The sequence below is a fragment of the Flavitalea sp. genome (genome assembly GCF_035489435.1).
In the GTDB taxonomy this organism is placed as follows: Bacteria; Bacteroidota; Bacteroidia; order Chitinophagales; family Chitinophagaceae; genus DATHKG01.
In genome coordinates this window covers 57,672-141,970 of the sequence record NZ_DATHKG010000094.1, presented here as the reverse complement: position 1 = coordinate 141,970, position 84,299 = coordinate 57,672, and the positions used below count along the sequence as shown (strand labels likewise).

Below are 84,299 nucleotides of genomic sequence, written 5' to 3'. Positions count from 1 at the left end.
AGATTTCATCTCTTAAGAGATTGCTGTAGCGTGCCAGCACAAAGAATACCAGGCTAATGGCAACAATGCTCAGATAGGAAATTGTATGCATTAAGTCCAGGTTGAAAGGGAGTGTCAAAAATAATCGAGTCATAAAAATATTTTTAAATTGTATTACTAAATCTTTTTCCGATGGTTAATTCAAAAATCTGTTGTTTATAGTTTTTGAATCAAATTTTTATCAAACTGGTCAATGTCCCGGTTATGACAGAGATGATTGCATTGCGGAACTCATCGATCCTGATTTCAGTAATGCCAGCTTGCTTCAAACCAGTCAGTTCTTCCAGCGACCCTTCCTCCTGCAACAGGAATTCCAGGTCCTCCTTTGTAAGTGCTCCGTTTTCCACTTCCTGTGACCAGCGTTGAAGATTATCTTTCATTCCGTCCAGGGCAGATTGTCCCGCTGCTTTTGCCTCCGTTAAATAATCCTGGAAATATTGTTTTGCTAAGTCTATTACACCTGATTTCAGATCCGTGTATATCTGGTCAAAATTTGTACTCATGATTTAATGTTTTAAACTTTTTATTAATTGGTTACTTGTTGTGTGATTACCTGTTGTGGTTTAATTTTTCCACTTTCGAGTTGTGAAATCTGGTCAAATGAAGAACCAATCAGTGACTGTGATTCTTTCACAAATACATCGTCGAGTTTGCCTTCTTTTTTCCAGCGGGCTACAAAGCCTCCGAACAAATGGCCGGTTGAATCTTTAAGGACTGTCCACATCTTTTCCGAGATGGTGTTTTTCGGACGGTTCTTTTCATACTCGTAAATCTTATCGATTTCTGTTTGTACACCCAGCACCGCATTGGCATGCAGGGCAAAGCTGTCGGTTGCCAGGCCCATTACATTCAATACATCCACTTTAATTGCAGTTGTTTGAGAATAGGCAAACTGGTCGAATTTTGAAATGGTGGAACAGCCTGCCAGTATCAGCAGTGTTCCCATAAAAAGCATTGTTGTTTTTGTCATGATTTTCTGTTTTATAATTAAAAAATAAATTGCATAGATATCCTGTTCTGCAGACAGCATTTGCCTACAGGGATTTTTTTAATAACTAATAAATAGATTGTAAAAGCAATGAAAAGCCAGAAGTCGTTAGTAAGAAGGACGGTTACAGATTGATTTATTTTGTTCGTTTCCTTTTTAACATTGCCAGGGGACTTTTACGGATTGATGATGCAAAAATAAATCGCTTTGAGTTTAGCAACAATAGCTAAATCAGGCTATGCAGTAACGGTAATTTGAATCGGGGAAGTTGCTGTATTCGTATTCCCGGTAAATAACAATCTACCTTGCTGGTATCTCTGTATTCTATCTGCCAGGCCATTGTAACCACCATTGATCCTTCTTGTAATGGCTTTGAAATTATCAAGATTAGCCCCTTCGTCAATGGGTTGCGTTACATTGATTTTATCGGCCCATGAGTTGAGTCCTGTTTTATTCCAGAACCATCCTGCACTCAGGGCAGCATATTTTAGTTGATCCGGCGAACAGAAGTGAATATTTTTTCCACCCAGCAAACTCGGATTATTGATAAAATCTGCCTGGAGATCCCGGCCAATGGCGGTGTAATTTGTACGTCCGGTTATTTGTATCAGTCCACGACCCTTGAATTTTACTCCATCGCCCGGGTTTATATTGCCCAGATCTCTACGCCCTTCATAGGCCTGCCCGCTGGCCAGTTCTTCAGTATAATAAAGTCCGCCACTCTCGTGAGAAACCTGTGCCAGGAAACATAGTTGCCGGGCGGAAGTATTAAGATCATACTTCATAAAAACATCATTGAGATAAGGAAGAAAAATTTGCGCATTTGCCATCGTCGTGCATGCGACTGCTTTCAATTGATCAACTGTCATAAAAAATATATTTTAATTTGAAACAATAACATTGTCATTTTGCAGGGCTTGTTGTATGGTAATGTAAGGTGCTTTACTGATTTGCATTCTTGGGTCAAACGGATGATCAAGTGCTGCTATTAAAAACAAGCACATCGCCAGGCTCCCGGAAAAAAATGACAAATAGATTCTTTTAAGCCGGATAGAATCCAATTGGAAAAAATAGGAAAATATAACCAGGAGCACCGTGCCAGCCTTAAGTATGAACCAAACAAGGTCGGGAATTTGCGAGTGATTATGTGTCAGCCGGTTCCGTCTCAGTTCTGTTATATCACTCAGGTCATTATCGATTACAACAAAAACATTTCGCTGCAGATCATTTTTTGGTTTCCGGGTAAGTAACATTAACCTTAGGTAAGGAATGGCACTTGACTGAGTGACTAAATCGTTGCTGTGCATGGTCCATTCATTGTTAATGACATTTGTGGTATAAGTATACATTGCCTGGCGGACGGGGATACGTATAGAATCTGGCATGGTAGATATATGGGTAATGATGCTGTTCATTTTGTCGGACTCTGACTCTATTGTTTTATCCAGATCTTCGTAATCTTCCCAAACAGCAACAATTACGAAAGCGAGTATCAGAGAATAAACAAGACTAATGGCACCAAACATAATCCCTGCCACTTCATTGTTTACAGGCAGTCGCTTCTGCAAATGAAAGCGATTGAAAAGCAAAAGCCCGGATTGTGCAAGCACTATTATTATGCAGACAAAAAAGAAGCAAAATACTCCCGCAGGAATTGTGCTGATAAAATGTTTAAATATTGCTAGTATCATACAGTGTTTTTATATATCTCGTTCGTTCCGGCATTCACCAGAGCAATTGTGAAATCTTTTTGTTAATGTAATCCAGGAAACGTCCATGTTTCGTACCGCAAATGTAGAATGTTGCATAAACCAGTGCAATAGCTAAAAGAGGCTATAAGACCTATAAAAAAAACCAGCGCCGCATAAACATGCGGCGCTGGTTTGGCGATCGGTCAGATCACGGTAGGATTTTTATTTCTTAATTGTTTTACCTGGCTTGTCTTATCACAGATAAGATATGATAACCTATAGCAGCAGCGGTACATACCACTATAGTTCTTAAACTAACTGATTCGGGTGACAAAAGCTTCATACTCCCTATAATAAACAGCGGAATGTACAGGAGAACCCCCGTCAGCACTCCCGGGGAATACATTTTCATCTTTATTACCCCCCAGATGTGAAAACATGCATTTACAGCAGTACTTAAAGAAATACAGTACCAGATTGCGATACCTGCCGGGGTATGATCAAAATAAAAAGGCAAAACACAAACGCCGATCATTAGCGTATTGATCCATACAAGGTAACCTGGTTGTATTCCTTTTGTTTTCGAGGGAACAAACTTTTGGTACCATTCTATAAAGCCCCCGGGGACCAGAAATTCCTCCGTAACGTGGAAAAAAATAGCAACAGGAAGTAGAAGAGCTAAGGTTGAAAACGTAAACATGACTTTAACTTTTTATTTGGTGACAATAGATGAATACTGAGATAAAATCTCAGATAAATTTTCTTTTGATAATTTTTGTGATGATAGACGTCGAAGGTGGACGCGCAAAAAAGCGGAGACTAAAAAGCCGCGACGAGCGCGGCCTCCAGGTTATTTCTCAGGATATATCATTTCTTATCAAAGCGGAAATGCCATGATCGTAAAAACAAGGAGTATAATGAATACACTCGTGTCGTACACAAGCGCCACAAACTCATTGGGCGTGTCAGGCTTTTTTGAATAATGCTGCAATGCCGCGAAGCCGAAGAAAATACAACTGGTAATGGCCGCCAGCAAACGCCAATGCTCATTTATTACCGAGAGAATACCCATTGCTCCTAAAGCAATGTTTGCAAACCCAAGTTCACGTATCACTACATAACTGTCCTTCGAGGTGAATCTGAATATTTCCCGGGCTGTAAATTCCGGGTTAGCTGCCTGCTTTAGACCCGCAGTAAAAAGCCGGATGCCTGCTGCCCAGAATATAAACCATTTTGCAACAATGGTCCAATGTATGGGTATTTGTTCTTTTACTATCTCTGCTGTGACGGAAGCGGCTGGCAAAATACACAGAAGGCTTATGTTCATAATAACATAAAAAACGTTGAATTTTTCCCGCTGTTTTGTCGGCTGTTGAATCTTTGTGTTCATGATCTTTGAATTGATTACATCATCATCTTAACGGGAAAAACCTTCCCTTTTCATTTCTTTTTTAACGGCTTTACACACGTCTTCAAAAAGTGGAACTCTCCCTCCCGGATTTGTAGTGTTGGTATTGGCAGCCCAGATTAATTTATTAGCCAGTAAAGAATAAACGGTCACCTGGACATGCCATGTGCGGTCGGTCTCAATACGACCGGGTGTTCCTGGCAAAAATTGCGGTTCAGCCCAACGGTTTCCCCAGCCGCCACGCCAATAGCCACTCCAGGTATTAAGATAAGCAGGCGGACGTCCGGCCACAAATTGCTGATCAGTATTTTCACCTGTTTGTCTCAGTAATACGATACCATCATATCCCTCTTTTTTCAAGATGTCGTTGTAGTGCGACTCTCCTTTCTGCAACAGTGAATCCCCTCCAAAAAGCATGTAGGATTGTGTCGCTGCCCCGGGATATAACGAAGCCATATAATCTTCAACCTGCCTGCGAACAACCTGGTCGTTGATCAGGGCTGCTACTACTATTGAATGCAAGCCGGGATTTTGAATCGTTGTTTCCGCGTCGCGCCAGCTATTTACAATTTGTGTTTGAGCCGAACACCTGATGATTGTACTGATAAAAAAAATGCCAATTAAAAGAGATTTCATGTTTAATTATATTACTTATTTGAAAAAATAGGTTTCCCCTTTTGTTTAGATTACAAAACTACCCTGACAAAAATGGAGGTACTATATTTCATGTTGCAGAAACTGTAAATATTGTTTCATTGCCCCCTGCCCTCCACACCGGCTTACCCGATGTGGTTGTTCTTCAAAAAGATGCATTCAGATGAAAAGGGAAAACATGAACAGGAAGGAATAAGGATCGCCGGAAAAGTGGCAAGTTTGCTGCCTAACAGGTCTCAAAACCGGCTTAGTTTTTTGCAACAGGCGTGTTTTTAATTTTCTGGATATAATCACCGGGAGTGATACCGTAAACTTCGCGGAAACATTTTGTGAAATATGCGGGGCTGCCAAATCCTGATTTATATGCAGTTTCCGAACTGCTAAATCCCTCCTGAAGAAAGCGGGTTGCTTTTTTTAACCGGTAATTGCGAACCACTTCAGTGGTTGACATATCAGTGAGCGCTTTTAATTTACGATGGAGACTGCTCCGGCTGATATTCATCAATCCAGCCAGTTGATCTACCCCAAATAGTGAGTCGTCAATATGCTCTTCAAGGAGTGCATAAAATTTTACCAGGAAAACATCTTCCACTATTGGTTCTGCCTGTTGAACCATTGAAGCGGTATCGGTGGGTATATGGGCACCCAACTCCTCCCGGAGACGATTCCTTAGTTTTTGTTGCCTGGTGAGTTGATTCTGTATCCGAAGCAATAATTCAGTAGGATGAAAAGGTTTTGTTAAGTAATCATCTGCCCCACGGGAAAGTCCTTCAATAAGATGTTCATGGGCAGTTTTTGCAGTTAGTAGTATTACCGGGATATGGGCCGTACGGATATCTGCCTTCACAGCTGAAGTGAATTCATATCCATCCATCACGGGCATCATAACATCGCTGATGATAAGATCAGGCATCATCGACAATGCAAGTTCCAACCCTTCAGCACCGTTCAGCACATGATTTACATGATAATGATCACGCATAATATCCATCACAAAAGCCGCGAGTTCCCTATTGTCTTCTACCAGAAGAATCTGTGCGGTATTTTCTAATGGCGGAGTGTCAGCAACAAAACCATCATGCTGTCCGGTTTCGGTACCTGATATCTGTGTTGCTTCCGCTACCCTTAATGGTAATAACAGTTCAAAGCGGGTACCAGACGGGGCTTCAACAAAACTCTTAACTTCAATGTTTCCCTGCATCTGATCAACTAATTCTTTAACCATTGCCAGGCCTATGCCCGTTCCTTTGTCAATCGTTTCTTCTGCGAGGTCAGGAAATTCACTTGCCTGGTAATAGCGGTCAAATATATAAGGTAATTTTTGGGATTCTATCCCTACCCCGGTATCTGTCACTGATAGCTGGAGTTGATCAGGATTAACAGATAAAACCACTTCTACTTTGCCACCCACCGGGGTGAATTTCAACGCATTGGAAACAAGGTTATAGACAATTCGTTCAATGGCATCGGGATAAAACCAGCAATCTGTTAATCCTGTATCGTTGGTGAATGAGAGATCGACCTGCCTGGCTTCTGCATCGTTTTCAAAAGAATGTACTACAGCACCAACTACCGTGGCGGGGTTGCCGCGCTGCTCATGTAGTTTCATGGCTTTGGCTTCCAGCTTTGAAAGATCCATCAGCCTGTTAATTAAAACCAGTAACTGCTTTGCATTTCTGACAATTGTATCGGCGAGGTGATGCTGTTTGTCAGTATCTGCCTTTCCGGTTTTCAATTGTTCCGCCGGTCCAAGTATCAGGGTCAGAGGTGTGCGGAATTCATGCGTAATATTAGAAAAGAACCGCGATTTCATATCATCCAGTTCTTTAAGTTGAAGGGTTTCTTTTTCTTTAAGAATCATTTCTTTTTCCATCAACATTCTGCCTACCCGGAAGCGGATAAAGGTCCAGACCAACCCGGCAATAATAATAGAGTAGCATAAATAAGCAGTCCAGGACGCCCACCAGGGCGCATTGATTTTTAATTTAACACTTTTCACAAAGGAACTCCACTTTCCTGTGGTGTTACTGGCATTTACCAGTAAGGTATAACTGCCTGGAGGTATCTTGGTATAATTTGCCTGCCGCTCTTTACCTGCTACTATCCAATCTTTATCGTAACCTTCAAGTTTATATCTATATAAGAGGTCTTGTGGCTGCGTATATTCCAACCCGGCAAATCCAATACTGAGCGTGTTTTTTTCGTAAGGAAGTACCAGGCGTTGCATGGCATTGAGGGGAACGTTCAGATCGCTGTCCTTGTCAAAGGCAGTCACATTTCTATTGTTGATTTTCAGATTCGTAAATGCTACTACCGGATCGTATTCATCTTCCTTCATCGAAAGCGCGTTGAATTTTATCCATCCTTCCGTACCTCCGAAAACCAGATCACCATTTGGTAAACGAAGATGATGGAAACGGTTGAATTCGTCGCCCGGCAAACCATGCCGGGTAACAAAGACCCTCACGCGTTTCGTTTCGGGCTCAAATTTTGTAATCCCTCTATTGCTACTGAGCCACAGGTTTCCATCCTGATCATCCAGGATTGAATAAATTGTATTATCTGGTAGATTCTCGGGAAATGAAATTACTTCGCATTTCTGAGTTTGTGTATTAAAGGAGATCATCCCCTGGTAGCTACCGATCCAGATTATGTTTTTGCGGGCTGCATCGGCACGAATCCCAAGTAATTGATTTGAGGGCAATGAACCAACCTTGGGTTCTTCCTTGAATTGTTGAATCTTTTTTGTGCTAAGTTCAAGTTTTAGTAGCCCATCATTCTCGGTTGTAATCCAACAATAGCTTTGATCTACATAAATATCCTGTGGCAATAAAAGGGCGCCAAATTGTTTTCTTAATAAGTTATGGTCGATAAGAGATTCCCATTTTGAATTTGAGAAATTATAAGCAAAGATTTTTCCATTAAAACTTATGATTACCGGCGAACCATCCGGCATAATCGAGATGCCCTTAATCCCAATCCCCGTTTCTGTTGGGCTATTGGCCAATGATAAACGTGGAAGTGCAATAACTTTTTTTTGAATGCTATCATAGTAACATACAGATTCCTTCAAAGCAAAATATAAACGCCGGTTATGGTCGTATGTGGTTCTTAAATGATAAGCCGGTGAGGTAAAAATCAAATCGTTGATAGTCCAGTTAAATTGCTTTTGCAGATCAATACCGAATTCCTGCATCAACATATCAGTGGCAAAATCTTTTTTGTAGCGGGATACCTGGAAAAAAGGTGTTTCCAGATCTATCTGGCGTATTCCCTGCGCGTTTGTCCCCATCCATATTACACCAGACCGGTCAACCAGAAATGATTTTACATCTCCAAAAACATGTGCATTTGTATTTCCAACAGGGGTTACACCGGTGGCATCGGAATAAGCGTATATTTTTCCGTAGGTTTCAAGGTATTCAGTTTGTTCTCTTCCGGAGCGAATCCACCTGATTCCCATATAACCCTGGCTGGGAATAACCGATTTTCTGAATTGATTAGTAGTTGGGTTAAAAAAATACAAAGCATTCCTGTCGCCCCACATCAACTCTCCGTTCGCACGTTCATGCAGATCAATAGCGATAGCATCCGATTCTGGGAAGGCACCATAATCCTGTTGATAGGGTATCGGCCAATTCACAAATTTATTCCGATTTTTATCATATTGGCTTATTGCCTGCTGACTTACCACCCAAACCTGCCGCTTTCCTGTTTCTACTATGCCTCTTACGGTATCGCCGGGCAAAGTGGAATTTGCCCGGTTAAAATGAACAATTTTTTTGCGGCCCGGATGGTAGTTGTTAAGTCCATTGCTCCGGATAATTCCCCAGAAAGTACCATCACTATCTACCATCCAGCCCCGGCGTACAAAAACAACACTGGTATCTAAAGGGAGGTTGCCTTTCAGCAGGTGCGTTATTTTTTCAGTTACCGGGTTAAGCATATCAATTTCGCCCGACTCATGTTCTATCCATATACGGTTTTGAGGATCTTTTTTCATCCAGATAATTACATTGGATGAAAGCGATTGTGTGTCATAAGAATGATGCTGAAAGATTTTGTATTGCATACCGTCGAAACGTGCAATGCCATTGCGGGTCCCGATCCAGATAAATGAACTATCATCCTGCACCAGCCCCGATACAAAAGATTGCGGTAAACCGTCACCTGTAGAAATTGTTCTGATAGACTGAGCGAATACAGGAACTGATCCGGGTGAAATAATAATAAATACACTGCAAAGAAGCCGTAGCATGGTAACAAAGGGGCGAATAGATTGGGGACTCGTCATAAGCTCAAACTATATTTTTCTGAATAGCTGTAGCAACCGCCTCTGATACACTGTGCACCTGTAATTTTTGATATACGTTTTTAACATGATTATTTACTGTAAAAATGGAGATATTCAATTCAGCAGCGATCATTTTATGACTTAGTCCTTTCACGAGTTGACCAAGTATGTCCAGTTCCCTTTTTGAAAGATTGTAGGTTTCATCGTTCGGGTTCGTTTTTTTATTTCCGAAATGTTGCAGCACGCGTCGTGCAATGGATGGTGTCATCGGCGCACCACCATTCACCACGTCCCGGATGGCTTCAATCACTTTATCATTGGATGTTTGCTTTAATATGTATCCATGCGCTCCAGCCTGCAGGCACTTAAAAAGATTGTCATCATCTTCAAATATGGTTTGCATAATAATCAGGACCTGGGGATAGTGCCGTTGAAGCAATTTAACTCCTTCTATGCCGTCCACGCCGGGCATATGAATATCCATTAATACAACATCCGGCAATTCGGCGCTGAGGTTTTCCACCAGGTTCGAACAATCTTCGTAATCGCCGATACACAACATATCGACGTGGAAGCTTATCATAAGCTTTAAGGCATTACGTCTTTCTGCGTGATCGTCAAAAACTATAATTTTAATCATACAATTTAATGTGATTAATAAAAGGAAAAGCGATCTTCAAAAGGGGACGGCTTGAAACGGTGATCCGGTTTTGAGAAGAACAATACCGGATGTCGTTGAGGTACAGAAAAAAATATAGTATCGGAAATTACAATAATTGCGCTATTAATCCATAAACCGCCCTGTTTTTTTATAAAAAGCAACAACAGAATAAGTGGAAATATTTATGCAATTCAATTTTACCATCAATACAGACGATGGTTTTTTTTCAGATTTATCAGAATTCGAGATGCACAGTTGTGCCCTTGCCGGGTTCGGAACTGATTGTACATTTTCCGCTTAGCATAACTGCCCTTTGCTGCATATTAGTGAGGCCATTACCACTTTTTTTGATCAGGTTGCCGTCAAACCCTTTGCCATCATCTTTTATTGTAAGTCTCACCGATGAGGGTTGAATGGACAGGATGATCCAAACATTCTGTCCATCCGCATATTTAGCAATATTGTTTATTGCTTCTTTATAAATAAGATAAAAATCTCTTCTTTTTTCCATCGGTAACTGCATTTGATAGAGGGATTCATCAAAATTAAAATGCAGGTTATAACCTTTTGCTTCCAGTAAGTGGACAGCTTGTTCACGCATGCGGTTTATAATGTTTTCGAAGGCGTCATTTTTTGTATTTATATTCCAGATAATATCATTCATGGATTCCATGATCTCGGTAGCATGATCCGTAATTTTTTTCACCAATGGCTCATTATTAAAAGTTTTATTTTCCATTTGCTCATGCATGATCTTTGAATAAATAGCAATAGTACTAATCGAGGATCCTACCTCATCGTGAAGGTCGCGGGCAATCCGGTTACGTAAACTATCAAGCATTATTAACTGGTGAATCCGATACCTGTACAACGCATAAGCCAGGACAATACTTCCGGCAATAACAAGGATCTTGAACCACCAGGATTTCCACCATGGCGCATTAATAGAAATATTCAATTCCGTGGTCTGGCTCATCCAATTGGTCTCATCAAAAGTCGCCTGCACCCTAAAATTATATTCACCAGCATCCAGATTAGTATAGGTTGCTTCATTAATCGCTCCAGAATAAATCCAGTCTTCATCAAATCCTTCCATCATATACCGGTACCTGATATTGTTGTGCCTCCGGTAGTCCATGGCGGCAAACCTGAAAGTTATTACGTTTTGCTCATGCCGGAGTTCCAGGGTTTCGGTAATGCCAATATCTTTTGTAAGGGGTGATCCCTTAACCCCTGTTCTTACCGGCCTGTTGAATAGCCGGAGTTCGGTGATCGCAACGGCCGGCGATTCAAGCGGAGCCATAGAACCTGGGTCGAAATAGTTGATGCCATTCAGTCCGCCATAAACGAGATGGCCTTGTGTTGTTCTCGTACTCGCATAGCGGTTAAATTCATTGTCCTGTAACCCGTCATTAACGTCAAATTTTCTAAAAGAACCGTGTTTGACATTAAACACTGATATTCCTTTATTGGTGCTGAGCCAAAGATTATATGCATAGTCTGTCTCGATTCCATATACTACATTATTGGAAAGTCCGTCTTTTGTTGTAAAATGTTTGAATGTTCCCGTCGATTTATCAAGCCTGTTCAAACCGCCGCCTTTAGTACCAACCCATAAAAACCTGGACGGATTTTCCTGGTCCTGGCAAAACGAAAGAATATGGTTATTGCTTACAGAAGTAGAATCAGACTGCCGGAAAAAAAATGGCGGCTTCATTTCACTGGCTTCTGTGTCAAAGCAGAATAAACCGTTCGTCGTTCCAATCCAGATCAATCCATCATCATCAAAAATACATTGAAGAAAATCATAATCATAAGAGCTTTGCTGTATCGGATATTCATACCGGAAGAATTGCCCTGATTTAATATTATAACGTACTACAAACTTTTTATAACCCATCCAGACATTCTCTTTTCTGTCAGCATAAACCGGAAATGGCAAAGCAACCAAATCTTTGAAGGGTATATTAATAGTTTGTATTGTTTTAGTAACCGGGTTAAAATTGATAATAGCGCCAGTTGTTCCACACCAGAAGTTTCCGGCTGTATCCACTCCAAATGATTGAATAGATTTTCCTGACAGCATTTCATGTCTGCGTAGCTTATTGGCAAAACCGGTATCTACTAAAGCCGGGACTTTACTGAGATCAATGGAGATAAAGTCATTGGTTATAATTTTCCCTGGAGCATACTCTTTGATCTGGTAAATATTTTTGCCTGGTAGGATGTGGTGAAACCGATCAACTTCCGAATCAAATCTTAAAAGTCCATACCCGCCGGAACCCAGCCAGACAATGCCGGTTTTATCTGTAAAATAAACTGTTGGTGCGTTTAGTACTTTTTGTTGTAAAGGATCTGCCGGGAATACAGTTCTTTTCTCACCAGAATTTAGATCCAACTGTGTGATGTTGTTCTGATCTGACACCCACAATGTATTTTTATGGTCAATCGTCCATCGGATGTCCCCCCCCGGAGTGCGATGGAGATATTGAGGATAACTGAAATTATAATCAGGGAATTTAATAATGTTTGTGTTGTTAAGCAACAAACAGTGATTCAAAGTATCTTCTAACAATTCGGGTATAAACGTTTCACTGCCCGGATAGAAATGGAATCTTTCGATAAGCTTATAACCACTTCCTGATGAATATGGCAGAAGTTCAAGTATACTTTTATGCGTGGTAATAAAAATCCTGTTACGGCTGTCGATGAAAATGGCTTCTGCCCCCTCTGTCGGTTTTTGGGAGATGCTGTCAAGTTGGATTGATGTAAAATTATATTTTTTCCGGGCAGGTGTATTATGATCTGTTATCTCCAGCCGGTCGATCCCTTTATTCGTGCGTATCCAAAGGATACCTGCCTTATCTTCTTTTATGCCCAGCACCGTATTAGACCTGATACTGCCAGTACCAATGTTGCGGAAATGAATAAATTCATTTTTAATCTTATCAAACAGGTCAAGCCCATTATTTCTTGTGCCTATCCATATTCTATCCTTTGAATCCTGAAAAACACAGGTCAGATCGTCACTGCCTATGGATGCAGTATCCTGTATATCGTGATGATATATCGTAAAGGAATATCCATCATATTTATTCAGCCCATCACCAGTGCTAAACCACATAAACCCTTCCTTGTCCTGGGCTATTCCACTAATGTATCCCTGCGAAAGTCCCTGGTTGATATTAAGCGATTCAAAACGCAGGGGTACAATCTGAGCAGACAAGTTTACCATTATCAGCATTGCCGGGAACAATGCGATAGTCGTTCGCCATTCGAAGCTTTCATGATTATGGTTGGAAAAGAGCATAGGGTGTGGAACTAAATATATCGGAATACGGACCACCCTTGCCTAAGAAGTTATTAAGATTTCAACCTGTCTTGTGGAAAACCGAAGCAAACTCAATTACTTCAGACCAGGCAATGCAGCCAATTCTTTCGAAGCTGTCGTACTAACTGTTCGGCATTATTTCATATTTTCATCATCATCTATTTTTTGAATACGATATTTGTTCGCCGGATATTACCGGTTTAACACACAAACATTGTTTTGGAAGGATTATTTACGACTTTACTTGACTTAGCCGGAACCTTTGCATTTGCAATAAGTGGTATAAGGTTGGCATCCCGTAAACAGATCGACTGGTTTGGAGCCTATATAATCGGCTTAGTGACTGCGATTGGTGGCGGTACAGCAAGAGACCTGTTACTTGATGTAACTCCATTCTGGATGTTGGATAGCAAATATTTTATTACTACCGGAGTCGCGCTGCTCGCCACTTTGCTGTTTAAAGAAAAAATATTGAAATGGGAGAATACTCTATTCCTGTTTGATGCCATAGGGCTTGGACTATTTACCATAGTCGGAATAACTAAAAGCATTGAAGCGGGTTTGTCACCCTGGGTCTGTATTGTTATGGGCACTATTACCGGATCGCTGGGAGGTGTCGTCAGGGATGTGCTATTGAATGAAGTACCATTGTTGCTGCGAAAAGATATTTATGCGCTTGCCTGTGTGGCCGGTGGCCTTATTTATTTTTTATGTATTTATTTCAGCCTTTCTAGCAATTTAACAGAATTGATTGCAGCTTCAATCATAATATTAGTGCGGGTAATTGCCTTAAAGTTTCATATACATTTACCGGTATTAAATACGACAAAAAATCACCCTGGTGAACATGCTGACAAAACTGAATGAATTCAACAATTAAATAATCCAAGCATGGCATTTGCTCTCACCTCGTCTTCCACTTTTTCCATTCTCTCACAAAGACTGATCATTTCCTGATAGTTCAAAATCATCTGGAAAGAATACATCGATGCTAAATCCAGGTGAATGTTTTTTTGATTGTGATCAACAGCGGTTGTCGACTGTCTTATTTCATTTAAATATTTGACAAATGCCCCCAGCCGGTTAACAGGAATACGTACCAAAGATGTTCCAAATGCAATTTCGATGTGATTACATTCGTGACACTGGGTGGCATACCCATATTCATCATGAAGCAGTACTTTAAAATCACACATAGAGTTTCTTAATATCTGTTGAATATCGATAAAACTACCAATTTAAATGAGGAATAAGGATCGAAAAAAGGAAATCAAATTGCAAAAACGGGAGAAAATAAGAGGCCCACTGCCCTGCCCGTTTTACCGTTTCTTCTTATCCAAACTGATTGAGCAGCACAGTAAGGACTGAAAACTTTATTATCTTAAACCTGACATGCCACGAATATCCCAACTTGTCATTGCCTTATTGATAGTCCTGACCTTCGCTAAATGTGCAAGGGAATATAGTAATGAAGGTGGCGGTGCAATACCAACAACAATCGACACATCCGGCAACTCTTCAGCTTTGGTAAAAAGTGCCTGGGAGTTCAAACAAGGTTCATTGAAATATGAAGGTCCGGTTGATACTGCGTTTCTTTCACAGGAAGATAATATTTCCATTTTAACCATTAAGGGAATATCAAAAAACGGAACTGAAAACATTTCTATAACCATCCGGGCAAGTATAAAAATAGAAAAAGGAAAAACTTATAATACTTCAAGAGAAGAGGCAAAGTTTCTGTACACGGCCAGCGACACTATATACTCAGCCATCCCGTATTTGGGTGGAGATATATACGTGACCATCACTGCATTTGAAGACAATAAGGTAATGGGTACATTTAAAGGACTGGTTTTAAAAAAAGATGGTCGTTCTTACGAGGTTACCGAGGGCTGGTTCTCGTCGCCGCTAAAACGAATCCCTTCCACGGAGAATAAAGGATATATCATGCTTTGGGCTGAACAAAGCTGTAATGGGCCGATAGAAGTCAAAATAAATAACCAGCCGGGGATGATTACTAAGTTTCCTTTCGTTAGGCCAGGTTGCGGCGATGAAGGCTGTGTTACATATACCTCGGGCCCCGGAATATATGATTGGGTTGCCTATTGCGGGAAAGACTCTGTTTTTGGAAAAGCGGAATTAAAAGCCGGCGGTTGTACCAAAGTGCTGGTCAGCTTTCCGATCAGACCTGCAACCGAAACCACGACTGAACCTGCTAAACTATGTAAGCTGAATCAGATCACATATAAAGGGGAATTGTTTCCCATCATGTCAAATGCTATAAATACCTCCTGGTCAGGTGTTGATGCTGTGGCACTTGGTTATACTGTAAAGTTGCCCGGATGGATTCTGTACCTGACTTATTCAATTCAACGAGAAGCACAAAAGATTCTGATCATACATCCATCAGGCGGTTTGATAAACGAATTTATTACAGATGCCAGGGGCAGAATTGTTGCCTACAACGGTAACACAACACCGGAAATTCTGGACGCTGCATCGCCGGAGTACGTCACTTATGAGTACGACAATAACAACAATCTTACAAAAAGAACCTATTACAAAGACACAGATCGCCGGCCGATAAACGAAACAATCTTTACCTGGCTAAACGGCAATATTATAAAAATAACCCAGACCAGTTTAATTACGGGTCAATCACTTGACTATCATTACGAGTACTTCACTGATAAGCCTGTTAAAGCAATGCCGTTTTTTTATGTAGAAGCGCAGGAAATCCTAATGTACCAGTCTGTACTCAACTTTGGCAACCCTGTTAAAAACTTACCAAAAAAAATGAAGATATATATTTCGCCGACGAATATTTATAATTATAGCTTTTATGGCTATGTTATAGATGACAACGATTATGTTCAGTCTATGCGCCTGGCGATAGATGGTTATAACAGCGGTATCAATTTCAGTTTTCGTTACACTTGCTTCTGATCACTAATCTTTCAACAGGTAACAAGCAGTAAACAACGAAATGTCAGTAATGCTTTATTCCTCTGCCAATTCATAATAAATTGCTTTGTATTTGCGGCCATCCAAAATGATCGAACCTTTATTCAGTGGTATTTTTTCACCGGTTCTGTTACCGCTATGATCCAATATGTAAACCTGCAAATTCTTCCTTTTTTTAAGCGTTAATTCCAATACAACAGGCTCCAAAAGTATTGGGGCTGTCCCTAATTCAAGCAATTCATCTTTTTTATCATTGTATTGCATGCCCGTATTTCTTGCTCTTGCAATCGTGGTAACAATGATACTTTTTGAGGATGCAATATCTTTGTCCTTCAAATTGCTGTGTAACAGAATAATAGCAAACTCATTCGGGGTTTTTAAGGTGAAATCATCAAAATCCAGTTTTTTTCCACTGCTAAAACCCACCATGCCCTGAGTTCCATTTGTATTAATCGTGAAATATCCTTTAGGAGTCCGGAACCATTCCAACTGACCTGTGGTTGAAGTTATGGATGCAGCTTCAGGCGATTCAACGGGCATAGAATTTTTAGTTTCGCCCTCACCAAACGATATTACGACCCTGCCTTTGACAAGTGAGGCTAAGGGAACAGAAGACTGAAAGTTTTTGACATCAGACTCCTGCGCCACTTTTTCAAAAAATGGAAGACGACCTTCTTTCAGTTGTTCCTGTTTTATGTTTCTTTCAGCGACTATTGCAGCGGACTTTACATCATGTCTGTATATCATTGCCGCTAACGCCGGGTATAATGCCAGCTGTGTCGGAGAAGTAACATTATACACTCCATGCCCGCTTTGCACCGTCGGAGTAAAATGATCATAATCCATTGCAAATGCAAATGAGCCGTCCCAATCCTGCAAGCCAAGTCCATAAGCGGCAATGCCTGCCAGCAACTTCCAATGATTAATCCCTTGTAACCGGTTGCACGAATGGCATCAATAAACTTTTGATAAAATGCCTGCTGTTGTTCATATAAGAACATTGCCTTGTCAAGAACATGCTGTGGCAGTTTTTCATGGCTGGTCCAGGCTTTCTCCGACTCGTATGAAAAGAACCCATGGTTAGGTTGAGGGAACACATTCTTTTTTTCCAGCGTTTGATCTTCGGGTAGATTACTTCTGCCCCAGGCTTCTACCAGAGCGCTTTCCGTTTTATATTTTTTTGCCAGGTAATTGGAAAATTTAGTACAGAGTAGTTTGCTGTAAGTAGGTGCCTGCTTTAGTGATTCCATGATCGCACCCCAAAAAATATTGTCTTCATTCTGAAGTTCAACAAAGGCCAGTGCAGGATCATCTGCGTAACGCAGACCGGTATTCGGATTCTTATGATTGAGCATATTAACTGTAAGCTCAATATTCAATTCCTGCAAATCTTCCGCAAAATTCACCAGGGCAGCAGTAGTCCCGTTTAAATGCGACCATGGAAATTTTGTATCTGCTATTTCCTTGTAAGCAAGTAAGCGGCTGCTATCACCGGGTAACACCCGGTGACCATAGATATGGGACCAACCTGTATATATGCCCTGTTGTTTAAAACGCGCGCATAAATAATCGAAGTTGATCCATTTTTCATCTGTTAACTGCGTGGAGTGAACACCATCTGTAGCTTCCCAGGTGAACTTATGAAAACGTATGGCGTTGATGCCATATGCAGCAATAAAATCTACCCACTTATCCGCTTCATCGTGGGCAAGGAAAGGACGGTTACCCGCAATGTTGACTCCCCAGAATTTAATTTGCTGTCCATCATCAAAGTAAAGGTTACTCCCTTTCATTTTTACAAAGCCGCTTTTGCCTGCAGGTGCGTCCAGCCATCCACGCATATTTATACGCGAACGGGAATAATCCGCATTTGGTTGAAACCTGAACCAGTCATTAGTGTTTTGTGCTGACAGGTTATAAACACAAAAAAGATAAATACTCATTAAACAGCCAAGCCTTTTTACCATACAGTTGTCATTTCAAATTATCTATAAAAAGCTTATAAGATATGCTGTCTACAACTATAACGCAAAAAGAAAAACCCCCTGAATATTCAAGGGGACACTTGCTGCTTACAAATGAAAAAAATCAATATCCTGGATTTTGCGGAACATTCGGATTCACATCCGTCTCGCTGCTCGGAATTGGAAAATTTAAATGGCGTGGCAACTGGAAGGATACGGTTGATAAATTAGAACTGAAGAAGGCATTATTCAGGCTGATAATCCCCTGCATTTGCCACCTGCGCAGGTCAAACCATCTTTGGCCTTCTCCTGCAAGTTCTCTCAATCTTTCATCCATTATCCATTGCATGATTGTTCCCCTGTTCGTTTCTGCTGTGGAAAAATTCGCTGGCTCGGCGCCCGCGCCCCTTGCTCTTGTTCTAACCTGGTTTATAAAGCCAATGGCATCTAGAGTAGATCCCCCTGATTGTAAAACAGCCTCTGCTTTTAATAACAAGACATCAGCAAATCTGAGGATTCTATAGTTATTGATTGATGAAACTCCTGATTGGTTTAATTTATCAATAGAAACATATTTTCTGATGGTTCTGTTCGCGGGGTTTAAAGTACTGTCCCGGCGAGGGTCACTTGCATTAAAGGCATTCAGCAACTTGGTGGTACCAAAAAAACGGGATTGCCCCTGTTGGCCGGTTCCGTTATTTGAATAAAACCCCCAATAGAAAGACAGGGAACCAATTGCATTATCAAAGTCGTTGTCCAGCCAAACGTTGTCGCCTCCGAATGCCTGTCCTGACTGAAACTCGAACAGCGATTCAGCATTATTTTCTGTCAGGTATGAAAAGTTTTCGCTGAAATTTGGAATTAGTGTAGCCCCCGTGATTTTATTGAAAGCGGTGATTGCCGCCGTATAGTCGGCTGGGGTTTTTGCAGCAGAAGCCCTGAATACAAGAGCCTTGCCAAGCATCCCATTCGCTGAAGCCGATGTAACACGGCCCTTGTTGGCTGCATCCCAGGTGGCGGGCAGTAAATTGGCAGCTTCAGTCAGATCTGCAATAGCCTGGTCGAGCAATTGAGTGCCGGTAGTTCCGGGCGGCAAAAACTGATCAGGAGTTGCCTGTCTTCCGGTTACCAATGGTGATGTACCGAAGAGATTCCATAGATTGTAATATGCATAACCCCTTAAAAAAAGTACCTCACCTTTATGAGAATTTTTCAAACCACTTGTCGTGTAAACATCACCTTGTTCCTCGTCAATTTTCTGATTAACCAGGTTTGCCCTGTTAATCATCTGGTAATGCCGTGAATATAAATAGCCTAATCTTCCACTGCTTGGCTGCATACTGAATATTTCAAATTCTTCTCCCCCCTGGTTTGTAGTAAGATCGTCGCCAGGTAAAAGAAAAACAGTTACCGAAGTATTGCCCGGACCTCCATTGTACCAAAAGAAATCAGTCAATTTACTATACACACCTAAAACGGCTTTATTGAACTCGCTTTCACTGCTGAAATAGGACTGCTCTGTTGGTCCGTGCGGCAAGAGATCAAGCTTCGATTTATCGCAACCATTGAAAATAGTACCGGCGGCAAGAACCGCAAATACCAGCGATAGTTTTAATATTGATTTTGTCATTTCGGAATGAGTTAATTGAATTAGAAAGTTGCATTTAACCCAAGCAAAAATTGCCTGGTGGTTGGGGTATTGAAATCAGTTTCCGGATCTAAGCCTGTCCAATTTGTAACGGTGAACAAGTTTACCCCTGTTACAAAAATTCTGAAGTTTTGAATAAAGCCACTTTTAGTTAGCAGGGTTTTGGGCAGGCTATAACCTAGTTGCACATTTCTCAATCTCAGGTATCCCGCGTCTTCAACAAACCGGTCTGAAAAGCGACCTGGATTTGATGGGTTATTATACACTGCCCTTGGCATCGTTGTGGAAGCATTTGTCGGGGTCCAGCGCTCTAATGCTGTGATTGATTGATTTGCGAGTCCACCCAATCCTTCAAGTCCGGCCCTGGTGGAATTATACTTCTGTACATCGCCTACGCCCTGGAAAAAAACATTTATATCGAAACCTTTGAAATTTGCACCAAAATTAAATCCATAAAAGAAGCCAGGTATTGTTTTGCCAAGGTAGCTACGGTCGTTTGAATTGATAAGACTATCGCGTGTTTTACTATATCTTTCCTTGGGTGCGACGGGATTACCATAAACATCCTGGAAATACATATCACCCGGTTTGTATTGGTAGCCTGCTGTGGGGTTTGTCAGACTCTGATTTATACTTGCATCTGCATATTTTTGTCTCCAGGCATCAATCTCACCCTGGTTCTGAAAAATGCCACCCACTTTATAACCCCATAAATAAAACATGGAATAGCCTTCTTCAACCCTGTCTCCTTCCCCGTTTATCGGTGTACCACCGTTCAAGGATATAACCCGGTTTTTAACCGTAGTCAGATTGCCGCTGAAGTTGAAATCTACAGGACCGATTTTGGCGTTGTAGCCAACCTGGAACTCCACACCGCTGTTTTTTACTGTAGCAACATTTAAATCTGCATTATTTTGAATGCCGGTATTTGGTGGAAGTGCCACGCTTTGTATGATATCGAAAGTGGTTTTATCATAATATTCAGCGGTAAACGATACACGGTTATTAAACAACTGTGCATCTAAACCAATGTTAAAGGTTTTCAATTTTTCCCAGGTTAATGTGGTGTTGGCAAAGTCTGGAAGTCTTGTTGCCTGAACCTGAGAACCTACACCGTTACCATTTCCGGAGCCAAGAGGATAATCAGCAGTCAGCGATACCCCGGAAATATATTTATAAAATCCAGCTGAATTTACATTCCCTAATCTACCCCATCCCCCTCTTAGTTTCAGGTCATTTATAATATCAATTTTTGGAAAGAACTTTTCCGAACTGATACGCCATGCTGCAGCAAAAGATGGGAAATTATCCCACTTGTAACCCGGCGCTAATCTTGACGACCCGTCCCGTCTTAACGTAACATCCAGGTAGTACTTGTCGCTATATTTGTAACTTAACCTTCCCATATAACCCAACAGTGCATCTTCCTGCAGGATTGATGCGAATCCGTTAGTATATGGCGGTTGATTAGTTATACCTCTTAATTGGGGATCGGTGAAATTAACCCGTCCGCTTAAATCACTTACATCCCAACGGGCATACTGTTGACTCGCGCTTAATACAACATCAATGCTGTGTTCTTTGAAGAAGGTTTTGCTATAGTTCAGGGTTAGCTCCTTATTTATGTTTTGAGTGGTTCCCCTTCTTTCTCCATAGGTTCCCTTTGCTTCCCCGTTTTGACTTGCGTATGGGTTGCCTGGTGTTTGAGAGAAGCGCCAGCCTTCCAACAGATCTGACCAGCTCTTCCTGAGATTCATATACCAGTCTGCACCAAATGTGCCCCTTAATCTTAAACCTGGTATTGGTTCAATTTGAACATATGCACTGCCTAATGCACGCTTAAGATCATAGTTGTTGTCATTGTATCTCTGGAATGCAAAAACATTAAACCGGGTTTGATCTCCCCAGAGTTTCCGGGGATCGCCTGGCGCAAAATTAAACGGCGCCCCGGCATCCAGCTTTGTTGGATCATATGCGGAATTTGGAACAAATGAGCCTGCACTTGCAGGCGCAAATCCTGTATGATCGTTAACATCATATATAGGCTGAAATGGAATGGAAGAAGCCATGGTTGCAAGGTCTGACTGTGTATTTACCTTGGCACTCTCCTGGATTAACCTGATAGTTAAACCCGTCGATATAACTCTTGATACCCTCGATTCAATATTTGCTGCAACAGAATACCGCTTTAAATCGTTTGACTTTAACGGGCTTTCCTGGTCCGAATAACCAAACGAAACAAAGTAAGTAGTAGATTCACTGCCACCAGTGACCCTGACACTGTGATCCTGGATCATTGCATCTTTGTTTAATAATTCTTTTTGCCAGTCGTATGTTGGATTATTACCGCCATATAAAGGGTTGGTTACATCATAGCGGGGTCCGAACTTCTGTTCAAAACTCGTATTCGCATCAGGATTAGCAAGGTACATTTCCTTTGCCAGGACATAATAATCCTGTGTATTCAGAACATCATAGGTTTTAGGAATATTTTGAATTCCAAAAGTTGATGCAAGTTCCACTTTGGGTCTTCCGGCTTTTCCTTTTTTTGTTGTAATGATGATAACCCCGTTTGATGCTCTTACACCATAAATCGCAGCCGCAGAAGCATCTTTTAAAACTGATACAGATTCTATATCCTGTGGATTGATCATCGAGAAAATATTTATCGGGGATCGGATATCTCCTGTTGCTCCAGTTGAAACACCCGAGCCGCCTTCGTAAATCGGCACACCATCTATTACATACAATGGTTCTGCATTACCAAAAGTGTTCACCCCCCTTATCCTGACAGTAGCTCTGGACTGGGGATCGCCACCTTGTGAACTAACAAAAACACCGGAAGCCCGGCCCTGTAATGCAAGTTCCGGGGAGATAGCGGTGCTCTTCTCAATCTCTTTTGAACCAATCTGCGATACAGCACCTGTTACATCTTTACGTTGCCGCTGACCATAACCAATCACAACAACTTCATTTAACCGGGCATTACTACTTGTTAATGCAACAGTGTTCAGTACAGTTCCGCTGCCAACAGTTAGTTCATAAGGCAAATAATTAACTGCACTGATCACAAGCACTTCACCTTCTGCAGCAGCTATACGAAATTCGCCATTTGCGTTCGTAACGGTGCCACGTGTTGTTCCCTTAACTACTACGCTGATATTTGCTAAACCCTGGTTTGAAGTACTGTCAGTAACTCTTCCGCTTACGGTTTGTTGCGCAAAACAAAAAGTGCTGATTGCAATACCAATAAAAAGGAGCAGAAGTTTACGATGAAAAAGTTGTGAAACACTTTTAGTGCAGCGCATATGCAAGTCGTTTTGATTTCAATAAATAGTTCGAAACGAAGATTGTTGTCATAAGGTTTATATTAAACCACTATGAACTTGATATCACCAAATTAGAAGCAATTAAGTAGCATTCTATACTGCACTATGCTGTTAAAGCATGGAGGGTTGCAGCACAGCAAAATCTAAGCTTAGACTTTTCTTGTATTCATTCTTTTGTGTAGTTCTGACACTTGCAACCTAAACAGTAACAGCGGGTATGTTCTCTTTAGATCCTATTCATAGGTAACTGAAACAAGAGTACCTGATTGTTTCCAGCCTTCAATTTTTATATAGCTGCTTTCATGCAATTTTTCAATTGTTGATTTGGTGGTTTCTCCGTTTAGCCAGGCTTTTACATTTTTGCTTTTTACAGGCAGAAGAATACGGATTATTGCTTCCCGCATGTTTCCTTCAATCATCAATTCAATCTTTTTTTTTACAGGATCATGCAGGTATTGATAGCCAACCCGGGCTCCTGTTGGACCGTAGGCCACGGATACATCAGCTTTGTTTTTGCCTGCAGCCAGCCACCTTGGAGAAATCTCAACTTTTTCAAATTGTGCGCTTTTATCTACTACTCCGGCGAGTCCTTCGATCAAAGCGCTATACACAGCCGCCTGTCCCCAGTTATCGGGAATACCCTCATCTACTTTTCCTTCGGGAGTATAAGAGACAGGTAAATCACCATTATGCTTTTTTATAAGTTCCATTAACCTTTGCATTATATCAACTCCATATGCTTCATAACCATTTTGAAAGGCTGCTTTCGCCAGTTCACCGGCTACTATAGTCGTTACACCGCCATTCATATACGAACCTGGTTTGTAATCAGCAAAATGGGGTTGAACGGCAGGATAAATTCCATACCATTCTGCAAATGAGTTTTTTTTGTTACTCTCTTTTAGCTCCTTATAAGTTTTGATAATCGATTGTGCCATTTTGCTATCGGGTAACCCACGGTTTATATCATAAGGATTCGAAAGGCTCAGAGTGTTTTTCTGATCCATTTTCAGATAAGCAGGTTGTGGGTCATCTTCAATAAAATGTGCATAGTACTTTCCATTCCAGCATAAATCATTTGTTCTTTTCCGGATACCAGTTGCTGCCTCTTCCCATTTTCTTCCTGATGCTTCATCACCGGTAACACGAGATAGAGTTGCGAGTTGATTAGAGGCAGCATAAATACCACTGTTATCTCCATGCATAATACCCATAGGGGTGTTTTCATCAATGTTGAAAATCCCTTTTTGAATATTTCCACCATTGCGCTTATACTCTTCTCTGCTGGTTGGCAACTGCATGAAATCCCAGGTATCGAGGGTATAACCGCGTTTAACCAATTGATGCTTTGTGGACCATCTTAAAGGGTCAGTCATTGAATAATTCATACCCTTTACCAGGTTTGTCAACCATTGTTTTACAAAGGCAGTATCTCCTGTTGATTGCCATACGGCATAAACACCTTCTACCAACAGATACTCAAGATCAGCTTCCACCGGCAGGCGATGCATTTGAATCGAGTCTTCCGGTATCACCTTCCAGTAACGCTGATCAAAAAGTTTCATGCGATCATTGATGCCGCCCGAGTTTATCGGGTAATAGTAATCGAAATAAATTCCTTCACTTGTTTGATTTTGCAGGTAGAATTCGATAAAAGAAGTCATGTCGGGATGCATATATTTCATCGCCTTCATCACATGAACATGATCCCTTATCCATGGCACAAAAACATTACGGTCCTTTCCTCCCAGCATCTTCACACTTTTTTCCCTGGCTTTCATTAACATTCCTTCCAACTGTTTTAACATTGTTCCGTATTCACCGGTTTCTTTGCTGAAGGCCGTACTCGCCTGGCGGGTTTGCTGGGCATAATTGATGGTGCTTACCAGGCAAGCAAAAAGTATAACAACGATTTGCTTAATATACTGACCGAAGTTTCTGTAATACATAAATTGGATATTTTATTTGCAATCGTGTATGCGGGCTTTGCATTAATCCTGTTATATATTTATTTTTTGGGCTGTTTCAGATTATGTAATCGGATAGATAGCGGCTGAAGTGAAGGCAAATCATCAGAGGGCTTATCCAGGTAAAAATATGCAGTTGAACAAAGATCATCTGTGCGATAAAAAAGTGCGAACTCTTCTGTTACAATCGGGTCGTCTAAGGCAATGCCTGTTTTGTATAAATGCCTGATGTTACCGCGTGCATCATCTCCGGAAGTTGGTATCATCGGCGCTCCTCTTTTTTGCGCGGCCAGCACATCCTTCCGAAAGGTAGAACCCATCTGTGGGAGCGTCATCCTACAGTCATTCTCAAAATAAATAGGGTCTGGAATATGATATCGGTAAAAAGTCCACTGCAGGTTCGGTTCATCTGCTACGAGACACCCGGTATAATCGGTAACAAAAACAGCCTGCGACCATGCGTTGCCGATATAGTCTTCGGTTCCTGTTCCCACCAGGGTTGGAAAATCTTTATCACCGTCCAGGTACAATTTCACTTCACCTTCTCCCCACCAGATGTTGCCATAAGCCGGGTTGGCATTTATTCCGACATCCACACCCAGCAATCTTCCCCTGCCATTTACTTTCGGCAACAATTCAAAGTCCCGTGCTAAAACGGTGGCTGTATCCCTGTGCCAGTATGCATGAAAGTAAAGATTGTCCGGGTTCCATTTTTTAGTGAGCTGGTAGTCTACATCAAAAAACACAGCACTCAGCCTCTGGGATGTTTCATTCGTGATTTGAATACGTGCGCCCGTTTTAAAAGGCATAGGAATAAAACAGTTAAACGACCTTCCTTCAGGACTTGCAAAAAGCGCATTGCTAAAGGAAGTCATACGGCCCATACTCATTCCAAAGAAATCGCCCAGCGGAGCCGATACTGCTGGTTTTGTTTCACCATCCCAGAACATCTCCAGCTTTAAAGAGCGGAGCATATTTCGTGAACGATCATTTATAGTTAACCAGATCCGGTTGATAATTCCCTGGTCCCTGATATCAAGCAAAACCAATGTTTGGCCGGCTTCAATAAAACGAGCGGGCCGTCCCTTAGCCCCATGGTTTTCTTTTCCCCCTGCACCTTTAACTCCATTCAGGTTCTCAGGGCTGCTCCATCTCGGCTTACTGTTTTCATCAAACTGAAAAAGATTTTTTGTACCGGTTTGTGATTTTGTGTGAATGCAAAAAACAATAAAAGCAATAAGCAGGAAATACTGTTTCAGATCCGGCATTCTAAAATTATTTTTCATTAGCTGTATTTTTAGATATCCCTTTTTATGTCGATAACCGGCCTGTCTATCGAGGCAATGCAAATGCAACGTAACTATCGCCTGATCTTGTTTTCATCTTACCACCACCGCAGGCAATAACCACGTATTGCCTGCCATCAACTTCATATATTGAGGGTGTAGCATAAGCCGGTGCAGGCAGTTTCGACTCCCATAACAATTTTCCATTGGTTTTATTGAACGCCCTGAACATACCATCTTTTGTAGCAGCAATAAAAATGAGCCCGCCTGCTGTTATCACAGAAGCTCCATAACTTTCAGAGCCGGTTTGTTCCTGCGCGAACGGAAAACCAGGCTCCTGGCCCAATGGCCTTTTCCAGACATAATCACCGGTATTCAGATCAATGGCATTTAACGTACCCCAGGGCGGAGCTATAGCAGGATATCCCTCTTTGGAAACGAATTTGCTGATGCCTGACATCGTATATGGCAGGTTAAAATAGTGATCATTTTTTTTGCTGCTACTGTCCTTAAACAATTTTTTCCCGTTTGTTTTTATATCAAGGATAAAGCTTGCAATGGCATTACGCTGTGCAACATTTAACTGTCCAAATCCTGGCATCATTCTTCTGCCGGTCATTAAAAGTGTATCAAAAGCACCGGCTGTGTATTTAGCCTGGATATGGTCCAGGCCTGGAAAATTTGCAGAGCCTTGCCTGTTTGCTCCATGACAGACCATGCAATTGATTTGATATAATCGTTTACCAGCCTGGCCAACTGTTTCATTGACAGCGTTTGACTTTTTGTTTTCTACAGCTTTAACCACCCATGCCACTTCATTGGCATTGATATAAAGAATTCCCGTTTGAGGATCGTAAGAAGGACCACCCCATTCTGCTCCGCCATCAAGGCCAGGAAACTCCAGCGTACCTTGAAGAGAAGGCGGATTAAACATATGATCGTTTCTTAAGGCAGCCCAACGTTTCTTTACATCCTCGTATGAAGAGTCTGGCAATAAATGGTTAAGATCGTTTTCGGTTATTACCTGCCGCATAAAAGGCAAGGGTTTTACAGGATAGGGTTGAGTTGGTGAAAGCTGTTCTCCAATTAAGTCAGAATTGGTGGGGACCGGTTTTTCAATGATATCATAAACCGGCTTGCCATTTTCCCTTTCAAAAACAAACACGTTGCCGGTTTTAGTAGTAACAGCTACGGCATCAACTTTTTTATCTTCTTTAGATATTGTTACCAAAACTGGTGGCGCCGGCAGATCTCTATCCCATACATCGTGATGAATATATTGAAAGTGCCAGATGTATTTACCTGTTGCGGCATTGAGTGCCAGCACGCTGTTTGCAAATAAATTATTACCCTTTCGCATCCCTCCGTAGAAGTCATAATTAGCAGAGCCGGTGCCCGCAAACACAATCCCCCTTTTACTATCAAGGCTCAGACCTCCCCATGCGTTAGCCCCGCCAATCGCCTTGTAAGCATCACGATCTTCCCAGCTTTCATGTCCCTTTTCGCCGGGTTCGGGTATCGTATGAAACATCCATTTTTGTTTACCGGTACGCAGATCATAAGCACGGATATGACCCGGCGCAGCCTCTGATCCTTCATGCACCCTTGTACCCATTATCAGTAAATCTTTATAAACTATACCAGGTGAGGTAGCCGTAACAAATAATGTTTTCACATCACGTCCCAACCCATTATGCAAATCAATTCTTCCGCTGTCACCGAAAGATTTTACAATTTGTCCTGTCATGGCATTAATGCAATACATATATGACCCGGCTGTATAATAAATGCGTTTATCTTCGTCCCCATCGTTCCAATAGGTAACCCCTCTTGAATTATTATGAATAAAAAATCCGCGTTTATCACCTTCGAGCGTATCAAAAGGATTGAATTTCCATTTCTCTTTTCCTGTGCCGGCTTCAATTGCAAACAACTTCATCTGCGGAGAAGTGCCATATAAGATACCATCTACAATTATCGGATTGCATTGAATTTGCGAGGCATTGGCAGTATCTGCATCACCAGTATGATATTCCCATGCCGGTTTCAGCGATTTTACATTATTAGTATCAATCTGGGCCAGGGATGAATAATGAATGTTCTCATCAGATCCTTTGTATTGTGTCCATGTATTAAATTTTTTGTCTGGCTTACAAGAACATACGAAGATGATTAGCGAAAATAAAAATGCAATCGTTTTTTCCATAAATGCTTAAAGTTGTGTCTTCCACAGATACGTGGGCCAAGATAGAACAGCAGCCAAAGTTAACCGTGCTGTAGTAGCCTGTATGGAGTGGTGAGTGGTTAGTTTGAATTATGAGTTATGAGTGATGAGTGATGGAACAGGAATTATTACAGCTGATGATTGCGGAGTTACAGCCCGGATAGGATAGCTATTGCTTTAATAGTATAGCATAATTTATAGTTACCGGGCCTATTAAGCCAGCATCCAGCAAAGGAGCTTCAGCAAAAGGTTTGCTCCAGGCATTAGGAAGCCTGACAATATTTGATTGTAGTTTTCGGTTAACCCGCGAAAATTTTGCATCGCCAATCAACGCATTATTTGGGGTATTTACTAATTCAATAACCAGGTGATTTTCCCCTGGCCGAATAAAATTTGTTATATCGGTTTGAAAAGGGGTATGCCACAAAAGGCCAAGGTTCTGCCCGTTTAGATACACTTCAGCTATCTCCTTTACTTTTCCGAGTGACAAAAGCATGCGCATGTTCTTCTCCAGTTGTGTGTTTGTGACAGAAAATGTGTGATGATAAGCAACCGTTCCGGAGAAATATTTTATACCATCTTTTGATGACTGGTTTAAGGGAACCAAAGTGTGAAAAGTATCACGGGCAGGCGCATGACCGTTTTGCTGGAAGCGTAATTCCCAGGGTCCATCTAATGTGATAGCTGCGGGAAGATTGATGTCTTGTGTAAAACGCTTGTTAACCCTGGTGCCGGTGACCTGGCCATTCGTTGTAAAGGCGATTCCCTCATTTGTATGCAACAGCCGGATATTGTTGTTAAGAATATTCTCATCAAGCTTTATAAGAGCAGGAGAAAGCGGTGAACTGAAGATAATAAACACAGAGCCATGGTTGGCGAAAGATAATGGAATCTCAATTCCATCGGTCACTTCTTTATAAACCGTTATTGGAGTAATAGTACCTGTTTCAGGGTTCCACAATTCGGGCTTCATTCCTTTCACCCGAAATGTCAGGAATGCCGTTACCGGTTCAGGGTTAATATTACGGATGAAATAGATATGCTGTTTTCCTGCCTGCCTGTGAATAAAATCGAAACTGTTGATATTGCCGGAGGTTTTAAAACTAAGATCAGGAGCAACACCTTTCTGCCGGAGAACTTCTTTCAGCGTTTTGTTCCAGACCAGGATGCCTTTTCCATACTTTTTTTCACCCGCTGCTTTATCCGGGCCCCATAAAGACTTTGTTACATTTTTAACCGTTACATCATTTTGTGATGATCTGTTAAGCCCGTTTGACTTCAAAGGTTCGGGACCAATAACCGTTGCGCCGGCAGCTACAAGTTCCTGCAATTTTTGTGCAACCTGCGCATTCATTGTTAGTTGTTGCGGTAACACAAGCACTTCATAAAACTGGCCATGGGGCAGGTATATCTTGCCATTTCTGACCGTCATTTTATTGATCAAAACATCGGTATTCACTACATCATAATCGTAACCGAAACCCAAAATTGAATCAACTTCTTTCCCTGTCACAAAGTTGGGCGCATCATCTCCATAATAATAAGCAACATCAGCAACAAAATTCCCTTGTTGCAGCAGATAACTGCAACGGGACAGGTACTCATGAAAACCCTTTGACTTTGGCCACCAGCCATTGGTGGTATTGATCAATGATCCGAAATTATATACCCAACCAGGGTTTCCTGATTCCGGCGGGGTATGCGGAAAAGTGTGATAAACAAATCTGTTCAATCCTTCACACATAGCTCTGTCAGCTAGTGGCTTTAGTTCATCAGGACCTTCCTGCCAAAGCCAAACCGATGTAAAAGATTCTGCTTCTACAAATTTCCTGTTATAAATATGAGAGGCGCTTGCAATGCCTTTTACTATTTGTAATAGTTCAAGTTGAGGATGTTTGTTCCAGAACTCACCACGTGGTATTGTTAATGCCCCTAATGCTTTCAGGTCTTCAAAAGGTACGTTATGTATGGGCTGACCCGGGCCACCCGCTTCCGCCACAAACCCGAGACCTTTCTCTTCGCATAGTTCTTTACCCAGGACATAATGATTTTCGATGATAAGATCAGAAAGCGTTTTTCGGAAATCAAATAAAAAACGGCTGGTCGTATCCTGGGACAATCTGAAACCATCCAGCAAGGGAAGATATTTGAGCAGGCTATAACCTTTTCTTTTTTGAAACTCCTCAGCCATCATCGGGGTCCAGACAGCAGAGTTCACTTCATAACTGTCAGCATACAAATATTTCAGGGACCTGTTTTTAAGGGAACCCGTCACAGGCAATAGCCGATCGAAGATATACTTCATATTAGCCCGCTGTGCATCGGCACTAAAATGGTCGAGCATTAAACCTTTTGAATTTGTGGATGGAATTGCCAGGGGTTGGCCGGTTGGTGCGCATACATAACGAACAATCCTCCATTTTCCGGAAGGAACCTGCCAGGTCAGTTTTCCATCAACATTGAAACCTTCAAGTGCAATCACCTCATTCAAAGAACCTAAAGCAGAGTCGGAATTAATGGGATGAGCAATTAAGGCCACTTCTTTGAAATAGGTTGGTAATCCGCTTTTCGGGTCAACAGATAAAAGGTTTTTCTGATTATGATATGTTGCGGGAATAACCGGAAATGAGATGGCTGATGAAAAATTTATCGGACCGTTTACGATGGTGTCTTTTCTAAATAGTCCCATGGCTCCGTGTTCAGGCTTTATCCATGAACCGCCGGCATTCCAACTGCTTGAAAAAGTAAGACCAAGTTCCAGGCCGATCCGGTCAGCTTCAAGTATTGTAAAAGCGATCGCCTGAACCGATTCATCGCTTAGAAAAGCAGGTCCCGCAGGAACAACATTGTTGGGATCAATATTGGTTCCGATATCCCAGATATCAAAGCCGCCCATTCCCTTACGTTTTGCCTCCTCCATTTCATAAGTGATCTGGGATAAACTTACATTTCCATTCACCCAGGGCCATAAAGCTTTTGGCCTTGCATTTATAGGCGGATCCTTAAATCCCTGTTGTAAAATGGTAACTCCTGTACTCTGAGCGTTAATTTTTTGAACTTCACCCAAAATAACCAGCAAAAGAAAAACGACTATTTTCATATGGAACTTCATTGCGTAAAAAGAAAACAAACACCTTATCCAATTGTGCTGTAGTATACTGTGAAAAGACTTACTGTCCAAAATTGAAAAATCTTCGCCGGTAATTAAATCTTATTAAATTTGCACAAACAATTGCGCAAACCTGAAAAATATAATTACAATAGCTGATGTCTCAAAAGCATCAAATGTATCAAACACTACTGTTTCAAGGGTACTTAACGGTTTATCTAAAAAATACCGCATTTCAGCAGAGACAGAAGACCAGGTGATCAAGGCAGCCCAAAAACTAAACTATCGCCCAAATTTAGCCGCGGTTAACTTACGCCTGAAAAAAACAAATTCAATAGGTTTGCTTATTCCCAGCCTGGCCAATCCATTTTTTGGATATGTTGCGAGCCACATTACTTCAGAGCTTCACAAAAAAGGTTATTCAGTAATTATTTCCGACTGTGGTGAGGACGACAGGATTGAGTCGGAAATGCTAAACCAGCTTGCCGACAGGAGGATAGATGGATTGCTGATCAGCCCCGCTTCCCGCAAACCGGCTTTGTTCGAAAGTTTCCATCGCACAGGATTACCAATCGTTTTTTTTGACCGGTATTTTGAGGATTCCTTTATTCCATATGTATCATCTCACAATTACCAGGGTGCTTATGAAATTACAAAATACCTCATAAAGGCAGGTCACAAACGCATTGCATGTATCCAGGCTACACATGACGTTATGCCCGTGACAACCAGATTAAGAGGTTATGTAGCGGCCATGAAAGAGGCTGGTTTAACTCCTGATTGTGTCGGCAACGGATTCTCTCTTCAAAATGGATATATAGAAACAAAGGTCTTGCTAAACCGCGTACAGCCGCCTACGGCAATCTTTGCGTTTACCAATCCCATTGCCCTTGGATCAATAAAAGCTTTGAGGGAGGAAGGAATAAACATTCCGGGGGATATTTCACTTGTCACTTTCGATGATTCGGAATATCTGAAGTTTCTGGATCCACCTGTAACCTGTGTGGAGCAACCACTCCCGGAAATGGCGCAGATCGCTGTAAAGATTCTTTTACAACAAATTGAAAGCCAGGAAAATGAAGTAGTTAATAAACAAGAAAAAATCCTTTTGGAACCGCGGATCATCCACCGGAAGTCAACCCGGATTTTGTAAATAAGTTTTTTTTCGTATTTTGCGCAAACGATTGTCCTAATGCTCACAACCTGATTACCTGATCAATTACAATTGCCATGCAAGCCATTTTTGAAATTGACGCCAACAGAAGAACCCCGAAATATCTCCAGATTGTAAATTCCATAACTAAGGCGATAAAACAGGGACGGTATAAGAAGGGTGATCGGATCAGTTCAATAAATGAACTCAGCAATGAGCACTTCCTATCGAGGGACACCGTTCAGAAGGCCTATGATTTATTAGAAAAAGAAAGAATAATAGAAGGCATCAGGGGAAAGGGATTTTATATTAATCGTATTGACATCATCAAACCTTACCGGATATTGTTGCTGTTTAACAAAATAAGCAATTACAAAAAGGTTATTTATAATTCGTTCTCCCAGACCTGTGGTAAAAAGGCGACCATCGACTTAAAAATTTATCATTCTAGTACCCGTTTGTTCAATGATATCATCGAAGCCAGCCTTGGTGAATACGATTATTATGTTATCATGCCCCATTTTTATGAAGATGTAGAGGAAGCTTATAAGATAATAGAAAAGATACCGAGTGAACAATTGTTTGTGCTGGATAAAGATCTTCCTTGTTCTAACCTTTCTTATTCGGCCGTTTACCAGGATTTTAAAAAAGATATCTTTGAAGCGCTCGAAAGCGGCTTAAGCACACTGAGCAAATACCGGTTGATGACCCTCGTGTTTCCTAAGAGCCCGATGTATCCCGGCGAAATCGTGACAGGATTTCGAAATTTCTGCAGCCAGAATAAATTTGAATATCGTATTATTACCGATATTAATGCCAACGATCCAATCCAGGACAAAGAAGCATTTGTGGTAATAGAGGAAACTGACCTCGTGAACCTGATCAAAAATTGCCAGGCATCAAAGCTTAAGCTCGGTACCGACGTTGGTATAGTTTCATATAACGACACGCCTTTAAAAGAGATTCTTGCAGATGGCATTTCAGTAATCTCGACTGATCATGCAAAAATGGGAGAAACTGCGGCCAGGCTTATCCTTGAAAACAGGAAAGAAAAGGTCAAAAATCCATTCTCCCTTATTTTGAGGAATTCACTGTAGAGGCCATAATCGATTTAAATTATGCCTTACAGCTTCAAGATTGTTATCCCGGTTTGTTTTTTGTCCTTTGTCATTATTATTTGCTCGTTAAACTCCTGTCAACAAAAACCAACGAGCCTGTTTAAAAAATCAGATCCTGCAAAAACAGGAATTAGATTCAGCAACGACGTAATTGAAAATGACTCTGTTAACCCGATCGACCTGGAGTTTCTTTACAATGGCGGGGGTGTAGCAGTTGGCGATTTTGACAACAACGGTTTACCTGATTTATATTTTACCGCCAGTATCAGCGGGAACAAATTATACCTGAATAACGGAAACCTATCATTTCGCGATGTCACCGATGCAGCGCATGCAACCGGCGAAGGGCGATGGGCAAATGCTGCATCAGTTGTCGACATTAATAATGATGGATGGAAAGACATTTATGTCTGTGCGACGATAAAGAAAAACGCAGCTGACCGTAGAAATCTTCTATATGTAAACCAGGGCCTGGACGCAAACAAAGTCCCGGTGTTTAAGGAAATGGCTGAGGAATACCAACTGGCTGATACAAGTCATTCGGTTCATGCTGCCTTTTTTGATTATGATAATGATGGCGATCTTGATATGTACCTGGTTACAACAAAATTGGCGGGCCGCACTGCAACTGTATTTGGCAACAATGGTGTAAATGATGCAACAACAGATATTGACAAACTGTTCCGCAACGATTACAATGAAGCTTTGAAACACCCGGTATATACGGATGTTTCAAAAGAGGCAAAGATCATTGAAGGTGGGTATGGGCTCGGGGTTTCAATAACTGATATAAACAGTGATGGCTGGAAAGACATTTATGTAACCAATGATTTTTTTTCAAACGATCTGTTATACATCAATAACAAAAACGGCACTTTTACCAACAAAGCAAAAGAATATTTCAAGCATACCTCGCGGAACGCGATGGGCAATGATATAGCTGATATAAATAACGATGGTCTCCCGGACGTGCTGGCAGTTGATATGAATCCCGAGGATAATTTTCGAAAGAAAAAAAACATGGGCAGCAACAATTATTTTGTTTACCAGAATATGATGTTCGGTGAATATAATCTCCAGTACGTTCGCAATACCCTGCAGCTAAACCAGGGGCCGGCTATAAAAAGCAATGACTCTGTTTCGGACCCGGTATTCAGCGAGATTAGTTTTCTTGCAGGAGTGGCGCAAACAGACTGGAGCTGGAATGCTTCGATTGCTGATTTTGACAACGATGGCTTCCGGGATATTATCATTACTAACGGATATCCAAGAGATGTGACAGATCATGATTTTGGTGCCTTCCGGCAAAAGGCAGGCAATTTAGTATCCCGGAAGGACCTGATTGCCGAGATACCTCAAATCCGTATTCCCAACTATGCCTTTCAAAATACCAGGACCCTGAAGTTCAAAGATGTTACCGCTGACTGGGGGATGAATCTGCCTTCTTTTTCCAATGGGGCTGTATATGTGGACCTCGACAATGATGGAGACCTTGATTATGTGATCAATAACATCAACGAAACTGCGCTGGTTTATGAAAACACATTGAATACCAAAGAACATATCAAGGCGAACTTTTTACAAATAAAATTTGAAGGGTCAAATGCCAACAGGAACGGACTTGGAGCAATTGCCGCGATTTATTATGGCACTAAAAAGCAAGTATATGAAAATTCACCTTACCGTGGTTATCTGTCTTCCGTAAACGATCTGGCTTATTTTGGCATAGATACAATAAGCACAATTGATTCAGTAGTCATCTTCTGGCAAAACGGCAATAAACAAGTACTACGCAAGGTGGAAACAAACCAGGTATTGAAGGTAAATATCAACAATGCCAAAACACCCATAAACTTAATACCGGAAACTGTCCCTTCAACTTTGTTTGCAGACATAACAGCATCTGTTGACATCAGGTACAGACATGAAGAAACTGATGTAATTGACTTTGACGTGGAACGTTTGTTACCACACAAGCTATCGCAATATGGCCCTGGCATAGCGGCAGGCGATATAGATGGTAATGGGACAGACGATATGATAATTGGCGGAAATAATATAATTCAGCCTACTCTCCTACTCCAGCAAACAGATGGAAAATTTATCAGTCGTACGCTACCCTATCTCGAAGGCAATGATTTAAGAAGGCCGGAGAACATGGGTATATTATTATTTGATGCCGATAGCGATGGGGACCAGGATCTTTATCTTTCAGCCGGAAGTAATGAATATCCGGTTAATACGAAAAATTACGAGGACCGGTTATTTCTTAACGATGGCAAAGGAAATTTCATTTTTAATGAAGCCGCCCTACCAAAAAACTTTACAAGTAAAAGTTGTGTAAAGGCGGTTGATTTTGATAAAGATGGTGATCTTGACCTTTTTATTGGCGGCAGGGTTTTGCCGGGTAGTTACCCGCTGCCTGTCAGCAGTTTTATTTACAGGAATGATTCAAAAGACAAAGACATAAAATTCACTGACATATCCAAACAGGCAGCCCCTTTTCTGACAAATATCGGTTTGGTCTGTGACGCTTTATGGACCGACTTTGACAATGATGGCTGGACCGATCTTATCGTTACAGGAGAATGGATGGCAATCAGGTTTTTCAAAAATAACAATGGCAGTTTTGCAGACGTTACAGAAAAGAGCGGTATACAGGCACAAACCGGGTGGTGGAACAGTATCACGGGTGGTGACTTTGACAATGATGGTGATATCGATTATGTACTGGGCAATCTCGGCGAAAATTCGTTTTATAAAGCTTCTGAAAAATATCCTATAAATATTTATGCAAAAGATTTCGATGGTAATGGAAGTATTGACGCCATCACTACAACCTGGTTAAAGGATCAGCAACAAAAGCTGAAAGAATACACGGTCCATAATAAAGACGACATCAATAGCCAGTTACCGGCTTTAAAAAAGAAATTTTTATCGTATAAGGCTTTTGCTGTGGCTGAATTTAAAGACCTTTTTTCGGAAGCAGAGCTTAAGGGTATGTTAAGCTTATCTGTCAATAACCTGGAAAGCAGTTATCTTAAAAACATTGGGAATGGAAAATTCGAATTGCAGCCTTTACCTGAAGCCGCGCAACTGGCGCCGGTTTATGGCATGGTGGCAGACGACTTTAACAATGACGGTAATCTTGACTTGTCATTAGTAGGAAACGATTATGGCACAGAAGTTACCAATGGCCGTTACGATGCTTTCAATGGTTTGATTATGCTTGGAAATGGTAAGGGTGGTTTCGAACCACAGACCATTTTACAAGGCGGCTTATTTGTTCCAGGTGATGCGAAATCGCTGGTAAAGCTTAGAGATACAAAAGGCAATTATTTACTGGCTGCTTCGCAAAACCGGGGTTTGCTGAAGGTTTTTCGTGCAAAACAAATGATGCCTCCCATCGCTTTGAAACCAGGCGATAAATATGCCATCGTTTACCTGAAGAATGGCCTCAAAAGAAAAGAGGAGTTTTATTACGGTAATTCCTTTTTGTCCCAGTCTGCCTGGTTTCTAGAGGTAAACGAAGCGGTTCAGAAAGTTGAGATTATAAATGGCAAAAGCTCAAGGACAATAGATCTTTCACAAAAATAACAGCTGTTTCCAAAATCGCATAGTACAGCACAGTTAACACCCGGTACAGCATTAACTTGTGCGGTGACTATCTCCTGATCATGAACCTGATCAGGTAGACAAATCCGCTAGTTTCTGAAAAAAATAAATATCTTAACGATAGCATTCACAATTGCACATATTTACCTGGCCTTTTATGCATTTAGGTATCAGCACTTATAGTTTTCCCTGGTCGTTCCGTATCGGTGATTTTGCCCCAGTTAATCCGTTTACTTATAAAGATCTTTTATTGGCTGCGGCTAAAAAAAATATTAAATATGTACAGTTTGGAGATAATTACCCGCTCCATTTATTAGCCCTGGAAGAGTTGGAGAATTTAAGAATTATGGCCGATGAGTTGGAGATAAAGGTACAGGTAGGAACAAAAGGGCTGACGGTTTTGAATGTAACTAATTACCTCGGTATCGCCCGCAGGATGAATTCATCTTTTCTGAGGATAATAATTGACGATGCTGATTATCATCCCACTGAAGAGGAAGTTACAGGGATATTGATAAAATTAATTCCTGCTTTACAAGAGGCGAATGTGCAACTGATTATAGAAAATCATGATCGCTTCAAAGTACAAACGTTAAAGCGAATTATAGAAAACACAGATCCAAAATGGATCGGTATCTGCCTCGATACCGCCAATTCTCTTGGTGCAGGCGAAGGCATTGGTGAAGTGATAGAGATGCTTTCCCCCTACGCAGTAAATCTGCACATAAAAGATTTTAAGATCGGCAGAGTCAAACATAAAATGGGTTTCAACGTGAGCGGGTGCGTAGCCGGTGAAGGAATGCTTGACATTCCCTGGCTGCTCAAAGAAGTGGGCAAACATGGTAAATGTGAAACTGCAACAATGGAACTATGGTCTGAACCCGATCAAACGATAGAGGTTACCCTAGAGAAGGAAAAAAGATGGGCTGATAAAAGCATTGACTACCTCAAAACTTTAATAAAATGACAAAGATTGCTTTAGTGGGTGCCGGTGGCAAAATGGGATGCCGCTTAACTGACAATTTTTTAAAATACCCGCATTATAGTTTAGACTTCCTGGAGGTTAGTGATAAGGGCCTTCAAAACCTCAGGCAAAGAAATGTGGTAGTAAGCAATGAAGCAGATGCAATTGCCGGGGCGGAGGTGGTAATTCTTGCAGTACCTGATATTACGATTGGTGCTGTTTCTGATAAGCTGATTCCGAAGATGAAACCCGGCTCCCTGGTAATGACCTTAGACCCTGCAGCCCCACTCGATGGCGTTATTCACCACCGGGATGACCTTAATTATGTAATTGCTCATCCATGTCACCCTTCCGTTTTTAACTGGGAACCAGGCGAAGAAGCTTTTCGTGATTTCTATGGCGGCATTTCAGCAAAGCAATCTATTGTAGTGGCTTTAATGTATGGTAGCGAAGACCAGTATCTTTTAGGTGAGAAGGTAGCGCAGGATATGTATGCTCCCATCAAAAAAACACACCGGATAACGCTTGAACAAATGGCCATACTCGAGCCCGCTATGGTGGAAACTTTAGCGCAGACCTGCATGGAAGTAGTTAAAGAAGGTTACGACAGAATAGTTGAATTAGGTGTGCCGGAAGCCGCAGCCAGGGATTTTGTACTTGGACATTTACGTATACAGATTGCAGTGTTATTTAAAGAAGTGAATGGCAGTTTTTCTGACGCTGCCTACAAAATAAGCAAACGCGCCAGGCCTATCATTTTCAAAGATAACTGGAAAAGCATTTTTGACATGGATGATATACGGCAACAGGTCCGGGACATCACTAATAAATAATGAAGACTGTTTTATGCTAAAAAAACTATTAACGATTTGTGCTTTTATTGCGATTTCTTTTTCAACATTCGCCCAGTTAAGGGTAAGTGATAATAAACGTTTTTTGGTAACTAAAGACGGCAAACCTTTTTTCTGGTTAGGTGATACTGCCTGGGAGTTGTTTCATCGACTGTCCCGTGAAGAAGCAGACACTTACCTGAAGAATCGCGCGGATAAAGGATTTACCGTCATACAGGCTGTTGCATTAGCTGAGCTGGATGGCCTTCGCGTTCCTAATGCTTATGGAGAAATACCACTTGAAGACCTGGATCCAACCAAACCCAGGGAGGCATATTTTCAACATGTTGATTATATCATCAATAAGGCAAACGAGCTGGGAATTTATATTGCTTTTTTACCTACCTGGGGAGATAAAATTTTTAAAGACAGATGGGGCGAAGGACCAGAAATCTTTAATCCAAGTAATGCCGCTGTTTATGGCAAGTGGCTTGGCAACCGTTATAAAAACAAAACAAATGTTATCTGGGTATTAGGTGGTGATCGTGTTCCGGATGAGAAAGCGAAATCAATATGGCGTTCCATGGCCGCAGGTATCGCCGAAGGAACCGGTGGCCAGGATAAAAGTATCATGACATTTCATCCTCAGCCAAATGGGGTTGAAGATGGCGGCTCTTCTAAATATTTTCACAATGATGAATGGCTGGACTTTAATATGCTTCAAACGGGACATTGCCGCGAGAACAATGTGTGGGATCGCATCCAGGTTGTGTACAACCGCACACCCACGAAGCCGGTGCTTGATGGGGAACCCTTGTATGAGGATCACCCGGTTTGCTTCAATGCTAAAGAACTGGGAATTTCAAGTGCTTATGATGTTCGTAAACATGCATACCTGGATTTGTTCGCCGGGTCATTCGGACATACTTATGGTTGTCATGATGTATGGCAAATGTATTCACCAAACAGAGCATCTGTCAATGGGGCGCGTATCCCGTGGTATGTGGCCATCGATCTGCCAGGTGCTGCGCAAATGAAATATGTGCGCCGTTTAATGGAATCGAGATCAATGCTCGATCGTGTGCCGGATCAAACACTGATTACAAATCCAATGGGGGCAAATGATCGCATACAGGCCACAAGAGGAAAGGATTATATTTTTATCTATAGCTCGCAAGGCAAACCGATTACCGTGAATATGGGAAAAATTTCCGGCAATGAAGTTTCCTCCTTCTGGTTTAATCCCAGGAACGGGGAAGAAAAGATGATTGGAAAGTTCCCGAATAAAGGGGAACAAACCTTCAATCCACCCACCATGGGGTATGGACAGGATTGGGTACTGGTAATTGATGACGCATCGAAAAGTTCCTAACCGAAATTATGTTGCAACCACTACGCTTTGCTATCATCGGTACAGGTTTTTGGGCTAATTACCAGATAGCTGCCTGGAAAGAATTGCAAGGTGTGGAGTTGGTAGCGTTATGCGATATCAACCGTTCATCTGTTGATGTCATTGCTAAAAAATTCGGGGTTTCAAATGTGTATTCAGGCGCGGAGGAATTATTGGAAAAAGAAACTCTTGATTTTGTCGATATCATCACCGATGTAGATACACATGCAGCACTTACTAATGCTGCTGCCCAAAAAGGCATTGACATAATTTGTCAGAAGCCAATGGCTGCTTCTCTGGCAGATGCTGAAAAAATGCTGAAGATTTGTATGAAGCAAAATGTACAGCTGTTTATCCATGAAAATTTCAGGTGGCAGGCACCGTTGAGGTCGTTAAAAGATGCAATGGACACAGGTATAATCGGTAAGATGTTTAAAGCAAAGGTTTCATTTTGTTCTGCTTTCCCCGTATTTGATAACCAGCCTTTCCTGGCGGGTTTAAAGCATTTTATCCTGGCGGATATTGGTTCTCATGTGCTCGATATTTGCAGATTTCTTTTTGGCGAGGTTAAACAGCTGACCTGCCTTATTCAAAGAGTGAACAAAAGGATTGAAGGCGAAGATGTTGCTAATGTTTTGATGGAGATGGAAAACGGGTTGCATTGTTTCGCAGAGATGAGTTATGCTTCGATACTGGAAAAAGAAGCCTTTCCGCAAACGCTGGTCTCCATCGAAGGCGAAAATGGATCATTGCATCTTACTAACGATTTTCATCTCAAAATTACAACCCGGAGAAGAACTACATCATCAGTAATCAAACCTGCAATGTATAACTGGGTTGATCCTGATTATGCGGTGGTCCATTCAAGTATTGTTGACTGTAACCGTGATATCCTTAAAGGCCTGCAGGGAGGGATATCCGAAACAACAGGAGAAGATAATCTGCGTACCGTTCGTTTAGTTTGGGCATGTTATGAATCAGCTGCTTCAAAAAAAACCATTATATTTTAATGCTGCGTCTGCAGAACATATCAAAATCTTTTGCTGGTGTAAAAGCGCTTCAGGACGTGTCACTTGAATTTAATGCGGGTGAAGTTCATGCGCTTTGTGGTGAAAACGGCGCGGGTAAAAGTACGCTGATGAACATCATCATGGGCAACCTGCAACCAGATAAAGGTGAAATTTTCTGGAAAAATGAACCGGTTCGGGTTGATCATGTTTTAGCAGCCCGTAGCCTTGGGATTTCAATAGTTTACCAGGAAAGAAGTCTTGCAAATTCTTTAAGCATTGCTGAGAATATTTTTCCCGTTAACATGCCACTCACATCTACGGGTCTTATAAGCTATCCCCTGCTCTATTCCAATACAAAGGCGCTACTTACAGAATTAGGGCTAAATAATCTTTCCCCAAAAACGCTGGTGAGCAAACTTTCGGTCGCCCAAATGCAAATGGTAGAAATTGCAAAAGCCATTGCTCAAAATCCTGCTTTGTTAATACTTGATGAGCCTACTGCTTCGATTACGCATAGTGAAACGGAAATACTTTTTCGGATTATTCAACAGCTGAAAAAGAAAGGCACAGGAATAATTTATATTTCTCACCGGATGAATGAAATCAGGCAGATAGCACAAAGAATATCCGTTTTGAAGGATGGGAAGTATACAGGCACGGTGGATGAAACGGTATCCACAAAGCAAATAATCAGCATGATGGTGGGCAGGGAACTGGAATCAATATCCCAGGAATCACATGCCCGGAAAGACATAAAACTGGAAGTGGAAAATATATCCGGAAAAGGGTTCTTCAATATCAGCTTCCAATTGCGCAGAGGTGAGGTATTAGGCTTTGCGGGCCTGGAGGGCTCAGGTAGAACTGCCATGGCAAAAGCATTGTTCGGTTATGAAACTTTTATCCGTGGTAACATGTTGATAGATGGCAAATCCATGAAATTTCAACATCCCCTGGAGGCCATAAATGAACACATCGTGTATCTTCCGGAAGAGCGTAAAACAGAAGGTTTGTTCCTTGATAAGTCTGTAGCTGAAAATGTATTTGCTGCTCAATTGAAGAGCGGCTCTTATAATGAGTCAGCCATAAATCAACAAAGCAAAAAGTTGTGTGAAGAGTTTGGTGTGCGTACACCAACAGTAACGCAGGCTGTCTGTACACTAAGTGGCGGGAACCAGCAAAAAGTAATGCTTGTAAGATCCCTGGCATTGAAGCCTGAGGTATTTATCATTAATGAACCGACCCAGGGAGTGGATGCAGGCTCTAAGACCGATATATACCTGCTTTTAAGGAGTTTGACCCGGGAAGGAAAAAGCATTTTGCTTATCTCAAGTGACCTGGCCGAATTGCTGATTCTTTCGGATCGTATTGTGGTCATGCACGAGGGGAAAATCCAGGGCATTCTGCAGGGAAATGAAGCAACCGAAGAGAAAATAACAGCACTCGCGTCCGGATTTATCATTTGAATTGAGAAACCATCAATATTGAGAAATCATCAACATTGAAAAACCTTCAACATTCAGAAACTATCAAGATTGAGTAGTTAAACTATTTAAATATTGCTGATGCCATTGAAAGAAAGATTGCAAGACCGCGTATTTTCTTTATCCGCAAGTATTCTACTGTTGTGTATAATCATGACTTTTATTTTTCCGGCACAATTTCCAACCATTGAAAACTTTTCACAACTCTTATTAAATCTCTCTATCGATACCATCGTTGCAGTGGGCATGATGATACTGCTGATCTCCGGAATGTTTGATCTTTCCGTTGGATCTGTGGTTGCCTTTGCGGGGGGATTAGCCGGCTACCTGATGTACTATCATGATGTACATTTTTTATTGGCAATTGCTGCAGGCCTAATAGGTTCAGTTCTGATCGGCTTTATAAATGGCCTGCTGATTGCAAAAGCTGGCATAAACCCGATGATTCAAACGTTGGCAATGATGGGGGTTGTTCGTGGACTTGCCCTGATGTTAAGTGGTGCGGGGATCCAAAACTTTCCTTATGATTTTATTTATATCGGTCAATCCAAACTGATCTCTATACAAGCACCTGTATGGTACATGCTGGTAATTGTTTTATTGTTTGCTTTCCTGGTGAAACGAACGGTATTTTTTCGTCGCTATTATTTTATCGGCTCTAATGAAAAGGCAGCAAAACTATCGGGCATAGAAGTAGAAAAGATGAAGATATGGGCATTTGTAATTTCAGCAACATTGGCCGGCATAGCCGGTATTTTGCTTGCCTCAAGATTAGGCGCCGCATTATCCACTTCCGGCCGGGGCCTGGAGCTTCGGGTGATCACTGCCGTTATCCTGGGAGGGGCCAGTTTATCGGGTGGATTTGGAAAAATCTGGGGTGCTTTTCTCGGAGCACTTTTTATGGCTATTATCAATAACCTGCTCATCATTGCCCGTGTCTCCGGCTATTGGCAGGAAATAATTTTAGGACTTATTTTAATCGCCGCAGTTGGCCTTGATCAATGGTTACTGCGTAAAATGAACAAATAAATATCATGTCTAAATATATACTTGCCCTAGCCCTGTTATTTGTTTTCAGTTGTGAACCACCGCCAAGGGACAATATAAGTAGTGGCGCTGATAATGTTGTTGCTGATAAATTTATTACTTCCGCTGAAGTGAATCCTGATGAGGAATATGTGATGATCACCACTGCAATCAATCTCCCGCTATATGTAAATCACGACCAGAAAGCTTTTATTGAATGGGGTAAAAAAAAGGGAGTAAGGACTTCCATCCTCGGTCCATCCGAGTGGGATGTACCCGGGCAGATTGCCACGCTTGAACAAGTGATTGCAGGAAAGCCGGCAGGGCTCCTGATTAATGGCACAGACCCTGGGATAGCATCTGCGATAAGAAAAGCTGTATCCGCAGGAATACCGACTGTAGTTTACGATTCTGAAATTCCAAACTCCAACAGGCATTCGTTTATTGGCAGCGATTGGTATGAAATGGGACGACTGCAGGGTGAACGAATGGCTAAGCTGATCAATGGCAAAGGTAAGGTGGCCTGTATGGGTATACTCGGTATGACAAATATGGAAGCAGGTTTTAAAGGGCTGCAGGACGTATTAAAAAAGTTCCCTGGAATTGAATTTGTTGGAAAGTTCGACGATAAGGCAAATGTTGAAACCGCAGCCAGGATAACTGCCGATTTGCTGGCTGCACATCCGGATCTTGCCGGCTTAGCCGGTTTCGATTCCAATTCAGGACCTGGTATGGCTTTGTCTGTGAAAGAAGCAAATAAAGCCGGCAAAGTTATTTTGACCACTGTTGACGCAGAACCTGAACATTTACGCCTGGTAAAAGAAGGCGTGATCAGTTACCTGGTCGGACAGAAAAGAGAATTGTTTACCTGGATGGGCGCCCAGTTTTTGTTCGACATGCGACACAAAACGTTACAGCTCTCCCATAATGATGCTCGTGCCGGAGTGGTTCCTATTCCTTCAACTGTAATTACCGGTTCCATAGAAATAGACAATACCAATGTGGATCAATTCTTAAATAAGACTGCAAATGATTGAGGGTATAATTAAACTGCCTTTTGATATTCCGCTGTTACCAGTTAAAAGTTTTAAAGCCGGTGAAATAAATTGTTTGTATGAGAATGGCAACCTCAGGCAAATCTCTTTTTGTAGTGAAGAAATTGTTCAGATGATCTATCCTGCCGTTAGAGGTACAAATTGGGAAACAGCATTATCAGAAATTGCAGATGAAAAAATAAACAGTTATGAGAAAAGTTTTGAAATAAGTTATACCGCAATCTTTCGCCTTAATCAAATCCATTACAAATCAAGGATTACAATAATTGGCAAAGAAGATAACTCAATCTCTTTTGCAATGCTTGGTGAAGCGCTGGGCAAATTTGAAACAAGAAGGATTGGGTTATGCGTACATCATCCCATTAAAGAATGTAAGGGAAAGACAGTAACTATTACCCGGCCGGATAAAACATCATACACGGCGACCTATCCTTACTATGTCAGTCCTCACCAACCATTTATTGATGTTCAGCAAATGTGTTGGACAAATAATCAGAACCAGGCAATCCGGTTGCTATTTGAAGGCGATGTATTTGAAACAGAAGACCAACGCAATTGGACAGATAATTCCTATAAAACTTATAGCACCCCGCTGGATAGACCATCACCGGTTTTAGTTGAAAAAGGCGCTAAGCTGGAGCAGCGGGTAGCGTTAAGAATCACGAAGCAAGAAAAACCTGTAAACAAAATATCCGGGAGCAAGATAGAAATGGAAGAAGAAAAAATTCCTTTCCCAAAAATTGGATATAGCAGGATAACTGGAATTAAGCCGCTTACAAACACCGAAATAGATGGTTTAAAAAATGTTCCTTTTGATCATTACAGGGTTGAATTATTGATGCCCTCACTTCAGTGGGAGGAACAATTACAGGTAGCTATTTCCGAAGCAGAAAAATTAAACACCTCGTTAGAGTTGATTGCTTTTTTCAGCAATTCAGCGGAAACCGAAATCAACCAACTGGTTCAGCAACTTATAAAATATGAAAGCCGGATCAATAGCCTGTTACCCCTGCATATCGACCACGATATTACACCAGTTATACTGATCCAATCCCTTTATTCGAGGTTTAAAGAAGTTTTACCTGCTCTTAAGATTGGCTATGGTACAAATTCATTCTTTGCAGAGTTAAACAGGAACAGACCGCCCAGCGCTGACTTTGATTTCATAAGCTTCGGCTTCAATCCGCAGGTACATGCTACAGATACAAGAACAATTATTGAGAACCTGGAAAGTCAGCAACAAATTTTAGAGTCAATCCGGCAATTTACTTCAAAGCCAGTCCATCTCTCCCCTGTTACATTTCAACAGCGGACTGAAGCGGGAAAAGATCCACGACTACAGACTTATTTCGGAGCCGCCTGGACTTTAATGTCTATAAAAAATCTTTCCATAGCAGGCTCAATAACTTTGTATCAAACCACTGGTAACAGAGGAATCGTAGCCAATACCGTAACAGCAACCGACAACGTTTCGCCGCTTTACGAAGTGCTGACACAGTTGAAAGAATTTCAACCGGTGTATGTGGTTCTGAACAAAAATAAAGATGAGATAATTTTTGAAAATAAGGCAGGCAAAAGGCTTACCTATTCAGTCAGGCCTGGCTTTACCGAAATATGAGAATCTCGTTTTTAGCTTTAAACAATTCTGGGTTGATTTAATCGATGCCGCTTAACACCCTGGTGCAATACTCAATATCAATTTTCATACACAAGATATGAATAGGGTTCCAGGATTATAGAACCTGGTAACGAACTTTTTTTACCTGTAAAGGCATCCTTCCAGGAACTTTTGGACAACCCGCCCGGAACAGTAAAAGAGATTTGCTTATTTCTTAGATTCGTTATTACAAGTACCTTTTTTTTCCCGAGCGTTTTTGTAAATACACAAATATCATCGGTGCTAAAAGATTGTAGCTCGCCGCTTCTTACGGGCTTGCTCCTGTTCCTGAATGCTATAATTTTTTTATATTCCTTTGTGAGATCAGGATTTGAATTCCAGTCAATCTTTGTTGAAGTAAATGGAAATCTTAATCGTTGAGTGGTTCCAGATTCCTGTCCTCCATAGATCATGGGAATGCTTTTCATATAAGCGACAACTACGAATGCAGCCATAGAACCCTTTGCACCGCCAAATAATTCTAACGGTGTTCCATCAGATCCATTAACATCATGGTTAGATGTATAACGGATGATGCTTTGGCTTCCGGAAGTGCCGATATAATCGGAAATGTTTAAACTGTCTATGGAACGGACAGTACGGTTATGTTCATAAATATTTTTTAAGTTCCCAAAAAACCTGAACCCGAAGTTGTAATCGAACCCGACCGCGTAATGTTCAGAGCGCCGCCCTTCTGACATTATCAGTAATTTGTGACTGGAAATACTTCTTAGTGTATCGAGCGTTTGTTTCCAGAAATCAACCGGGGGGCCATCACTATAATCACAACGAAAACCGTCCACATTTGCCGCATAGATCCAATATTTCATTGCATCTATCATGGCCAGTCGCATGTCTGCATTTTTGAAGTTTAACTGTGCCACATCCCGCCAGCTGGTACCAGGAGGATGTATGATATTGCCAATCGAATCAAGCAGATACCATGATTTATTTTTTGTCCATTCATGATCATAAGAAGTATGATTGGCAACCCAATCTATTAATACTGCCATGTTGCGACTGTGGGCCCCGTCAACGAGTGCACGCAGATCATCCAGTGTACCGAATTCGGGGTTAACCGCTTTGTAGTTCTGAATACAATACGGGGAATTGGAAGATCTCAACTTGCCGACGGGATAATGTGGCATCAGGTAAATTACATTCGCACCAAGCGCCTTAATAGAATCCAGGCGTGCAATAACTCCCCTGAAATCTCCTTCTTTACTAAACACGCGCATATTTACCTGGTAAATGGTAACATCAGGCCTGTCGGGTACGCCTTTGAAGGGCTCACCATATTGCTCATATTTTGCAGCAGTCTCCTGAACAACCTGGGCCTTTAATATACCCGGAGTCCAGGATAAAAAAAATATCAACAATATCGGAAAACACCTTCTGCTCATCGTTAAAAAGTTTGAAAACTTCAAATTGCCTGATGTATTCTATTGCGCTGACTAAAGGCTGACTAAAGCTGACTAAAGATTCCGTATCCAGATGTTCCTGAATGCAACCTTAGTTCCATGATCCTGCAATGAAAGAGGCATGCGTCCGTGTGGATCATATTTTGGAAAGCCGGTATAAGGTGTGTTTCCCTTTAACACATAGTTATTCTGCACAAGAATACCGTTTAAAACTACGGTAGCCATTGCAGGAGCTTCCAGTTCGCCGTTTGTTCCAAACTTTGGTGCTTTCCAATAGATATCATACACCTGCCATTCGCCATTTTTTGTATACGCGTTTACAGATGGTGCCTGCTGTTTATATATGCTTCCTACCATTCCATTTACATAGGTGGGATTATTGTCGCCATCCAGTACCTGGATCTCGTACCTGCTTTGCATCATGATACCGCTATTGCCCCTGTTTTGTCCCATATGTTGTTCAGCTGCCGGTGACTTGAACTCAATATGCAACTGGCAATCACCAAAATACTCTTTGGTCAGGATTGCACCTTTCCCCGGTTCAATAACCAATTCTCCATCTTTCAAATTCCAGGATGCAGGAGAATTATCTCTGGCTTTCCATTTAGACAAATCTTTACCATCAAACAAAATGACGGCATCAGCCGGAGGTTTTGTGCCAACACCAGGCTGAACCTTAGTTGGTACCGGGTAATGCCATTCTGAACTTTCCGGCGCAATTTGTTGTCTTGGTGGTTGTTGAGGCTGACCAGAATTTTGCTGGTTTGGAGTATTTCCCTGCTGAGGCTGGCGATTCGGTTGCCCCTGACCGTTATTTTGTTGTGCCTGTGCCGATATGGAACTTGCAAAAAAGGCGATAGCGCAGAATATGCTGAAGCATTTCATTTTTTCTAATTTACTTTTTCAATGAGTGAAATGATAATGAATGGGATTAGTTGAATGATTATGAGTGGAAGAGAAAATTACCTGATCATACCTGGGGTAATTTCCATGGAGCCCGATAATTCTTTTTGAGAAAACTGTCGGCCTGCTGGTTGTTTACAAAACTTCGTTTTACGGGATCGTAAACCACCATGCTTCCTGTGCGGAAAGAGATGTTACCCATATGAGCGAGGATAGTCGCAAAAGCACCCTTTTCGATCGGGCTGTTTGTTGCCGCAGATCCATCCCGTATGCAACTGCACCAGTTTGTAGCATGTGCATCTACACCCCCTTCCTCAAACTTCCCTACTAATTGTGCCCGGTCGGCCAGCAACACTCCTTCCCTGTTTTTTTCAGGAATAAGTTCATAGCCATCACGGTTACAAACCAGGGTTGCTTTGCTGCCTATCCAGGCTACACCCTGGTTTCGATTGTAAAGATGTGCAACCTGCTGCGACCATTCAACATGAAAATTGTTGAACTGAAAAATTGTTGTTTGACAACCCGGGGTTTCATTAAATGTTTTCGGATGTTTGAATGCCGTTGAAAAAACAGCCTGGGGGTATTCACGATTACTCATTCCTAATGCATGTAATCCATCAAAGGCAGAATCTATCCAATGTACACCCCAGTCGGTTTGCTGTCCACCCCCATAATCCCAGAAACCACGCCAGCCGCGAAAACGATTTGGGTTGAACGCTCTTTTTGGTGCCGGTCCTAACCACATTTCATGGTCGAGATATTCAGGCGGAGGTGCATCGTCTGCCCCTGCCCTCGGCTCAGTGCTTTGGCTGAGCCAGATTTGTACTTTATAAACTTCTCCCAGTACTCCTGTTTTCAGGATTTCATTTGCTCCACGAAAATAACGTTGGCTTGTTTGCCACAAACCTGTTGTAATAATAGCCTTATGTTTTTTTTGCAGATCTAACATAAGATTGCATTCTTCTATACTATTTGCAACCGGCTTTTCAACATAAATTGCTTTACCCGCACGCAGCGCCTCAGCAAAAATATAAGTGTGCCAATGATCAGGCGTGGCAATGATTACTCCGTTGATTTCTTTGTTATCCAAAAGTTTTCGAAAATCTGTATAAAGTTGCAGGTTGGCTGTCTGGTCCGGAAAGTCTTTTCTAAAGCGCGCAGCCTGCTCTTCAAGGCGCTGTTTGTTTACATCACACATTCCGATGCAATGAACCCAGGGATTATTTGTGAGTGCTCCCTGCAGATCCCTGCAACCCATGCCGACACCAATAACCGCAATATTTACTTTTGCAAGACCCGGATTAGCCGATGCTTCTTTTGTTTTACCTGAAACGACGGATGCAAAACCAAGACCTGCTGCAAGTGTTGATGAATTTCTAAGAAAGTTTCGTCTATTAGTTGTCATATGGTTCAAATTATTATGATTCCTGTCCCAACATTATTTTTGCAAAACTACCGTGGTATAAGCCGGTATTTTAAGGCTTCCATTTTTTACTGTGGCCTCTTTGTTTTTAAAAGTCAGCTTGCTGTATTCTTTTTGACCGTCAGGAATAACAACTGTTATTTCAGATGCCGAAAGATTGTGAACCACCAATACTGATTCGCCTTCAGCCGATCTCAAAAACGAAAGCAAAGCGCTGTTGTTGAGGTTCACCGCTTCCAATTCTCCATAGGTCAAAGCCTTGCTGCTATTTCTAAATTGCATAAGTGCCTTGTAGTGATTGTAGATAGAGTTTTTATCTTTCATTTGTACCGCAGCAGGAATAATTGATGAATCAGTGCTGTTCTTTGGTACTTCCCAGGTGGCCCGGGATTTATCTTTTCCTTTTACATCCCATAAAAATGGTTCTCTTATAAGCGGATCCGGTTTTTTACCCTGCATTCCTATTTCTTCACCATAATACAAATAGGGAGAGCCGGGTAGCGTGAGTAAGATTGCTGCAGCCATCTTTGCTTTATTAACATCATTGTTCACAGAACTCATGATTCGGTTCTGATCATGGTTCGTAAGAAAGGTTGCATCAACATAATCAGGATTAATTGATTTATAGAAGTTCCTGATCTTATTATGCATCATTACAAGAGAATCTCCTTTCACAGCGTTCACAGTTTTTATAATCGCAGTGCCCATATCGAAGTTAAACAAAGCGGGTATGCCTTTCAGGTATGGCCCTACTACTTCGGCCGGCGCCCAGACTTCTCCAACCAAATAAAAATCTTTATTAATCTTTCTCATTTCCTGGAGGAAATATTCCCACCACCGATGATTGTCCTGGGGACGCTCATCGGGAAATATATGTCGGGCAGCATCAAGGCGGAATCCATCTACTTTTACTTCTTCGGCCCAGAAACGACCAATTTTAAAAACTTCCTGTCTTAGTTTAGGATTATCATAATTCAGATCAGGCATGTTGCCACCAAACTGCGAATAAAAAAAATAAGTACTGTCTCCACCCCTGGCACGGCTCCAGTGATTCCTTCTCCTGCTTTCACCAGCGGTTATGTTCCCGGCAGACCTGGTCTGCGGATCATTCTGCTCTGTCCATACATAATAATCCCTGTAAGGGCTGTTGACATCTTTGCTTGCATCAAGAAACCATGGATTCCTGCTGCTGGAATGATTCAGGACCATATCGATCACTACCTTGATATTTCGTTTATGAGCTTCTTCAACAAACTTTTTGAAATCATCCATTGTACCATAGGCAGAGTCTATTCCATAATAGTCTGTTACATCATATTTGTGATAAGAAGGTGAAGGACTCATTGGCATAAGCCAGATGCCTCCTACGCCAAGATCTTTCAGGTAATCAAGTTTGGCGGTCATTCCTTTTATATCCCCTTTTCCATCACCATCAGAGTCAGCAAAAGATTGTACATAAATTTCGTAGGATATCGTTCTTGGCCAGGTGCTGACGTTCGCAGTTTGCTGCGCGTTCGTTACCTTAACGGAACCTGCACTGCAAATACAGAGAAGCAGCAATACACGCAAAAAGAATTGTCTTTCCATTTTATTCTATAATTTTTGTTATAATGATTTCGGTGCACCAATGGTACATCGATTCAGCCAGATACTTTGTTTATGATCCCCGGGAGGATCGATTTTAAGTCAGAATTAATTGAGCGTGATAGAAGGATTACCACTTTGTTCTGTGTCCGGTATTTGAAATAAGATTTTTCTTGAATCCCAGGCATCTCCTCTTACCGGCTGTTTTAAACGTTTCAACTCATGAAGACGTTCACCGCGCAGCGCTAACTCAAGGCGACGTTCTTTGCGAACAGCATTGATGATACCATCCTTTCCTGCTGCTACCAGCGTTACTGGTGCACCATAAGCCCGGGTTTCGATTTTGTTTAACCACGATACTGCTTCAGTGAGATCCGCTGGGTTGCCTGATGAAGCAAGTGCCTCAGCATAAATCAATATCAATTCGTCGAAGCCGGTTACAATGCCATCCATATAATTGTAATTGAATTTGGTGCTGTATACAACATTGTTCTTGGTAATATGGAATTTAGCGTAGCGCTTGTCGTTAGCAGCATAAGAAGCTACAAGTGCCGGAGATGGCGCCCATTGCGGTATTGGGGCAGTAGTATTATTACTCCTGTAATTTCCCCTGATCGAACCCCAGGAGTCATCAGATGAGGCTGTACTGGGTATCATAAAAATCACTTCTCTTGTTGTCGTTTTTAATTCTGCCCTCGCGAACTTGGCAGCAGGATCAACATCCAGTGAATAACTATTTGAATTCATGATCCCTCTTGCTTCAGTAACGGCATTCGGCATATCTCCCATAGAGAAATAAACTTTGGCTAAAAGAGACCTGGCTGCATCGGGAGTGGCTTTTCCACTATTCCAGGTTCTTGAAGCAGGCAGGTTAGCAGCTGCAAATTTGAGATCAGTAATAATTTGTGTGTACACTTCTTCTACGGTAGACCTTGGCAATGCTTCAAATGATTCCGCTATAGTGGTGGTTCCTTTCAACCTGATTGGTATCCCCATCCCAGGTGCACTCTTGTGTTGATCACTATAGGGCAGGCCAAACAATCTCACGAGATGAAAATGGCCAAGTGCCCTGATATAAGCAGCATCAGCCTTTAGTTGAGACGAAGTTGCAGGATCCGCGGCTACCAGGATATCATCAGCAAGTGCACTGTTGGCAGCTACATTTGCCCTGTTAATCGCATTGTAAGTATTTTCCCATGTGTTTCTTCCCGGCGGATTAAAAAGATCCATTGCATGCGCCACGATCTGGGTCCAGTCAAAAGTTCCGTTACTCGTTACTGCATCGTCTGTCAGAATATCAGCGGCAACAAGCGCAGTACCTCCCATGAAACCGGCACTACGTACCTGGTTGTAGGCAGATAACATCAGGCGTTGCAGGTCATCTGTTGTCTTGATCGCGTCTTCGGTAAGTACATTATTTTCAGGTTTGATTTCCAGGAAATCCATTTTTTCGCAGGAAGCAAGCAAGAGCCCTGATCCAAGTATAATAGAAACTATATATCCAGCTTTCATGATTTAAGTTTTAAAAGTTCAGGTTTATGCTCACTGTATAGCTTCGTGATTGCGGAGCTGTTAAATAGGTGACGTTCGGACTAACGTTTCGCTGCTGCGCCGAACTCAGATCCCTGAGCACTTCAGGATCTCCGTCATATTTGCTAATGGTGAAAACGTTGCTGGCGGCAAGCCCAATGCGGGCGTTGGTCATTCTTAATTTGCGAATAAAATTATCTGGCAGCCTAAAGCCTGCGCTTATCACTTTCATCCTGAAATAACTGGCATCGTGCAAAAACTCTGTAGTGTTCCTCGCTTGGGTAATTCCGCTTAATCCAAGTGTCATCCTTGGAACTGAAGTCACATCACCCGGCTTCTGCCATCTGTCAAGTACCTTCGTTTTTGGATTCCAGGCACCGATACTATTCATCTGGAATTTTTCGGCATCATCGAAGATATTGCCACCGACCTGGAAGGTTGCTGTGAAACCGAAATCGAAATTTTTCCAGGTAAATCTATTGTCAATGCCTCCAAAGAAATCAGGATAAGGACTTCCGACCACCTGGCGGTCTCTTTGCGCGTTGTATTGTTTGGTCTCTCCCGCTACCAGTTTTGTGTTTGGATCAAGCATTTCATACACAGGCATACCATCCGCCGGATCTATGTATAAAGTCTTAACCAGGTAATTTGAACCAATTGGTTTACCCACGATAACCCTAGTGTCACCGGTTCCGCCTAAAGCATCCGGGCCCTGGGTTCCGATATTCACGACACTGTTTGTATTACGGGCGATATTGAAATCAGTAGTCCAGGAGAAATTCTTTTTTACAATATTCCTTGAGCTTATACTAAACTCTAAACCTTTATTGCGCACTTTACCAACATTGGCCAATACAGAACCAAAACCAGTTGAAGTAGTTGTACGTATGCCAAGAAATAAATCTTCAGAATTGTTTACGTAATAAGCCAATTCACCTGTGATCCGGTTATCAAAAAGACCATATTCGATAGCGAGGTCAAATTTCTTAGTGGTCTCCCAACGCAGATCAGGATTGGCAAGTGAAGAGATTGTCCAGTACTGTTCACCGTTATATATCTGTGTATTCTGCACATTCGTCACACCCCACTGGGCATAGTTTGGAATCTCTGCGTTCCCTGTAAGACCGTATCCGGCTTTCAGTTTCAGGAAGGTTAAGCTTTTTATGTTTTTCATAAAAGCTTCATCTGTTAATATCCAGCCTGCAGATACTGCCGGAAAGGTTCCGAATTTATTGTTGACACCAAACCTGGATGAACCATCTCTACGAACGGTTGCAGTCAGTAAATAACGATCAAGGAAAGAGTAATTCAGTCTTCCGAAATAAGAGAAAAATGTATATTCTGATGGTGCATTGGTAGTTTTCCTGTTATTGGTGTTAGGAGTTCCGTTTGGATTTGTTTCCGGGGGAAGTGTGGGATCATTGAACAGCCAGTCTTCCTCACCAGGCGCAAAGGTCACAATGTGACTTTTGGAATTGGTTTCATTCTTCAGCATTTCTGTACCAACCATGAACTTGAAACTGTGCTTTTCATTAAGGTCCAGCGAATAGTTTAACAACGCTTTATTATTCCAGTTAGCAAGAAAACTTCTGTCAAGCCTTGAAACCGGGGCTGTAGACAATACCTGCGTGGTAAGCTGGTACAGCTTGTTATCACTGTAGTCGAGGTTACCTTCCAACCGAAGTGATAAATTTTTGATGATAGTAACATCCGTAAACAAGCTGGCGAAAGTGCGGCCGCCTTTTAGTTGCCGGGTTGCATTGTTGATTTCTGCAACAGGGTTAGCGAATACAGAAGTCTTCGAAAAAGTTCCATCCGCATTATAAACAGGAAAATAAGGCAGTGCATTTGATATAGCCCGGCCATAACCTCCCGCGAAACCTACAGGTATCAGATTTTGATCCGTATAAGCATAAGAAACATTGGCACCTATCTTTATAAATTTCGCAGGGGTATAATCTATATTCACTCTTGCGCTTGATCTGTTGAAGTGATCATTGACCAGGAATGATTGCTCGTCGAGATAGGATAAACCAACATACACCTTCAGCTTATTGCCACCTGCACTAACAGCAACATCGTTAAAAGTAGAAACACCAGTCTGTGTAACAGGATCAACCCAATCTGTATTTGTCTTAAGCGCATCTGCTTCTGCTACATTACCAGGCAGAGCCCTGGTTGCAGGCGCGCCTGTGGGATTAAACTTATAATCATTAGCCACGGCTTCTTTATACAGGCCGACAAACTCTTGCGAATTCAGCAGTTCCGGCTTGCGGGTAAGATTGGAGAATGCGAGCCTTGAACTGGCAGACACCTGTGGCTTACCTTTTTTGCCACGCTTAGTGGTAATAATGATAACACCATTTGCACCCCTTGAACCATAAATCGCTGCTGCAGAGGCATCTTTTAAAATTTCAATGCTTTCTATATCCGCTGAATTTATAGAAGAAAGCGGGTTTGCATTAGCAGCACCTATTGTTTGTCCTGAGTTTGCACTTATAGGAATTCCATCAATTACATATAAAGGCTCACCACCGGCTGAAATAGATCCAGTACCACGGATTCTGATCTGCGTACCAGCACCCGCCATGCCGGTAGATTGAATCACCTGCACACCTGCAGCGCGACCTTGTAAAGCAGCATCAAAGGATGAAACCGGGACGGCAGCAAGGACCTTATTATCAATTTTTGTGATCGAACCGGTCACCTCCCGACGATTCTGACTTCCGTAACCTACAACAACCACCTCGTTCATCGCGGAAGCTTTTGTTGTTAGTGAGATAGTCAGATTGCCTTGATTTCCTACTGGGATTTCTCTTGTTTCAAAACCTACAGAGGAGACTATAATTACATCTTTGGCTGATGCTTCAATGGAAAAACTTCCGTCTTCCTTTGTTGTTACCGAGTTGTTTTTGCCCTTTAGACTAATAGTTGCGCCCGGCATGGGTTCACCGCTGTCATTGTTTACCCTTCCTTTAACAGTAGCGGTTTGTGCCATTAGCAGGGAGGTGGACATAAAAAAGACGGAAAAAAGCACAAGTTGTAAAACACAGGTCTTTTGGAAGAATAGCCTGACAAAGTTTTTTAAGGGATTAAAGCCACTTAATTGACAGTCACAACTGGACAAAATTAAGCTTCTGGCATTTGAAACCTGGGAATCGGGAGGCTTAGGAGCATGGCCTCTCCTCATTGCAGAGGAGGTTCGCAATCTTTTCATATAGCAGTTATTATTTGAGAGTTAGTAACACGAATTCACCAATCGTAAAGTGACCCGGTTATACGATACTAAGTACGCGGTTTTTTTCTGCTAAATATGATTCAGCTCGTTCAATCTTGTATCAATACATCTCATTTTCGTCTCAGCTAAGTTCTGATCCTTATAGGTTTTGAGGTTTGCCCTGGACAGGGCGGGAATGCAAACCATTTATATAGCTGGTAGGTGTCAGTCCAAATTGTTTATGAAAATCCCGTGAAAAATTATTCTGCAAACTATACCCTATCATATTGGCTGCCTCGTTTACTTTATATCCGAGACTCAACAGTTCTGCGGATTTTTTTAATCGGGATAATGTTATAAAATCGTTTGGCGTCAGGTTGGACAATGCCTTAATTTTCCTGTACAGCGTTGACCTGCTCATGTTCATAAGCACTGATAACTGTTCAACATCAAGTTCTGTATTGGTGATATTGTCATTGATAGTGCTGTTTAAACGCTCGAGAAAATCCTTATCAGGTAAAGAACAGGCAATACCTTTTAAATGCGTGAGTGGCGAACTGGCAAAATATTCTTTTAATTTATCGCGATTTGTTATAAGATTGGTGATCTGTGCTTGTAAATGCTCTAATGCAAAAGGCTTCTCTATATAAGCATCCGCGCCCACTTCCAGTCCGGTAATCTTTGAATCAAGCGTATTTTTAGCAGTCAGTAAAATGATGGGCACATGGCTGTATTGTAAATCAGTCTTGATGCTTTTGCACAATTCAATTCCATCCATCACCGGCATCATAATATCACTGACAACCAGGCTAATGTTTTCTTTCTGCAGAATTGCCAATGCCTGGCTCCCGTTAAATGCCTGGAACACTTTATAAGCCGAATTCAGAGCCTTCTGAAGAAAACCCAGGATTTCCTTATTGTCTTCAACTATCAGGATCGACGGCTTAAGATTGCCGGCGTTTTCTTCATCCGTGTTCGTATCCCGTTCCTCAGATTCTTCATTAGACGACTGAAGATCCTGAAGATTTATTGTTTCTTCTTGCTGCACCGGAAGAGATAGCAGGAAAATATTCATTCCATGTTCCGACTGTTTTATTTTCAAAACTCCCCTGTGTAATTCCGCCAGGGATCTGGCGAGGGGCAGGCCAATGCCTGTACCTGATTGCTTTTCATTTTCCTTTAGCCTGTAAAATGGCTCAAATATCTTCTCTTTTAATTCAACGGGTATCAGAGGACCGTCGTTCTTAAATTCTATGTTAAGCATATCATCCTCAGAACCAAATGGCAGTAGTTTAACAACAACAATACCTGATGCATACTTTATAGCATTGCTCAGAAGATTACTCAATATTTTTCTGAACGCCTCAGGATCTAAATAGGCATGTGGTTCAATCCTGCACAGTTCAAGCTTATATTGTAAATTTTTCTGTTCAGCCGCAAGTTTGAAGTTTTGATATTCTTCGTTTAACAACACCGAAACATTTGACTTGATAAAACTCAGGCTATAATTGTTGGCCTCGGCCTTCCGGAAATCGAGCAACTGATTACTTAAATCAATCAGCCTGTTGGTATTTTTATTAATCATTTCTAAGCCCATTTTTATTTCCTGATCTTCAATTTCTTTTTTCATCAGCAGATCTATCGGCAATTTGATGAGGGTGAGCGGCGTTCGGATTTCATGGGTCACATTAGTAAAAAACTCAATTTTTGCATGATAAATTTCACGTTCTTTTTCTATTTTAAACGATTCCAACCTGTTTTTGCTCTTTTCTTTCACCGCCATGTGATAATACCTCATGATCGTGATCACAATAGCCAGCATAATCACAGAATACAATGCAAAAGCCCATATACTTTGCCACCATGGCGGACTGATGTTAATCCCAAGTATAGTTTCTTTCGGGTTCCAGTGCTCACTGCTGTTCGAACCTTTTACCTTAAAGGTATAATTTCCCGGAGGCAGCTTGGTATAGAAAATTTTCCGATTTCCTTTTAGATGAACCCACTCTTTGTCCAGCCCTTCAAGCATGTATTGGTATTCATTTTTTTCCGGGGCAGCAAAACTGAGTGCTGCTACGCTAAAGCTCAGGTCGGATTGATTATAGGAAAGATTTAAATGTTGTGAAAAGGTTATAGAGGTTTTCAGTGGCGAATGTTCATCTCTTAAATTTATTTCCCGATTGTTTATCTGAATGTCCGTGATATAAACAGGAGGAACAAAGGTACTTTGTATAAATTCGGCCGGATTAAAACCAATCATTCCTTTTACTGTGCCAAACATTAGTGTGGAACCGCTTTTAAAGGCTGAATTATAATTAAATTGTTCGCTGATGAGGCCGCTTGCAGTGCCATATTTCCGGACGCTTTGACTAACAGGATCTAGTTGCACCAAACCGTGAGAAGTGGAAATCCATAAATAACCCTGGTCATCTTCCAATACACGGAATACCTGGTTGTCCGGCAATCCATTTTGCGTGGTGTAATTAATCATCTCGCCACTGCGCTTATTATATTTAGAAAGGCCCTCTTCTGTACAAAACCATAAATTGCCTTTGCTATCCTCAAAAATATTATTTACGTAATCGTTGATGAGACTTTTAGCGTTGCCATGCAAATGCCGGATGGCACCTTGTTTACCAGTGTTTATGTTAGAATAATAAACACCCTTTCCATATGAACAAACCCAGAGCGTGCCTTCATCGTCTTCGTAAATAGCCTGAATCGGCATGTCAAGGGGTGATAAAGGCGAAAAATTATTCTTTGTTCTGTTGTACCTGAACAATCCATTCCTGGTCCCCACCAGGATATCACCATTACGCCGTTGGTAAATGGAAACAATAAAATCACTTTTTAGCGAGTTGCTGTCATTCCCTGGATCGTAGTGACGGATAACCTTTTCTGTCCGTAAGTCCATTACATCCAGACCATGCTCGAATGTCCCGATCCACAGTTCATCTTTTGTGGCAAGTAACCCATGAATCTTATTATAAGATATAGAACCTTGTTGGTTATCGGCTCCAAAATGTTTGACTATACCTGTTCGACCTTCTATTTTGTTTAAACCTGCGTCCTCTGTCCCCACCCATAAATTTCCCCTCGTGTCTGCAGTAATTTCATGTACAACATTTCCCTTAAAACCATTACCAAGTCCGGAGTGCTGAAAATATTTCTGAAACCTGTTGTATTGATCAGAGCAATAATTAACTCCGCCATAAAAAGTTCCTATCCAGGTACCACCTTCTGAATCCCTGGAAATCGAAAAAATAACATTATCAGTGATTGAGTAAGGATTTTCCGGCTCTTTTTGTATTTGGGTGCCCTCCCCTGTTTTCACATTTAGCGTATAAAGCCCCGTCTCAGATCCGATCCAGTATACACTGTCCGACTTAGAAAATATGCTGCGTACTTTGATGTCCTTTGCCCAGGGATAATTAACAAAGACATTCCGGGAATGTAGGCTGTTGATATTTACAAGCAGCACCTGGTTTAGCATGCCGACCAATACAGTGCTGTCACTCACCGGACAGAGATCCCGGATATTGTCGATTTTCATTTTATTGGGTAAAGAACTTAGTACACTGTATCCAATGAAGCTATTTTTGGCGACATCAAATTTCTTTATTGTTCCACTATTGGTCCCCACCCACAATTCGCCCTTCGAAGATAAACGCAGTGCCGTAGTTAGCTCATCTCCAAATTGATAGTGTTCCACCTTCTCGTCCCGGGTGTTGTACCTGAATAGTTTTAATCCTGCAATGATCCAGATATTATTTGCGTTGTCTTGTATTATAGCCCTTATGTCAATCTGCGGTAGCTTTCTGAATGGAATAAACGACTCTTTCTGCGCATCATAAATGTAAATACCCTTATGGGTACCCACCCACATACGACCTGATATATCACCATACAAACATCCGATGGAATTACTGCCAATACTTAATGAATCTGAAAGATTATTTCTGTAGATCTTAAACGAGGTACCATCAAAACGATTAAGACCGTTTCGGGTACCAAACCACATAAAGCCCCTGCTATCCTGCAGAATACTGGTTACTGAATTACCAGACATTCCCTCACGCACTCCATAACTACGAAAATAATGTGGCTGGCTTTGCGATAAGAAACCGCTACAAATAAAAATTACTAAATATATAAAGCGAATTCCGGACAAAATACTACGAATTATTAATCAACACACATAATACGCATTTAATACAACCTTTTTGAAATGCGTATATATAATGCAGACAACCATCCGGACAGTTCGCTCAGTCAGGCCGGTGCATTTTCATACTGATCTGAATTTAGTAAATTATAACTTAAACTGCAAAGTTGCATAATAATTACGTTTATCTGCCGGTAAGATGCCAGGCCCGGGATATCCATCAGCCCGCCTAGTAAAATACTTTGTATCGGAGAGATTGTTGATGCCTGTAAATATTGTAAACTTCCTCCAGTTATAGCTAAGGCTAAGATCCATTACATTGAATGCAGGAATAGCTCCGTCCACTGCTGTAGGGGTAAATTCAGTATTAGTCGCATCCGAATACTGTTTTGCCTGGTAAGAAAATTGATAAGTAATATTAAATCTTGGGTTCCCAAAACTCAGTCCCGTGCGAAACAACAGAGGCGGCACGTTTTCCACCAGTTTATCTGCAAAGGCGGTATTTTTTGTATTAATATACCTGGCATCGATCACTGAAAGATTCGTGTATATATTAAGTCGATATTTTGATTTTCCAAAAGTCAGTGCTTTAAGGATGTCACCTTCAAGCAATACCTCAATTCCGATATTCCGGCTATCTGCCACATTGGTTCGTAAGCGATAGGTCATAAAACTGCTGTCCCTCGTAAAGATCGATCCGATCCTGTCATTGTATTTAAGATAGAATGCACTAAGATCAGCATATAACCATCCCTTGTACGATCCGCGAATACCAAGATCAATGTTATACCCGGTTTCATCGCGCAAGTTGGGATCGACGCGTGCATTCGTATTAAGGATGCGCATATCGTTGAAATTTATCGAACGATAATTTTGTGACGCGTTTGCATAAAACTCGACTCCATTGTCTAATTTCCAGGATGTTCCAAGTCCGAGCAGTATAAAAGAACGGGGGTCGCTTCTACTTTCAAAAATCTTCTCGTTAGGAATAAAGATATTTTGTTTATAGTAGTAACCATCTGCTTTTGTATTGATGTACTCAAAACGTAAACCTGGAGTTATGCTCCAATGGCGGTTTATCTGGAAGATATTTTCTGCAAAGGCAGCAAAATTATCTCCGGGAAAACTGTAATCCGATTTGTCAGGCTCGGTTCCGGTAAATTCAAAATCAGCATCACTTCCATCATCAGCATTGCCTTGTTTACGATCTGTAAGTCCCCTGTAGTACCGCGTACCGATAAGGAATGTACTGTATTGTTCTTTGATTAACTGGTATCTTTTAATAAACCTTAATTCTGATCCAAAATTATTATATCGGTCTTTCATTAAATCCCTGTTACCACCAATATCCGGACGGTTGATATAACTAAGTACTCCTAAAGCCTGCCGGCCTCCCTGCAATGTGAAGTTGCGCCAGTTTAGTTTGCTGTTCTCTGAAAAACTATAATCCAGGTTTAAACTAACCAGGTTCCAGTCTACTTTGAACCAGTTTCTTGACCTTACCGACACCGAGGGATCGAGTTTAAACTGTTCATCGGTGAGTCCGCCTGGTTGTTGTGCCAGATACTTCATCAATGTATATTCACCGGTAATTTTCAGTCTTGGTGTAAGTTGGTAAGAAAGATGTGCATATGCATTATGCTGATCAAAATGACTGTTTGGCCTCCAGCTATCCCCTCTTTTGTATTGGTAAAAGGCATAGTAATTCAGCTTATTTTTAGCTACTGTCCCTCCAATGCTGTTAAATGAGTTAAAAAGTCCGAAGGAACCTGCCGTTTGACGGGTAGTCAGTTCAAAAGGTTTATCCTTTGGTCCCTCTTTCATTACAAAATTAACAAGACCGCCAAATTGTGGACCATACTGTAAACTTGCAGCACCCCGGATAATTTCTATATGATCAAGCGCCTCTGTGGAAGGTGAATAGTAACTTTCTGGATAACCAAGTGCATCAGCGCTGATATCATATCCGTTCTGGCGCACATTAAAATTAGAAGATCGGTTTGGACTCAATCCCCGACCCCCAATGCCCAGTTGCAATCCACCCTGATCATATTCCCAAATATTTAATCCTGGAATGCGCGCATAAATTTGCCGGGTATTATTTGTCGCGAGGTTTGCGTTCAGATTGCGTAGATTTATAAGCTCTGTTTTTTTTCCTGCGTAAATAGCTGTACCCACAACATCATTTAACTTGCCGGAAACAGCTTGTTGCTTGCCCCCTGTTACCACAACTTCATTTAACAACACTGATTCCAGCAACAAATCAATTTTCTTTTCTTTCAAAGGAACTTCAATTATAAGTTCCTTTGTTATAAATCCGGAAAAACTTACTACCAGAGTGTAAGTTCCTTTCTCCAGTTTTGAAAACCGGAAGAAACCATTTTCGTTTGTAACTTGCTGCACATTTAACGGCAAAAGTTTAACTGTTGCACCTTCTGCGGGTTCGTTGCTTATACGAACAGCTCCTTCAGCAACAAATTGTTGTGCTGAAACGCAAATACCGGTCAGTAAAAAAAAGGCACAAAATGCTGTCGCGAATCGCATCATAATTATTTTTTATAAGGAAGTATCCAATTGTAGTGTTTAAGGCTGATGGGTTGAACTGCGAGGTTTATTGTTGAATCAATAAATAAACGGGAGCGCTCTCCGTTGAGTGATACATAGATCTCTGCATATACTTCAGGTTTTTTCCAACCATTTTTTTCAAATTGTTCACGAAGATAATGCGCATATCTTAGTATCAGATCCGGTTGAGTGCTCATCATTTTTTCCTGAAGCGGTGTAAGATAAGCAGCGTTGTGAATAGTTGTAGTTCTGTTATGGCTGCTATCCTTTACTGTAAAATATGCTACTCCCGCTTTCTCCATTAACATTACCCGCCATGAAAAGCGATATCCTTCTTCACTCCAGAATAAATGATCGGGGTAAAAAAGAAACCGTAAAGGAATGATCAGTTGAAAAAAGATATATAATATTATCGCACCTGCATAAATATTGTGGTGTGCTACCCTGAATACATTTTTGGGGTTTGCTTCAGTATGAGGTTTAAAATATGGAAGTTTATGTAGTAACCGTTCATGGAACCGGTCCGAAAAAAAGATGAGACTGCATACTATCATCACATATGGAAACATCCCGATACCCGGAAAAAAAACAGCAGTCGCAATATGAAAAATAACAACTACTATATAAGCATAAGGCCTTGTATTTTTATTAAGCAAAAAGAAAACGATGAAGCAATCATAAATGGCACCAAACCAGGAAAAGAGGTAGGCAACCCATTCCTTGTACATAAATTTTCCTATCAGTGGCAGATGACTTCTGGCAGGTAGCCAGGTTTTCATTGGTTCTGCGTTTAGAAGCCAGTCGGTATTAATTTTTGCAAGTCCGGCGAAAATATAAACAATCGCAATTTGAAATTTCAACAGGTTAATTGTCCAGGCGGGAACAAAATGAAGATTAATACCTGGTTTTAACAGAGCATCAACCGAATAGTTCCGGTTGGCAGGCAACCAAATCATTATGAAAGCAATGAGGCTCACAAAATAATAGTGATTAAGATAGGTTGTTACATCTATCAGCTCGAGATAAGTAAAACCCAGGAAGAATAAAATCGCAGCTATGCGGTAGAATAATCCGATTGTAATCAGCAAACTGCTAATTACAACTATCGCCGTTACCAGGTACATACCGAGCGGGCCAAAGGGTTGAACCCATTCGAAACCGTAATATGTAAAATGAAAGGGTGGTTTTATATAAACAGCATCAATCCATCCCCTCCACCAAAAACGCAAAAGGCTGAAAAACATAAGAAGACCGAACACGATCCTGAAGTTGACCAGCGGGGCAATGGATACCGGTCGCTGCCAGCCAGGATGATTAGTCACCGTCATTATCCATATAAGTTATCTGTACCGCTGTAGCAGATGCCACATCGGTTTTGATGAGTGTAAGCAGTTTTTGCACTTCGCGATACGCATTTTCTATTGCCGGAGCATTCCCGGTAAAAGCAGCAGACATGGGATCCGGGATAACCTGTAATGCTCCAATAGCGATATCGAATTGGGTTATCACATCATTATTAAGCTGGCTTTTGTTTAATAGAACCAGGTAATCGGCAATGCCTGTACCCTGACCACCTGAGAAATATTTTTTCAGGCTGGTGAGATTGGCAATAGCCAGGTCCCTGGAGATTCCTGAAAAATATCCTTCACATTTATCGGCAAATACAATTCCATTGGACTGTTTGCCAAAAGGCCAGCCAATTCTTGGACCCTTCAATGCATCCATTTCGAAAGCAAACTGATTTACCAGGCTCCCGATTGAACTCCCGACATTTGTTTGCATAGAGCTTACAAAACTTTCACGAAAGCCACCATTCCATTGAGCGATGGTTGCTGATATCAGTGTTTTCATCCTGGTGACAATATCTTTCACATATTTTTTTCTCTTTTCAGCATTTGCGCCATTGAATTGCTGAACAGCATCAGGCGAAAATAAGAGATAATCAAGCGCGGGAAATCCCTGGATACTGTCCGCAGCAATCACTTGTGTAAAATCATAGCTACCGGTTTGAATAGCAGCTTCGATTTTTGCCGAAGCAGAAGGAAATGTGTTAATCGTGTTGTTGAGTTGAAGAGCGGCAGCAGGTCCAAAATACAAAGCAGAAATACCTTGAAATGAAATATAGGCATTCTTATACGGTGTTTTTAATGTTTCCCGGGTAATTACAGAAGGTGCATTCAGGAAAGCATTTGCAGTTTCTTCAAACAGTGCAATTTTGGATTGCAGATCCACGTATGCGGGAAGTATTAGCGTATCTGCGTAATTAATCAGCATCTGTTTCTTGAAAGCGTCACCTGAATCAGTTTTATCGCCAGAACCGCTGTCACTTTTACTACACGCATAGACCAGGATCGCGGAAAAGGCAATTGCGGTGATTACTTTAAATTTGTTCATAACTATAGATCTGAATAAATAATTACATTTTTATATATTGAAACAGGTGCCGTAATCCTTAGACCCGGCACCTGTTCGAAAAAGTCTTCAAAAGTAAAAATCCCGCTGTTAATTCTCTTATCCAGCTTAAGGATTAGCCTGCAATTGTCCGTAGGCAGTTGTTAAAATAGTTTGACCCTGTTTCAGCTTCGTGTTTGCAGCATCGGCAGACAGTTCATAAAAATTTGTTTTCAGAATATCGATGAGTGCCTGGTAGTTTGCCGCGGTAAGCGGGCTGTTGGACGGACGATATTTAAGAGCCAGTACAAAACCATAGCCTTCTGACATTGCATGAAATTTTGTTGCGAGGTCCGAGCTACCTTGTGGTAGTGTCAGATATGCATAAGCAGCAGCAGCAATTGTTTTCTCAAGTGTTGATTTGATCGTTGCGACTGCTTCATCGCGACGGGCGTAATCTTTGGCAACGATAGCTGCACGACCTTTGCGAAAAGCTTCGAAAACTATCCCCCCTGCTTTAATATATTGACCTCTTTCCCGGAAATAACCTCCTATTGCCAACGGTTTGTTTGGTTCCGTACTGGCATAACCACGCGCAGTATCGTAATCTTTAGGTATACCCACATATCCAAATGCAAGATCCCAGTCGTGTTGCATCGCAGTGCCCTGGCCAGCAGTTACATTGTTGTTATCTTCTGTTACTGATTTGTCAAGATAACTATAGACCTGGTTCAATTGTAAAGCTCCCATTAGTCCTTTCGCTACTAATTGATTAAACTCAACACCAGAATAGTTAATCAACCTTGAGCCCACTTTTCCCGGCACACCAGGAGTCGCAACCCCTTTATACGACTTACTGACTTTCACCATTGAATCAGCATACTGCTTAATTATCGCTGCATCAGCAACCTTTGTAGAAAGGTTATACCCCAGGGCGTTAATCGCGCTCACAGAAATTGGGAGATTGTTGGAGGTTTCTGTTGTAAAAGCATTGTTTGTGTTTGCCCAGAGATAATTCACAGTATCCTGGCTCAGCTCGCGGCTTGTCGAACGCCCGAGATAGGCAGTAAACCCTGCCCACATACTCACCCTGCCGGTGGCTTCCGCGTATTCTACATTATCAAAAGTATAAGTATTTGGTACCGTATAATCCGGGATAGTTGGACTATCATCTTTATCGCAGGCAGTGAATGCAGTTATAGTACTTAAAATCAGGGCAGAATTAAATAATCTTCTTTTTAACATTTCTTGTTCAATTTCCGGCAAAGAACGTCTCAAAATTGAGTTTGAGTTATCGGAATGCGGAAATTGACTTTCGCGATTGGGAAAATGTAGGATCAGGAGAATAATCTGCCGTATTGAATTCGCTATTTATTTCAAATTCAACCAATTGCTTCATCAATGTCGGGTAGACGACCCAGCTTTTTGAGGAAACGTACATGAGCTTTAAACGCGGAGATAAAGCTATGATTTTGAAGATATGGGATATTAAACTCCTTAGCCGTCGCCTTAACTATGGGCGCAATTGCCGGGTAATGTACGTGTGAGATGCGTGGAAACAAATGATGTTCCACCTGGAAGTTAAGTCCGCCTACATACCAGGACAACCATTTATTATCAGGAGAGAAGTTCATCGTTGTGTGCATCTGGTGAATTGCCCAATCATTCTCTATAATGCCTTCTTTATCCGGCATAGGATGACTGGTTCCTTCAAGAGAATGAGCAAGTTGAAAAATAACTGTTAGCACAACCCCGGCAACGAAATGCATTAATAAAAAGCCAGTGATCACTTTAATAAAGGGAATATCAAAAAAAAGAGTCGGCACCACCAGGAATATAAAAAAATAGAAGAGCTTGTCAATTATCAATCTGAGCAACAATATCCTATAGCTTCTTTCCGGTGCTGCATTTACCTTGTTGCGCCTGTATCTTATCCATTGCAAAAAGTCCTTGGCTGTTGCCCAATATATAGTAGTTAATCCATATAAAAAAAAGGCATGCCACCATTGGTATCGATGAGAAGGACGACGGAGCGAATGAGGCGACAATCGCAAGGCTGGTTTGTCTGCGATATCATCGTCCATGCCGGTAATATTAGTATAGGTATGATGCAAAATATTGTGCTGCAATTTCCAGTTGACTGTAGAGCCACCCATCAGGTTTAGTACATGAGACATACACCAGGCTACAAATGGATTGGAGGAATACGCACCATGATTGGCATCATGCATAACACTCATACCTAATCCGGCCATGGCTATACCCGTAAGTGTCCAAAGTAACAGACTAACAATCCAACCAGGCGAAAAGATTAACATCACCACAAAAGGAGAAAAATAAAACAACAGAAGTATGATTGTCTTTAGAAAAAGCTTTTTATCACCAAGCTTTGAGAGTTTTTTATTGAGAAAGTATTCATCCACCCGCTTCTTAACAGTTGAAAAGAACAAATTATGGTCCCTGTTAATAAATTTAACCGCACGTTTCCGGGATATTATTGATTTAGGCATAGCGAATGTATTTAATGACACAGGGTGCTTCTTTCAACAAACATAACGGAGTGCCATTACTTCACTCTTGCATAGTCGGCTTGAAGCGTGATGGATTATTCAATTCAATATAATCATTTAACCTGACAGCACCGCGTTAATGATGCATTGTTTGTCAACATATCTGGAATGTTAGATAATCAATTCACATACCACCCAACAATAATTCCTATACTAAATAATAAATTTTAACCTGGATCTTTATGTATGTAGTTTTAACAATTTTGTGAGGTCATTTTAATTGTAAAAAAAACATCAGAAAATGAAACTGGAAAACAATTCACCCATTTTTCAACAGGGCGAAAAACTGACAAATGAATATTTTACAGGAGACGCTTATCTTAAGGTACTGCTGGCAAGAGACAAAAACAGCGATTTTGTGATTGGCCACGTAACTTTTGAACCGGGTGCGAGAACCAACTGGCACACACATCCAAAAGGCCAGGTCCTCATCGTTTTTGAGGGGGCTGGCTTTTACCAGGAAAAAGGCAAACCTGCACAGCCAATACAAAAAGGCGATGTCATAAATATTCCGGAGAACATGGAACATTGGCATGGTGCTTCATCCGTGAGTAAACTTGCGCATATCGCTATAACAAATTTCAAAGATGAGGTAAACGTAGTTTGGTTGAAGCCTGTTTCGGATGATGAATATGCAACCGTTAATGTAACTTGATCCATGCTAATTAAAAGAACAAAAAAGTCCTGGTTACAGGCAATACCATTTGCCCTCATACTAACTGCAACTTCAATGCACACACAGGTAAATACTGTGGGCAGTCAAACACCAAATACCAGTCAGCAAAAACCCGTGTTGCAAGCAGTTGAGCCGGATATGATGGTGCGAATTGCTGAAATTGAAATCATACCACAATTTGTGGAAGAATATAAATCCATCTTGAAAGAAGAAGCGGCAGCTTCAATTAGACTCGAGCCGGGTATAATAGCCATTTTCCCTATGTACGAGCAAAACAACCCGGCCCAGATAAAGATTGTAGAGATATATTCCAGTAAAATTCCTTATCAGGCGCACTTAAAAACGCCACACTTTCAGCATTATAAAACAACCACAGCGAAAATGGTAAAATCATTGAAGTTGGTTGACATGGAAAGTATAGACAGAGACATGATGGTCGAAATTTTTAAAAAATTGAAATAAGAAATCCATTTTTGACCTACAAATTGTTAAGGTACTATTGGTAGAGTAAATATTTTTTCCGCATTTTTTTATACTCACTTAATCCTGGCTCCCAACTTGCCCTGATTTCTTTTTCAGATTTGCCGTCGATAATCTGCTGGCGAAAATTTCCTAACCCGATCTGTTGTTCGATCGTATTCATTTCTCTACTCAACTTCGTATCAAAGAATTTTTCTTTGTGCGGATGGGCGCGATAAAGTTCCATGATCCACCGGAGGTTTATCTGCCTGCTTTTTCTTAACAGTTCAGTGTCATATTTACGCAGGTCAAGACCATAACAAACCTGATCCATGAACAAAGGAGTTTCAGACATGCCTTTGATGCTGGTCGGTGTATATGAAAAATCAAATTTGCCTTTCAATTCAGGGCTTCCGAGAACCGTGAATGGGAAATAAGTGCCACGGCCATGATTCACATAAACGCCTTCGAACATACAGGTTGAAGGATAAAGCAGGATAGACTGCTGGGTATTCAGATTGGGAGACGGAGGTACAGGCAGCGTATAACGCATTTCATGATCATAGTTAGCTACAGGAATAACACGGATCCTGCACTTTGCTTTGTTCGTCAACCATCCTTCACCGTTAGCCATCTGTGCAAATTCACCAACGGTTAAACCATGTGACATCGGTAATGGAAACATACCAATACCCGATCTATACTTCATATCCAGGATAGGCCCATCTATTAAATAACCATTGGGATTAGGACGGTCAAGTATCAGGATCTCCTTACCATTTTCAGCACAGACCTCCATTAAGCGCGCCAGTGCATTTATATTTGTATAAAAGCGGACGCCGACATCCTGCAGATCATAAATCAGGATATCTACGTTAGCCATATCTTCCTTTGACGGTTTGTTCTTTCTCCCGTATAATGATATAATAGAAATACCAGTAGCCGGATCTGTTTCATCCGCAATGGCCATGCCGGCGCTTGCATTACCACGAAATCCATGTTCCGGCCCGAAGACCTTCACGATATTTACACCCAGGGTTTTCAGACTATCAACAAGATGTCGTTTACCAATGATAGTTGTGGGATTTGCCATGATAGCAATTCGTTTGCCTTTCAGATAAGGAAGATATTTGCCTGTTTGATCAGCACCTGTGAGGATCCTTTCCGGATTTGCAGTTTGTTCGAACGAATTCAGGCTTACAAACAAAAAGGTAAAAAATAATATCAGCTTCATATTTGGCTTATTAATTAAGTCGTTGTGAATATACGTCGTGATTGTTGATAAATGTACAACCTGGTCCCGCGGGCTTGCCACTAAAATGTCTGAGAAATTTTTAATATTAATTGTTAGCAAATTAATAATTTGTTAAAGTCATCACGAACATTTTACTTTGAGCAACCTGAATCTGTACCAGGCATGTTTCGAACCCAACTACGAAACATGTCATACCCGGATTTATTGATGATGAGTAAAACACATTGACTCCATCATCGAATTACAGCCCCTGAATTTATCCTTAAACGCAAGCCGCGCTTCCCTTAGAAGCATTAACAACGATTATCAAAGTGCCAGCCAAAAGCCGGAATGGATCAATATGTCCATACCTGCCGGCTATTTAGCCAGTAATATCAAAGAATGTTTTCATTCAAGACAGTTTTAGACTTTGTATATCTTTTTATCACATATAAATCACAGAAATTGGACCTCACTTTATTTTTTTCCAGAATCAGCAGAAGTTTGCCTGATAAGCTCATTCTTCTAACAGTTTTAATTTTGAGTTTCAACACTGATGTCCTTGCAAGGCCTTCAGCAGATTATCAGACCGGCGACCAGGCAGAAATAGAAATCAGGGGTATAGTCACTGATAACCAAAAGAACCCAATAGCCGGTGCAAGCGTTGGTGTAAAAAATCTAACCGGCGGAACAGTTACGGATTCACTCGGGAATTTCAAAATCACAGTTCCAAATGGAAATGAGAGCCTTGTTGTAAGTTATGTTGGCTACGCTACACTCGAGATAGCGATTGGCAATCAAAAATTTTTAACCATCATACTTGGAAGTGGTAAAAGCCAGCTTGATGAAGTGGTAGTAGTTGGTTATGGCACACAGAAAAAATCAAGTATAACAGGTGCGGTTTCTTCTATTACCATGAGCCGGGTCACAGACATCCCGGTCACCAATATGTCTAATGCATTGGCAGGTCGTGCCGCAGGTGTTACAGTTGTAAACACTTCGGGATTGGCTGGTGCATCATCTACAATCAGGGTTCGTGGAAGTTTTGGAGAACCTGTTTATGTTATCGATGGTATTATTAAGGACAAGGCTGCATTTGACGCACTCGATCCCAACGAAATTGATCAGATGAGTGTGCTTAAAGATGCAGCCACTGCATCAGTTTACGGTGTTCAGGCTGGAAATGGTGTTATGATTATCACTACAAAAAAAGGTTCACCGGGTAAACCTGTTTTTACGGCGCAGACATCTTATACAACTGCGCGCCCTACCCTGACGCCACTCGCAGACAGAACAACAGCTACCGATGAATTAATTTATCAAAACAGGGTTGTGCAATGGGCAAATGAATATAATGGTAGAAACGATCCATTACCAAACAACCAGGGCATCTTTGACTATTTTAAAGATCGATCCTACAATGCAAATGACTGGGTATGGAGAAATCCAAACAATCAGAAAGCATTAATCAGTGTTAGCGGCGGCAACGACAAAGTAACTTATTACTCCATGCTCAGCTACACAAAAGAAGAAGGATCCTATATCAACCTGGATTACAATAAATTCAATCTCCGCACGAATGTTAACGCAAAGATTAGTAATGCCATCTCACTGAATCTTAACCTTTCCGCGTCACAACAGGGTTCAGACCGCTTCTACTGGCCTTTTTCCGGAGATGATGATTATGATGTGGCTGATTTTTACAGGGTTACTTTTAACTGGCCCAAGCTGTTTCCGTTTTATATGAACGCTGATGGCACTGTTGCTAATCAAATAACAAAATACCCGGTACAGCCTGCTATTGGCACCTTTCAATTGTGGAACGTTATCGACATGGTTCAAGGCAACCGTTACATAGATACAAGAAGACGACAATTAAATCCAATCCTCACACTTGACGTTAAACTGGACGATTTTGTAAAAGGACTTTCAACAAAGATTGTTGGAAATTATGAAGCAAATGACTACACGCGTAAAAAGTTTCTTACTTATCAGTATAATTATAAATTCATTTCTGCTGATCCAAGTAATAATCCTTACCTGCCCGGACCACCTGATCCCAACCAGATTAACGTGTTCACTTTTAGCCAGAATCAGCCTTTCCTCCAATACGGTCTACGCAATGGCTGGAAGTATCAATTTGATTGGTACCTGAACTATGACCGGAAATTTGGAAATCATTCCGTCAATGCAATGGCGGTATTTGAGCAGGCTGATAGCAAACGAATCGATATCTCGTCTACCGGATACGCACCTGTATCCTCAATCGATCAGATGTTCGCTTACTCCACCTCAGCGGGAAACAGGTATGGAGATGGTTCTGAATTTATTGATCCGGCTATCACCAGGCAGGCCTGGATCGGAAGAGTCAATTACAACTATGCCAGTAAATATCTTGTTGACTTTTCATTCAGATACGACGGAACGGTGTTAGCTGCAAAAGACAAACGATGGGGCTTTTTCCCTTCTGCATCGCTGGCATGGCGAATTTCACAGGAGTCATTTTTTAAAGACAATGTATCATGGGTAAACGAGTTAAAACTACGTGGAGGTTATGGTAGCACGGGTAACCTGGTAAACGTCGGTAATGCGCAGATAGCACCATTTCTATATACTCCGACTTATACCAATTCCGGTGGATATATGTATGGCAACACTTATTACATCAACATAGCAGCAGGTCCCACACCTGTACCCGAAATAACCTGGGCCACCAACTATGAAACCAATCTCGGACTTGATTTCGCAGTCATGAATAGCCGGCTATCGGGTTCGTTTGATATATTCAGGAAGAAAAAGAAGAATATTCTTGGCGCACGCACCATTACGCTCCCGGTAACTTACGGGCAAGCACTGGCACCTGAAAACTATGCTGCAAGCACCTTTGAGGGTATTGAACTATCCCTGCAATGGCAGGAACGCATAGCAGATTTTTCTTACTCCATTTATGGCAATCTCGGGTATTCGAGGGACCGTTGGGATATACTCGATCCAGCCAGCGCCTCTTACTACCCGGGTCAGCCACAGGATTTCAGATACCCTGTGGGTCAACCAAATAACAGGTTATTCGGTTACGAAGCCGTTGACCTTATTCGTACCCAGAAAGAACTTGATGAACTGATTGCTTCAGGATATACCACATTCGGAAGAAAACCTTATCTGGGTGGTATCAGGTATAAAGACGTGAGAGGCGCAAACTTTTCCAAAACACCGGATGGTAAAATTGATGATAACGATGTTGTATTGTTAAGTAACAACGCGCTACCACGCATCAATTTCGGATTAGGTTTTAGCGTTTCGTGGAAAGGAATTTCTTTGGAGGCTTTAATGCAGGGCGTAGGAAATTACGACAGGATGATCAGCAACCAGGATGGTGAAGGGATGCGACAACATGGCGGTTCCATAAGACCTTACTATCCGATATGGACAACCGATGTTTGGACACCAGAAAATCCAAGTGCAAAATATCCAAGACCTATAGGACAAAACTGGTTGGAATCGGGAACGCTTGGTTCAAGTTTTTGGCTAAAAAACGGGGCTTATCTACGTTTGAGAAATCTCAATATCTCCTATAACCTGCCGGCAAAATGGATGAAGCCGTTAGGAATGACAGGTACACAGATCTTTTTGAATGGAACCAATCTTCTCACCTTTTCAGAAATCAAAGAATTTCATGATCCTGAACAATTGAATTATGACTCCTACCCTGTTATGAAAACATTCACGGTAGGTCTTAATATCAAGTTTCAATAGTCAGAAATATCAAGGAGCACCAAAAAAAATCAGGAATGAAAAAGATATTGTTTTTAATAGTAGTAATTGTATCACTCACAAATTGCTCGAAGGTTTTGGATATACCAAATTTGACTGGTTATGATCCAACCCTGGTATGGAATGATCCAAATTTAGCAAATGCATATCTCGGGAATATTTATGAAAGTACGTTTGGCAACTGGACTGTCAACGCCGACGGACAAAGTGATCAGCTGGCGGGAGTTCCCTTTCCCATTAATAATATTACAACAGTAAATGCGGGAGCGTTGGTAACTATCCCAGCCATAGGTAATGGTGACTGGTTAACCAATTACAACCGCATTCGTTTGATCAACCAGGGAATTGTAAGCACGAACAACAGCACACTTACACAGGCTGTAAAGAATAATTTATTGGGGCAATTTTATTTTCTCCGGGCGTATACTTATTTTGGATTGGTGCGGAATTATGGCGGCATACCTTATCTGAAACAACCGCAGGACAGGTATGCTGATAGTCTCAATATACCAAGAAACTCAACTGCAGAAAGTTTTGATTTTATGATCCAGGATATTGATTCTGCCATACTGCTGCTACCACGCCGTATTTTAGCAGCATCTGCTGACTGGGGAAGAATTGATGGAAATTTTGCGCGTGCCATGAAAGGAAAGATCATGTTATACAAAGCCTCTCCACAGTTTAATCCTGCTAATCCCTGGAACAACAAATACTGGAATGAAGCTTATACGGCTACCAAACTTGCATACGATAGCCTTTATGCCCAGGGTTACAGGTTAGTTGGAGATTATGGACAGATAGCATTATCAGAAAGAAATTCTGAAGTGGTTTTTTCGGTTACCAACTTATTTCCCAATAAAGTGACCTCATGGGATAATGGCGTTCGTCCGGGTTCGCTAAGCCGGGGTCCGGCCCTTACCGGCCCTACCTGGGAAATGGTGAAAGCATTCCCGATGAAAGACGGTAAACAATATAACGATCCGACCGGATTGTATTATTCAACCGATGTTCAGTTCCTTCAATCATACTGGCAGAACAGGGATCCAAGATTTGATAAATCGGTGTTATGGAATGCAAAAACTTATCCTGTTGCTGGCGCATCCACAGGTTACAGGCAATATACCTCGGTGGGAATTGCAGATGCCCTGGACAATTTTGGCGTAAATCCAAACACTTCTACGAAATCACAGAATAACAACAGGTATACTGGTTTTTTTATTTTGAAAAACAGTAACCTGTCACTTACACAGGCACAGGTGCAGAGTTATGATGTGGACTATGTTGTGATGCGATTTGCAGAAATAATGTTGAATTATGCAGAAGCAGCTAACGAAATGGGGAAATCAACTGAAGCACATGAAATGTTGAAACAGATACGTCAGCGCGCTGGTATCGATGCAGGCGGAGACGGCAACTACGGACTTTTGCTGGCTCCTTCACGTGAACTGATGAGAACTCAGATCATGAATGAAAGAAATATTGAACTCTGTTTTGAGGGTTTCCGTTTTCATGACCTACGTCGCTGGCGGAGGTTTGATGTATTAACGGGCAAGGTAAAAAATGGCGTGGAAGCGATTGCAATCAATCCAAATGGAAGTGAAATTCCGGTTACTGCTGCACGTCCACTCGCACTTGCCAATCAGTTGACCGAAGCAAATTTTAAATACAGCATTTTAAGAACGCCACAATCAGGTGTAACAGTAAACACGTTGCCCGACTCTTACTATTTTGCACCTATCCAACAAAATATTATTGCTGCCGGTAACAAAATAGAACAAAACAGGGATTGGGGCGGATCGTTCAATCCAACTCTGGAATAAGGGCAAGCAAACCATTCGTTGAATTAAGAGCCATGGCCTCCATTAATGTGGGCCATGGCTTTTTCCATCGTGGGCAATAAGTATTACCAACTATTACCCTTAGTGGTAAACATAGTATTAGAAAAATGACTATAAAGTACTTGTAAATCAACATCATTTCACCCTATCTTAGCTGACTTAGACTTTCATCTTCAGGTCCAGTTCCTAATCAGTTATCCCGACAATGAACCAAATAATTGACCATGGTCTTCCCCATTATGGCTATGGCAAAACACTATCATCCATTTTAGTGTCTATAACTATCTTAATCATTTCTTTTATTCCTCGCTCAGTCAACGCACAACCTGCTCTTGAATTTGCTCATCTTACCATCAATGATGGCCTTTCACAAAATACCATCAACTGCATACTGAAAGACAAACAAGGTTATATGTGGTTCGGTACCCAGGATGGGCTTAACAGGTATGATGGCTATCAGATTAAAGTATACAAGCATAATCAAAGAGAAACAAGCGTTCTTTTCGCCAATCAGATTTCAGCGCTCTATGAAGATAAAACCGGCAGGCTGTGGGTAGGCTCAGACGGCGGCACTTTACATCAATACGACCGCGGACTTGACTTGTTCATTCCGTATAAAGCCGTAGTTAACAGTACTGATTCGGTTATCAGAGATGTAAATTCCATTCTTGAAGATAAAAATGGAAATCTATGGGTCGGAACATTTACCGGTCTTTATAAGATTAACACGAAGGCCGGTACAATAAAACATTTCAGCCAGTCGACCGAAAATAATTCAATATCCGGCGAAATCATCAACAGTATGCTGGAAGACCTGCAGGGGAGATTTTGGGTGGGTACTGAACTTGGGCTTAACCTGATGGACAAGGCAACCAATCGTTTTCGCCGGGTGATACCCCCTTTCAGTAATGAGCAGCCAGCTGATCTATACATAAACACAATCCTGCAGGATGAGTCGGGAACAATCTGGATTGGAACACAAACTAAAGGACTTATGGCACTAGACAGCTTGTGCCGGTTTTCCAGTATGAATAGTGAATTTGCCAGCGCCCTGTTACTTCCCGATAACAATGTTCTATCTCTCGCAAAAGCTGGTAAGAATCAGATCTGGATTGGTACTGAAAATGGCTTAAGCTTATTGAATACGATATCTGGAAGCATCCATACTTATCGGCCCGATGAACAAAGGCCCGGAAGTCTGAATAACAGTTCAATCAACAGCCTGCTGACAGACCCTTCAGGGATTCTGTGGGTTGGCACTTATGCCGGAGGAATTAATATTCATGATAAAAATCTTACAACATTTACGCATTACAAAAACAATCCTTATCAAAAGACCAGTCTAAGTTATAACGTGGTTACCTCGTTTGCAGAACTTACCAACGGAGATTTGTGGATAGGTACTGACGGCGGAGGTCTTAATCGTTTCTCCGCGAAGACTAACACGTTTAAGCGTTATGAGACACAACTCAGCAACAAACCAGATCTATCGAGCAATGTAATACTGTCGCTTCTGAGTGACGCAAACGACCATGTTTGGGTCGGTTCATACAACCGGGGACTTAGCCTCCTGAACGCAACAGGTAAAACAGTTAGAAAATATATCAAAGGCAGCAAAGATACCGACCTGAGCAGCAATAAAATTTTCAAGCTCTTGAAAGACTTGAATGGAGACATATGGATCGGAACTGACGAAGGAGGTATTAATGTAATAAGCGCAACTAACAAAAAAATTACAAAATACATTAATCATTCAGGTGATTCAACAAGCCTGAGTAGTAATGATATAAGAGCAATGTGCCTTGATCGCCAGGGAAATATCTGGATCGGGACTTATGCCGGAGGACTAAACCTTTTCGATAGATCTAAAAAATCTTTTAAAGTATTCAAAACTAACAGTAGCAAGCTCAGCTCCAATTCAATCCAGTGCATTTATCAGGATAGCCAGAAGAATCTATGGATTGGAACCCTGGGTGGTGGTTTAAATATTTATGACTACAAGACAAAAACGTTCACATCTATACTAGAAGAAAAAGGCTTACCCAGCAACGTTATCCATCATATTGAAGAGGACAATCATGGAACGTTATGGATCAGTAGCAACAAAGGAATCTTCACCTTCGATTTGCACACCAGGAAAATCAGATTTTACACCTTAACCAACGGTATTCAGAGCTATGAATTTTTTCGCGGTGCAGGCTATCGCAGCCGGAATGGTACAATATACTTTGGGGGAGTGAATGGCTTTAATGTTATTTCTCCCGAAAAGGTTGCGGTAAACAAAAACACTCCTCCTGTAATTTTGACTGATCTGCTCCTCTTTAATAAATCGGTACAAATTGAAAAGAACACGCCTTTGGCACAACATATTAGTTTAACCAGGCATTTTTCGCTTACACATGACCAATCCAGCATCAGCTTTGAATACATTGCTGTAAACTATACCGTACCAGGTGCAAATAAATATGCATACAAACTGGAAGGATTTGACCGTGAATGGAACTATGTTGGAACAGGGAGAAAAGCCACTTACACTAACCTGGGCCCAGGAACCTATACATTCCTGGTCAACGCTTGCAATAACGACGGCATCTGGAATAATGAACCTACCCGTGTAAGTTTTACCATTAAAGCTGCCTACTACAAAACGTGGTGGTTTTATACGATTATGGGTGGCATCCTTGCCGGTCTCATCATTTTTGTATATCGCCTGAGAGTAAGCCAAATCGAACAACAAAAAATTGTTCTCGAAAGCCAGGTAAAAGAAAGAACCCTGAAACTCCAGGAATCAACTGAAAACGAACGCCGGGCCCGCCGCGAAGCAGAGGTGGCAAATAAGGCCAAAAGTGTATTTCTTGCAACGATGAGTCATGAAATCAGGACACCGATGAATGGCGTAATTGCTACCTCTGCATTGCTGGCCGAAACAGCATTAAGTGATGAACACAGAAGATACACTGAGATCATAATGACAAGTGGTGAAAAATTACTTGGCGTAATAAATGATATCCTTGATTTCTCCAAGATTGAAAGTGATAAGATTGAACTGGAGTATCTACCGGTGAATTTGCGCCAGCTGATAGAAGAGGTACTGGATCTTTTCGCTGGTAAAGCCTTTGCCCAGGGTTTAGATCTCGTATATGAAATTGATGCTGAAGTACCTGAAAATGTGATGGGTGATTCAACAAGGCTGAGACAGATAATTATTAACCTCGTTGGTAATTCCATTAAGTTTACTCAGTGCGGACAAGTTTTTGTTATCGTTTCAACAAAAAGCTCCACATCCGGCGACATTAAACTGTGTTTTGAAGTAAGAGATACCGGAATTGGAATTCAAGCCGATAAACTGGCTACAATCTTTGATCCCTTTACACAAGCAGATTCGTCCACAACACGCAAATATGGAGGTACGGAACTTGGTCTAGCGATATCCAAACACCTGGTTGAATTAATGAAGGGCAACATCTGGATCAAGAGTGAACCGGGAAAGGGAACTTCATTCTTTTTTACAATCGTCACAATCCCAGCCAGTGAACAACAATCTCATTTGCAGGTATCTTGCCCTGAGCTGGAGGGAAAACATGTTTTGATAGTAGACGATAACCCCACAAACCGACTGATACTAAAGAAACAGCTGGAACTATGGCGAATGACTGTGCAGGACGTTGAATCAGGAAATATTGCTTTACAGTGTTTGTCAGACAATGAACGTTTTGATATCATCATTACAGATATGAAAATGCCTGGGATGAACGGACTGGAACTATGCGAAAAAATTAAAGCGAAAGGTTGTCAGTCACCTATAATATTGTTAAGTTCTATGGGAGATGAGAGCACCAAAGCGCTTAGTGCAAGATTTAATGCAATCATCGCAAAACCCATAAGGCAAAAAGATTTAAGAAACGCAGTGGAACGCTGTTTTATCTTGCGCCCGGACGAGATCAATGAAATAGCCTGGAAATCTGAATTCTCAACAAATTTCGCGTTGAAATATCCATTAAACATTCTTATCGCTGAAGACGACAAAGTAAACCAGGAGCTGATACTGATGATTATGACAAAACTTGGTTATACCGCTTCGATAGTTCAAAACGGTGTGGAAGCTGTCAATGCAGTACAACAGCAACGATATGACCTGGTGCTGATGGATTTACAAATGCCGGAGATGGATGGATTGGAAGCGACCAAATGCATAAGGCAATTGTCGATAGATCAACCGGTGATCATTGCCCTCACTGCAAATGCAATGCAGGATGACAAAGATCAGTGCCTGCAAATTGGCATGAATGACTATTTAAGCAAACCGCTTGACATAAAAAAGCTGTTACCAACATTGGAGAGGTGGTGGACCAATATACCAACTGCTCAGTTTAAGTCATAGTCTTTTGTCCGAGAAAGTCAATTGGCTCATCTATCAAAATATTCTTATATTTTGATAACCTTTGTCCCTTTTACCATAACTTAATCTTGCATTTGGTTGGAGAAATGTTAGTTGATGAAACGATATAATTTCAAAAACAATGAATCCCATTTCAAAAACTGCTTTAAAATTCCTGATGTACTTATTGGTACACTCCAATGTCTTATCTCAGCAAGACAGCATAATTCCAGAAAAAGCGATTGGTAATTTGCTCGATATCGGTGGATGGAAATTGCATTATAACTATGTGAAAGCTACCAATCAAAATTCGCCTACAATAATTTTTGAATCTGGCATCAGAGGATTTTCTTTTGAATGGATTCCTATTCAACAAAAATTGACATCCATAGCAAATTCCTTCGCCTATGACAGGTCAGGTTATGCATGGAGCCAGTTAGGCCCGAAGCCGCATACATTAAAGCAAACTGTTTATAATCTGCATACCCTTTTAAGGAAGGCCGGCCTTAAACCACCTTACATTTTAGTTGGAGCCTCGCACGGAGGTATGGTTGCAAGGCTTTTTACACAAACCTACCCGGAAGAAGTCATGGGTCTCGTATTAGTTGATGCCGCTTATGAAGATGGTGTACAATACATAAATGGTAAAAAAACTTATGCCTCATTGAATGCCGGGGGAAAAAAAATTCCTGAGGTAAAGACGCAGGCGGACGATACTGACAACAACCTTGCCCGGACTCAGGAAGCAATAACGGCTATCGGAGGAGCATTGAAGAGCATGGGATTTCCATTCAAATCAGTAGAACATCCATTTAATATGTTACCCGACTCCATTCAAAAATTAAGACTATGGGCCTTAAATCAATTTGAATTTTATGTAGCTAATGAAAATGAATATATACTTGATGAAAAGGTAGAAATTATCAGGGAGAGAAAAAAAACCCCATTCATGTTTTCGGACAAGCCACTCATAGTTCTTACTGCTACCAGCTCAGGTAATCCAAATGATCCTGATGAGATAGACAGGCTTAAGAATCAATCGGAAATGACAAACCTGTCAAAAAACAGCAAACAGATTGTAATTAACGATAGCGGTCATCACATACATGTAGAAAAGCCTGACATTATTATAGAAGCAATCAAGATGATTATTGGTGGCTTAAAACAGGAACGCTAAGATTTACAGGACGCAGGCCACTTTACATTTTTTTCTTGCATAATTGCTGTGTGGCTTATGACTTCGCCAACTTTACAAGTGGAAATTGACCTTGTAGAAATAATATATTGTTTTCACGATATGCAAGCAGAATCAAGTAAATTGTATTTGTTATCTGGATATTTCCAGTCCCTTTATAAATAACAGTGTAAACCAAAAGAACCATGCTTAAGATCAGGAAAGTAATCTCCTTCCTTTTGACGTTTCTATTATTATCTGTTATCAGCTTCTCCCAGGAAAATACCGCTGCCGTGAAAGGAAAAGTTATAGATGACAACGGATCTCCACTTGCCGGTGTAAGTATCCTGGCCGTCAATACTACGACGAATGTAAGTTCAGGTACGCAAACTGATTCTTCGGGTATATTTAATTTTTTACAATTGCCTCCCGGACCATATTCTTTTTCTTTTGGGATGATTGGTCATCAATCGGAAAATCTTACCGGCTATACACTCAAAGCAGGTGAAACCACGACGATCAATGTTACTTTAAGCGATTCTTCGCAGGGATTGGAACAGGTTACAGTTGTAGGTTATGGAAGCCAGCGAAGGCGTGACATAACCACAGCAGTAGTCGGTATCAAAGCGAAGGATATGGAAAACCTGCCGATCAATAACGTTGCGGAAGCGATGGTTGGAAAGATGGCCGGTGTGCAGGTAGTACAGGGTACAGGACAACCAGGAACACCATTATCCGTTAAGGTAAGGGGCGTTGGAACGATTACTGCCGGCACCGAACCTCTTTATGTTATCGATAACCTCCCCACTTCCGGAAATAATCTGAACTCACTCAATACTTATGATATCGAATCGATAGAAGTATTGAAAGATGCATCCTCTGCAGCTATCTATGGTTCCAGGGGATCGAATGGTGTTGTATTGATAACGACAAAACAAGGCAAAAGTAGTAAGCCGGTCGTAAGTCTCAATTCCATGTTAGGCGTACAAAGCGTCGCCGGTAAAATAGATATGCTCGACGCCTATGGTTATGCCTCAATCGTTCGCGATGCGAGAAACAATGCATACAGCGATCAGATGATATCCAATAACCTGCGGCGCCAGTCGCAGGGCCTGGCTCCAATCAACTTTTCTATTAATGATGACAACCCCACAAGACTCGTAAATACTGCGAACAACACCAATACAATTATCCCGGTTGAAGTATTGCCTTATCTAAACGGTACAAGCGGCCTTGTTAACACGGACTGGCAGGATGAGATTTTCAGAAATGCATTGATACAGGATCACTCTGTTTCTGTTTCGGGGGGCTCGGAAAACTTTCGATATTATACTTCGCTGGAATACCTGAACCAGGAAGGTATTATCGTTAACAGCAACTTCAACAGGTATGGAGCACGTGTTAACCTGGATGGTAATAGAGGAATTTTCAAATTCGGATTAAATTTCAATCCCTCCGCTATCACAGAAAAAAGAGTAAACAGCGATGGTACATATGCAAGTGCTGAAGGTGGTGGCGTGGTTTCTTCTGCATTACACTATGCCCCTATCTGGCCGGTGTATAATCCAGACGGCTCTTACAGTTTTGCTGAGAATTCGTGGAACGGTGATGCAAAAACCACACTGCCGAACGGAACCGTCGTGGCCGGTAACAATCAGACACAAGCCTGGAACCCGGTAGCATTGGCGAAGGAGCAAAAGTTTGATGTAAACAGTTCAAGGATACTTGGAAACATTTTTGCAGAAGCAGCATTTACAAAGGATCTTAAATACAGGATCACTTTTGGATATGATTTATTCAATTACCGGACAGACAAATTCAGGCCTTCTACTATTCCATTAGCAAATACAGCTGGTAACCCCGAAGCCAATGCAACGGGTTCCTCAGAAACAGGTACTTCATTCAACTGGCTGGTTGAGCAAACACTCACCTACAATAAAAAAATCAACGAACACAATTTTGCCCTGTTAGGCGGATGGTCATTACAAAAAGACGATGCAAAAAGCAATTATGCCTTTGCTTCATCCGGCTTCATCAGTAACCAGATTCCAACACTAAATGCCGGGATTGTTACTGCCGGAAATTCAATGCAAAGCCAGTGGTCACTTGCTTCAGGCATAGCCAGGCTTCAATATAACTACATG

The 84,299-nt window shown here is 41.4% G+C and carries 52 protein-coding genes and 1 pseudogene (1 of these 53 only partly in view); 21 read left to right on the top strand and 32 right to left on the bottom strand.

What is annotated here, in order from left to right:
- Positions 1–209: 209 nt before the first annotated feature.
- The 10 genes from VK664_RS15355 to VK664_RS15310 form a co-directional block, all read right to left on the bottom strand.
- Positions 210–542, bottom strand: a complete 333-nt coding sequence (locus VK664_RS15355) for a hypothetical protein (protein WP_461399561.1) — start codon at positions 540–542, stop codon at positions 210–212.
- 23 nt (positions 543–565) lie between these two features.
- Positions 566–1,009, bottom strand: a complete 444-nt coding sequence (locus VK664_RS15350) for a hypothetical protein (RefSeq protein WP_461399560.1) — start codon at positions 1,007–1,009, stop codon at positions 566–568.
- A 254-nt stretch (positions 1,010–1,263) separates the two neighbouring features.
- Complete coding sequence (locus tag VK664_RS15345; RefSeq protein ID WP_461399559.1) at positions 1,264–1,896, bottom strand: glycoside hydrolase family 19 protein; 633 nt, start codon at positions 1,894–1,896, stop codon at positions 1,264–1,266.
- Positions 1,897–1,908: 12 nt separating this feature from the next.
- Positions 1,909–2,718, bottom strand: a complete 810-nt coding sequence (locus tag VK664_RS15340; protein ID WP_461399558.1) for a bestrophin-like domain — start codon at positions 2,716–2,718, stop codon at positions 1,909–1,911.
- Between the two features lie 238 nt (positions 2,719–2,956).
- Complete coding sequence (locus tag VK664_RS15335; protein WP_461399557.1) at positions 2,957–3,418, bottom strand: HXXEE domain-containing protein; 462 nt, start codon at positions 3,416–3,418, stop codon at positions 2,957–2,959.
- A gap of 177 nt (positions 3,419–3,595) precedes the next feature.
- Complete coding sequence (locus VK664_RS15330; protein WP_461399556.1) at positions 3,596–4,108, bottom strand: DUF6790 family protein; 513 nt, start codon at positions 4,106–4,108, stop codon at positions 3,596–3,598.
- A gap of 27 nt (positions 4,109–4,135) precedes the next feature.
- Positions 4,136–4,762: a hypothetical protein gene (locus VK664_RS15325; RefSeq protein ID WP_461399555.1), complete on the bottom strand. Its 627-nt coding sequence runs from the start codon at positions 4,760–4,762 to the stop codon at positions 4,136–4,138.
- A 265-nt stretch (positions 4,763–5,027) separates the two neighbouring features.
- A complete protein-coding gene (locus VK664_RS15320; protein ID WP_461399554.1) occupies positions 5,028–9,074 on the bottom strand; it encodes an ATP-binding protein in 4,047 nt (1,348 codons plus the stop codon).
- A gap of 4 nt (positions 9,075–9,078) precedes the next feature.
- Positions 9,079–9,714, bottom strand: coding sequence for a response regulator (locus VK664_RS15315; RefSeq protein WP_461399553.1), 636 nt, complete (start codon positions 9,712–9,714; stop codon positions 9,079–9,081).
- Positions 9,715–9,970: 256 nt separating this feature from the next.
- Positions 9,971–13,045: a sensor histidine kinase gene (locus tag VK664_RS15310; RefSeq protein ID WP_461399552.1), complete on the bottom strand. Its 3,075-nt coding sequence runs from the start codon at positions 13,043–13,045 to the stop codon at positions 9,971–9,973.
- A 240-nt stretch (positions 13,046–13,285) separates the two neighbouring features.
- Here VK664_RS15310 and VK664_RS15305 point away from each other — a divergent pair, with 240 nt between their 5' ends.
- Entirely contained in the window at positions 13,286–13,933 is a 648-nt protein-coding gene (locus tag VK664_RS15305; protein WP_461399551.1) for a trimeric intracellular cation channel family protein, read from the top strand.
- Positions 13,934–13,935: 2 nt separating this feature from the next.
- On the opposite strand, the gene VK664_RS15300 is transcribed toward VK664_RS15305, so the two are convergent.
- Positions 13,936–14,262, bottom strand: a complete 327-nt coding sequence (locus VK664_RS15300; protein WP_461399550.1) for a hypothetical protein — start codon at positions 14,260–14,262, stop codon at positions 13,936–13,938.
- Between the two features lie 196 nt (positions 14,263–14,458).
- Between VK664_RS15300 and VK664_RS15295 the strand changes: the two genes are divergently transcribed.
- Positions 14,459–16,012 (top strand): hypothetical protein, encoded by a 1,554-nt coding sequence (locus VK664_RS15295; RefSeq protein ID WP_461399549.1) that lies wholly within the window; start codon positions 14,459–14,461, stop codon positions 16,010–16,012.
- A 54-nt stretch (positions 16,013–16,066) separates the two neighbouring features.
- On the opposite strand, the gene VK664_RS15290 is transcribed toward VK664_RS15295, so the two are convergent.
- The 8 genes from VK664_RS15290 to VK664_RS15255 form a co-directional block, all read right to left on the bottom strand.
- The gene (locus tag VK664_RS15290) at positions 16,067–16,777 is read right to left on the bottom strand and encodes a hypothetical protein (RefSeq protein ID WP_461399548.1); all 711 of its coding nucleotides are present in this window, start codon (positions 16,775–16,777) and stop codon (positions 16,067–16,069) included.
- Positions 16,778–16,782: 5 nt separating this feature from the next.
- Positions 16,783–17,973 (bottom strand): hypothetical protein, encoded by a 1,191-nt coding sequence (locus VK664_RS15285; protein WP_461399547.1) that lies wholly within the window; start codon positions 17,971–17,973, stop codon positions 16,783–16,785.
- A 145-nt stretch (positions 17,974–18,118) separates the two neighbouring features.
- Positions 18,119–19,624 carry a RagB/SusD family nutrient uptake outer membrane protein gene (locus tag VK664_RS15280; protein ID WP_461399546.1) on the bottom strand — a complete coding sequence of 502 codons (1,506 nt, stop codon included), beginning with the start codon at positions 19,622–19,624 and terminating at the stop codon, positions 18,119–18,121.
- Between the two features lie 20 nt (positions 19,625–19,644).
- Positions 19,645–22,950: a SusC/RagA family TonB-linked outer membrane protein gene (locus VK664_RS15275; protein ID WP_461399545.1), complete on the bottom strand. Its 3,306-nt coding sequence runs from the start codon at positions 22,948–22,950 to the stop codon at positions 19,645–19,647.
- Between the two features lie 254 nt (positions 22,951–23,204).
- Positions 23,205–24,920 (bottom strand): glucosidase family protein, encoded by a 1,716-nt coding sequence (locus VK664_RS15270; protein WP_461399544.1) that lies wholly within the window; start codon positions 24,918–24,920, stop codon positions 23,205–23,207.
- 59 nt (positions 24,921–24,979) lie between these two features.
- Positions 24,980–26,224 (bottom strand): glycoside hydrolase family 172 protein, encoded by a 1,245-nt coding sequence (locus VK664_RS15265; RefSeq protein ID WP_461399543.1) that lies wholly within the window; start codon positions 26,222–26,224, stop codon positions 24,980–24,982.
- Between the two features lie 46 nt (positions 26,225–26,270).
- Positions 26,271–28,430, bottom strand: a complete 2,160-nt coding sequence (locus tag VK664_RS15260) for an outer membrane protein assembly factor BamB family protein (RefSeq protein ID WP_461399542.1) — start codon at positions 28,428–28,430, stop codon at positions 26,271–26,273.
- Between the two features lie 187 nt (positions 28,431–28,617).
- Positions 28,618–31,548, bottom strand: coding sequence for a glycosyl hydrolase (locus tag VK664_RS15255; RefSeq protein WP_461399541.1), 2,931 nt, complete (start codon positions 31,546–31,548; stop codon positions 28,618–28,620).
- 118 nt (positions 31,549–31,666) lie between these two features.
- Between VK664_RS15255 and VK664_RS15250 the strand changes: the two are divergent.
- The 12 genes and pseudogenes from VK664_RS15250 to VK664_RS15195 all read left to right on the top strand — a co-directional run.
- Positions 31,667–31,840 (top strand): annotated as a pseudogene (locus tag VK664_RS15250) (LacI family DNA-binding transcriptional regulator); the annotation flags it as partial.
- A 57-nt stretch (positions 31,841–31,897) separates the two neighbouring features.
- Positions 31,898–32,710 carry a substrate-binding domain-containing protein gene (locus VK664_RS15245; protein ID WP_461399540.1) on the top strand — a complete coding sequence of 271 codons (813 nt, stop codon included), beginning with the start codon at positions 31,898–31,900 and terminating at the stop codon, positions 32,708–32,710.
- A 77-nt stretch (positions 32,711–32,787) separates the two neighbouring features.
- Positions 32,788–33,807 (top strand): GntR family transcriptional regulator, encoded by a 1,020-nt coding sequence (locus VK664_RS15240; RefSeq protein ID WP_461399539.1) that lies wholly within the window; start codon positions 32,788–32,790, stop codon positions 33,805–33,807.
- A gap of 21 nt (positions 33,808–33,828) precedes the next feature.
- Positions 33,829–37,425 carry a VCBS repeat-containing protein gene (locus VK664_RS15235; RefSeq protein ID WP_461399538.1) on the top strand — a complete coding sequence of 1,199 codons (3,597 nt, stop codon included), beginning with the start codon at positions 33,829–33,831 and terminating at the stop codon, positions 37,423–37,425.
- 175 nt (positions 37,426–37,600) lie between these two features.
- Positions 37,601–38,410, top strand: coding sequence for a sugar phosphate isomerase/epimerase family protein (locus VK664_RS15230; protein WP_461399537.1), 810 nt, complete (start codon positions 37,601–37,603; stop codon positions 38,408–38,410).
- Positions 38,407–39,240, top strand: a complete 834-nt coding sequence (locus VK664_RS15225; RefSeq protein WP_461399536.1) for a phosphogluconate dehydrogenase C-terminal domain-containing protein — start codon at positions 38,407–38,409, stop codon at positions 39,238–39,240. Before VK664_RS15230 ends, VK664_RS15225 begins: the two co-directional genes overlap by 4 nt.
- A 13-nt stretch (positions 39,241–39,253) precedes the next feature.
- The gene (locus VK664_RS15220) at positions 39,254–40,609 is read left to right on the top strand and encodes a glycoside hydrolase family 140 protein (protein ID WP_461399535.1); all 1,356 of its coding nucleotides are present in this window, start codon (positions 39,254–39,256) and stop codon (positions 40,607–40,609) included.
- A gap of 8 nt (positions 40,610–40,617) precedes the next feature.
- A complete protein-coding gene (locus tag VK664_RS15215; RefSeq protein ID WP_461399534.1) occupies positions 40,618–41,637 on the top strand; it encodes a Gfo/Idh/MocA family protein in 1,020 nt (339 codons plus the stop codon).
- The gene (locus VK664_RS15210; protein WP_461399533.1) at positions 41,637–43,100 is read left to right on the top strand and encodes a sugar ABC transporter ATP-binding protein; all 1,464 of its coding nucleotides are present in this window, start codon (positions 41,637–41,639) and stop codon (positions 43,098–43,100) included. Before VK664_RS15215 ends, VK664_RS15210 begins: the two co-directional genes overlap by 1 nt.
- 171 nt (positions 43,101–43,271) lie before the next feature.
- Positions 43,272–44,147 (top strand): ABC transporter permease, encoded by an 876-nt coding sequence (locus tag VK664_RS15205; protein ID WP_461399532.1) that lies wholly within the window; start codon positions 43,272–43,274, stop codon positions 44,145–44,147.
- 5 nt (positions 44,148–44,152) lie between these two features.
- The gene (locus VK664_RS15200) at positions 44,153–45,181 is read left to right on the top strand and encodes a substrate-binding domain-containing protein (protein WP_461399531.1); all 1,029 of its coding nucleotides are present in this window, start codon (positions 44,153–44,155) and stop codon (positions 45,179–45,181) included.
- On the top strand, positions 45,174–46,817 hold the full coding sequence (locus VK664_RS15195) for a hypothetical protein (RefSeq protein WP_461399530.1): 1,644 nt from the start codon (positions 45,174–45,176) through the stop codon (positions 46,815–46,817). The genes VK664_RS15200 and VK664_RS15195 overlap by 8 nt, the downstream gene beginning before the upstream one ends.
- Positions 46,818–46,894: 77 nt before the next feature.
- Here VK664_RS15195 and VK664_RS15190 read toward each other — a convergent pair whose 3' ends face one another.
- From VK664_RS15190 to VK664_RS15135, 12 genes are all read right to left on the bottom strand, one after another.
- A complete protein-coding gene (locus VK664_RS15190) occupies positions 46,895–48,259 on the bottom strand; it encodes an alpha-amylase family glycosyl hydrolase (protein WP_461399529.1) in 1,365 nt (454 codons plus the stop codon).
- Positions 48,260–48,331: 72 nt separating this feature from the next.
- The gene (locus VK664_RS15185) at positions 48,332–49,162 is read right to left on the bottom strand and encodes a 3-keto-disaccharide hydrolase (protein WP_461399528.1); all 831 of its coding nucleotides are present in this window, start codon (positions 49,160–49,162) and stop codon (positions 48,332–48,334) included.
- Between the two features lie 85 nt (positions 49,163–49,247).
- Positions 49,248–50,585, bottom strand: coding sequence for a Gfo/Idh/MocA family protein (locus tag VK664_RS15180; protein ID WP_461399527.1), 1,338 nt, complete (start codon positions 50,583–50,585; stop codon positions 49,248–49,250).
- A 33-nt stretch (positions 50,586–50,618) separates the two neighbouring features.
- On the bottom strand, positions 50,619–52,190 hold the full coding sequence (locus VK664_RS15175) for an alpha-amylase family glycosyl hydrolase (protein WP_461399526.1): 1,572 nt from the start codon (positions 52,188–52,190) through the stop codon (positions 50,619–50,621).
- Positions 52,191–52,295: 105 nt separating this feature from the next.
- Complete coding sequence (locus tag VK664_RS15170) at positions 52,296–53,699, bottom strand: RagB/SusD family nutrient uptake outer membrane protein (RefSeq protein WP_461399525.1); 1,404 nt, start codon at positions 53,697–53,699, stop codon at positions 52,296–52,298.
- A gap of 10 nt (positions 53,700–53,709) precedes the next feature.
- A complete protein-coding gene (locus VK664_RS15165) occupies positions 53,710–56,733 on the bottom strand; it encodes a SusC/RagA family TonB-linked outer membrane protein (protein WP_461399524.1) in 3,024 nt (1,007 codons plus the stop codon).
- A 361-nt stretch (positions 56,734–57,094) separates the two neighbouring features.
- Positions 57,095–61,003, bottom strand: a complete 3,909-nt coding sequence (locus VK664_RS15160) for a hybrid sensor histidine kinase/response regulator transcription factor (RefSeq protein ID WP_461399523.1) — start codon at positions 61,001–61,003, stop codon at positions 57,095–57,097.
- Between the two features lie 243 nt (positions 61,004–61,246).
- Positions 61,247–63,646: a TonB-dependent receptor domain-containing protein gene (locus tag VK664_RS15155; RefSeq protein ID WP_461399522.1), complete on the bottom strand. Its 2,400-nt coding sequence runs from the start codon at positions 63,644–63,646 to the stop codon at positions 61,247–61,249.
- A gap of 2 nt (positions 63,647–63,648) precedes the next feature.
- The gene (locus VK664_RS15150) at positions 63,649–64,992 is read right to left on the bottom strand and encodes an HTTM domain-containing protein (protein ID WP_461399521.1); all 1,344 of its coding nucleotides are present in this window, start codon (positions 64,990–64,992) and stop codon (positions 63,649–63,651) included.
- Positions 64,979–66,058: an imelysin family protein gene (locus tag VK664_RS15145; RefSeq protein ID WP_461399520.1), complete on the bottom strand. Its 1,080-nt coding sequence runs from the start codon at positions 66,056–66,058 to the stop codon at positions 64,979–64,981. The genes VK664_RS15150 and VK664_RS15145 overlap by 14 nt, the downstream gene beginning before the upstream one ends.
- 126 nt (positions 66,059–66,184) lie before the next feature.
- On the bottom strand, positions 66,185–67,300 hold the full coding sequence (locus tag VK664_RS15140; RefSeq protein WP_461399519.1) for a DUF4856 domain-containing protein: 1,116 nt from the start codon (positions 67,298–67,300) through the stop codon (positions 66,185–66,187).
- A 137-nt stretch (positions 67,301–67,437) separates the two neighbouring features.
- Positions 67,438–68,565, bottom strand: coding sequence for a fatty acid desaturase family protein (locus tag VK664_RS15135; protein ID WP_461399518.1), 1,128 nt, complete (start codon positions 68,563–68,565; stop codon positions 67,438–67,440).
- Positions 68,566–68,866: 301 nt separating this feature from the next.
- On the opposite strand from VK664_RS15135, the gene VK664_RS15130 reads away from it, so the two are divergent.
- Together VK664_RS15130 and VK664_RS15125 are read left to right on the top strand one after the other, a co-directional pair.
- Positions 68,867–69,280: a (R)-mandelonitrile lyase gene (locus tag VK664_RS15130; protein ID WP_461399517.1), complete on the top strand. Its 414-nt coding sequence runs from the start codon at positions 68,867–68,869 to the stop codon at positions 69,278–69,280.
- 3 nt (positions 69,281–69,283) lie between these two features.
- Entirely contained in the window at positions 69,284–69,763 is a 480-nt protein-coding gene (locus tag VK664_RS15125) for a putative quinol monooxygenase (protein WP_461399516.1), read from the top strand.
- Positions 69,764–69,797: 34 nt separating this feature from the next.
- On the opposite strand, the gene VK664_RS15120 is transcribed toward VK664_RS15125, so the two are convergent.
- Entirely contained in the window at positions 69,798–70,994 is a 1,197-nt protein-coding gene (locus VK664_RS15120) for an exo-beta-N-acetylmuramidase NamZ family protein (protein ID WP_461399515.1), read from the bottom strand.
- A gap of 540 nt (positions 70,995–71,534) precedes the next feature.
- Between VK664_RS15120 and VK664_RS15115 the strand changes: the two genes are divergently transcribed.
- From VK664_RS15115 to VK664_RS15095, 5 genes are all read left to right on the top strand, one after another.
- Positions 71,535–74,747: a SusC/RagA family TonB-linked outer membrane protein gene (locus VK664_RS15115; RefSeq protein ID WP_461399514.1), complete on the top strand. Its 3,213-nt coding sequence runs from the start codon at positions 71,535–71,537 to the stop codon at positions 74,745–74,747.
- 35 nt (positions 74,748–74,782) lie between these two features.
- Positions 74,783–76,585 carry a RagB/SusD family nutrient uptake outer membrane protein gene (locus VK664_RS15110; protein ID WP_461399513.1) on the top strand — a complete coding sequence of 601 codons (1,803 nt, stop codon included), beginning with the start codon at positions 74,783–74,785 and terminating at the stop codon, positions 76,583–76,585.
- Between the two features lie 223 nt (positions 76,586–76,808).
- Positions 76,809–80,984: a hybrid sensor histidine kinase/response regulator gene (locus VK664_RS15105; protein ID WP_461399512.1), complete on the top strand. Its 4,176-nt coding sequence runs from the start codon at positions 76,809–76,811 to the stop codon at positions 80,982–80,984.
- 139 nt (positions 80,985–81,123) lie between these two features.
- Positions 81,124–82,158, top strand: coding sequence for an alpha/beta hydrolase (locus VK664_RS15100; RefSeq protein ID WP_461399511.1), 1,035 nt, complete (start codon positions 81,124–81,126; stop codon positions 82,156–82,158).
- Between the two features lie 203 nt (positions 82,159–82,361).
- Positions 82,362–84,299, top strand: partial view of a SusC/RagA family TonB-linked outer membrane protein gene (locus tag VK664_RS15095; protein ID WP_461399510.1) — the 5' portion only. 1,359 nt of this gene lie beyond the right edge of the window; the window shows 1,938 of its 3,297 coding nt (coding positions 1–1,938); it begins with the start codon at positions 82,362–82,364; its stop codon lies beyond the right edge, outside the window.

Bases quoted from the DNA above. Each gene is read 5' to 3' on its own strand.
- VK664_RS15175 (WP_461399526.1), bottom strand. From the start codon at position 52,190: ATGGAAAGACAATTCTTTTTGCGTGTATTGCTGCTTCTCTGTATTTGC.
- VK664_RS15135 (WP_461399518.1), bottom strand. From the start codon at position 68,565: ATGCCTAAATCAATAATATCCCGGAAACGTGCGGTTAAATTTATTAAC.
- VK664_RS15210 (WP_461399533.1), top strand. From the start codon at position 41,637: ATGCTGCGTCTGCAGAACATATCAAAATCTTTTGCTGGTGTAAAAGCG.
- VK664_RS15320 (WP_461399554.1), bottom strand. From the start codon at position 9,074: ATGACGAGTCCCCAATCTATTCGCCCCTTTGTTACCATGCTACGGCTT.
- VK664_RS15295 (WP_461399549.1), top strand. From the start codon at position 14,459: ATGCCACGAATATCCCAACTTGTCATTGCCTTATTGATAGTCCTGACC.
- VK664_RS15355 (WP_461399561.1), bottom strand. From the start codon at position 542: ATGAGTACAAATTTTGACCAGATATACACGGATCTGAAATCAGGTGTA.
- VK664_RS15330 (WP_461399556.1), bottom strand. From the start codon at position 4,108: ATGAACACAAAGATTCAACAGCCGACAAAACAGCGGGAAAAATTCAAC.
- VK664_RS15190 (WP_461399529.1), bottom strand. From the start codon at position 48,259: ATGAGCAGAAGGTGTTTTCCGATATTGTTGATATTTTTTTTATCCTGG.
- VK664_RS15225 (WP_461399536.1), top strand. From the start codon at position 38,407: ATGACAAAGATTGCTTTAGTGGGTGCCGGTGGCAAAATGGGATGCCGC.
- VK664_RS15310 (WP_461399552.1), bottom strand. From the start codon at position 13,045: ATGCTCTTTTCCAACCATAATCATGAAAGCTTCGAATGGCGAACGACT.
- VK664_RS15100 (WP_461399511.1), top strand. From the start codon at position 81,124: ATGAATCCCATTTCAAAAACTGCTTTAAAATTCCTGATGTACTTATTG.
- VK664_RS15230 (WP_461399537.1), top strand. From the start codon at position 37,601: ATGCATTTAGGTATCAGCACTTATAGTTTTCCCTGGTCGTTCCGTATC.
- VK664_RS15220 (WP_461399535.1), top strand. From the start codon at position 39,254: ATGCTAAAAAAACTATTAACGATTTGTGCTTTTATTGCGATTTCTTTT.
- VK664_RS15160 (WP_461399523.1), bottom strand. From the start codon at position 61,003: ATGTCTGGTAATTCAGTAACCAGTATTCTGCAGGATAGCAGGGGCTTT.
- VK664_RS15150 (WP_461399521.1), bottom strand. From the start codon at position 64,992: ATGACGGTGACTAATCATCCTGGCTGGCAGCGACCGGTATCCATTGCC.
- VK664_RS15130 (WP_461399517.1), top strand. From the start codon at position 68,867: ATGAAACTGGAAAACAATTCACCCATTTTTCAACAGGGCGAAAAACTG.
- VK664_RS15165 (WP_461399524.1), bottom strand. From the start codon at position 56,733: ATGTCCACCTCCCTGCTAATGGCACAAACCGCTACTGTTAAAGGAAGG.
- VK664_RS15340 (WP_461399558.1), bottom strand. From the start codon at position 2,718: ATGATACTAGCAATATTTAAACATTTTATCAGCACAATTCCTGCGGGA.
- VK664_RS15270 (WP_461399544.1), bottom strand. From the start codon at position 24,920: ATGTATTACAGAAACTTCGGTCAGTATATTAAGCAAATCGTTGTTATA.
- VK664_RS15325 (WP_461399555.1), bottom strand. From the start codon at position 4,762: ATGAAATCTCTTTTAATTGGCATTTTTTTTATCAGTACAATCATCAGG.
- VK664_RS15290 (WP_461399548.1), bottom strand. From the start codon at position 16,777: ATGATATACAGACATGATGTAAAGTCCGCTGCAATAGTCGCTGAAAGA.
- VK664_RS15235 (WP_461399538.1), top strand. From the start codon at position 33,829: ATGCCTTACAGCTTCAAGATTGTTATCCCGGTTTGTTTTTTGTCCTTT.
- VK664_RS15180 (WP_461399527.1), bottom strand. From the start codon at position 50,585: ATGACAACTAATAGACGAAACTTTCTTAGAAATTCATCAACACTTGCA.
- VK664_RS15280 (WP_461399546.1), bottom strand. From the start codon at position 19,624: ATGACAAAATCAATATTAAAACTATCGCTGGTATTTGCGGTTCTTGCC.
- VK664_RS15185 (WP_461399528.1), bottom strand. From the start codon at position 49,162: ATGAAATGCTTCAGCATATTCTGCGCTATCGCCTTTTTTGCAAGTTCC.
- VK664_RS15170 (WP_461399525.1), bottom strand. From the start codon at position 53,699: ATGAAAGCTGGATATATAGTTTCTATTATACTTGGATCAGGGCTCTTG.
- VK664_RS15145 (WP_461399520.1), bottom strand. From the start codon at position 66,058: ATGAACAAATTTAAAGTAATCACCGCAATTGCCTTTTCCGCGATCCTG.
- VK664_RS15265 (WP_461399543.1), bottom strand. From the start codon at position 26,224: ATGAAAAATAATTTTAGAATGCCGGATCTGAAACAGTATTTCCTGCTT.
- VK664_RS15350 (WP_461399560.1), bottom strand. From the start codon at position 1,009: ATGACAAAAACAACAATGCTTTTTATGGGAACACTGCTGATACTGGCA.
- VK664_RS15125 (WP_461399516.1), top strand. From the start codon at position 69,284: ATGCTAATTAAAAGAACAAAAAAGTCCTGGTTACAGGCAATACCATTT.
- VK664_RS15120 (WP_461399515.1), bottom strand. From the start codon at position 70,994: ATGAAGCTGATATTATTTTTTACCTTTTTGTTTGTAAGCCTGAATTCG.
- VK664_RS15345 (WP_461399559.1), bottom strand. From the start codon at position 1,896: ATGACAGTTGATCAATTGAAAGCAGTCGCATGCACGACGATGGCAAAT.
- VK664_RS15200 (WP_461399531.1), top strand. From the start codon at position 44,153: ATGTCTAAATATATACTTGCCCTAGCCCTGTTATTTGTTTTCAGTTGT.
- VK664_RS15275 (WP_461399545.1), bottom strand. From the start codon at position 22,950: ATGCGCTGCACTAAAAGTGTTTCACAACTTTTTCATCGTAAACTTCTG.
- VK664_RS15335 (WP_461399557.1), bottom strand. From the start codon at position 3,418: ATGTTTACGTTTTCAACCTTAGCTCTTCTACTTCCTGTTGCTATTTTT.
- VK664_RS15260 (WP_461399542.1), bottom strand. From the start codon at position 28,430: ATGGAAAAAACGATTGCATTTTTATTTTCGCTAATCATCTTCGTATGT.
- VK664_RS15255 (WP_461399541.1), bottom strand. From the start codon at position 31,548: ATGAAAATAGTCGTTTTTCTTTTGCTGGTTATTTTGGGTGAAGTTCAA.
- VK664_RS15140 (WP_461399519.1), bottom strand. From the start codon at position 67,300: ATGTTAAAAAGAAGATTATTTAATTCTGCCCTGATTTTAAGTACTATA.
- VK664_RS15195 (WP_461399530.1), top strand. From the start codon at position 45,174: ATGATTGAGGGTATAATTAAACTGCCTTTTGATATTCCGCTGTTACCA.
- VK664_RS15155 (WP_461399522.1), bottom strand. From the start codon at position 63,646: ATGATGCGATTCGCGACAGCATTTTGTGCCTTTTTTTTACTGACCGGT.
- VK664_RS15300 (WP_461399550.1), bottom strand. From the start codon at position 14,262: ATGTGTGATTTTAAAGTACTGCTTCATGATGAATATGGGTATGCCACC.
- VK664_RS15205 (WP_461399532.1), top strand. From the start codon at position 43,272: ATGACTTTTATTTTTCCGGCACAATTTCCAACCATTGAAAACTTTTCA.
- VK664_RS15240 (WP_461399539.1), top strand. From the start codon at position 32,788: ATGCAAGCCATTTTTGAAATTGACGCCAACAGAAGAACCCCGAAATAT.
- VK664_RS15285 (WP_461399547.1), bottom strand. From the start codon at position 17,973: ATGAGTATTTATCTTTTTTGTGTTTATAACCTGTCAGCACAAAACACT.
- VK664_RS15110 (WP_461399513.1), top strand. From the start codon at position 74,783: ATGAAAAAGATATTGTTTTTAATAGTAGTAATTGTATCACTCACAAAT.
- VK664_RS15105 (WP_461399512.1), top strand. From the start codon at position 76,809: ATGAACCAAATAATTGACCATGGTCTTCCCCATTATGGCTATGGCAAA.
- VK664_RS15215 (WP_461399534.1), top strand. From the start codon at position 40,618: ATGTTGCAACCACTACGCTTTGCTATCATCGGTACAGGTTTTTGGGCT.
- VK664_RS15315 (WP_461399553.1), bottom strand. From the start codon at position 9,714: ATGATTAAAATTATAGTTTTTGACGATCACGCAGAAAGACGTAATGCC.